At 59.7% G+C, this 115343-nt stretch carries 98 protein-coding genes (2 of these 98 running past the window's edge); 47 read left to right on the top strand and 51 right to left on the bottom strand.

Features of this window, described 5'->3' with window-relative positions; all coding sequences use genetic code 11:
• Together CKW26_RS03930 and CKW26_RS03925 are read right to left on the bottom strand one after the other, a co-directional pair.
• Positions 1–1383, bottom strand: the 5' portion of a protein-coding gene (locus CKW26_RS03930; RefSeq protein ID WP_095047595.1) for a winged helix-turn-helix domain-containing protein. 1506 nt of this gene lie to the left of the window's left edge; the window shows 1383 of its 2889 coding nt (coding positions 1–1383); its start codon is at positions 1381–1383; the stop codon falls past the left edge of the window.
• Positions 1384–1508: 125 nt separating this feature from the next.
• Positions 1509–1940 (bottom strand): helix-turn-helix domain-containing protein, encoded by a 432-nt coding sequence (locus CKW26_RS03925; protein ID WP_095047594.1) that lies wholly within the window; start codon positions 1938–1940, stop codon positions 1509–1511.
• Positions 1941–2150: 210 nt separating this feature from the next.
• Between CKW26_RS03925 and CKW26_RS03920 the strand changes: the two genes are divergently transcribed.
• From CKW26_RS03920 to ycaC, 6 genes are all read left to right on the top strand, one after another.
• Positions 2151–3074, top strand: a complete 924-nt coding sequence (locus CKW26_RS03920) for a LysR family transcriptional regulator (protein WP_095047593.1) — start codon at positions 2151–2153, stop codon at positions 3072–3074.
• Between the two features lie 111 nt (positions 3075–3185).
• Positions 3186–4931: a hypothetical protein gene (locus CKW26_RS03915; protein WP_095047592.1), complete on the top strand. Its 1746-nt coding sequence runs from the start codon at positions 3186–3188 to the stop codon at positions 4929–4931.
• Positions 4932–5049: 118 nt separating this feature from the next.
• Positions 5050–5466, top strand: a complete 417-nt coding sequence (locus tag CKW26_RS03910) for a DoxX family protein (RefSeq protein ID WP_095047591.1) — start codon at positions 5050–5052, stop codon at positions 5464–5466.
• A complete protein-coding gene (locus CKW26_RS03905; RefSeq protein WP_095047590.1) occupies positions 5459–6085 on the top strand; it encodes an antibiotic biosynthesis monooxygenase in 627 nt (208 codons plus the stop codon). Before CKW26_RS03910 ends, CKW26_RS03905 begins: the two co-directional genes overlap by 8 nt.
• 43 nt (positions 6086–6128) lie before the next feature.
• Entirely contained in the window at positions 6129–7967 is a 1839-nt protein-coding gene (locus tag CKW26_RS03900; RefSeq protein ID WP_095047589.1) for an amidohydrolase, read from the top strand.
• Between the two features lie 70 nt (positions 7968–8037).
• The gene (gene ycaC / locus CKW26_RS03895; protein ID WP_007913541.1) at positions 8038–8661 is read left to right on the top strand and encodes an isochorismate family cysteine hydrolase YcaC; all 624 of its coding nucleotides are present in this window, start codon (positions 8038–8040) and stop codon (positions 8659–8661) included.
• Positions 8662–8977: 316 nt separating this feature from the next.
• On the opposite strand, the gene CKW26_RS03890 is transcribed toward ycaC, so the two are convergent.
• Complete coding sequence (locus CKW26_RS03890) at positions 8978–10405, bottom strand: mechanosensitive ion channel family protein (protein ID WP_095047588.1); 1428 nt, start codon at positions 10403–10405, stop codon at positions 8978–8980.
• 108 nt (positions 10406–10513) lie between these two features.
• On the bottom strand, positions 10514–11536 hold the full coding sequence (locus tag CKW26_RS03885) for an alpha/beta hydrolase (RefSeq protein ID WP_095047587.1): 1023 nt from the start codon (positions 11534–11536) through the stop codon (positions 10514–10516).
• 161 nt (positions 11537–11697) lie between these two features.
• On the opposite strand from CKW26_RS03885, the gene CKW26_RS03880 reads away from it, so the two are divergent.
• Positions 11698–12597 carry a LysR family transcriptional regulator gene (locus tag CKW26_RS03880; RefSeq protein ID WP_093439300.1) on the top strand — a complete coding sequence of 300 codons (900 nt, stop codon included), beginning with the start codon at positions 11698–11700 and terminating at the stop codon, positions 12595–12597.
• A 281-nt stretch (positions 12598–12878) separates the two neighbouring features.
• On the opposite strand, the gene CKW26_RS03875 is transcribed toward CKW26_RS03880, so the two are convergent.
• From CKW26_RS03875 to gspG, 3 genes are all read right to left on the bottom strand, one after another.
• Positions 12879–13481, bottom strand: a complete 603-nt coding sequence (locus CKW26_RS03875) for a hypothetical protein (protein WP_095047586.1) — start codon at positions 13479–13481, stop codon at positions 12879–12881.
• A gap of 75 nt (positions 13482–13556) precedes the next feature.
• A complete protein-coding gene (locus CKW26_RS03870) occupies positions 13557–14744 on the bottom strand; it encodes a type II secretion system F family protein (protein WP_095047585.1) in 1188 nt (395 codons plus the stop codon).
• Between the two features lie 14 nt (positions 14745–14758).
• The gene (gene gspG, locus CKW26_RS03865; protein WP_007913548.1) at positions 14759–15187 is read right to left on the bottom strand and encodes a type II secretion system major pseudopilin GspG; all 429 of its coding nucleotides are present in this window, start codon (positions 15185–15187) and stop codon (positions 14759–14761) included.
• Positions 15188–15393: 206 nt separating this feature from the next.
• On the opposite strand from gspG, the gene CKW26_RS03860 reads away from it, so the two are divergent.
• The 21 genes from CKW26_RS03860 to CKW26_RS03760 all read left to right on the top strand — a co-directional run bounded on the left by CKW26_RS03860 (position 15394) and on the right by CKW26_RS03760 (position 39723).
• On the top strand, positions 15394–16002 hold the full coding sequence (locus CKW26_RS03860) for a lytic transglycosylase domain-containing protein (RefSeq protein WP_095047584.1): 609 nt from the start codon (positions 15394–15396) through the stop codon (positions 16000–16002).
• A gap of 200 nt (positions 16003–16202) precedes the next feature.
• The gene (gene mnxG / locus CKW26_RS03855) at positions 16203–22037 is read left to right on the top strand and encodes a manganese-oxidizing multicopper oxidase MnxG (RefSeq protein WP_095047583.1); all 5835 of its coding nucleotides are present in this window, start codon (positions 16203–16205) and stop codon (positions 22035–22037) included.
• 872 nt (positions 22038–22909) lie between these two features.
• On the top strand, positions 22910–24832 hold the full coding sequence (locus CKW26_RS03850; protein ID WP_095047582.1) for a YncE family protein: 1923 nt from the start codon (positions 22910–22912) through the stop codon (positions 24830–24832).
• 14 nt (positions 24833–24846) lie between these two features.
• Entirely contained in the window at positions 24847–25497 is a 651-nt protein-coding gene (locus CKW26_RS03845) for an SCO family protein (protein ID WP_095047581.1), read from the top strand.
• Positions 25494–26114, top strand: coding sequence for an SCO family protein (locus tag CKW26_RS03840; protein ID WP_095047580.1), 621 nt, complete (start codon positions 25494–25496; stop codon positions 26112–26114). Before CKW26_RS03845 ends, CKW26_RS03840 begins: the two co-directional genes overlap by 4 nt.
• Positions 26115–26123: 9 nt before the next feature.
• A complete protein-coding gene (locus CKW26_RS03835; protein ID WP_095047579.1) occupies positions 26124–27674 on the top strand; it encodes an ABC transporter substrate-binding protein in 1551 nt (516 codons plus the stop codon).
• A 15-nt stretch (positions 27675–27689) separates the two neighbouring features.
• Positions 27690–28451 carry a SurA N-terminal domain-containing protein gene (locus CKW26_RS03830; protein ID WP_095047578.1) on the top strand — a complete coding sequence of 254 codons (762 nt, stop codon included), beginning with the start codon at positions 27690–27692 and terminating at the stop codon, positions 28449–28451.
• 219 nt (positions 28452–28670) lie between these two features.
• Complete coding sequence (locus CKW26_RS03825) at positions 28671–29201, top strand: response regulator (protein ID WP_095047577.1); 531 nt, start codon at positions 28671–28673, stop codon at positions 29199–29201.
• Between the two features lie 81 nt (positions 29202–29282).
• On the top strand, positions 29283–30989 hold the full coding sequence (locus CKW26_RS03820; protein ID WP_095047576.1) for a GspE/PulE family protein: 1707 nt from the start codon (positions 29283–29285) through the stop codon (positions 30987–30989).
• On the top strand, positions 30970–31773 hold the full coding sequence (locus tag CKW26_RS03815; protein ID WP_095047575.1) for a hypothetical protein: 804 nt from the start codon (positions 30970–30972) through the stop codon (positions 31771–31773). The genes CKW26_RS03820 and CKW26_RS03815 overlap by 20 nt, the downstream gene beginning before the upstream one ends.
• Position 31774: 1 nt before the next feature.
• Positions 31775–32320: a PilN domain-containing protein gene (locus CKW26_RS03810; protein ID WP_038364874.1), complete on the top strand. Its 546-nt coding sequence runs from the start codon at positions 31775–31777 to the stop codon at positions 32318–32320.
• On the top strand, positions 32307–32855 hold the full coding sequence (locus CKW26_RS03805) for a GspMb/PilO family protein (RefSeq protein WP_095047574.1): 549 nt from the start codon (positions 32307–32309) through the stop codon (positions 32853–32855). Before CKW26_RS03810 ends, CKW26_RS03805 begins: the two co-directional genes overlap by 14 nt.
• Entirely contained in the window at positions 32855–33367 is a 513-nt protein-coding gene (locus CKW26_RS03800; protein ID WP_095047573.1) for a hypothetical protein, read from the top strand. The genes CKW26_RS03805 and CKW26_RS03800 overlap by 1 nt, the downstream gene beginning before the upstream one ends.
• Entirely contained in the window at positions 33364–35211 is a 1848-nt protein-coding gene (locus CKW26_RS03795) for a secretin N-terminal domain-containing protein (protein WP_095047572.1), read from the top strand. The genes CKW26_RS03800 and CKW26_RS03795 overlap by 4 nt, the downstream gene beginning before the upstream one ends.
• Positions 35212–35213: 2 nt before the next feature.
• Positions 35214–35687 (top strand): type II secretion system protein, encoded by a 474-nt coding sequence (locus tag CKW26_RS03790; protein ID WP_095047571.1) that lies wholly within the window; start codon positions 35214–35216, stop codon positions 35685–35687.
• Between the two features lie 5 nt (positions 35688–35692).
• Positions 35693–36067: a type II secretion system protein gene (locus CKW26_RS03785; RefSeq protein WP_095047570.1), complete on the top strand. Its 375-nt coding sequence runs from the start codon at positions 35693–35695 to the stop codon at positions 36065–36067.
• Positions 36042–36581 (top strand): type II secretion system protein, encoded by a 540-nt coding sequence (locus tag CKW26_RS03780; RefSeq protein WP_095047569.1) that lies wholly within the window; start codon positions 36042–36044, stop codon positions 36579–36581. Before CKW26_RS03785 ends, CKW26_RS03780 begins: the two co-directional genes overlap by 26 nt.
• Complete coding sequence (gene csgE / locus CKW26_RS03775) at positions 36578–36970, top strand: curli production assembly/transport protein CsgE (protein ID WP_095047568.1); 393 nt, start codon at positions 36578–36580, stop codon at positions 36968–36970. The genes CKW26_RS03780 and csgE overlap by 4 nt, the downstream gene beginning before the upstream one ends.
• Positions 36967–37398: a curli assembly protein CsgF gene (locus CKW26_RS03770; RefSeq protein WP_095047567.1), complete on the top strand. Its 432-nt coding sequence runs from the start codon at positions 36967–36969 to the stop codon at positions 37396–37398. Before csgE ends, CKW26_RS03770 begins: the two co-directional genes overlap by 4 nt.
• A 29-nt stretch (positions 37399–37427) precedes the next feature.
• The gene (locus CKW26_RS03765) at positions 37428–38288 is read left to right on the top strand and encodes a CsgG/HfaB family protein (RefSeq protein WP_095047566.1); all 861 of its coding nucleotides are present in this window, start codon (positions 37428–37430) and stop codon (positions 38286–38288) included.
• Positions 38289–39351: 1063 nt separating this feature from the next.
• Positions 39352–39723: a DUF6124 family protein gene (locus CKW26_RS03760; RefSeq protein WP_095047565.1), complete on the top strand. Its 372-nt coding sequence runs from the start codon at positions 39352–39354 to the stop codon at positions 39721–39723.
• Between the two features lie 181 nt (positions 39724–39904).
• On the opposite strand, the gene CKW26_RS03755 is transcribed toward CKW26_RS03760, so the two are convergent.
• From CKW26_RS03755 to CKW26_RS03730, 6 genes are all read right to left on the bottom strand, one after another.
• Positions 39905–40189 carry a type II toxin-antitoxin system RelE/ParE family toxin gene (locus tag CKW26_RS03755; protein WP_080761993.1) on the bottom strand — a complete coding sequence of 95 codons (285 nt, stop codon included), beginning with the start codon at positions 40187–40189 and terminating at the stop codon, positions 39905–39907.
• Positions 40179–40385, bottom strand: a complete 207-nt coding sequence (locus tag CKW26_RS03750; protein WP_034152589.1) for a hypothetical protein — start codon at positions 40383–40385, stop codon at positions 40179–40181. Before CKW26_RS03750 ends, CKW26_RS03755 begins: the two co-directional genes overlap by 11 nt.
• A 276-nt stretch (positions 40386–40661) precedes the next feature.
• The gene (locus CKW26_RS03745) at positions 40662–42113 is read right to left on the bottom strand and encodes a curlin (RefSeq protein ID WP_095047564.1); all 1452 of its coding nucleotides are present in this window, start codon (positions 42111–42113) and stop codon (positions 40662–40664) included.
• A 27-nt stretch (positions 42114–42140) separates the two neighbouring features.
• Positions 42141–42605 (bottom strand): curlin, encoded by a 465-nt coding sequence (locus tag CKW26_RS03740; protein WP_095047563.1) that lies wholly within the window; start codon positions 42603–42605, stop codon positions 42141–42143.
• 72 nt (positions 42606–42677) lie between these two features.
• A complete protein-coding gene (locus tag CKW26_RS03735) occupies positions 42678–44906 on the bottom strand; it encodes an Ig-like domain-containing protein (RefSeq protein ID WP_095047562.1) in 2229 nt (742 codons plus the stop codon).
• Between the two features lie 35 nt (positions 44907–44941).
• Positions 44942–46288 (bottom strand): hypothetical protein, encoded by a 1347-nt coding sequence (locus CKW26_RS03730; RefSeq protein ID WP_095047561.1) that lies wholly within the window; start codon positions 46286–46288, stop codon positions 44942–44944.
• A gap of 424 nt (positions 46289–46712) precedes the next feature.
• Between CKW26_RS03730 and CKW26_RS03725 the strand changes: the two genes are divergently transcribed.
• From CKW26_RS03725 to CKW26_RS03700, 5 genes are all read left to right on the top strand, one after another.
• Positions 46713–48161 carry a sensor histidine kinase gene (locus CKW26_RS03725; RefSeq protein WP_095047560.1) on the top strand — a complete coding sequence of 483 codons (1449 nt, stop codon included), beginning with the start codon at positions 46713–46715 and terminating at the stop codon, positions 48159–48161.
• A gap of 343 nt (positions 48162–48504) precedes the next feature.
• Positions 48505–51312: a multicopper oxidase domain-containing protein gene (locus CKW26_RS03715; RefSeq protein WP_095047558.1), complete on the top strand. Its 2808-nt coding sequence runs from the start codon at positions 48505–48507 to the stop codon at positions 51310–51312.
• A complete protein-coding gene (locus CKW26_RS03710; RefSeq protein WP_095047557.1) occupies positions 51309–52412 on the top strand; it encodes an SCO family protein in 1104 nt (367 codons plus the stop codon). Before CKW26_RS03715 ends, CKW26_RS03710 begins: the two co-directional genes overlap by 4 nt.
• A 94-nt stretch (positions 52413–52506) precedes the next feature.
• On the top strand, positions 52507–53997 hold the full coding sequence (locus CKW26_RS03705) for a HAMP domain-containing sensor histidine kinase (RefSeq protein WP_095047556.1): 1491 nt from the start codon (positions 52507–52509) through the stop codon (positions 53995–53997).
• On the top strand, positions 53966–55402 hold the full coding sequence (locus CKW26_RS03700; protein ID WP_095047555.1) for a sigma-54 dependent transcriptional regulator: 1437 nt from the start codon (positions 53966–53968) through the stop codon (positions 55400–55402). The genes CKW26_RS03705 and CKW26_RS03700 overlap by 32 nt, the downstream gene beginning before the upstream one ends.
• A gap of 145 nt (positions 55403–55547) precedes the next feature.
• On the opposite strand, the gene CKW26_RS03695 is transcribed toward CKW26_RS03700, so the two are convergent.
• On the bottom strand, positions 55548–55895 hold the full coding sequence (locus CKW26_RS03695; protein WP_095047554.1) for a hypothetical protein: 348 nt from the start codon (positions 55893–55895) through the stop codon (positions 55548–55550).
• A 175-nt stretch (positions 55896–56070) separates the two neighbouring features.
• On the opposite strand from CKW26_RS03695, the gene CKW26_RS03690 reads away from it, so the two are divergent.
• Entirely contained in the window at positions 56071–56868 is a 798-nt protein-coding gene (locus tag CKW26_RS03690; RefSeq protein ID WP_095047553.1) for a class I SAM-dependent methyltransferase, read from the top strand.
• Positions 56869–56995: 127 nt separating this feature from the next.
• Here the strand turns inward: CKW26_RS03690 and CKW26_RS03685 are convergent, their stop codons facing one another.
• The 16 genes from CKW26_RS03685 to CKW26_RS03610 all read right to left on the bottom strand — a co-directional run bounded on the left by CKW26_RS03685 (position 56996) and on the right by CKW26_RS03610 (position 74867).
• Positions 56996–57688 (bottom strand): hypothetical protein, encoded by a 693-nt coding sequence (locus CKW26_RS03685; RefSeq protein WP_038369610.1) that lies wholly within the window; start codon positions 57686–57688, stop codon positions 56996–56998.
• Positions 57685–58875, bottom strand: coding sequence for a GNAT family N-acetyltransferase (locus tag CKW26_RS03680; protein ID WP_095047552.1), 1191 nt, complete (start codon positions 58873–58875; stop codon positions 57685–57687). Before CKW26_RS03680 ends, CKW26_RS03685 begins: the two co-directional genes overlap by 4 nt.
• A gap of 4 nt (positions 58876–58879) precedes the next feature.
• Positions 58880–59569 (bottom strand): GNAT family N-acetyltransferase, encoded by a 690-nt coding sequence (locus CKW26_RS03675; protein ID WP_095047551.1) that lies wholly within the window; start codon positions 59567–59569, stop codon positions 58880–58882.
• A gap of 68 nt (positions 59570–59637) precedes the next feature.
• The gene (locus CKW26_RS03670; RefSeq protein ID WP_095047550.1) at positions 59638–61557 is read right to left on the bottom strand and encodes a hypothetical protein; all 1920 of its coding nucleotides are present in this window, start codon (positions 61555–61557) and stop codon (positions 59638–59640) included.
• Entirely contained in the window at positions 61554–62861 is a 1308-nt protein-coding gene (locus CKW26_RS03665) for a lipopolysaccharide biosynthesis protein (RefSeq protein ID WP_095047549.1), read from the bottom strand. Before CKW26_RS03665 ends, CKW26_RS03670 begins: the two co-directional genes overlap by 4 nt.
• Positions 62858–63859, bottom strand: coding sequence for a polysaccharide deacetylase family protein (locus CKW26_RS03660; protein WP_095047548.1), 1002 nt, complete (start codon positions 63857–63859; stop codon positions 62858–62860). Before CKW26_RS03660 ends, CKW26_RS03665 begins: the two co-directional genes overlap by 4 nt.
• Before the next feature lie 13 nt (positions 63860–63872).
• Positions 63873–65009, bottom strand: a complete 1137-nt coding sequence (locus tag CKW26_RS03655; protein ID WP_095047547.1) for a glycosyltransferase — start codon at positions 65007–65009, stop codon at positions 63873–63875.
• Positions 65002–65970: a glycosyltransferase gene (locus tag CKW26_RS03650; protein ID WP_095047546.1), complete on the bottom strand. Its 969-nt coding sequence runs from the start codon at positions 65968–65970 to the stop codon at positions 65002–65004. The genes CKW26_RS03655 and CKW26_RS03650 overlap by 8 nt, the downstream gene beginning before the upstream one ends.
• Positions 65967–67334, bottom strand: a complete 1368-nt coding sequence (locus tag CKW26_RS03645; RefSeq protein WP_095047545.1) for an O-antigen ligase — start codon at positions 67332–67334, stop codon at positions 65967–65969. Before CKW26_RS03645 ends, CKW26_RS03650 begins: the two co-directional genes overlap by 4 nt.
• On the bottom strand, positions 67331–68422 hold the full coding sequence (locus tag CKW26_RS03640; protein WP_095047544.1) for a glycosyltransferase family 4 protein: 1092 nt from the start codon (positions 68420–68422) through the stop codon (positions 67331–67333). The genes CKW26_RS03645 and CKW26_RS03640 overlap by 4 nt, the downstream gene beginning before the upstream one ends.
• The gene (locus CKW26_RS03635) at positions 68419–70008 is read right to left on the bottom strand and encodes a Wzz/FepE/Etk N-terminal domain-containing protein (RefSeq protein ID WP_095047543.1); all 1590 of its coding nucleotides are present in this window, start codon (positions 70006–70008) and stop codon (positions 68419–68421) included. The genes CKW26_RS03640 and CKW26_RS03635 overlap by 4 nt, the downstream gene beginning before the upstream one ends.
• 16 nt (positions 70009–70024) lie before the next feature.
• On the bottom strand, positions 70025–71047 hold the full coding sequence (locus CKW26_RS03630; RefSeq protein ID WP_038369600.1) for a polysaccharide biosynthesis/export family protein: 1023 nt from the start codon (positions 71045–71047) through the stop codon (positions 70025–70027).
• Positions 71048–71068: 21 nt separating this feature from the next.
• Positions 71069–71716 carry a CpsD/CapB family tyrosine-protein kinase gene (locus CKW26_RS03625; RefSeq protein WP_038369597.1) on the bottom strand — a complete coding sequence of 216 codons (648 nt, stop codon included), beginning with the start codon at positions 71714–71716 and terminating at the stop codon, positions 71069–71071.
• On the bottom strand, positions 71716–72462 hold the full coding sequence (locus CKW26_RS03620; protein ID WP_095047542.1) for a sugar transferase: 747 nt from the start codon (positions 72460–72462) through the stop codon (positions 71716–71718). Before CKW26_RS03620 ends, CKW26_RS03625 begins: the two co-directional genes overlap by 1 nt.
• An 18-nt stretch (positions 72463–72480) precedes the next feature.
• Positions 72481–73518 (bottom strand): NAD-dependent epimerase, encoded by a 1038-nt coding sequence (locus CKW26_RS03615; RefSeq protein ID WP_095047541.1) that lies wholly within the window; start codon positions 73516–73518, stop codon positions 72481–72483.
• The gene (locus tag CKW26_RS03610) at positions 73515–74867 is read right to left on the bottom strand and encodes a UDP-glucose/GDP-mannose dehydrogenase family protein (protein WP_095047540.1); all 1353 of its coding nucleotides are present in this window, start codon (positions 74865–74867) and stop codon (positions 73515–73517) included. Before CKW26_RS03610 ends, CKW26_RS03615 begins: the two co-directional genes overlap by 4 nt.
• 388 nt (positions 74868–75255) lie before the next feature.
• Here CKW26_RS03610 and CKW26_RS03605 point away from each other — a divergent pair, with 388 nt between their 5' ends.
• The 7 genes from CKW26_RS03605 to CKW26_RS03575 all read left to right on the top strand — a co-directional run bounded on the left by CKW26_RS03605 (position 75256) and on the right by CKW26_RS03575 (position 82603).
• Positions 75256–76953 (top strand): sulfatase-like hydrolase/transferase, encoded by a 1698-nt coding sequence (locus CKW26_RS03605; RefSeq protein ID WP_095047539.1) that lies wholly within the window; start codon positions 75256–75258, stop codon positions 76951–76953.
• 199 nt (positions 76954–77152) lie between these two features.
• The gene (locus CKW26_RS03600; RefSeq protein WP_095047538.1) at positions 77153–77806 is read left to right on the top strand and encodes an ABC transporter ATP-binding protein; all 654 of its coding nucleotides are present in this window, start codon (positions 77153–77155) and stop codon (positions 77804–77806) included.
• Complete coding sequence (locus tag CKW26_RS03595; RefSeq protein ID WP_095047537.1) at positions 77803–80274, top strand: FtsX-like permease family protein; 2472 nt, start codon at positions 77803–77805, stop codon at positions 80272–80274. Before CKW26_RS03600 ends, CKW26_RS03595 begins: the two co-directional genes overlap by 4 nt.
• Positions 80264–81331: a lipocalin-like domain-containing protein gene (locus CKW26_RS03590; RefSeq protein WP_095047536.1), complete on the top strand. Its 1068-nt coding sequence runs from the start codon at positions 80264–80266 to the stop codon at positions 81329–81331. The genes CKW26_RS03595 and CKW26_RS03590 overlap by 11 nt, the downstream gene beginning before the upstream one ends.
• A gap of 166 nt (positions 81332–81497) precedes the next feature.
• Complete coding sequence (locus CKW26_RS03585; protein WP_095047535.1) at positions 81498–81740, top strand: hypothetical protein; 243 nt, start codon at positions 81498–81500, stop codon at positions 81738–81740.
• A gap of 10 nt (positions 81741–81750) precedes the next feature.
• Positions 81751–81933, top strand: a complete 183-nt coding sequence (locus CKW26_RS03580; RefSeq protein WP_034152556.1) for a hypothetical protein — start codon at positions 81751–81753, stop codon at positions 81931–81933.
• 85 nt (positions 81934–82018) lie between these two features.
• The gene (locus tag CKW26_RS03575) at positions 82019–82603 is read left to right on the top strand and encodes a hypothetical protein (RefSeq protein ID WP_095047534.1); all 585 of its coding nucleotides are present in this window, start codon (positions 82019–82021) and stop codon (positions 82601–82603) included.
• 340 nt (positions 82604–82943) lie between these two features.
• On the opposite strand, the gene CKW26_RS03570 is transcribed toward CKW26_RS03575, so the two are convergent.
• Positions 82944–83747 (bottom strand): glycosyltransferase family 2 protein, encoded by an 804-nt coding sequence (locus tag CKW26_RS03570; protein ID WP_095047533.1) that lies wholly within the window; start codon positions 83745–83747, stop codon positions 82944–82946.
• A gap of 224 nt (positions 83748–83971) precedes the next feature.
• Here CKW26_RS03570 and CKW26_RS03565 point away from each other — a divergent pair, with 224 nt between their 5' ends.
• On the top strand, positions 83972–84784 hold the full coding sequence (locus tag CKW26_RS03565; RefSeq protein WP_095047532.1) for a VanW family protein: 813 nt from the start codon (positions 83972–83974) through the stop codon (positions 84782–84784).
• A 205-nt stretch (positions 84785–84989) separates the two neighbouring features.
• Complete coding sequence (locus tag CKW26_RS03560; protein ID WP_095047531.1) at positions 84990–85907, top strand: SUMF1/EgtB/PvdO family nonheme iron enzyme; 918 nt, start codon at positions 84990–84992, stop codon at positions 85905–85907.
• A 157-nt stretch (positions 85908–86064) separates the two neighbouring features.
• On the opposite strand, the gene CKW26_RS03555 is transcribed toward CKW26_RS03560, so the two are convergent.
• Entirely contained in the window at positions 86065–86286 is a 222-nt protein-coding gene (locus tag CKW26_RS03555; protein WP_095047530.1) for a hypothetical protein, read from the bottom strand.
• A gap of 141 nt (positions 86287–86427) precedes the next feature.
• On the opposite strand from CKW26_RS03555, the gene CKW26_RS03550 reads away from it, so the two are divergent.
• Positions 86428–87600, top strand: coding sequence for an SUMF1/EgtB/PvdO family nonheme iron enzyme (locus CKW26_RS03550; protein WP_256579864.1), 1173 nt, complete (start codon positions 86428–86430; stop codon positions 87598–87600).
• 32 nt (positions 87601–87632) lie between these two features.
• Here the strand turns inward: CKW26_RS03550 and CKW26_RS03545 are convergent, their stop codons facing one another.
• From CKW26_RS03545 to CKW26_RS03500, 10 genes are all read right to left on the bottom strand, one after another.
• Complete coding sequence (locus tag CKW26_RS03545; RefSeq protein WP_095047529.1) at positions 87633–90137, bottom strand: LysM domain-containing protein; 2505 nt, start codon at positions 90135–90137, stop codon at positions 87633–87635.
• Between the two features lie 18 nt (positions 90138–90155).
• Positions 90156–90989: a DUF4123 domain-containing protein gene (locus CKW26_RS03540; protein ID WP_095047528.1), complete on the bottom strand. Its 834-nt coding sequence runs from the start codon at positions 90987–90989 to the stop codon at positions 90156–90158.
• A complete protein-coding gene (gene tssI / locus CKW26_RS03535; RefSeq protein ID WP_095047527.1) occupies positions 90986–93061 on the bottom strand; it encodes a type VI secretion system tip protein TssI/VgrG in 2076 nt (691 codons plus the stop codon). Before tssI ends, CKW26_RS03540 begins: the two co-directional genes overlap by 4 nt.
• 129 nt (positions 93062–93190) lie before the next feature.
• A complete protein-coding gene (locus tag CKW26_RS03530; protein WP_007919523.1) occupies positions 93191–93706 on the bottom strand; it encodes an Hcp family type VI secretion system effector in 516 nt (171 codons plus the stop codon).
• A 368-nt stretch (positions 93707–94074) separates the two neighbouring features.
• Complete coding sequence (locus tag CKW26_RS03525) at positions 94075–95454, bottom strand: VOC family protein (protein WP_095047526.1); 1380 nt, start codon at positions 95452–95454, stop codon at positions 94075–94077.
• Between the two features lie 88 nt (positions 95455–95542).
• A complete protein-coding gene (gene glcF, locus CKW26_RS03520) occupies positions 95543–96763 on the bottom strand; it encodes a glycolate oxidase subunit GlcF (RefSeq protein WP_095047525.1) in 1221 nt (406 codons plus the stop codon).
• A gap of 2 nt (positions 96764–96765) precedes the next feature.
• Positions 96766–97815, bottom strand: a complete 1050-nt coding sequence (gene glcE / locus CKW26_RS03515; RefSeq protein ID WP_095047524.1) for a glycolate oxidase subunit GlcE — start codon at positions 97813–97815, stop codon at positions 96766–96768.
• Positions 97815–99314 carry a glycolate oxidase subunit GlcD gene (gene glcD, locus CKW26_RS03510; protein ID WP_095047523.1) on the bottom strand — a complete coding sequence of 500 codons (1500 nt, stop codon included), beginning with the start codon at positions 99312–99314 and terminating at the stop codon, positions 97815–97817. The genes glcE and glcD overlap by 1 nt, the downstream gene beginning before the upstream one ends.
• A 135-nt stretch (positions 99315–99449) precedes the next feature.
• Positions 99450–100376, bottom strand: coding sequence for an alpha/beta fold hydrolase (locus CKW26_RS03505; protein ID WP_095047522.1), 927 nt, complete (start codon positions 100374–100376; stop codon positions 99450–99452).
• A 21-nt stretch (positions 100377–100397) separates the two neighbouring features.
• Positions 100398–101852, bottom strand: a complete 1455-nt coding sequence (locus tag CKW26_RS03500; protein WP_095047521.1) for an NAD(P)/FAD-dependent oxidoreductase — start codon at positions 101850–101852, stop codon at positions 100398–100400.
• A gap of 177 nt (positions 101853–102029) precedes the next feature.
• Here CKW26_RS03500 and CKW26_RS03495 point away from each other — a divergent pair, with 177 nt between their 5' ends.
• A complete protein-coding gene (locus tag CKW26_RS03495; protein ID WP_095047520.1) occupies positions 102030–103103 on the top strand; it encodes a diguanylate cyclase in 1074 nt (357 codons plus the stop codon).
• A gap of 212 nt (positions 103104–103315) precedes the next feature.
• Positions 103316–104554, top strand: a complete 1239-nt coding sequence (locus CKW26_RS03490; protein ID WP_095047519.1) for a M20/M25/M40 family metallo-hydrolase — start codon at positions 103316–103318, stop codon at positions 104552–104554.
• Between the two features lie 80 nt (positions 104555–104634).
• On the opposite strand, the gene CKW26_RS03485 is transcribed toward CKW26_RS03490, so the two are convergent.
• Together CKW26_RS03485 and CKW26_RS03480 are read right to left on the bottom strand one after the other, a co-directional pair.
• Positions 104635–105975, bottom strand: a complete 1341-nt coding sequence (locus CKW26_RS03485) for an ATP-dependent endonuclease (RefSeq protein WP_095047518.1) — start codon at positions 105973–105975, stop codon at positions 104635–104637.
• Entirely contained in the window at positions 105975–106928 is a 954-nt protein-coding gene (locus CKW26_RS03480) for a reverse transcriptase domain-containing protein (RefSeq protein WP_095047517.1), read from the bottom strand. The genes CKW26_RS03485 and CKW26_RS03480 overlap by 1 nt, the downstream gene beginning before the upstream one ends.
• Before the next feature lie 800 nt (positions 106929–107728).
• On the opposite strand from CKW26_RS03480, the gene CKW26_RS03475 reads away from it, so the two are divergent.
• Positions 107729–108031 (top strand): hypothetical protein, encoded by a 303-nt coding sequence (locus CKW26_RS03475; RefSeq protein WP_034152534.1) that lies wholly within the window; start codon positions 107729–107731, stop codon positions 108029–108031.
• 132 nt (positions 108032–108163) lie between these two features.
• Here the strand turns inward: CKW26_RS03475 and CKW26_RS03470 are convergent, their stop codons facing one another.
• From CKW26_RS03470 to CKW26_RS03440, 7 genes are all read right to left on the bottom strand, one after another.
• Positions 108164–109033: an oxaloacetate decarboxylase gene (locus tag CKW26_RS03470; protein ID WP_007919546.1), complete on the bottom strand. Its 870-nt coding sequence runs from the start codon at positions 109031–109033 to the stop codon at positions 108164–108166.
• Positions 109034–109200: 167 nt separating this feature from the next.
• A complete protein-coding gene (gene astA / locus CKW26_RS03465) occupies positions 109201–110235 on the bottom strand; it encodes an arginine N-succinyltransferase (protein ID WP_095047516.1) in 1035 nt (344 codons plus the stop codon).
• 61 nt (positions 110236–110296) lie between these two features.
• On the bottom strand, positions 110297–111313 hold the full coding sequence (locus tag CKW26_RS03460; RefSeq protein ID WP_095047515.1) for an arginine N-succinyltransferase: 1017 nt from the start codon (positions 111311–111313) through the stop codon (positions 110297–110299).
• Between the two features lie 118 nt (positions 111314–111431).
• Complete coding sequence (locus CKW26_RS03455; RefSeq protein ID WP_095047514.1) at positions 111432–112781, bottom strand: APC family permease; 1350 nt, start codon at positions 112779–112781, stop codon at positions 111432–111434.
• Positions 112782–112862: 81 nt separating this feature from the next.
• Positions 112863–113615: an N-formylglutamate amidohydrolase gene (locus CKW26_RS03450; RefSeq protein WP_095047513.1), complete on the bottom strand. Its 753-nt coding sequence runs from the start codon at positions 113613–113615 to the stop codon at positions 112863–112865.
• A complete protein-coding gene (locus CKW26_RS03445) occupies positions 113599–114930 on the bottom strand; it encodes a glutamine synthetase (RefSeq protein ID WP_093439031.1) in 1332 nt (443 codons plus the stop codon). Before CKW26_RS03445 ends, CKW26_RS03450 begins: the two co-directional genes overlap by 17 nt.
• On the bottom strand, positions 114927–115343 hold the 3' portion of the coding sequence (locus CKW26_RS03440) for an isochorismatase family cysteine hydrolase (RefSeq protein WP_095047512.1). The gene runs 228 nt beyond the window's last position; the window shows 417 of its 645 coding nt (coding positions 229–645); its start codon lies off the right edge, out of view; the stop codon is at positions 114927–114929. Before CKW26_RS03440 ends, CKW26_RS03445 begins: the two co-directional genes overlap by 4 nt.

Here is a 115343-nt window from a genome sequence, read left to right as displayed (position 1 = left end):
CTCGAGTTTTTCCAGTGCATAGCGGCGGGTCGTGTCGAGCAGACGATAGAACACCTCTTCGTCACCGACTTCGACGCTCAGCAGGGATTTCGCCACCAGTTGGGTGATTGACACAAACACCACGCCGGGGTCGATTTGTTGGCCGACGATTACCGCCGCTGCGGACTCCAACGTAAAACCACCGCAAAACACGCCCAGACGGCGCAGGCAGGTTTGCTCGCAAGGGTCGAGCAGGTTGAAACTCCAATCCAGCGTGGCGCGCAGAGTAAGGTGTCGCTCAAGACTGCTTTGATTACCCGCTGCCAGCGGTGGCAAACGGCCCTGCAGTTGGCTCAGCAACCCTTCCAGGCCCAGTTCGGCGACCTGCGCTGCCGCCAGCTCCAGCGCCAGTGGAATACCGTCGAGTCGGTGGCAGATTTCGATCGCTTGCGGCAACTGCGCATCGCTCAGTTCAAAGCTTTCCTGCGCGGCCGTGGCCCGTTCGATGAACAGTTGCAGCGCCGAATATTCCAGCGCTTGCTGACGATTCAATGTCGCGTTCATCAATGGGTATTCGAGCGAATCGAGACGCTGCACGAATTCGCCTTCCGCCCGCAGGCTCTCGCGGCTGGTGGCGAGGATATGCACCTTCGGCGCGCCGCGCAGAATGCTTTCGCTGAGCATCGCGACGGCATCGATCAGGTGTTCGCAGTTGTCGAGCAGTAACAGCATCTGTCGCTGTTGCAGGCCATTGACCAGCGCCGCCAGCGGATCGCCTTCGGGGAGTGCCAGATCGAGCAGGGCGGCCAGGTGTGAGCAAATCAGCCGTGGATCGTTGAGCGGTGCCAGGTCCACCAGCCGAATACCGTCGCGGTAATGCCCGATCAACTGCTCGGCCACGCGCAAGGCCACCGTGGTCTTGCCGATCCCGCCGGGGCCGACCAGGGTGATGCAGCGTTGGCGCGGTAACTGCGTCATCAAGCTATCGACCAGCGCTTGGCGGCCGATCATGCGCGTGCGCCGCAAGGGCAAATTGTGCCGACCGCCAGCATCGCCCACAGGACGCTCCTCCATGGATTGCGGTAGAACCGGGGCGACGAAACTGTAACCGCGTTGCGCCACGGTGATGATGTAACGCTGGCCGGCCTGACCGTCGCCGAGGGCTTTGCGCAGTGCCGCCATGTGCACACGCAGGTTGATGTCCTCGACCACGCTGTCCGGCCAGACCCCGGCCATCAATTGTTGCTTGCTCACCACTTCGCCGGCATGGGCCAGCAGAATCAGGAGGATGTCCATCGCCCGTCGGCCCAGGCGCAATGGCTGCTCGCCTTCGAGCACCAAGCGTTGGCCGGGATGAATCCGATAGGGGCCAAAACCGAGGGCCTGATTCGGGGAAAGACTCAACAGCTCACTCCTGCGGTGCTGCGGCGGACAGAGCGGAGTAGGGCCGGGCGCGTGCGCAGGCCTTCTATTCCGGGGTGTCCCGGCATAATCCTCAGGTTTGAGCGTCAGTGCAACGGGGGCCGCGATCAAAACATGGCGGGTTGTGAACGCTGGGCTTTGGGTTCACGCATGATCTGGCCGCGCCAGGCAAACGGATTAATGCCCTCGCTGCGGGTAAACATATGGCAGAAATGCGCCTGATCGCAGAACCCGCATTCCAGGCTGATTTGCGTCAGGCTCAGGTCGGTGTGCTGGATCAGCAGCTTGGCTCGCGCGAGGCGCTGGGTGCGAATCCAGTCCTGCGGCGATAACCCGGTGCTGCATTTGAAGGCGCGGGAAAAATGGCTGCGTGACAGTGAACAGGCGCGGGCCAGTTCGGTCACTTCCAGGCTTTCGCCCAGACGTTCTAGGATCAGTTGTTTGACCTGTCGTTCGCGCTGCGGACTGAGTCCGCCGATCCCGGTCTTGCGTGGTTCGTTGGCAGGGGCGAGGGCGACGCTGTGCTGTAAGTGAGCCATGGCCAAAGTCCGTGTCGATGGGGAATGCACGTCGGCGCATCCCCTCAGGTCAAAAAAACAACGCTGCGCAGAGGGTTTCATTGTTGGCCGAGGGCGGGCGGCTGACGAGTTAATCGTTGTTAATTCCATGCTGGAGTTGCGCCCACAGTCCGGTTCATCGCGTAAAGTGCGTAGCACTTGCGTCTGGCTGGCTATAAGGAATCCGTGCCCATGAACCGTAACGATCTGCGTCGCGTCGACATGAACCTGCTGGTGATTTTCGAAGCGCTGATGTTCGAAAAGAACCTGACCCGCGTCGCCGAAAAGCTGTTCATGGGGCAACCGGCCGTCAGCGCCGCGTTGGGGCGTTTGCGCGATCTGTTCGACGATCCGTTACTGCTGCGCAATGGTCGCGGCATGGAGCCGACCGCGCGGGCGCTGGCGATTCTCAAAGAGCTGCAACCGGCGATGGACGTCATCTCTGGTGCGGTCAGCCGGGCCAAGGAGTTCGAACCGGCGAGCAGTTGCGACGTGTTCCGCATCGGTTTGTCGGACGACGCCGAGTTCGGCCTGTTTCCACCGCTGCTGCGCCAGCTTCAGCAAGAGGCGCCGGGGATTGTCGTGGTCGTGCGCCGTGCCAACTACCTGCTGATGCCGGCACTGTTGGCCTCTGGAGAAATCTCCGTCGGCGTCAGTTACACCACGGAGTTGCCGGCCAACGCCAAGCGCAAAAAACTGCGCGACATTCCCTGCAAAGTCCTGCGCGGCGACGACCGTCCGGGGCCGCTGTCCCTCGACGAATACTGCGAGCGCCCGCATGCAATGGTGTCGTTCTCCGGCGACTTGAGCGGCAACATCGATATGGACCTGGCCAAGGTCGGCCGTACCCGCCGCGTGGTCTTGGGCGTGCCGCAATTCAGCGGCCTGCGCGCCTTGCTTGCCGGCACCGAGATGATCGCCACCGTGCCGGATTACGCCGCGTGTGCGCTGGTTGAGGGCTGTGCGCTGCGCGCCGAAGACCCGCCGTTCCCGATTGATGCTGCGCAATTGTCGATGGCATGGAGCGGGGTGCATGACAACGATCCGGCGGAAAAATGGTTGAGATCACGGATCAGCCAGTTCATGGCGGCGCCGCTGGATATTCCCGTGATGTGAGCGTCCGTTCGTCTGAAAAAGAGCCAGACCTGTTAGTTCTGACAGTGGCGCATCTCCGTGTTCCGATGTCTGATTGGCCCATGCCGAAGGGTAGCCAAAAAGGACGTGAACATGGACGCGCTAATACCTGCGCTGAACAACAGCAGTCTGCCTCCGCTCTCCATCAAAGAAAGTCGCCCTGACGGCTTGTTGGATCCAGAGGCCGCTCGGTGCAACCTGACGGTAGAAATCGACTTCGACTGGCAGGCAGAAGACAGTCTCACGATCACGTGGGCGGGTACGCCAGGTTCTGGATCCTACACATCACCGCGTATACCGATCGGCCGATTTGCGCGACCTTTCCAGACCCACATTGACAACCTCTTGGTGGCTTTCAACTTCGAGCAAACCGTCATCGTCACCTACACGGTTTACCGTGGCACTGAACCGCCTGTAGCTTCACAACCATTGCCGCTTTACATCACACGCATCAATCAATTGAATCTGCCTCGTCCATTTATCCGACAGGCCGACAACGACGGTCAGGGAAGTGAGCTGAATGTCAGTAACCTTTCCGAGTTCACCTTGCGAATCAATGCGTGGTTACTGGGCAGGCGCGGCAATCCCTTCTGGCTGAAGCTCAAAGGCATCCATGCCGATGGCAGTGATTTCGAGGCGTCGTACTGGCAAGCGCCGGACAATGTGGTCGATGACGAATTCAACCGCTTCGGTTTCTTCGAACAGAACTTCCCTGCTGCACCACTGCAACGTCTGCATGATCGCAGCGTGCTGTCGCTGAGCTTCATGGCCGGGCTGCAAGGCAGTCAGGATGCATCCCTTGCGCAGCCATTTGCACATCGGAACTACATCGTACTGACAAGCGCCCCCAGTGGGCCGAGGATATCGTCAGTCACCGATCTTGATGGAGACATACTCGATGGCGCGGACACCCGATACACCACTGTCACGCTGAGCGGCAGTGCTAGCGACACAGTGGCTGTGTTCGATGGCCCGACCAGGCTCGACACGGCCGATGTTGTTGACGGTATCTGGCAGTACGTCGCGGCTGACCTGACCGGTGGATCGCATGAGTTTACGGTGAGGTTGGCGGATGGCAGCGGAAGCGCCTCAAATGCAAGGCGAATCAACGTCGTGACGCAAAACCTGCCGGTGAGGATTGCCGAGGCTCCCGATAACCTCAACCTCGATCCGCTTAGCGCTGTCACAACCCTGACCGCTTTGGTGGATCTCGACGTGCAGCCCAGCGATATGGTTTCAGTGACGGTGAAAGCTGCTGACGGCACTCCTCCCGCAGGTTCGCACACCACCACGCCGGTTGCGGCCGGCACCACAAGGCCGATCAGAATCAGTTTGCCCGTATCGTTGGTGCCATTCAGCATTGGAAAAATAATGGAGGTGACGGTTACCTGGACCCGAGGCACTTCCGCGCTGGAGACCTCGCAACCTCTGCGTCTCAACGTGTTGCCGATTACGCTGAATCGACTCGCGGCTCCGGTGATCACTCAGGCCAACGGCACTGACATTCTCGATCTGAAAGATGTCCAGTCCGGCGCGAGTCTGATGTTTGGAATATGGCCGCATATTTCTATGGGACAACGAATCTGGCTTTTTTTGGAGGGGGAGAGAAACACCGGCGCACACAATCTGCAGATGTGGGTGGGCACCACTAACATGGTGCATCGGGCCTGGGTGACGAACAGTGGTTACACCGCGCTTGTTTCGGCCAATTATCTACGGCTGCTGAAGGATGGCAGTAAGCTGATCATTCGGTTCCGCGTCAATCTGGATCAGGTTGCAAATTTTGATACGGCAACGGTATTTCAGACACAGGAGTACACAATCCGAGCAGTGCCTTGAAATCAAAACCTCAGCCAGCGTCATCGTGTAACAGTCGTCGCAACTGAGCACATCCGTGCAATTTCCCCCCACCCGTCATTGGCATGATTCAGGCCAATGACATTTCAAGGGTGGGGTCATGAACGCTTCGCAACGAGAAGAACGGTCGCGGGACCTCGGTTTGCTGTTCCTGCGGGTCAGCGGCGGGTTGTTTCTGCTGTGGGTCCACGGCTTGCCCAAGCTGCTCGACTTCACCGCGCAACTGCAACTGATTGAAGACCCGTTCCACCTCGGATCCCACCTCACCTTGATCCTGGCGATCTTCGCCGAAGTCCTCTGTCCGCTACTGATCGTCGCCGGGTTACTGGCGCGATTGGCCTGCGTGCCTATTCTCTTTGTGCTGCTGGTGGCATTGCTGGTCGTGCATCCGCAATGGAGTGTGGCCGAGGGGCAGTTCGGCTGGTTGCTGTTGATCGTGTTTACCACTGTGTTGATCGCCGGGCCGGGACGGCTGGCGATTTCTGTTCGTTTGCCCGGAGTGTTGCGTTATGCCTGAAGTCCTCAATCCACAAACACCGGGGGCCGATGAGACGGTCACGTTGATCATCAAACACCGGGTCAAGGCCGGTTTCGAGTCGGCGTACGAGGCCTGGCTGCGCAATATCGTCCGCGTGGCGGGGCAGCGTGAAGGCCATCTGGGTGTGGACGTGGTGCGTGGCAAGCGCGGCCGTCTCGACTTCTACACCTGCGTACTGCGCTTCAGCTCCACTGAAGCGATGCAAGGCTGGCTGGAGTCGCCGCAGCGTCAGGCGCTGGTCGCCGAAGCTGCGCCGATGCTGGCTGATGGCGATCAGACCGAAGTCGCGCCGATCAATGAATTCTGGTTCTCGCCACTGGCCGATGCCGCTTCGCCGCCGCCGCGCTGGAAGCAGGCCGTCGTCTCGCTGCTGGTGATTCTGCCGCACACCTTGCTCGTGCCGCTGATCTGGGGGCCGCTGCTGGCGCTGCATCCGCTTCTTTCCAACTACGTGGTCGCCACGTTCCTGATCACCCTAACCATCGTTCTGTCGGTGGTGTACGTGGTGATGCCACCGGTCACCCGTTTGTTCACGCCGTGGCTCGAAGCCAGCCAGACCCATGAACACCTCGATTCCCAAGAAACCTCGCCACGCTGAGCGCGCGGGGTTCGCTCCTTTTCACTTTGCTTGAGGAACTGCGATGAGCGCCGATCTGATTTTATTCAATGGCCAGTTTCATACCGTAGACCGCACCAAACCGCTGGCCAGTGCCGTGGCCATCACCGACGGCCGCTTCGTCGTCGTCGGCAACGACAACCAGGCCATGGCCCTGCGCGGGCCGAACACGCAAGTGGTCGATATGCACGGCCGCTGCGTTATTCCGGGTCTCAACGACTCGCACTTGCACCTGATTCGTGGCGGTTTGAACTACAACCTCGAACTGCGCTGGGAAGGCGTGCCGTCGCTGGCCGACGCGCTGCGCATGCTCAAGGATCAGGCCGACCGCACGCCGACCCCGCAATGGGTACGCGTGGTCGGGGGCTGGAACGAATTCCAGTTCGCCGAAAAACGCATGCCGACCCTCGAAGAAATCAACCAGGCTGCACCGGACACACCAGTGTTCATCCTGCACCTGTATGACCGCGCGCTGCTCAACCGCGCCGCGCTGCGCGTCGCCGGCTACACCCGCGACACGCCGAACCCGCCGGGTGGCGAGATCGTCCGCGACAGCAACGGCAACCCGACCGGCATGCTGGTCGCGCGGCCGAACGCGATGATTCTCTACTCGACGCTGGCCAAAGGGCCGAAGCTGCCACTGGAATATCAGGTCAACTCGACCCGCCAGTTCATGCGCGAACTCAATCGCCTCGGCCTGACCAGCGCGATCGACGCCGGCGGTGGTTTCCAGAACTACCCGGACGATTATCAGGTGATCGAGCAACTGGCCAAAGACGACCAGTTGACCGTGCGCATCGCCTACAACCTGTTCACCCAGAAGCCGAAAGAAGAGCTGAGCGATTTCCAGAACTGGACCGGCAGCGTCAAGTTGCATCAGGGCGACGACTTCCTGCGTCACAACGGCGCCGGCGAAATGCTGGTGTTTTCGGCGGCGGACTTCGAAGACTTCCTCGAACCGCGCCCGGATCTGCCGCAAACCATGGAAGAAGAGCTGGAGCCAGTGGTGCGCCACTTGGTCGAGCAACGCTGGCCGTTCCGTTTGCACGCGACTTACAACGAATCCATCAGCCGTATGCTCGACGTGTTCGAGAAGGTCAATCGCGACATCCCGTTCAATGGTCTGCCATGGTTCTTCGACCACGCCGAAACCATCACCCCGCAGAACATCGAGCGGGTAAAAGCGCTGGGCGGCGGCATTGCGATTCAGGATCGCATGGCGTTTCAGGGTGAGTACTTCGTTGATCGTTACGGCAAACAAGCCGCCGAGGCGACGCCACCGATCAAACGCATGCTCGCCGAAGGCGTACCGGTCGGCGCCGGCACTGATGCCACGCGCGTTTCCAGTTACAACCCGTGGACCTCGCTGTACTGGATGGTCAGCGGTCGCACGGTTGGTGGCCTGGCCTTGTACGAAGAAGGTTTGCCGCGCGCCACCGCGCTGGAACTGTTCACCCACGGCAGCGCCTGGTTCTCCTCGGAACAGGGCAAGAAAGGCCAGATCAAGGTCGGGCAACTGGCGGATCTGGCGGCGCTGAGCGCGGACTTCTTCCATGTCGAGGAAGAAGCGATCAAGTGGATCGAATCGGTTATGACCGTGGTCGGCGGCAAGATTGTTTACGCGGCCGGCGACTTTGAAGACCTCGGCCCGCGCTCGATTCCAGTGCTGCCGGACTGGTCGCCGGTAGTGAAAGTCCCGGGCCACTGGCGGCCGAATTCGCCGTTGCAGGCGCAGGTGCACCAGTGCAGCGGGCCGTGTGCGGTGCACACCCACAGCCATGAAAAGGCGCGGATGTCGAACGCACCGGTCAGCGACTTCGCCGGTTTCTGGGGCGCGTTCGGCTGTTCCTGCTTCGCTTTCTGATTTCCCCTGAAGCGCCGGCCATCCGGTCGGCGCTTCACGCTTCATCCATCCGTCCATCAGGAGTTTTCCCATGAGCGTTCCTTACACACGTCTGAACAAAGATGATGCGGTTGTATTGCTGGTCGATCACCAGACCGGTCTGATCTCGCTGGTCCAGGATTTCACTCCGAACGAATTCAAGAACAACGTGCTGGCGCTGGGCGACATCGCCAAGTTCTTCAAGCTGCCGACCATCCTCACCACCAGTTTTGACGCAGGTCCCAATGGTCCGATCGTGCCTGAATTGCGCGAGCAGTTTCCGGATGCGCCGTTCATTCAGCGCCCGGGGCAGATCAATGCGTGGGACAACGAAGATTTCGTCAAAGCGATCAAGGCAACCGGTCGCAAGCAACTGATCATCGCCGGTGTGGTGACTGACGTTTGCGTGGCGTTCCCGACCTTGTCGGCGATTGCTGAAGGCTACGAAGTGTTTGTGGTGACCGACTCGTCCGGCACTTTCAACACCACCGTGCAACAAGCGGCGTGGGCGCGGATGTCGGCAGCGGGTGCACACCTGTTGAACTGGTTCTCGGTGGCGTGCGAGCTGCAGGGTGACTGGCGCAACGATATGGAAGGTCTGGCCCATCTGCTGTCGGAGCGTCTGCCTAACTATCGCAACCTGATCAATAGCTATACCAAGTTCACTGCCAAGTAATCGGCTGATCCTGAAAAGCCCCTCACCCTAGCCCTCTCCCGGAGGGAGAGGGGACTGACCGAGGGGTTCTTTCGAGGTACGCCGACGTGCGATACCGAGCCGAACTCGGGTTCTGAATTGCATGCGGTCTGCTCCCTTTCCCTTTGATGTCTTGGGTAGAGGGGACTGACCGAGGTGTTTTTCTAGATACGCCGACCTGAAACTTCGAGCCGAACTTCAGTTTTGAACCGCATGAAGATCGGCTCCCTTTCCCCTCGCCCCCTTGGGGGAGAGGGTTGGGGTGAGGGGGTAGGCTTTTGATCTTAAAATCCCCGCATCAGCGCTTTTGAAGCCACCCCAAAAACCCGCCTTTCCTCACCGCCACCGGTTTAGCCATCAACGCGAGGCGACTGTTCTGCTGACGCACCGCCTGCAATTTATTCAACGCCCGACCCACCTCCGTGCGCTGTTCCATGCACTCACGAGTGAGATTCTTGTCGAGCCGATAAATGATGCTCGAGGTCAGCGCCGTGAACGTCGCTTGCGACGGCGTATCCGCCAGAATGCTCTGTTCACCCATGACCTCGCTCGGCCCCATCCGCCCGGCCTCAACCTTGCTGTCGCCGTCCGCCACGGTCGCACTGACCACCCCGGTGGCAATCACGAACAGACTCTCCGGCACCTCGTCCAGATCCAGCACCACCTGGCCCGCCGCGTACTGCTGCGCAACCATCGATTCGGCGAGGCGATCACGTTCCTCACTGCTCAGCGAGCGGAAGATTTTCACTTCATCGAGCAACGCACGAGCCCGGGTCGAGGGTTCGATCACGCCGTCCGGATGCCGCGAAATTCCCGCCGCTTCCAGATGCCGGTGGGCAAGGTCGAACAATTGATTGCGCACTTCGCTTTTCTTGCCGAGCTCGGCGATGAACCCGCTGGCCACGTATTCCGACATGGTTTCGCCGGCCTCTTTCAGCACGGCTTTCGGCGCTGGCGTCAGCAACAGCGAACTGCTGCCCTGCAAGGTGCGATCAAGCGCATCCAGTACCCGGCGCGGGCGGATGTGATTCGGCACTTTGATGCTGATCGACACGCCGTGCATGTTATTCGGGCGACTGAGGTTGACGATCTTCGCCTTGGCCGCCACCGAGTTCGGCACCACCGCCATGGTCCCGGCGCTGGTCAGCAGGTGCGTGGCGCGCCAGTCGATGTCGAAGACTTTGCCTTCGACGCCGTCGATCACCACGAAATCATCCACCTGATACGGCTTGGTGGTGTTGAGCACGATCCCGGAAAACACATCGGCCAAGGTGCTTTGCAGCGCCAGACCGACAACGATGGCGACCACGCCGGAGGTTGCCAGCAAGCCTTTTACCGGCAGCTCCAGCACATAACCGGCCGCGGCAACGGTGGCGACCAGAAAGACCAATGCGCCAATCACGTCTTGCAGCAAACGGCCGCTGTGGCCGATGCGGCGCATCAGCGCCAGGCCGATCACTTCGGTCAGCACCCGCGCAGCGTACAGCCACCAGAGAATCCCCAACGCCGTCGCACCCAGTTGCGCCACGCGGTCATCGGTGAATTGTGGTGCTTGCAACGGACTGACGCCGGCGTTGATCACCAGCGCCGTGAACGCCAGGAACAGCACCAGGCGCACACCGACTCTCGGGGCGCGATGGGTGAAGGGCGAGAAGTGCCAGAGCACCGCGTCGAGCAGCAGCAAAGCGGCGCTGAAGGACAGCAGGTGGGTGTAAAAAAATGTCATGACCTTGGCTCCGCAGTGTCTGCCAATAAAAAGATCGCAGCCTGCGGCAGCTCCTACAGAAAATTGCATTCCAAAGTAGGAGCTGCCGCAGGCTGCGATCTTTTGCTGTTAAGGGTTCAGATGAGTCTTCAGCTCAGCCGCCGCCTGACGCACCGCCGCCTTCACCTCAGGAATCTGACTCAGCGGATTGAGCAAACCAAAGTCATGAATCATCCCGTTGTAACGCACCGAGGTCACCGCCACGCCGGCCGCATCGAGGTGCCGCGCATAACCTTCACCTTCGTCACGCAGCACGTCGAATTCGGCGGTCTGCACCAGTGCGGCGGGCAGGCCCTTGAGCTGTTCGGTGCTGGCGTTGAGCGGCGAGGCGTGGATCTGCGCACGCTCGGCCGGGTTGGTGGTGTAGTTGTCCCAGAACCACTGCATCATGCCTTTGGTAAGGAAATGGCCCTCAGCGAATTGCTGGTACGAACCGTCGTCGAACTGCGCGTTGGTCACCGGCCACATCAGCAGCTGGAAGCGCAGCGCCGGGGCTTTTTGTTCCTTGGCCATCAACGCCACAACCGCCGCCATGTTGCCGCCGACGCTGTTGCCCGCTACTGCCAGGCGCTTGCCGTCGACACCGATCTCCTTGCCGTGCTCAGCCACCCATTTGGTTGCGGCGTAAGCCTGGTTGATTGCGGTCGGGTACTGCGCTTCCGGCGACGGCGTGTAATCGACGTACACCGCAACCGCGCCGGAACCCACCACCAAGTCGCGAATCAGGCGTTGGTGCGTCGGGAAATCACCGAGCACCCAGCCGCCACCGTGGAAGAACATGAACACCGGCAATTCACCTTTGACCTTGGCCGGCCGCACGACTTTCAGGTTGATCGTCTGGCCGTCGACCTTGATCGCCTTGTCGCTGACTTCAACACCGGACAAGTCCACCTTCACCGAAGCCTGCGCGCCGGTCAGTACCGCACGAGCGTCTTTCGGGCTCAGTTGCTCAAGGGGTTTGCCACCGCCGGCGGCGAGGGCGTTGAGGAAGGCTTGGGTGTTGTGTTCGACACCGCTGCTTTCGGCGGCGAAGGCATTGCCGATGGACAGGGCGAGGAGGGACGCGGTGAGGGTTTTCTTGACGATGTTCATGGTGGAAATCCTTTTGAATGTTTTTGAATTTTTATGCCTGGGTTGCGGGCTGCTGTGGCGCTGGGCTTCAGGCCTCAGCAACACCGTGAGCACAGATTAATGAGCTGCCGAAAAGTGAAAAAGCGGCTATAAAGCGTTTAACTGTCCACCAGAGAGTGACAATGAACCCATTCGAAGACATGCGTATTTTTTGCCAGGTCATGGACTCCGGCAGCTTCACCTCAGCGGCCGATCAATTAGGCCTGTCCAAGCAGTTCGTCAGCCGACGCTTGATGCAACTGGAGGAGCGTCTTGGCGTGCGGTTGTTGAATCGCTCCACCCGGCGTCTGGACGTGACGCCGCTGGGGCAGAGTTACTACGAATCGGCATTGCGCCTGCTCGGCGAAGTCGAACAGGTGGAGCAGGGCATCGCCGGGCAAACCGCCGAGCCACGCGGGACGATTCGCTTGAGTGCGCCGCTGTCGTTTGCGGTGGCGCATCTGGGCTGTCTGTTGCCTCTGTTCTTGCAGCGCTATCGGGAGGTCACGGTCGAGGTGGACTTGAGTGACCGCCCGGTGGATTTGCTCGGTGAGGGCTACGATCTGGCGCTGCGCATTGGCGTGCTGGAAGACTCGACCCTGATTGCCCGGCGCATCGCGTCGATCGAGCGGGTGTACTGCGCCAGTCCGGCGTACCTCGCCGAGCGCGGCACGCCGCTCAAGCCTGAAGACCTGCACAGCCATGACTGCCTGCCTTATGGCCATGGGCGTTCGGTGCAATGGCGCTTCAATGCCGGGCAGGGCAAGCCGTTGTTGGTGAATGTCACCGGGCGCATGCGCGTTAACAACGGCGAGTTGCTCAGGGATGCCGCAGTGCAGGGGATGGGCATTACCTATTTGCCGACGTTCATTGTCGGCGCGGCGTTGAAAGACGGCCGGTTGGTGCCGGTGCTGGATGATTTGCGCCCGGAACCGCTGACACTTTCAGCCGTTTACCCACAGCATCGCCAGGCCTCAAGGCCGGTTCAGGCGCTGGTCGAGTTCTTGCGCGAACGCCTGAACGAGAGCCACGTCGCCCTCTGAGCCTTACAGTAGATTTTCAATCCCTGCAAAACCCTTGTGGGAGCGAGCCTGCTCGCGAAAGCGGTGTGTCAGTCAAAACAATATTGGCTGACCCCCAGCCTTCGCGAGCAGGCTCGCTCCCACAGTTGATGGTGGTTGTCTGCTGATTGTTTGCACACCAAAAAACCCTGTGGGAGCTGGCTTGCCAGCGATGGCGGTGTGTCAGGCAATACAGCGTTGCCTGATCGGGCCTCATCGCTGGCAAGCCAGCTCCCACAAGGGTTGCGGTGTTTCAGGATGGATCAGTTGGCGCGCTTGTCATCGCCCGGCTCGCCGCCGACATGTACGCCACGATCATCCCCCGGTTCGCCAGCTGCATGCAGGCCCCGGTCGTCACCGACTTCACCCGCGCGATGGACGCCATGGTCGTCGCCGACTTCGCCTGCCCGGTGCACGCCGCGGTCATCGCCTGGTTCGGCGTGGGTGCCGTTGCGTCCTGAGGAGGCGGAGTTGCCGGCGTGTCCGGAGCCCTGGCCGCCGCCGCTGTGACCACTGCCGCCGTCACCGTGGCCACTTCCGCCATTGCCACTGCCGCCGTGTCCACCACCATTGCCGCCACCGCCACCGCCACCGCCACCGCCACCGCCACCGCCACCGCCACCGCCACCGCCACCGCCACCGCCACTTCCGCCGCCTCCACCACTACCACCATGCCCGCCGCCATTTCCTCCACCGTTACCGCCGCCCCCTCCGCCATGTCCACCGCCGCCACTCCCTCCACCACCACTGCCACCTTCCTTGGCCTGAACACTGGAAATGCCGGAAAGGCTATCTGGAATCAGCACGATGGACGCCGACAGAACTGCGCCGATGGCCATTGCGAGCACGAGCTTTTTAATGTGCATATCGTTCTCCGTCTTTGTGGTTTTGTTTGGGAACGTAAAAGTGCGTTGTTGCAGGGGGCGGACCCGTTCCCGGAGTCAGTGAATACTCGAAGCCAGTTCGAAAATCGGGATGTACATCAGGATCACGATGACCCCGATCAGCAGGCCGATAAACGTCATCAGCAGCGGCTCGAACAACTTCACGAACCACTCCAGCCAGCGGCTGATTTCCTCGTCGTAGAAGTCGGCACTGCGCTCCATCATCTGCCCGAGGTTGCCGGACTGTTCGCCGGCGCGCAGCAGGCGCAGGGACACCGGGGTCACCAGGTGATTGAGTTCCAGCGCGGTCGACAATGATTGCCCCTCGCGCACGCGCTCGCAGGCCTGATCGAGCCGCACCCGCGAAGCCACGGTGAGCAAGCCGCGCACCATGCTCATGGCGGTCACCAGCGGAATCCCGCCTTGCAACAGAATCCCCAGCGAACGATAAAACCGTGCCAGTTCATACATGAAAATCCGTTGATGCACGGCCGGCAGTTTCTCCACCAGTCGATCCAGACCACGGCGAAACGCCGGTTGCTTTTGCAGCACGGCGAGGGCGATGACAATCGCTGCCAACCCAGCGAAGAATTCAGCCTGATGCGCATGCAAAAACATGCCACTGCTCATCAACACCTGCGACAGCCAAGGCAGGTTATTCCCCAGCCCTTCAAACACCAGGCTGAAGCGCGGCACCACATAACCCATCAGGAACAGCACCACGCCACCGCCGACTACCAGCAACAGCATCGGGTAGATCGAGGCGCTGATGATCTTCTGCCGCACCTCGTCCATGCGCTGGCGATAACTGACGTAGCGCCCCAGCGCATCGCCGACCGCGCCGGTCTTCTCGCTGGACTGTACCAACGCCACGTACAGCGGCGGGAACACCGCCGACAACTGGCCCAACGCCTGCGAGAAGGATTTACCCTCGTAGAGCAGGCGCACCAGCTCACTCAAGGTTTTCCGGGCCGCGGGGGCGGTTTCTTTTTCGGCGAGGCTTTCCAGCGCGTCGATCAGCGGCAGACCGGCATTGAGCAGCGTGGTCAGTTCCTGGCTGAACAACACCAGGTTGAAGGTCTCGCGCTGGCGCAGTTTCAGCGAGCGCCAATGCTTGTCGGCATGCGAGCTGAGCACCCGCAAACCCTGGTCCTCGGCAATCCGCCGCGCCTCGCTGTCACCCTGCGCTTCGACGCTCAAGGACACCACGCCCGTCTTGCCGACCGCTTTTAAATGAAATCGCATGGGCCGCGCTCCGCTTACTGCCAGTTGGTCACTTCAGCGTTCTCACCTTCGCCACCGGGCTGGCCGTCCTTGCCCATGGACAGCAGGTCGTACTCACTGTTTTCGCCGGGATAGCGGTAGGCGTAATTACGTCCCCACGGATCCTGCGGCAGCTTTTTCTGCAAGTACGGCCCGGTCCATTTCGCCTCGTCACTCGGTGCGGTGACCAAGGCTTGCAAGCCCTGTTCGGTGGACGGGTAGTGACCGACTTCCAGTCGATAGATATCCAGCGCTTTGCTCAGTCCTTCGATCTGTGCCTTGGCCACCTTCACTTCGGAGCGACCGAGTTGGGCGAAGTATTTCGGCGCGACGATCCCGGCCAACAGGCCGAGCACCACCAGCACCACGAGCAATTCGAGCAGGGTAAAACCGCGTTGGCCACGCGGACGAAATTGCAGCTTCATGATGACCTCCCGTGAGTGGCAGCCGTGTCGCCTGAAGGGCTTATGCAATTGCCATGCTCAGGCCCCACTGATAACCCGCTTGTACGCTGAAACCCTTGAAATACGGGCCTCTCAAGAGTCGGCACAGTGCTTGCGTATGGCTCAAACGTGATCGGCCATTGGGGCATTTCCCCCAATTTATCGGGGTCGATCCGGGGAGGCCCGACATGAAATTCCTTGCCAGCGGACTGCTCGGTTGTGTGCTGCTCAGCGGCGCCGCGCAGGCCGATGTGTTCATCTCGGTAGACGCCAAGGGCAGCTATGTACTGTCCAACGTTCACCGGCCCGGACGCACCTACGAACGGGTGATCCACGAGGCTGAATTGCCTGTGGCCAGCCTCGATCAACAGCCACAAATGATCGCCAATCAGCCCTACGCAGAACTGGTTTCGGCAGCCGCCAAAGTCAACCAGTTACCCGAAGCGCTGCTGCACGCAGTGATCAACGCCGAATCCCGTTACAACCCCGGCGCCACCTCGCCCAAAGGCGCCGGCGGGCTGATGCAGTTGATGCCCGACACCGCGCGCGAGCTGGGTGTGACCGATGTCTACGACCCCAAGGCCAACATCCAGGGTGGGGCCAAATACCTCAAGCGCCTGATGACCCTGTTCGACAACGACATTGCCCTCGCCGTAGCGGCTTACAACGCCGGGCCCGACGCGGTGCTCAGCCGTGGCCGGGTGATTCCGCCGTTCGCCGAAACCCAGCGTTACGTACCGAACGTGTTGCGTCAGTACCGGCGTCTGCAGGGTCTGGCGATGGATGCGCCGTTGTAATCCCCAATCGGTTTTCCCCACTTTCGGGGCAAACCATGGAGGCCCGAAAAGTGGGGAAAACGGGTGGGGAATATTCCCCGGATGCTCAAGTGGTCGCGGTAACTGATTGAACATTAATGCAATTTTTTGTGGCACGCGGATTGCTCCGAGGCATTTGTCGAGAAGTGTTCCCACGAGCACCCACTACGAGGTTCCTGATCATGGCTGGCTTTCCTCACGCTCCGTCCCTGATTAACTGGCTGCTGATTCTGGCCTCGATGCTCAGCGTCGAACTGGCCGGCGCGGCCGTGCGTTGCGAGCGCAACCTGGTGGCCAACGTCGTCGCCTTCGATCAACCGCTGATGTTCAACCGCCTCGGTGCACAGAACATCAACGGCATGATGTTCGCCCTGCGCCGCGATGTGGTCGATGAACATGAGCAGTCGCTGGCTTACGGTGGCGCCGCAGTGCCGGGCAAAGTCTCGTTGCGCCCGGACAAGCGTCCACGGCCGCTGGTTCTGCGCGTGGCTGCCGGCGATTGCCTGACGATCAATCTGCAGAACCTGCTCGACTATCAGGCCAACCCGAACAAGCACTTTGAGAACGAGGGCGAAGAAGAGGGCGCGGAAAACGCCAACGGCGCCGAAGACTTCAAAGTCGATGAGCAGGTGGCGGATCGTCACGTCGGCTTCCAGGTCAACGGCCTGCAAGCGGTGAACAGCATCGATGACATTTCTTCGTTCACCGGGCGTAACGCCAACACCCTGGTGCCACCCGGCGCGAGCCGTTCCTATACCTTGTTCGCCGAACGTGAAGGCGCGTTTGCCGTGAGCAGCCGTGGCGCAACGTTTGGCGGCGAGGGCGCGGCCGGCAACGTCGCCAATGGCTTGTTCGGCCAGGTCGTCGTCCTGCCCAAGGGTGGCCGCAGCTATCGCAATACCCTCACCGAAGAAGAAATGCGCCTGGCCACTACGGGCCGCGCACCCACCGGTCAACCGATCGTCGACTACCAGGCGCGCTACCCGCAGCGCGAACCGTGGTTGCGCGAAGGCAAGGCCGGAACGCCGATCATCAACATGGTCGACGGCAGTGAAATCATCTCCAGCGAAAGCGACGCGATTGTCATGGGCAGCAACGCCGACGGCAGTTTTCCGTCCAGCACCTACCCGCTGGAGTCGGTGGGAAAACGCAACCCGGCAATCCCCAACCGCCTCGAAGCGTTCCGCGATTTTGCCTCGCAATTCCAGGATGAAACCGCTGCCACTCAAGCGTTCCCGGCGTACTGGGCTGATCCAGTGATGGCCCATGTGCTGGAGCCGACCCGCGACTCGTTCATGATCAACTATGGCTCCGGCGGCATGGGCGCCGAAGTGGTCGCCAACCGCTTGGGTGTGGGGCCGATGCACGATTGCCTGTCGTGCGCCTATGAAGAATTCTTCCTCAGCTCGCACACCGTCGGCGATGTGGCGATGCTGGTGGATGTGCCGGCCAACACCGGGCTTGAGAACATCGCCCCCGGCCAGATACCGCGCGCCGATCAGATCGGCGTGAAAGCCACCATGGCCCTGTATCCGTCGGAGCCGTCGAACGTCAACCACAGCTACATCGGCGACTTCGTCAAATTCCGCAATACCCACAATGGCCATGAGCAGCACATCTTCCACCTGCACGGCCATCAGTGGCTGTTCAACCCCAACGACGACAATTCCGATTACGTCGACGCCCAGGGCATCGGCCCGGGCGCCGGTTACACCTATGAAATCGCCAACGGTGGTTCGGGCAACCGCAACCGCGTGGCCGGCGATGCGATCTATCACTGCCATTTCTACCCGCACTTCGCCCAGGGCATGTGGGCCATGTGGCGGGTGCACGATGTCTTCGAAGAAGGCACTCGACTCGATGTTTCGCAGCAGGGCGCCGACGGTTACCACAGCGAACCGTTTGCCTTGCGCAGTGGCAAACCGGCGGCGGGGGCACGGGCATTGCCCGATGGTGAAATAGTCGCCGGTACGCCGATTCCGGCCATCGTGCCGCTGCCCGGCAAAGCCATGGCGCCGATGCCCGGCAAAGTGGTGGTGGTGCCGAAAATCGGTGAAACCCTGGTTGCCGGCAATGATGACGACGAGGATGAAGAAGAGGGCGATGACGACGGCGAGCACCATGGCGGCAACGCCGGCGGTCAAGCCATTGGCTCGCTGGCGCTGGTCGATCGCAGCGAAGCCAACCGCAATGCCGACGGCAGCCTGAAAAACCCTGGCTATCCGTTCTGGATCGGCGGCATGGAAAGTTCGGTCGGCCAACGGCCACCAACTCCGCCACTGGACATGCTCGACGCCGCCACCGCGCAATCGCTCAAGGCCAGCGGCAAAGCGCTGTGGGCCAACCTTGACCCGGCGCAATCCGGTGGCTGGGATGGCGGCTTGCAACGGCATGCACTGGATGGCGTCTCGGCGGGTGGCGAAGCGCACACCGTGACCACCTCGCTGGATTTCTCCAAGGAAGTCACCCGCGCCAAACCGATTTACCTGCCGGAAGAAGGCACCGAAGTCGAACAAGCCGCGATGGCTTTCCACGCGAAAAAAGACCATCCAAGCTACGCCTTGCTGCCCGGCAATCAAGTGGTCGCCAAGGCGTTCCGCACCAACGGTGCCTTGCCGATGGCGGGTGCGCCGTACTACGAACCGTGCATGGATGACCGGCAAAAACGCCTGACCGCCAGCGCCGGTAGCGGTGAATTCGCCAGCGGTGAACGCATCGACGGCATGTCCTTCGTCGGCGCCTCGAGCTTCACCGCCGACCGCCCACGGATTTACAAAGCCGCGAACATCCAGTTCGACGCGGTGTACAACAAGGTCGGCTATCACTTCCCGCAAGCGCGCATTCTCGCGCTGTGGGAAGACGCTTGGCCGGTGATCACCAAGCAACGTCCACCAGAGCCGCTGGTGATGCGCATGAACACTTTCGATTGCGTGCAATACCAGCAAACCAACCTGGTGCCGGCCACCTATGAGATGGACGACTATCAGGTGCGCACGCCTACCGATGTGATCGGCCAGCACATCCACTTGCCGAAATGGGATTTGACCTCGGCGGACGGCTCGTCCAACGGCTGGAACTACGAGGACGGCGTGCTCTCGCCCGGCGCCGTGCAGGAACGCATCCACGCGATCCGCGAGTTTAACCAGTGCGCTGGTACCGACCCGCGCGACGGCACTCAGGCCTGCCCGAAAGCCAAGAACCATCCGTTCTTTGGCCAATACGGCCGCGCCGATTGGCTCGGTGCGCGCACGGCGATGCAGCGCTGGTTCGTCGATCCGGTGGTCAACGCCAAAGGCGTCGATCGCGGCCTCGGCACCATCTTCACCCATGACCACTTAGGCCCATCGACGCACCAACAGATCGGTCTGTACGCAACCGTTCTTGCAGAGCCGGCCGGCTCCACCTGGTTCCACGCCGAAACCGGCGAGCCTCTCTATAGCGGCGCGCGTCAGGACGGTGGACCGACGTCGTGGCAAGCGGTGATCAATACCGGCGACCTCGATGGCGACGGTAAGAACGACAGCTTCCGCGAGTTTTTCCTTGAATACAGCGACTTCCAGCACGCCTATGAAGCTGGCGTTTACGTCGGTGCTGGCCCTAACGGTGTGCCCAACGCGCAGGCGTTCCCGGCCACTGCCGACAGCTTCCGTTACGCGATCAACCCGCCAGTGCGCAACAACGCCAGCAACTTGCTCGAAGGGGTGCTGGAAGTGCAGGGCGGTCAGGTGCCGGGCTGCCCGAGCCGGCCATGTCCGCAGGCGATCTCGGTGGATGATCCAGGCATGTTCGTCGTCAACTATCGCAACGAACCGTTGGCCCTGCGCGTGTACGACCCGAACAAGGTCGGCCCGGACGGCAAGCGCGGCATGCAGGCCGACGGCCTCGGCGGTGATCTGTCGTTCGCCATGCAAAGCCGCACCGACCGCGCCATACCGGCGATGAACCTGGCGCCGAATCTGCTCACCTCGGCGACCGGCCCAACCGGCGGCACCACGCTGTTCCCGCCGCACATCAACAAGGGCGGCGCCGAACCGGGCGATCCGTTCACGCCGATGCTGCGTACTTACACCGGCGATAACGTGCGGCTGCGGGTGCATGCCGGCGGCCATGAAGAAGAGCACAACGTCACCCTGCACGGTGTGAAATGGCTGCAGAGCGGTTCCGGTTTCGGCAACAGCTCCAACTCCGGCTGGCGTGCGTCGCAGATGATCGGTATCTCCGAGCAGATGGGCTTCATTGCGCCGGTGTCGATGCTGTCCAGTTCGGCGGCGACCACGGGCGATTATCTGTACTCGATGGACGCTTCGATCGAAGGCTACTGGAGCGGTATCTGGGGCGTGATGCGCAACTACACCGCCAAACGCGCCGACCTGTTCGCCATCCCGAACAACCCGAGCCCGGCGGGCATGCGCAACACTGTGGCGTTCGAGGGCAGTTGCCCGCGCTATGGCGCCAACCCTAACGGCATTGGCACCCGGCCAACCGTGCAGCGCAACTATGAAGTGGTCGCGGCGCTGGCCAACGACATCCTCGGCAATACGCTGGGCCTGACCATCGGCGATCCCGAAGGGCTTGGCCAGCATGTCGGCGGGTCGCTCAATCCAGCGGGCGGTACCCTGGTGCTGAACTCGCGCACGGTGAGCATTCCGCAGGTCACGGTGACCGATCCCGAGGATGGCGAAACCATCACCATCGGCGGGCAGAGTGGTCCGTTGCATGATCCGACCGCGATTCTGTATGTGCGCAAATCCGATCTCGATCCGGTGAGTGGCAAGCTCAAACCCGGTATTCCAGTCGAACCGCTGGTACTGCGTGCGGCGGCAGGGGATTGCATCAACATCACTCTGGAAAACCGCCTGCCGAGCGTCATGCCTGACCTGACCCAGACGGCTGTGATGCAGGGCATGGTCAAGCGTGATCGCAACAGCGGTCTGGGTTCGACCACCTTCAGCAACAACCTGATGCGGCCGTCCAGCCACGTCGGCCTGCACGCGCAGTTGCTGGCGTATGACATCACCAAATCCGACGGCGCCAACGTCGGCGCCAACCCGATCCAGACCGTGCCACCGCGTGTCGGCAGCAGCGGCGCGTACCCGACTCGTACTTATCAGTACTACGCCGGGCACCTGGAGCGTGAAGGCAAACCGGTGACTCAACTGGGGCGCAGCGTCGACAACATCAACGCCACGGCGGTGGAGTTCGGCGGCTTGAACATCACCCCGGCGGACGTGATCAAGCAGCCGCAAAAAGGCCTTGGCGGGGCGATGAGCATCCTGCCGATCGGCGCGACGTGGGTCGACGATGCGCGCAAGGTCAACGCCACGGTCACCGCGCCTGGACAAACCAGCTACCGCGACTTTGCGATGGTCTGGCACAAGGCGTTGAACACCCGTTGGGCCAATGGTCGGCCGGTGGAAGGGATTGCCGCTGAAGGCTTCGGCGTGCCGACCGATCCGCAGGACAACTCGAGCATGGCGATCAACTACAAGACCGAACCGCTGTGGTATCGCTTCGGCCTCGCCCCGGATGCACCGTTTGGTCATGCCGATGGCGCGGGTTACGGCGATATGGTCAACGCGCACATGGCTTACAGCAATGCGTTGGTAGGTGGCGATCCGCAGACGCCGGTGCTCTACGCCAAACCGGGGCAGCCGTTGCGTACGCACATCCTGATGCCGAGCGGTGGCAGTCGTGGCACCACGTTCCAGCTTGACGGGCATGTCTGGTCGGTCAATCCGTTCCAGGCCGAGAAGAGCGATGTCGGTGGTTATCCAATGGGCTCGCCGGGCGTCGGCTCGGTGCGCTTCGGCTACAACCCGATGTCGATGTACATCGGCGCCCACGAAAGCATCCTGCCGGCCGCGCACTTCAGCTTCATGATCCCGAGTGCTGGTGGCAGTAATGCGATCCCGGGGGATTACCTGTTCCGCGACTACGCCGCCTACGGCAATACCTCCGGGTTATGGGGACTGCTGCGGGTGACCAACGAACCGGAACCGGCGCCGCAGGGGCAGTAGAAATGGGTGCAACGACAATATCCCTGTGGATGCAAATCCTTGTGGGAGCTGGGGTGCCAGTGAGTTTGACGGGCTGGATAAAAAACCTGTGGGAGCTGGCTTGCCAGCGATGACGGCGGCGCAGGCGCAATTGATGTGACAGGAAGGACGCCATCGCTGGCAAGCCAGCTCCCACAAAGGGCCAGGTGTGGCAATGAGATTGCGGCATGAATGCAAAACCTGTGGGAGCTGGCTTGCCAGCGATGACGGCGGCGCAGGCGCAATTGATGTGACAGGAAGGACGCCATCGCTGGCAAGCCAGCTCCCACAAAGGGCCAGGTGTGGCAATGAGATTGCGGCATGAATGCAAAACCTGTGGGAGCTGGCTTGCCAGCGATGACGGCGGCGCAGGCGCAATTGATGTGACAGGAAGGACGCCATCGCTGGCAAGCCAGCTCCCACAAAGGGCCAGGTGTGGCCATGAGATTGCGGCATGAATGCAAAACCTGTGGGAGCTGGCTCTCCAGCGATGACGGCGGCGCAGGCGCAATTGATGTGACAGGAAGGACGCCATCGCTGGCAAGCCAGCTCCCACAAAGGGCCAGGGGTGCCAGTGAGATTGACGGGATGGATACAAAACCTGTGGGAGCTGGCTTGCCAGCGATGACGGCGGCACAGGCGCCATTGATGTGACAGGACGGACGCCATCGCTGGCAAGCCAGCTCCCACAGGGTCTGCGGTGGGCAGTGAGGTTGCGGGATGAATGCAAATCCCATGTAGGAGTGAGTCTGCTCGCGATTGGGGCAACTCGGTTTCGGATGGTGAGGCAGATGACGTCATCGCGAGCAGGCTCACTCCTACAGGGATGGGTTTGCAAATGAGGGGAGGGTGGTATGAACAGGATCATCAACATCATCGGTATTTGCACCCTGGTTACGGCCGGGGCGTTGTTGACGCTGAGTGAGATTGCGCTGGCGCAAACCGCTGGCGAGCAGACGCTGAACCGCGACGGTGTGGCGGTGGATTTCAATCTCAAGCCGCTGGCCGCCGACGGCAAACTGCGCGAAGGCGAATTCGCCGATGTGCAGTTCCGCGTCACTGACAGCGCCTCCGGCCAGCCGCTGTCCGGAGTGGCACCGGGTGCCTGGGTCGATCCGCAAGCCCTTGCCGCCGATCAGGCTCAGGGCCGCGATCAGAGCTGCAAAGCCCGGGTCGGGGTGTTCCTCAAATCCAACATCGGCGCGCGGCCGTTGCTCGACCTCAACAGCTATTTCCTGCTGGTGATGAACCGCGACGCCAGCATCGCCGTGGTCGATCCGTCGGTCTCGGTCGGCGGCATCACCAGCACCCTCGCGCGGATCGAACTCAAGCAGCCGCCGATGGATTGGGTCACCCCCAAAGACAACAAACGCGTGTTCGTCTCGATGCCAACGGCGGGCGAAGTGGCCGTCATCGACAGCGAACAATTCAAGGTTCTCGATTCGATCAGAGCCGGCAGCCAACCGGTGCGCGTCGCGCTACAACCAGACCAACGACTGCTGTGGGTCGGCAACAACGCCAGCAAAGCCGAAGACTCCGGCGTGACAGTGATCGACAGCCAAAGCCTCAAACCCCTCAAACATTTGCAGACAGGACGCGGCCACCACGAAATCAGCTTCAGCAAGGACAGCCGCTACGCCTTCGTCAGTAACCGTGACGACGGCACCGTCAGCGTGATCGACATCGCCAGCCTGAACATCGTCCAGCAGATCAAAACCGGCTCCCATCCGTTATCCGTCGCTTACTCGCCATTGTCCGGCGCGGTCTACGTAGCTGACGGCAAGGACGGTACCGTGAGTGTGATCGACGCTAGTACTCACGCCATCCGCCGGGTGATCAAACTGCAACAAGGCCTCGGCCCGATGGGCTTCAGCGCCGACGGCCGCTTCGGGGTAGTGCTCAACACCGTGGAAAACCGCGCCAGCATCATCGACGCCGCCACCAACACCGCCATCCATGATCTGGACGTCAGCGCCGAACCCTACCAAGTGGTGTTCACCCAGGCCTACGCCTACATCCGCGGACTCGCTTCACCGAAAGTCACCATGATCAACCTGTCCTCCCTCGGCGAAGGTCGCCAGCCGATCAGCCAGGGTTTCGAGGCTGGCCCGCAAGCGCCGCGCCTGGCCGGGGATTTGCCGCTGGCCTCCAGCCTGGCGGTGTCGCGCGATGACAACGCGGTGTTCGTGGTCAACCCGGTCGACAACACCACCTACTTCTACGCCGAAGGCATGAACGCGCCGATGTCCGGTTACCCCAACCGTGGCCAGATTGCCCGCGCCGCCATGGTCATCGATCGCAGCCTGCGCGAAGTCTCGCCGGGGCTGTACAGCGCGCGGGTGAAGCTGCCGGCGGCGGGGCGCTTTGACGTGGCGTTTCTGCTCAACCAGCCAAACATCATTCACTGCTTTACCGCGCAAATTGATCCTGACGGCAAACAGCCAAAACACCTCGGCCAGCCGAAAGTCGAGTTCCTCCTCGACAAGACGGCCGTGGCACTCAACGACCCCTACGTCGTGCGCTTCCGCATCGTTCAAGGCAAAGACAAAGCCCAGCGCAGCGGCGTCAAAGACGTGCAACTGCGCTACTACCTCGCGCCCACCTCGCATCCCCGCGAAGTGGCGGCGCTGGAAGTCGCCGACGGCGTATACGAGGCGCCAATCACCCTCGACCGCAGCGGCGCCTGGTATCTGCATGTGCGCGCGGCGTCGCTGGGTGCCGGTTTCGATGACAAGACCTTTGCCAGTGTTCGGGTAGCCCCCGGCCAGGCCCGTTGAAGAGGAGTTTCGACATGAACCGATTTGCATCCACTGGCCTGCTGACCCTGTGCCTGTTGAGCCTTGGCATTCAACAAGTCCACGCTCATTCGGCCGACGAACACGCCGGACACAAAGCCCCGGCCAGCAGCACTCAGGAACACGCCCAAGTGAAATTCGCCAACGTGCCGCTGCTCGATCAGAACGGTAAAACAGTGCGCCTCGAACAAGACTTGGTGCAGGGCAAAATCGTCGTCATGAGCTTTATCTACACCAGTTGCACCACGGTGTGCCCGGTGGTCTCGTCGATCATGGGCAAGGTGCAGAAACAACTCGGTGCGCGGGTCGGCGAGGAAGTGCAACTGGTTTCGATCAGCATCGACCCACAGCGCGACGACCCGAAACGCCTGCAGGATTACGCCCGTACCTTCCAGCGCGGGCCGGGCTGGAGCTGGCTGACCGGCTCGCCGCAGTCGATCAATGAAACCCTCAAGGGCCTCGGCAGTTTCAGCGGCGACCTGAAGAGTCATCAGCCGCTGATCCTTGTCGGCGACGGCGATAGCCGCCACTGGATGCGCTACTACGGCTTCACTGATCCGGCGCTGCTGGCCAAGGAGGTGGAAAAACTCAGCGGTCTGCGCACACACGCCAAACACACCGCCATCGCCATGGAGCAACAGCCATGAGAGCGCTCGACTGGATCTCCCTGACCGTGTGTTTCTGGATTCTTGGTAACGTCGCGTTCGCCCACGAAGGCCACGTCTCCGAGCCGCCAGCCGCTGTGGCTGCCGCGCCGGCCAAAGGCACCCACGACGCAAAAACCTGGTTCACCGACACGCCGTTGCAGGATCAGAACGGCGAAACCCTGCGCTTCTACAGCGATGCGCTGCAAAACCGCATAGTGCTGCTCAACGTGATTTTCACCAGTTGCAACGATGCCTGTCCGCTGATCACCCAAAAGCTCAAAGAAGTCCGCGAGCTGCTCGGTGACAAGGCGCAGGACATCACCTTCATTTCCCTTACCAGTGACCCGCTGCGCGACACGCCGGCGGTGCTCAAGGCTTACACCTTGAAGCAGGGTTCCGATGACCCTCATTGGCTTTTTCTTACTGGCGACAAAGCGCAGATGGACCTGGTATTGAGCCGCATCGGCCAGATCGTGCCGACGCCCGAGCAGCATTCCACGCAGTTGATCGTCGGCGATGTCGCCAATAAACGCTGGAGCAAGATCCGTCCCGACGCCCCGGCCGCCGCCATTGCCCAGCGCTTGCAGTTGCTGACAATGCCCGTGGCTGGCCGCTGAGTTCGCGCCATGAACCTGAGCGGTGTACTCGCCCTGATCCTGCTCGCTGGCGTCAGCCTTGGCGCGAGCGCTGCGCCGCTGACTGCGGAGGAAGCGGCAGGCAAGCGCCTGTACCGCCAAGGCCTGTCAGCTAGCGGCGAAGCGATCATGGCGCGGGTTGGCGCAGCGGATATGTTGCTGCCGGCAACGAGTCTGCCGTGCGCCAATTGCCACGGCGCCGATGGCCTCGGGCGACCCGAAGGCGGGGTGCGTCCGCCGCCGCTGAACTGGGCGCGGCTGACCAGCACGTATGGCCAGCAACAGGTCAACGGGCGCAGCTATCCGGCCTACAGCGAAAGCACTCTGGCCATTGCCATCGAGCAGGGCCGCGACCCCGGCCACAATCGTCTCGACCCGAGCATGCCGCGCTTTGTGCTGTCGATGAAGGATCAGCGCAACCTTACCGCCTATCTCAAACGCCTCGCCGATGAGCGTGACCCCGGCCTCGATGCCGAGACCTTGCACCTGGGCACCTTGCTGCCTAGCCAAGGCCCGTTGGCCGAGGAGGGCGCGACAGTGGCAGCGGTGCTCAATGGTAGCGTCGCGCGGATCAACCAGGCCGGTGGCATTCATGGTCGGCAGTTGCGGTTGACAGTGATCGACCCCGGCCCGGATCGCGCCAGTGCCGAACAAGCCCTGCGACAGTTGATCGAGCAGGAACAGGTGTTCGCCCTGATCGCGCCGCTGGCACCGGCCCTCGACAGTGAACTGGGGCCGCGCCTGGAACAGGCCGGCGTGCCGCTGATCGGCGCCTTGTCGTTGCTTGGGGCGGTGCAGGCCAGTCCGCAGATTTTCGAGCCGCTGCCGGGCTTGCGCGAGCAACTGATCGCGCTGGCCGATTACGCCACGGCAAGCCTGCGTGTGCTGCAAGGGCCGACGCTGATTGCCTATCCCGATGACCCTGCACAAACGCTGGCCGCGCAAAACCTCGGCCAGTATTTGCAGGATCACGGCTGGCAAAAAGTCCAACTGCAAGCCTACGACCCGACGGCGGATGCGCTGCCGCTGGGTTCGCGATCGGTGTTCTATCTGGGCACTGGCGGCGGCTTCAGTCGTCTGGCGACACGGCTGCAAAGCGCCGGGCAAGTGCCGTATCTGTTCGCCGCTTCAAGCCAGGTGGCCGGCGATCTGCTGCAAGTCCCCGACGGCTTTACTCGGCGGGTGTTTCTTGCCTATCCGTTCGTGCCCAGCGACTGGACCCAGACCGGGCGCATGGCCCTGACGCTGCTGCGCGAAGGCCAGGGCCTCGGCGCCGAGCATGCGGTGCTGCAAGTCGGCGCCTACGCCTCGATGTTGCTGCTCAGCGAAGGCATGAAACAGGCCGGCCGCGACGCCAGCCGCGAAAAACTGGTGACGGCGCTGGAAGGTCTGCACGACTTCGACACCGGCCTGACTCCGCGCCTCAGCTTTGGCCCCGGCCGACGCCTGGGCTTGAGCGGCGCCCATGTGGTCACCGTGGATTTGCCCGATCAGCGCTTTTATCTGGTCGCACCCTATAAACCGATTGTTGCCAGCCCCTGAATGGAGGGCCCGATCATGAAGCTCACAACGCTGATAATGCTGCTGACCTGCTGGCTGCCGCTGGCGTGGGCCAATAACGAGCCGGCCGTGGCGCGAGTCAACGGCGAGGAGATTTCCGGGTTTCGCTTTGAGCGCTTCTTCGCCGAATACCTGGAAGATCAGGGTCGCGCCGTGGCGAGCATTCGTAATCCCAAAGCCTATAAACAGCTGCGCCAGGCAGCACTGCAAGCGCTGATCGACAAAGAGCTGCTGTGGCAGGAAGCGCAAAAGCGCGGGCTGCAGATCGACGATCAAGTGGTGCTTCAGCAAGTCGAGCAGACCCGCAGTGCTATCGGCGGCACGGATAAATTCGTCCTACGCTTGCAGGACGCCGGTTTCGATGAGGCGTCCTTCACCGAATACACCCGCCGCGAACTGGCGGCGCAGCAGATGTTCGCCGAGCTGATCCGCGCCAATACCTTGCAACCCCGTCAGTTGCTGATCCGCGTGCCCGCGCAAGCGGATGCAGCCACAGTGGCCGCAGCGCGTCTACGCTTGATGCAGATGCGCGCGCCGATTGCCGGGGCCGCGACGTTTACCAGCCAACCGGTGCGCTCACCGTTCGGCTGGCATGTGATTTATTTGCCGAACCACTTGGAGACCGCCGATGTCCCAGATTTGCAGGGGCTGGATACAGTCAGGGCACAGCTCGCCCGACAGCAACAGACCCAGGCTCGTCGCCAAGTGCTCGCGCAATTACGGGTGCAGAACAGGATCGAACGAATTGACGACGACTGAAGGTTCCCCCCCAATAGTGGGGAATGGCTTCGATGCCCATTCAGGTGCTTCCCCGTTTCTGGGGAACGGGGTACCGGGACGAGCGGGCATTGTCATTAAATTCAAGGACATGAAGACGTAAAATTACCGGTACTCAGCCTGGCATGAAGTGTGCGTTACCGATGGTAAGGCGCACTCTCAGGGCGGGGGCATCGGACCTGCTGTTTCAAGGAGTCGACCTTGGTTAACAAAGTACTGGTTGTCGAAGACGAACAGCTGCTTGCACAGAACCTTCAGGATTATCTGTCGGCGCAGGGGCTGGACGTCCGGATTGCACATGACGGAGCGACGGCGATCGGCCTGGCCGAAACCTTTGCCCCCGACGTGCTGGTGTTCGATTACCGCTTGCCCGATATGGAAGGCTTTGAGGTGCTCGACACGGTCCGCCAGAACAGGACGTGCCATTTTGTGCTGATAACGGGTCACCCGACCGCTGAAGTCTGTGAGCGGGCGCGGCAACTGGGGGTCAGCCACATCCTGTTCAAACCGTTTCCTTTGGCGGAACTGGCCCGAGCTGTCTGCGACCTTCTGGGCTTCAAGCGCGAAGCGAAACCCGGTGCAAACCCTTCCGAGGGTTTCGTCGAACGACGCCAGAGCAGGACCGAGAGCTTCCCGTTGCAGTTGTACGATGGCAGTTGGGTGTTGGCGGATCGGCGACGGCAGTCGCGACCCATGGCGCCGGACGACGATCAAATGCTCACCGGGGAGTAATGGCGCGAACAGACGTTCCGGCACTTGCCGCCAAGGTTTGCCGCGCCGACAGGGCTCTAAGCCCCGGTTGGAGAGCAAGCCATGGAACGTCTGTCCGTTGTCGTCGAACCGCTGCTGGCCGAATGCGCCCCCGAGCGCTTTTCCAGTGAACAGCTTGCCCAGGCTCGGGCGCGGGCCGCCACCTCTGGCGAACGCGTGCTTGAAGCCCTTTGCGTACTCTGTGAACTGGCGCCGATACCGTTCATTCATACCCTCGGCGCCACCCTGCATTACCCGGTGCTCGACACCGACAGCCTGTTTCAAGCGACGCCGGTGTTCGACCGCGTCACCCTCGCACAATGCCTGAAACGCGAATTCATCCTGCTGCGCCACAACGACGAAGTCATCGGCGTGTTTGCCGACCCCTTCGACCCGGCGCGGCTGGCCTGGATCGACGATTGCCTGCACGGCGCGCCGCTGCATCTGGTGCACGCCGATGATCTCAAGGCCTATCTGGCCCGCCACGAAGAAAGCTTCCACGCGGTCGAATCGCTGAACGCCCAAGGCGACACCCACAACGAAATCGACACCCTGCAAAGCCTGTCGCTGACCAGCATCAGCGAAGACGCCAGCAGCGTGGTGAAACTGGTCAACTCGACCCTCTACGACGCGCTGAAAATGCACGCCAGCGACATCCACCTCGGCACCACCGGCCACGGTCTGGTGATCAAGTACCGCATCGACGGCGTGCTCAACAACATCAGCAAAGTCCAGGGCAACGAGTTCGCCGAGCAGGTGATCTCGCGGGTCAAGGTCATGGCTGAGCTGGACATCGGCGAAAAACGCGTGCCGCAGGACGGTCGCTTCAAGATCGGTATCAGCGGCCGTCAGATCGATTTTCGCGTGTCGATCATGCCGAGCATTTTTGGCGAAGACGCGGTGCTGCGGGTGCTGGACAAACAGGATCTGGCCGACAAGGTCTGCGGCGTGCAATTGCAGGCGCTGGGCTTTGAAGATGAAACCCTGCGCCAGTTGCGCCGCCTCGCCGCCGAACCCTACGGCATGGTCCTGGTGACCGGCCCGACCGGCAGCGGCAAGACCACCACGCTGTACGCGATGATCACCGAGATCAACCACGGCGTGGACAAGATCATCACCATCGAAGACCCGGTCGAATATCAATTGCCGGGGGTGCTGCAAATCCCGGTCAACGAGAAAAAAGGCCTGACCTTCGCCCGAGGCCTGCGCTCGATCCTGCGCCACGACCCGGACAAGATCATGGTCGGCGAAATCCGTGATCCGGACACCGCGCAGATCGCCGTGCAATCGGCGCTTACCGGCCACCTGGTGTTCACCACCATCCACGCCAACAACGTCTTCGACGTGATCGGCCGCTTCACCCAAATGGAAATCGATCCCTACAGCCTGGTCTCGGCGCTCAACGCGATTCTCGCCCAGCGCCTGATCCGGCTGGTGTGCGCCAGTTGCAGCGCGCCGGTCAATCCAAGCGATGAAGAGCTGCGCGCCTCGGGCCTCGATCCGCAGAAAGTCGATCACTACCACTTCGTCCACGGCAAGGGCTGCGGGCACTGCCGGGGCAGCGGTTATCGCGGGCGCACGGCGATTGCCGAGTTGCTGCACCTCGACGACGAACTGCGCCAGATGATCGTCGAGCGCCAACCGATCAAACAAATCAAAGCCCTGGCCTGTGCACGTGGTTTGCGCCTGCTGCGCGAATCGGCACTGGAGCTGGTGGAACAAGGTCGCACCACGCTGGAGGAGATCAATCGTGTCACTTTTATCGCGTGAGCGTTTTGTCGCCGTGCTCGGCGCCAGCGGTGTTGGCCTCGGTCAGCGGCGCGGCAGCGACACCCTGTGGCTGGGCAGCGTCGGGTACATCGACGAAGGCTTCCAGAGCTACGCGGTGGCGCTGGACACCCTCGATCGCCTGCTCGGTGAGCACGCCCGCGCCGGTGCCGAATTGAGCGTGGTCATCTCCGGGCACTTCAGCCGTTTCTGCCTGGTGCCGTGGAGCGCGCAGATCAGCAGCCCTGAGGAACTGCGCGGCTTTGCCCAACTGTGTTTTGAAGACCTGTTTGGCGCGCCGACCCAGACGTGGAGTCTTGTGCTGTCTGCTGAGCCGGCCGGTTACGACCGCATCGCCAGTGCCTTGCCGCAAGACTTGCTTGAACGCTTGCGGGTACTGGTCAGCGGTCGCGGTCTGCGCCTGCGCTCGGTGCAGCCGTACCTGATGGCGGCGTTCAACCGCTTCGACAAAAGCCTCGATGCCGGCGACTTCCTGTTCGTCGTCGCCGAGCCGCAACGCAGCGTGTTGTTGCTGGCGAGGGAAGGGCGTTGGGCCGGTGTACGTTCGGTGGGCGGCAGCGACAGCGATGCCGCGTTGAATGCCCTGATCGGTCGCGAACGCCAGCTGCAAGCCTCGACCAGCGAACGCGCGTTCAACGTTTATCTGCATGCGCCGGCGCGCCTCGATGCGCATCCGGACGTGGCGGGTGTGCAACTGCGCACCCTTGAAGACGACTCGATGAACGTGCGTGACGGCTTGTACGTCATGTCCCGGGCGGTGGCCTGACATGCGCGCGCTCAATCTCGATTTTCAACCGCGCCCACGTTCCGGCCCGTTGGGTTGGAGCCTGCTCGGCGGCGGCGTGCTGCTGGCGCTGCTGTGCTTCGGCGTGCAACAGCACCTCGACGCGCACACCGAACAGCAACAAGGCCACCTGCAAACCACCCAGCGTCAGCTCACCGGCGACAGCGCTGCCAAATCCACCCTGAGCCCGGCGGAAACCCGCGAGCAAGCGGCAAACCTCGCCGAGATGCGCAAGGTCTCGCAGCAACTGCGCCGGCCGTGGGAACGCCTGTTCGCCATGCTCGAAGCGATGCCGCGCGATGACGTCGCGCTGCTGACCCTGACCCCGGATGCGCGCAAAGGCCAGGTGCGCATCAGCGCCGAAGCGCGGGATCTGCAAGCGATGCTCGATTTCCACAAACGTCTGGAAGCCAGCGACGAGCTGTCTGACGTGTCGCTGCTGAGCCACGAAATCGTCGTCAAATCGCCGGAGCAACCGGTGCAATTCAACCTGTCGGCGACCTGGGAGATTGGCGATGCGAATCCCTAGACTGATCGTCCACGAATACCTGCAAGGCCTCGGCGTTCCGGGCCTCGCCGGACTGGCGCTGCTGTTGGTCACCGTGGCTTGGGCACTCGGCGGTTTGCTGCCGGGCTGGCAATCGTTGCAGCACCTCAGCCAGCAGACTCAGGAAGCCAGCGCGTACCTGGCCAAGGTTGAAGACGGCAGCATCGCGCCGCCGGTGGTGCCGCAGCGTCAGCTCGACGACTTCCGCAACAAACTGCCGGCGCAGCCGCAAGCCACCGTCGCCATCGACCGCATCTACGCTCTCGCAGCCCAGGAGCACATCACTCTGGCACGCGGCGAATATGCACTCGGCGTCGATCCGAAAACCCATCTGGCGCGTTATCAGATCCTCCTGCCGGTGCGCGGCAGCTACCCGCAACTGCGGCGCTTTCTGCACGCCTTGCTCGGCCAGTTGCCGGCGGTGGTGGTGGAAGACCTCGAGCTGCAACGCAAGAAGATTGGCGACACCGACCTCAATGGCCGGATCCGTATGACCCTTTACCTGTCGAGGTCGTGATGAATACCAAACGCGTGACAGGTTGGCTGGCGTTCTTCGGCGTAGCGGCCGCGCTGGCGTGGTTGCCGGAATATTTCTCGCCGAGCGAAGACGCCGATTCCAACGAAGTGGCTGTCGCTACGCCGGGGAAAACCCGGGGCGCGCTGCCGGCCAGCACCGCCAAGGCCAAGGATGCGCCGATCAAGGACCTGAGCCCGGCCGGCGACCTGTTCGCGGCCAAATCCTGGAAGGCCGCGCCGACTTTGGCCACGGTCACCGAAATGGCCATCAATCCAGCAACTGTGGTGCAAGCCCCGAGCCTGCCACCGGTGCCGTTTCAGTTCGTCGGCAGGCTGCATGACCGCAGCGACCTGCAAGTGTTTTTGCAGAACGGCGAAAAGATCTACGTCGTGCGCAACGGGGATGTGATCGACGACACCTGGAAGATCACCGGCATTTCCGATCTGGAACTGAGTCTGGTCTACCTGCCCTTGCATTTGTCGCAGACCCTGTCTGTGGGGAGTACGCAATGAAACGTTGCCGTTTGCTGATGAGCCTGAGCCTGTGTGCCGGGCTGGCCGCGTGCAGTTCTGCACAAGTGGCCAACAAGGAAGCCGCCGACCTGATTGAACAGGGTCAGTACGAGGCGGGGCTGGCCCGAATCGAAGAAGGCCTGCGCGAAAACCCACGGGACACCGAGCTGCACTTGCTGCTCAACAGCGGTCGGGCCAAGGCGATCACGGCGTTGCTGACGACCGGCGACACTGACCGTTCGCGCCGCGACTTCGCTTCGGCGCGCGTGGCCTACAACCGCGCGCTGACCATCGAGCCGAACAACCGCCGGGCTCAGGATGCCCTGAAGCAGATGGATTACCTGCGCAGCATGGACGAAAAACTGGAACTGGCGCGTGGCGACCTGCGTCGTGGCGACATCTACGGCGCTGATCGGCAGGTCAAACAGATCCTCGAACTCGACCCCAACAATGATGGCGCGCTGGAGCTGCAAGGCAACATTCGTCTGGTGCAGAGCCGCAACGTGATTGCCTATCCGCAACTGCGCACCAAGCTTGATCGGCCAGTGACTCTGGAATTTCGCGACGCCAATCTCAAGACCATTTTCGAAGTGCTGTCGCAGGTCGCCGGGCTGAATTTCATCTTCGACAAAGACCTGCGCCCGGACATGAAAGCGACGATCTTCGTGCGTGACGTGCGCATCGAAGACGCCGTGACCCTGCTGCTGCAACAGAACCAGTTGCACCAGAAAGTGGTGAACGAAAACACCTTGCTGATCTACCCGGATTCGCCGCAGAAAGTGAAGGATTACCAGGAACTGGTGATGCGCACGTTCTACCTGACCAGCATTGACGCCAACACCGCGCTGAACATGGTCAAAACCATGCTCAAGACCCGTGACGTGTTCGTCGACGAACGCCTCAACACCCTGACCATGCGCGACACCGAAGACGCCGTGCGCATGGCCGAGAAACTCCTGCAGTCGCAAGACCAGTCCAACCCGGAAGTGGTGCTGGAGGTGGAAGTGATGGAAGTCGCCACCCAGCGCATTCTCGAACTTGGCCTGCAATGGCCGAACACCTTCGGCGTGGTCAACAGCGACGGTTCGGCGGTGACTCTGCTTGATCAACTGAAAGGCATCAACTCCAGCCGGATTTCGATCTCACCGTCGCCGCAAGCCAAGATCAACGCCCAGGACAATGACATCAACACCCTCGCCAGCCCGGTGATTCGTGTGAGCAACCGCGAGCAGGCGCGGATCCACATCGGTCAGCGCGTGCCGATCATCAGCGCGACTTCGGTGCCGTCGACTCAAGGCCCGGTGATCACTGAGAGCGTCACTTATCTGGACGTCGGTCTGAAGCTCGAAGTGCAACCGACCGTGCACCTGAACAACGAAGTGGCGATCAAGATTGCTCTCGAAGTGAGTAACGCCACGCCGCTGGAACCGACCCGGCAGGGCACGATCCCGGTGCAGGTCGACACCCGCAACGCACAAACCTCACTGCGCCTGCACGACGGCGAAACGCAGATCCTCGCCGGCCTGATGCGCAACGACCACGGCGCCACCGGCAACAAGATCCCGGGCCTCGGCGATATTCCTGGTATTGGCCGGCTGTTCGGCAGCAACAAGGACACCGTCGGCAAATCCGAACTGGTGCTGTCGATCACCCCAAGGATCGTGCGCAACCTGCCGTATCAGAGCCCGTCGGACATGGAGTTCTCCACCGGCACCGAAACCAGCATGCACATTCAGGCCCCGGATCGTTCGCAGAGTTACGTGATGCCGTCGCCTGCCGCGCAGCCGCGTGCCGTCGGTGAGTCGGCCGTGGCCACCACCCGTGTCACCGTCGAGAAGCCTTGATCATGAACGCCTCCCAACGCGGTTTCAGCCTGATCGAAGTCGTGGTGACGCTGGCCCTGATCGGTCTGTTGGCGAGCATGGCCGCGCCACTGACCGAGACCCTGGTGCGGCGTGGCAAGGAGCAGGAATTGCGCAACGCGCTGTACCAGATTCGCGATGGCATCGACGCCTACAAGCGTGCCTTCGATGCCGGCTATATCGAGAAGTCGCTGAACAGCAGCGGCTACCCGCCGAACCTGCAAGTACTGGTCGAAGGCGTGCGCGATGTGCGCAGCGCCAAGGGCGCCAAGTTCTACTTTTTACGCCGCATCCCGCGCGATCCGCTGGTGCCGGCCAAACGTGGTGACGAAGGGGGTTGGGGCGTGCGCGCCTACAACAGTTCGGCTCAGAACCCGCGCGATGGCGAGGACGTGTTCGACGTCTACTCCCACGCCCGGGGCAAGGGCCTCAACGGCATCGCCTACCGCGAGTGGTGAACCTCATGCGCCGGGAAAAAGGTTTTACCTTGCTGGAGCTGATGGTGGTGATGGCGATCATCGCCACGCTGATGACCATCGCGCTGCCGCGCTACTTCAACAGTCTTGAAGCGTCTAAGGAAACCACGTTGCGCCAGAGCCTGTCGGCGATGCGCGAGGCGCTGGATCACTTCTACGGCGACACCGGCCGTTATCCGGATTCCATCGAGCAACTGATCGAACAACGTTACCTGCGCAACGCGCCACTCGATCCGATCACCGAACGCAAAGACCAGTGGGTGCTGATCGCGCCACCGGACGGCGTTGCCGGTGGTGTGGCCGATATCAAAAGCGGTGCTACCGGGAGGGCGCGTGATGGCAGCCAATTTTCCGAGTGGTAACCGCGCGCAGCAGGGTGGCTTCACCTACCTCGGCGTGCTGTTCCTCATCGTAGTGATGGGCATGGGCCTGGCCAGTGCCGGTGAGTTGTGGTCGACCGCTTCGCGCCGTGACCGTGAACGCCAGTTGCTCTGGGTCGGCACTCAGTACGCCCAGGCGCTGCGCAGCTATTACCGCAGTTCGCCGGGGCTGGCGCAGTACCCGAAAGAGTTGGCGGACCTGCTTGAAGATCAGCGCTTTCCCGAGGCCAAGCATCACCTGCGTCAGCTCTATCCGGACCCGATCGGTCAGGGTGAATGGGCGCTGCAACGCGGTTTCGACGGACGCATCACCGGCCTCAACAGTCCTTCGACCGAGCTGCCTTTGAAGCAATCGGGCTTCCCGACGCAGTGGTCGGATTTCGACGGCATGCAGCGTTATTCGGACTGGCAGTTCGTCGCGGAAAAAGCCTTCCTCGAAGGCACCAATGGCCCGGCCAAAGGCCAGTCGAACTTGCCACAGGCGCTGCAGCCATGACTCGCCACTGGTGGTGCGCGCTGATTCTCACCGTGGCGGCGGGCTGCGCCCAGGCCGGTGAAGAAGACGAAATGATGGGCTTCATCGTCGACGACACGATCTCGCACATCGGCCACGACTTTTATTACTCGTTCAGTGAACGCCTGCGCGACACCAGCCCGATGGATTTCAACCTGGTGGTGCGCGAGCGGCCTGACGCGCGCTGGGGCAGCCTGGTGACCGTGGAATATCAGCAACGCCTGGTTTATCGGCGCTTCCTGCCGCCGAACACCGTGGAACTGAAGGACGAGGCCTACGCGGCCGCCGACTGGGTTCGACGCCAGGTTGTCCAGCGCAAGCTGGAGGCTCTGTTGCAGGACACCACCGACCTTGAGAAGGACGAACTATGAACAGCACAACGTTCTCACGGCGCAGCGGATTCTGGATCTCGGGGTTGTTGATCGGGCTCGCCAGCGCTGCCGCTGTCCAGGCCACTGAACTGGTCTACACGCCGGTCAACCCGTCGTTCGGCGGCAACCCGCTCAACGGCACCTGGTTGCTCAACAACGCCCAGGCGCAAAACGATCACGACGATCCGGACATCCAGAGCCGTTCGGCGGTGGCCGGCACCTCGGCGCTGGAGCGCTTCACCAGTCAATTGCAATCGCGGCTGCTAGGGCAGTTGCTGGACAACATCTCCACCGGCAACACGGGGAGCCTGTCCACTGACTCTTTTATCGTCAACGTCATCGACGACTCCGGGGCACTGAGCATTGAAGTGACCGATCGAGCGACCGGTGAGGTTTCGGAAATTCAGGTGAACGGCCTCAACCCATGACGGGCTGACGGTTCCGGGGAGTGACGGACATGAAAAAGATCATCGCGTTAGGGCTGCTGCTGGCGACATTACAAGGGTGCAGTCTGCGTGAGCCGATGTCGGCCGAGCAGGACACCGAAACCCCGACCCTGACTCCAAGGGCTTCGACTTATTACGACTTGCTGAAGATGCCGCGACCCAAGGGGCGGTTGATGGCGGTGGTGTACGGCTTCCGTGACCAGACCGGGCAGTACAAGCCGACGCCGGCGAGTTCGTTTTCCACCAGCGTGACCCAGGGCGCGGCGTCGATGTTGATGGACGCGATGCAGGCCAGTGGCTGGTTTGTCGTGCTGGAGCGGGAAGGGCTGCAGAACCTGCTGACCGAGCGCAAGATCATTCGTGCGTCGCAGAAGAAGCCGAATACGCCGGTAAATATTCAGGGTGAGCTGCCGCCGTTGCAGGCGGCGAACATGATGCTCGAGGGCGGGATCATCGCTTATGACACCAATGTGCGTAGCGGTGGGGAAGGGGCGCGGTATCTGGGGATCGATTTGCAGCGTGAGTATCGGGTGGATCAGGTGACTGTGAATTTGCGGGCGGTGGATGTTCGCAGTGGGCAGGTGTTGGCGAATGTGATGACCAGCAAGACGATTTATTCGGTGGCGCGTAGCGCGGGGATTTTCAAGTTTATCGAGTTCAAGAAGTTGCTTGAGGCTGAGGTTGGGTATACGACGAATGAGCCGGCGCAGTTGTGTGTGTTGTCGGCGATTGAGGCGGCGGTGGGGCATATGGTGGCGCAGGGGATTGAGCGGCGGTTGTGGCAGGTGGCGGGGGATGCTTCTGTGCCTGGGCAGGATGATGTGTTGAATCGGTATTTGACTCAGAACAAGGTTGATCCGGATGCCGAGTGAACGTGGCGGCCTTCGGGCCGACCAGGTTCTGGTTGGGCGGTGAGTTCTGGTTGACCGGGTACATATCCGTTGCTGCGGTAACGGCTGCTTAGGGTTCCGCCCTGACGGCGGGTCACCTTTTCCAAACGCCGAAAAGGTAACCGAAAAGGCTTGCTCCTGCGTGCGGCCCGCTCGCTGGGGCTCGGGGTTCCTTCGCTGCGGGATCGATCCGGGCGCAGCGCCTACGGTTTGCTTCGCTGCACCTCCTCTCGCTGTGTTTGGCTGCGCCAAACGGTCGCTGCGCTCCCACGCCCGGATCAATCCCTCCACTCAGCCTTCCGACGTCGCCCGTGGATCAAGATCAAAAGCAGGCGAGCTGACACTCGGCCTATTGAGTGGTGTGGAGCACAGCGTGCTCGGCTTTTGATCTTCGTAGGCGCTGAGCTTGCTCGCGAAGGCGGCCTTACAGCCGACCAATCTCTTGCTGACAGAGCGCGATTCAATTGTAGGAGTGAGCCTGCTCGCGATAGCTATCTCTCAGACTCAGTTGCCATTGCGGATGTACCCAAATCCTTGTGGGAGCTGGCTTGCCAGCGATGGCGATCTACGAGCCGACCAATTCCCGCCGGTTGCACACATTCACTGCATGAGCTGCCGAAGGCTGCGATCTTTTGACTCTGATTTTTTAAGATGAATATCAAGATCAAGATCAAAGATCGCAGCCTGCGGCAGCTCCTACACATGCGTATTTCAATTCGGAATGTTTAAAGGTTGTTTCGATTTTGCAGAACCTTCCCACAAGGTTTTCAGGTTGTCCGTCGGACGTCCTGTCTCTAGCCTGTGTTCGTCGCTGCCAATTCAGCGACCGGGCATGGAAACCCGAAGACACGAGAGAGCAGATACGCCTTTCATAACGTATGCTTGCGCACTTTCATTGTGTGCACTCTGTTATGGCGGTTGTGCGCGGGAGACATTCGTGTCTGCCGGGTTGCTCTCTCCCGGATTTCCAGCCTGCGTACAGCTGCCACCCATTTTTCCTGGAAGTCGAATGGGCCACTGCAACTATCAATGAGAGAGAATCACCATGAAAAAACCAACACCCAACCCCCCAGAACCAGACACCAACACCACATCCCCCTACGCCTCAGTCGACAGCAAAAAACTCCACGAAGCCGCCGACCGTGCCCTCGATTTCTACCTCAACCCCACACCCCACATCATGTCCAGCGCCAACGAGCCGGAACCCATGTACCTCGCCAACCCCAGGTACAACACCGAATCCCTGCTAGCCAACGCCAGCGAAACCCTCGGCTCGGCCAGCGAAATGCTCATCAACTTCGCCGCTTCGCTGGAAACCTCACAGCGCAAAACCGCACTGGGCATCGCACAGGTCGTCATGCTGGGCGAATTGGCTGTCAATCAAGCCTTGGATCACGTCGAGTTGAAGGATGACTAATTAGATCGTTCCCACGCGCAGCAAAGGAATGCAGCCCCTGGCGCTCTGCGTCAAATTCGCAATTTGGAACGCGGAGCGTCCCGAGAGGCATTCCCACGCAGAGCGTGGGAGCGATCAAGATACAAAAAAACCGTACCTCCACGGGAAGCACGGTTTCTTGTGTTGAGACGAGGAAGCGATCTTAACCGGGGTCGCGTCGAGGGTACTCCTGACGCGTATGCAAGATGCTCACAATCTCAATTTGATCCGCCACTTGATAAACGACGAGATAGTTCGGGCTTACCACAATCTCTCGAGTGCCGGGAGAGCGGCCTTTGCGATACAGGTGTGGATGCCAACAAAGCGCAGATGTAGTTTTTACGACGGACTTGTGAAGTGCAGTCGCCGCTACAAAATTTCGCTCGCCAATGTACTTCAGGATTTTCGAGAGTTCGACCCGAGCCTTGGGTCGCCACTTAATCTGCATCAGCGCTTTTGCGCATTGATTCCATCAAGGCGTTGATTTCCTCCATCACTTGCTCATGGGGAATACTCGGGCGCGGATCATCGAGAGAGGCCTGTACTTCGGCCCGAAACCAACGGTCATAACTTGCAGCCTGTTCCTCGGGATCAAGATCCGAAACAACCGGGCACAGTGGGTCGATCAAGGACGGGTCGATCATAGAACCTCCGGGTTTGGTGCCTCGAAGTCTATTCGTTAACGGTATCGCTGTCGTCGCTGTCTGGATGAATTGCATGTAGGCCAAGCTCCATGAGGATCAAGTTGTCCCGGCAAATCCTAGAGCCTGCACTTCCGACGGCCAACCGCCAGAACTTGTCAGAAAACTCCCCGAATCTCTAAAAACGTTCCGTTTTCCGTAGGACGCAACTCAAACGTCAGCGCAAAAAAAACCGCGACCCCCCTCACCAGAGAATCGCGGCCCATCAACACCCAACCCCTACTGCTGCAACACCGTCGCCTGGTTAGCCGAGCCGAACTGCTGAATATTCGCCGTCTGCGTAACCCCGCTCTGATCGACATTGGCAATGTTCCCCGTCCCGCCCTGGGTCACATACGCCACGTTCATCGTATCCGCTTGTTTCACGGTGATCATGTTGTCACTGCCATACAGCTGCGCGGTATACGCCTGGTTCCCTGACCCCGACTGATCGAAATCAGCGCTGTTGCCCGTGCCATTCGAAGAACCCTGCACCAGGTTGCCCGTGCCGCGTTGATCCGAGATCAAAATGTTGTCACTACCGTTCTGATCAAAATACAGCTCGTTATACGACTCAGCCTGACTGACCGTGGTCTTGTTGCCAGTCCCGGTCTGATGCGTGGTCATGACTTGCCCAACGCCATCCTGAGTGAAGCTGGCGATGTTGCCATTGCCCGCCTGAGTAACTGTCGCGCGTTGGCCGCTGCCGAACTGGCCGCCGGATTGCGGGCCTTTCCAGTTGCTGGCGTAGACCTTGTTGTCGTTACCCACGGAGGTGGCGCTGAGCACGTGGCTGTCGCCGTTCTGGTAGGTGAAGTGCACGTTGCCGTTACCGACCTGATACAACGCCAGTGTCGAGTTGACCGATTCGAATTGGTCGGCGTAGATGGCGTTTGTATTCCCGACCTGGGTGACGGCGGCGGTGTTGTTTTCGCCGAAGCTTTGGTCGACCACGGTTTCGTTGCTGTCGCCGTACTGGTTGACGGTGGCTTGGCTGGCCAGTTGCGCGTCCTGCCAGATTTCAGTGCCGTTGAGGTTACCGAACTGGTTGATGGTGATGTTGCCGCCAGTGCCGTTGCGCTGGTCGCCGTAGGCGTAGTTGCCTTCGCCGGCCTGGTTGATGCCGATCTGGCCGCCGTTGTGCAGCACTTGTTCGGCGGTGCCGTAGTTGGCCGTGCCGTATTGGGTAATCACTGAACTGTTGCCGCTGCCTTCATAGAGTTGTTCGATGTTGGCTTCGTTGCTGTCGCCGAACTGGAAGGTTTTGCCCTCGCTGCCGTTCTGCGAGTCCTGATAAATGAACGAGAAGTTGCCGGTGCCTTGCTGCTGTTGCAACGCGCTGTTCGGTGAGCCGAAGCCCAACGACTGGCTGGCGTGAGCGGTGTTGAAGGCGCCGACTTGTTGCTGGGTGATGGTGGCGTTGTCTTCGTAAAGTTGTTCGGCGTAAGCGGCGTTGTAGTCGCCGACGGCGTCCTGGGTGATCACGCTGGTGGCGTGGTCTTGCACAGCGGCGGCGTCGTTGCCTTGGCCCAGTTGGGTCTGGGTGGTGGTGCTGAATGGGGCCTGGGTCTGTTTCACGTCGGCGATGTTGGCGGTACCGACCTGGCTTTGGTTGGACAGGCTGTCGTCGGCCATCGCCTGGGCACTGATCATGACCAGGAGGGCGGCGGTGAGGGGCGTCAGTTTGAACATGATGATCTCTCCGATGATTGGCAGTGCTTAGCGATATTGCTTGACCGAAACGCTCATGCCGTTGCCCGACTGGGTCACGGCGCTTTGCAGCCCCGCGCCGGCCTGCTCGATGCTGGCGTCGTTGTTGTTGCCGTTTTGCGAAATCTGCGCGCGGTTGTGGCTGCCGTTTTGCGTGATTGAGGCGGCATTGCCGGAACCGTTCTGGTTGATCAGCGCCATCAGGTCGCTGCCCTGTTGCAGGATGTACGCCTCCTGATTACTGCCCGATTGCACGATCTGCCCGAGCAGCGACTGACCGTTCTGTTGCAGCAGGGCGACGTTGGCCTGGCCGAGCTGGTCGATCAGGGCTTGCTGACCCACCGGTGGGGGCAGTTCGCCGAGGTCGCTGCTGGTCGTGGCCAGGTCGTCGTTTTCCATCAGGTCGTCGGCACGCACGCCTGCACTGCTGCACAGCAGGAGCAGGCAAAGCAGGGCGGCGGTCGGCGTGTTCATGGCTCACATCCTGTCAGGCGTTAACCGATTTGAAGTCGGCCCCAGCCACCCGAAAGTGGCTGGGGTGTTGGCTTACAGCGTGGTCACCGAGACCGTGCGCACGGTGCCCTGGGACGAGCGGATCGTCGCGGTCGGGTTGGCCGATGGCACCACCGTCGTGTTGTTCAGCGTCAGCCGCCAGCGACCGGTGACCGGTACGGTGGTGGTGCCGAGGGTGACCAGGCCGGAAGGGGTGGTGACCTGCACGGTGATGGTGTTGCCGGTGGTCACTGACGAGGTGCCGGTGAAGTCCCAGTTGAAGCGCCCGCCGGAGCGTGCCTGCACCGTAGACGCGGTAACGGCGAACGTTTCTGCCGCTGGCCGTGGCGACACTTGCACCGTGACTGTGGCCAGCGTCGACAGGGCACCGAAGGCGTCCCGGGCGATGTAGGTGAAGGTCGTGGTGAACGCCGTGGTCACGGTGGCTGGTGGGGTGTAGGTGATCACCGTGCCGTTGCTGCTAACCGTGCCGCGTCCGGCGGCCGGTTGGGTCAGGCTGTTGACGGCCAGCGGCACGTTGCCTTCCGGATCGGTGTCGTTGGCCAGCACGTTGATCGGGATCGCTACGCCCAGAGTGGCGACGCTGTCGGCGACGGCAGTCGGTGCCTGGTTTGGCGCGACGGTAATTGTCACGGTTGCCGGGTTGGCCGACGCCAGGCCTTTGGCGTCCTGCGCTTTGTAGGTGAAGGTGGTGGTCAGTGGCGCGTTGACCACCGCTGGCGGGGTGTAGACCACTGAAGTGGTGCCGTTGAGCGCGACGGTGCCTTGGCCGGCGGCCGGTTGAGTCAACGCGGTGATGCCCAGCGGATTGTCACCATCAGGATCGCTGTCGTTGGTCAACAGACTGAGGGTGATCGGCACGCCGAAGCTGGTGCTGCCGCTGTCGGCGTTGGTGATTGGCGCCTGGTTTTCACCTGTGTCTGGCGCGCTGCCGACCACGACGACCGCTTCGGTGTCACCACCGCCAGCGGCAGATTTCACCGTCACGGTGGCCGGTGGCTGGGTCAGGTCGGCGACGGTGATGCGCTGCAGGGTGCCGGTTTTCGACAGACGCCCGTAGCCTTGGGCAACCATGTCGGGGATCGCCACTTCATCGCTTGAGGTGGCCTCGATCAGCAGGCTGTGGTTGGCCCAGTTGTAGCGCGCGGTCTGCACTTTCACCACGTCGGTGAGCTTGGCCGATACGGCCGTCGGACGCGTGGTGCCGGCGGGGTTGGTGGCGGTCACGACGACTACCGGAGGTACCGCGCCAGTGCCCAGTCGGTGGCCGAAGAACAGACCATTGTTGTCACCCAACAGACTGGTCTGGCACGGCGTTGGCGGTGGGCCGGGCAGCAGCGCCACGGTTTCGCGGAAGCACAGGGTCGAGCTGTTACTGGCCTTGGCAAACACTTCGGCACGCACGCCAGCGGCGGTGCGGCGATAGGTGGCGCGGTCGATTTCCACCTGGGTCTGCTGACGGCTGTCGAGCACTTTGCCGGACAGGCTGAACACGCTTGACTGGATCGTCCCGGCCGGCCCGGTGATGCGCAGGAAGTTGGTGTTGAACGGGCTGCCGGTCACCGCTTCGTTGAGGTTCGGGTCGCCGACGAAAGTTTCCGTGGCGCCGGTGTCCGGGTTCACTTCGGTGTACGGGCCGTTGACGCTGCGCAGGAACGGTCCGATGGCGCCATTGACGGCACCGGTGAAATTGCCTGGTGCACCGATGCCGATGTCGCGGGTGATGTTGATCGCGCGGCGCCCGGGTGCGGTGACATTGACCGTCTCGACGCCATACGGGTGGGTGATGGTGTAGGTGCCGGCAACGGGTACGTTTACCCGGATGCGAATCCGCGCAAAGCTTTGCTGATCTCCATCGGCCGGATTTTCCGAGGCGAATGCCGCTTCGATCCCGGCGACATAAGCGTCCACGCCATAACCGGCAGCGTTGTCGGCAATCGTGGTTTCGGCCAGGAACCAGAAGGCTTCCGGCGGCCAGTTGTCTGGGAAAATCATCGGCTGGGCGTCGTCGTAGATACCCGGCTCGGCGAGCAGAATGCACATGTAGGCCGGTGGCGTGGTCGCGGCAACGCGCGAACTGGCAGCACGCGACTGGCACAGTTCCATCGACAGCAGATTGTTGTCCTGATACCACATCGGGAATTTCCCGGTGGCGAAGGTGTAGGGGCCGGGGTCGACGGCGGCGAGTTGCGCGTAGGCACTGCCGGTCAGCGAGAGAGCGAGCCCGAGCGCGTTGAGCGCAAAGCGTGGCCACTTGTTCATGATGCCTCCTGATGCGGATCTGGGCATGTGAGCGTTCATTGCACGATGACCACTTCTTCGGTATCGCTGCCGCCGTTGGACGACGTCACCCGAACCTTGGCCGGCGGTATCGGCGAGATCCCGGTGGCGAGGGTTTTCACCGCGCCGTCGCCGCCCAGCGCACCGATGGCGGCGCCGCTGCCGGAGGTGGCGGTGAGTACCGGCGGCGAGGTTTCGTCACTGGTCGAGGCCACCACGGTGAGTTGTCCGGAGCTGAGGCTGTATTGCGCGCTCTGGATCACCACCAGATCGGTGAGGGTCATGGGCAAGGTGGTCGGCGTACTGCTGGCGATGGCCAGGTGGTTGTCAGCAGTCACCTGGAGGACGCTCGGCAAGGTCGGGTTGGCCGACGATTGCGCGTACCAACTGCCGGTGGAGTTGGCCTCGGTCATGTTCAGCACCGGGGTGCTGCTGGTCACGGCGACAGTGCCCGGCGCGGGCGGCGCGAGAACGAACACGTCTTGTTGGGCGACCGGCGCGCTGGTTCCCGCTTTACGCGAGTAGGTGCTGCGCTGGGTGATCATTGGCGTTGGCCGGACCACCGTCGACAACTTGCCGGAGACGGCGAACACGTTCGTCCGCAGATCGAGGCCGTTAGGGCCTTCGATGCGTACGTAGTTAGTGTTGAACGGGCTGCCGGTGACTGCCTCGTTGAGGTTCGGGTCGCCGACGAATTGTTCGGCGGCACCGGTCAGCGGGTTGGTCTCGGTGTACGGGCCGTTGACGCTGCGCAGGAACGGTCCGATGTCACCCTTGAGCGCGCCGTCGTAGGTTTTCGGCGTGCCGATACCGATGTCGCGGGTCATGTTTATTGCGCGCCGCCCGGGGGTGTCGATGTTGAACACATCGACGCCATACGGGTGGGTGATGACGTAGGTGCCGGCGGTGGGCACGTCGACGCGAATGCGGATCCGGGCGAAGCTGACTTGATCGCCCTCGACCGGCTCTTCAGCGGCGAATGCGGCTTCGATGGCGCTGACGTAGCCCAGATCAATCCCCCGTGCGGCGTCGACGAGGGCCGTTTCGCCGGTGAACCAGAACGCTTCGTCGGGAAAGTTTGTCGGGAAGACAATCGGTTGCGCGTCATCGAACACGCCGGGGGTCGGTAGCAGCGAGCACATGTACGACGGCGCGCCGGGGGCGCTGGGTACTCGGGAGCTGAGCGCTTTGGACAGGCACAGATCCAGGGTGCGACCGTGGGAGTCCTGATACCAACTGGCGAAACCGCCGTTGGCCGGCGTGTACGGGCCCGGATCAACAGCAAACAAAGCGGCCTGGGCGATGCCCTGGGCCAATGCGCTCACGACCAGGACAGTCGCGGTTTTGGACAGTAAAGGGTGCATGAGTTAATCCCTCTATCAAAGTACCTGCCCCTTGGGGATGGGTCAGTTGCACAGGGCCTGTACACCTTCCATGCCAAGGTGGGGTGAATGGGCAGGAGATGGCCGGGATAGAGGGTTTGACGCGCAGAAGGGTCATGTTTTTGGCCAGCGGGGAAAGGGCGTCATTCCCCAGAATCGGGGACGGTGGGGATGCTCTTAGTGGCCCGTCGTACGCAGAACCCCTGTAGGAGCTGCCGCAGGCTGCGATCTTTTGATCTTGATTCACAAAAGCAGGATCAAAAGATCGCAGCCTCGTTTCACTCGACAGCTCCTACAGGGATCGGGGGGGAGTTTGGAAGGTGTATATCGGGTCGATATCCCCGCATCCGGGCAAACCCCCACCCGTGGGCTATAACCCTATAGGACGTATCGGGAAGTCGCCGCCATGAACATGCAGTCGAAATCGCTTCCGGTTGAGGAGGGCACGCTACGGTTGGGTTCGCACAAGCAACCGTTCAACCTGCTGCGCTGGTTTTCGCTGATCAGCATGGCGGTGATTGGTACCGTGGCCATCGCGCTTGGCGCGGTGTCGACGCGTTTTGTCATTGATGAAAGCGTGCAGCGCGATGCCTTGCTCACCGCGCAGTTCATACAGGCCATCGCTTCGGCCGAGGTGCGTCACGTTTCCATTCCCAATATCCGCACGATGGGTGAATTGCTCGACCCACGTCAGGACACGAATTTTCCCGACGTCAGTCCGCAAGCCCGGGCCGATGCAAGGGGCGAGTTTCTCGACCACATCGAACACCTGCCGGACGTGATTCTCGCCAACATCTACGCGCCGGACCGCCAGGTCATCTGGTCAACCAATCCCGCGCTCATTGGCACCAACATTCATGCCGATGAAGACCTCGATCGCGCCTTTAACGAAAAAATCCCCGTTTCTGCCAGTTACCACGATGTCGACAAGGCCCGTGAAGAACAGAAATTCATCACGCCGCCGGACTACATCTTCATCGAGAACTACATCCCGCTGTTCGACGCTGAGGGCAAAAACGTCACGGCGATGGTCGAGATCTACAAGGAGCCCAAGGATCTGATCGCACGCATGGAGCGCGGATTGGTTCTGATCTGGCTGGCCACCGCACTGGGCGGCGGGCTGATTTATCTGGGCCTGTACTGGATCGTACGGCGCGCGGCGATTCTGCTCGCGGCCCAGCAAAAACAACTGATCGCCAACGAAACCTTTGTCGCCCTGGGCGAGATGTCTTCCGCCGTGGCGCACAGTCTGCGCAATCCGCTGGCGACCATCCGTTCCAGCGCTGAACTGGCGCTGGAGTTCGACGCCGGCCCGGCGCAGAAGAACATCAACGACATCATCGGCCAGGTCGATCGCATGTCGAAATGGGTACGCGAACTGCTGCAATCGCTGCGTCCGCTCAACGATGATCCGGAACCGGTGAATCTGGTGGCAGCGCTGCACGAAAGCCTTGTCGCGTTTGAACAGCAGATCGCCAGAGCCGGCGTGCAGGTGGTGTTTCATCCGCAGCACACGCCCATGGTGCTCAGCCAACCGGTGCAACTGACACAGATCCTCAACAGCCTGCTGGCCAATGCGCTGGAGGCGATGGACAAGGGCGGCACGCTGACCGTCAGCCTGGAACCGAGCGAAGACCGTGGCGTGTGCGTGGTGCTCAGCGACACGGGTAAAGGCATGAATGAGGAACAACGTACCATGGCCTTCCGGCCGTTTTTCACCACCAAGTCTGGCGGCCTCGGAGTCGGTCTGGTCCTGGTCAAGCGAATCATGGAGCGCTTCGGCGGCGGCGTGACCCTCGACAGCCGCGAAGGCGAGGGCACCTCGGTTCGATTGGCATTCCAATTAGTCCAATGACGGGCCTATTCCATTTCGCGGACTGCCGAAGACTGCGATCTATCGACTGATCGTTCCCTCGCTCTGCGTGGGAATGCAGCCGGGGACGCTCTGCGTCCCATGGAACGCGGAGCGTCCCTTGAGGCATTCCCACGCAGAGCGTGGGAACGATCAACACTTCCACCGCTGCAGAATTTCACGGGCCAAAATTTTATGAACTTCCCCCATCAGTGGGTGCCAAGCCCCGGTCACCGGGGAGTGGGGAAACTCACAGCATCCTCAACTCCCTGTAACAACTGGAAATAATTTCTTGGCGCACTAGTTGCAAAACACCATCACCCCTTCCTTGATGAGGCGGCTGGTGATGGACAGAACAACGCGTGACCCAAGCAACACCTTTTTGCTGACGCCCTTGAGCGTCTTTCTGATGTTGACCCTCGGCAGCATGGCCGGCGTCCGCGCCAGCCCCATCGATGACGAGCGACAGCCAGAAGTCTCCGATCCCTCGGCGTACTACGACGAACCGGCCGACCGCGCCGGCGCGCTCAATAACATCCTGACCCTGCCCGAGGCCAACGAAGATTCCTTCGACTTGCCCGACGGCGTCAAAGGCAGCCGCGACTCGACCCGCACGGAAAACATTCTGCCGCCGACGGTGCAGACCAGTTTCAACTACCCCACCAACGGCAAGCCGAGCCCGCTCTATGGCGCGCAACCGTTCACCCAGCAGTTGACCTTGTTCGAAGAGTTCGGCCCGGAAAAACTCGACCCAACCACCCCGGCCGCGCCGCTGCCGTTTCCACCAGCGGCGATCGGCCCGGCACCGGCTCAGGACCCGAACAACGTCGCCCGCAGCGCGCCACCCGGCACTGCGCTTGATGCGTTCCTGCGCCAACCGGGGCTAACGCCGTTCCCCAGCCAGTTCGCCAACGTGGTCGACCGCAACCCGTGGCAGGCGCAGATCGAGGTGTACCTCAACCGGCACATCGGCTCGTCCGCCGAAGGTCGGCCACCCGGAAAAGGCTGGGCGCATCAGCGCTGGAACGAGTTCTACCCGCAAGTCGCCTACAAAACCGCGCAGACCGGTGCACGTCTCAATGGTGGCCTGCGTGACAGCGTGCAAATGCACCATTACGCCGTCGGTGAGTTCGGCCCCGGCGGCCTGTATCACAACGTCGCTGGCGTGCCGCTGACCGATGGCACCGCCAAGGGTGTCGACCCGCGTTTCCACCCGGCGATGCCGGCGCAAAACCACAACTCGGTGTGGACCTTCGACGGTACGTTGCCGCCAAAACTGTTGATGGTGCGCTACGGCCAACCGGTGATGATGCGCCACTACAACGGCTTGCCGATCGACCCGTCGGCCAACCGTGGATTCGGTTTGCATACGATCAGCACCCACGAGCACAACGGTCACGCGCCGGCAGAAAGCGACGGCTATGCCAACGCGTTCTTCTTTCCGGGGCAGTTCTACGACTATCGCTGGCCGATCCAGCTCGCCGGTTACGACAGCATCAACACCAAGGCCGAAGACCCGCGCGCGGCGTTCCCCTGCGCACCGGGTGAAACCCTGTGGGTCAACGATCTCGCACCGGCGAAGAAGACCTGTGACAACGGCACCATCAAGATCCGTGGCGACTGGCGCGAAACCATGAGCACCCACTGGTTCCACGATCACATGCTCGATTTCACCGCGCAGAACGTCTACAAGGGCAACGCGGCGATGATGAACTACTACAGCGCGCTGGATCGCGGTAACGAGTCAGTGAATGACGGCGTCAACCTGCGGCTGCCCAGCGGCAGCGCCTTGCCATGGGGCAACCGTGACTACGACGTCAACCTGGTGTTTGCCGACAAGGCGTGGGATCAGGAAGGGCAGTTGTGGTTCAACCCGTTCAACACCGACGGCTTCCTCGGTGATCAGTTGCTGGTCAACTGGCAGTGGAAACCGACCCTCGATGTGCGTGCGCGCAGTTATCGCTTCCGCATCCTCAACGGCTCGGTGTCGCGCTACTTCAAACTGGCGCTGGTGCGGGAAATCAAAGGCACCAGCGGCGAGTTCCAGGGGCCGAAAAACTCCGGTGTGTCGTACAGCCGTGTGCCGTTCCACATGATCGCCAACGACGGCAACATCATGGAGCACAGCGTACCGTTTGACGGCAGCATGGATCTCGATGCCGATGGCGATAAACAGAACCACAACGCGATCCTGCCGACTCAGGGTATCGCCGAGCGCTTCGACATCATCGTCAACTTCTCGAAAAACGGCATCAAACCGGGGGACAAGCTGTTTTTCGTCAACCTGCAGGCTCACGACGACGGTAAGGGACCCAAAGATGTCATCCCGCTGGGCGACATCCTGTCGGAGAGATACCTGCCGGTGATCAAGCAGACCAGCAAGGGCCCGCAATGGGACAAGGGCGATCCGGCGGTGGGCAAGGTCTTGCAGCTCAACGTCAAGGCTTACACCGGCCAGGATCTGGCGATGAACCCGGCAGCCTACGAACCGGCGAAACCGGGCAAGGCTGAAGGGCTGGTGATGATCCCGCTGAAGATCCACCGCGACAACGCGGCCGATAAAGCCGTGCTGGCCAAGGCCCGCCACCGCACTTTCACCTTCGGCCGCTCCGACGGCACCGATGAGGCGCCGTGGACGGTCAAGACTGACGGCGGGTTCGGCTTCCACATGGACCCGCGTCGGCTGAACGCCTCTACCCAGTTGTCCAGCGGCCCGACCGACGCCGGTGTTACTGGCTTCGGCACCCTGGAAGTGTGGAACATCAAGGCTGGCGGCAAGGGCTGGAGCCATCCGGTGCATGTGCACTTCGAGGAGGGGATCATCCTCAGTCGCGGCGGCAAGGCCCCGCCAGAGTGGGAAAAATGGGCGCGCAAGGACGTCTATCGCATCGGTTCGGAAAACGATGGGCTGGACAGCGTCGAGATGGCGATCAACTTCCGCGAGTTTGCCGGGACCTACATGGAGCACTGTCACAACACCCAGCATGAGGACAACTCGATGCTGCTGCGTTGGGATCTGGAGAAGCCCGGGCAACTGCAACTGATGCCAACCCCTCTGCCGAGCTGGGACGGTGTGCGCTACGTCAACTCCGCCGCGCTGCCTACCTTCCGCAACGGTGACGGTGTTGGCCCACAAGTGGTGGTCAAGCCATGAACCGTCGCCACGGTGACAGCCAACCGCTGCATACCCCGCGCTCCCGGGCGCTGGGCATGCATCTGGTGCTGCTGCTGGTGGCCTGCGTGCTCGGCAGCCGTGTGCTGCTGGCACACCAGGCTAGCGTCGGCGAACCGCCAGCGGCCAGTGAATCCGCCACCCCGTGGGGTGGCGACTATTTCCCCAACACCCTGCTGACCGATCAGGACGGTCGGCAGATGCATTTCTTCGATGACCTGATCAAAGACAAAGTGGTGGTGATCAACTTCATCTTCACCTCGTGCAGCGACTCTTGCCCACTGGAAACTGCACGCCTGCGTCAGGTGCAGAAACTGCTCGGTGATCGGGTCGGCCAGGACATTTTCTTTTACTCGATCAGCATCGACCCGCTCAGCGACACGCCCGAAGTGCTCAAGGCTTATTCGCAACGCTTCAAGGTCGGCCCCGGCTGGAGGTTTCTCACCGGCGAATTCGAAGACGTCACCGACCTGCGCAAGAAGCTCGGGCTGTTCATCGAAGGCGTCGACAACGGTCGCAGCAAGGATCACAACCTCAGCCTGATCGTCGGTAACCAGAGCACCGGGCGTTGGATGAAGGCCTCGCCGTTCGAAAACCCGTGGATCCTCGCCGATCAACTGGCCAACACCCTGCAGAACTGGAAACAGCCGAGCATCGAAGAAAGCTACGCCAATGCCCCGGACATTCGCCCGCCCAGCAATGGCGAAGAACTGTTCCGCACCCGCTGCGCCTCGTGCCACAGCCTCGGCCCTATGGATGGGCAGGGCATCGGCATGCGCAGCATCGGCCCGGACTTGATTGGCGTAACCCGCCGCCGCGATCCCGAGTGGTTGAATCGCTGGATCCGCGAACCGGATCGCTTGCTCGCGGAAAAAGATCCGATCGCGTTGCAACTGTATGAACAATTCGAGCGAATTCCGATGCCCAACCTGCGCCTCGACGAGCCGTCCGCGCAGTCGATCATCGACTTTCTCAGCGATGAAACAGAGCGTCAGCAACCGTCCACTGCGGCCATGACCGACGGTGCTTTGACGCCAGTAAAACCGGGCGATCCAGCCGCGACGGTGAGTCAGATGCGGTAGCGGCGAAATAGCATCATTGAACCGTGTGTCGCGGTCAGAGCCACCTACACTGATGGCTGTAAGCAGCGCAATATAAAACTCCAGGGCCACTCCCATGCAGCGACTGGAAGCACAAAAAACCTCTGCACCGAACCCATCGGTCGCATGCAAGGGCTGGCGCGAGCAGTTCAATCTGCTGCGCTGGTTCTCGCTCGCGAGTTTTTTCATCATCGCCGCCGTGGCGTTGGGGCTGGGTTATATCTCCACACGCTTCGTGGTCACCGAAAGTGTCGAGCGCGATGCGCTGCTGACCGCGCAATTCGTTGAGGCCATTGGCGCGGCGGAAATGCGTCACGCCAAAATCAATCCGAACCGGACGATGGGCGAAATGCTCGACCCGCGCCAGGACAACCACTATCCCGATGTTGATCCGGCGTTACAGGCTTCAGCGCGTACTGAATTTCTCGATCACGTCGAACACCTGCCGGATATTTTGCTCGCGACCGTTTATGCGCTGGATCGCACGGTGATCTGGTCGACCAACGCTGAGCTTATCGGTGTGCACATCAAGGATGACGATGAGCTCGACGAATCATTCGAGATGAAAGTGCCGGTGTCTTCCAGCTACCACAAGATCGACGATGAGAAACCCGAGCAGCAAATGTTGCGCGAACCGAAATACCTGTTCATCGAGAACTACATTCCGATGTTCAACGCCGACAAAAGCAAAGTCGTCGCCATGGTTGAGGTCTACAAGGAACCGGCGGATCTGGTCGATCGCATCGACCGTGGGTTCGCCTCAATCTGGGCGGCGACGTGTTTCGGTGGAGCGGCGATTTTTCTGGCGTTGTTCTGGATCGTCCGCCGCGCGGCGAAACTGCTGCAGAGCCAGCAGCAACAGTTGATCAGCAACGAAACCTTCGTCGCCCTCGGCGAGATGTCCTCGGCGGTGGCGCACAGCCTGCGCAATCCACTGGCGACCATTCGTTCCAGCGCCGAACTGGCCCAGGAAGTCGCCAGCCCCTGCGCGCAGCGCAACATTGGCGACATCATCAGCCAGGTCGATCGCATGTCACGCTGGGTGCGCGAGCTGCTGGTGTCGCTGCGGCCGATGAATGACGACGGCGAGGCGGTGGATCTGGTCATGGCGGTCGAAGACACCGTTGGCGCCTTCGAAGCATTGATCAAACGCTGCAATGTCGAAGTGCGATTCAGTCCGCAGAATTGCGCGCCGGTCGTCAGTCAAAAGGTGCTGCTCACGCAAATACTCAATAGCCTGTTTGCCAATGCCCTGGAAGCCATGCCCAAGGGCGGTGTGCTCAGCGTCGAGTTCGAATCGCCGCAGCCGGACAGCGTGCGCATGACCCTGAGCGACACCGGTAAGGGCATGAGCGCGCAGCAGCAACTGTTGGTGTTCAAACCGTTTTTTACCACCAAGCAGGGCGGCCTCGGGGTTGGCCTGGCGTTGGTCAAAAGAATCATGGAGCGTTTTCAGGGCTCGGTCGTTTTGACCAGCAAAGAGCAGGAGGGAACCCGCGTCAGTCTCAACTTCAAAGTGGCATCGGGAGGGGAATATGGAACACAGCATTCTGCTGGTCGAGGATGACGAACTGCTGGCCGAGAATATTCAGACCTACCTGGAGCGCAAGGACTTCGAGGTGACGGTCTGCCATTCGGCCGAAGACGCGCTGGGGCAACTGGAAACCTTCATGCCCGACATCGTACTGACCGACAACTCGCTGCCGGGCATGAGCGGCCACGACCTGATCCAGAAGCTGCGCATCAGCGCGCCGGATCTGAAAGTGATCATGATGACCGGCTACGGCAACGTCGAAGATGCCGTGGTGGCAATGAAGGAGGGCGCCTTTCATTACGTAACCAAACCGGTCGCGCTGACGGAGCTCAAACTGCTGCTCGACAAGGCCCTGGCCACCGAACGGATGGAGCGCACGCTGTCGTTCTATCAGGAGCGCGAGGCGCAGAAGTCTGGGGTGCAGGCGCTGATTGGCGACTCGGCGCCGATGCAGTATTTGAAGAACACCATCGGCCAGTTGCTCGATGCCGAGCGGCGCATGGCTAACACCGATCTGCCCCCGGTTTTGGTGGAGGGTGAGACCGGTACCGGCAAGGAATTGGTGGCGCGGGCGCTGCACTTCGACGGCCCGCGCAGCAAAGGTCCGTTTATTGAATTCAACTGTGCGTCGATCCCGTCGAATCTGGTCGAGTCGGAGTTGTTCGGCCATGAGAAGGGTGCGTTCACCGACGCCAAGGATCGCCGGGTCGGGTTAGTGGAAGCGGCGGATGGCGGCACGCTGTTTCTCGATGAGATTGGCGAGATGGACCTGCTGTTGCAGGCGAAGATTTTGAAGTTGCTGGAGGATCGCACCATTCGCCGCGTCGGCTCGGTGAAGGAGCGTAAGGTCAATCTGCGGGTGATCAGCGCGACCAACTGCAACCTGGAGCAGATGGTGCAGCAGGGGAAATTCCGTCGCGATCTGTTTTTCCGCTTGCGGATCATTTCGATCAAGGTGCCGCGCCTGTATGCGCGGGGTGAAGATATCTTGCTGCTGGCGCGGCACTTCCTCGCCAGTCACGGCAAACGCTATGGCAAGCCGAATCTGCATTTCAGCCAGCAGGCCGAAGAATTGCTGCTCAGTTACACCTGGCCGGGCAATGTGCGCGAGTTGCGCAACATGCTTGAGCAAACGGTGTTGCTGGCGCCGAGCGACACGATTGCCGCGCATCAATTGAACGTGTGCATGAGCCTGTGTGACGAGTTGCCGCCGCAGCATCAACACCACGAACCTGTGTCGCCCTACGAACCGCGTCCGGCGAGCAATATGGAGTCGATGAACCTGCCGGAAGTCGAACGCGACATGGTGCGCAAAATGCTCGACAAGACCGACTGGAACGTCACCAAATCCGCGCGCCTGCTGGGCCTGAGCCGCGACATGTTGCGCTACCGCATCGAAAAACTCGGCCTCGCCCGCCCTGACAAACGCCAGTGGTAGCCCCACCGCAAATCCCCTGTAGGAGTGAGCCTGCTCGCGATAGCGGTGTGTCAGTCGACCTTTTTATTACTGACACACCGCTATCGCGAGCAGGCTCACTCCTACACGGGATCGGTGGTGCCGCAGATGTTGTGAGCAACCCGGATCAATGCTGCTGCCGACTCAAACACTCCAGCACACAACCCGGATCCAACACCTCGTCATTCACATAAATCCCACGCTCGGCATCGTACGTGCGGATAAACACCCGCACCGTCGCATCCGCCACGGTCGGCAGTTGTGAATCGTAGAACACGTGGTCATCCGGAATGACCACGAAATCCTGCGGCGCCGTATCGTCGTAAGGCTTGGGCGGTGTGGAACTCAGTGAATACGGAGCAGGGTGGGCGAAGGGCTGGTTGGGCCCGTAATAATTGAAATTGCTGTCCAGCGCTTGCGCCTGAGTGGCAGCAAGCAGACAGCCGGTCAACAACAGCCGATCGAGCATTAGCATGGCGGCACCTGCGAGTGCGGTTTTCCCCAAGGCTATTAACTATAGCTGCCCACGCCCCCAACGCTCGATCCACATCGGATCCCAAGGAATTGGCTTACAAGTTTGCAACAACCGCAATTGCCGGGCTGATCTAGACTCGGATCCGCTCAATCACGAGTATTGTCCGGAGTGCGCCATGGAAGTGCCCAACAATAAAACCGCCATCGAGAGCAATCGACAGGCGTGGAACGATTCCGCCCGCCATCATCAGGATTCGCCTGATTGGCAGGCCTTGCTCGGCGAGGTTGCGCAGGCGGATTTCTCTTGCCTTGATGAGACGTTGAGCGGGTTGCTGGAGGTCGACGGCAAAGATGTGATTCAACTGGGTTGCAACAATGGCCGCGAGAGTCTGTCGTTGTTTGCCCTCGGTGCACGCAGCGTGGTCGGTGTCGATCAATCGGCGGCGTTTCTCGAACAGGCGCGTGAGCTGAACAAGCGTTCACCGCACAACGCCGAGTTCATCGAAAGCGATATCCATCATTTGCCAGCGTCGTTGCAGAACCGCTTCGATGTGGCGATGATCACCATCGGCGTCCTCAACTGGATGCCGGACATCGGCGAATTCTTCCGTCATGTCGCCTCAACGCTGAAACCGGGTGGAAAACTGGTGATCTACGAGACCCATCCGTTTCTGGAAATGGTCGATCCGGATGCAGAAGATCCTTACCGCCTCGCCAGTTCCTACTTCCGCGCCGAGCCGTTTGTGCAGGAAGAGCCGATTGTCTATGTCGGCAAGGTTGAGCAGCAGGCAGCGAAGTCGTATTGGTTTGTGCATAACCTTGGCGCCATCTTCAGCGCTGCCATTGCAGCGGGGCTGAACATTGCGCACTTCAAGGAGTATGCGCATTCGAACCGGGAAGAGGTGTATGACCAGTATTTGAATCGGGAGGCGCAGATGCCGATGTGTTTTACCCTGGTCGCCACCAAGGTCTGAAATCTTTCATTGCCTTCACTGGCCTCTTCGCGAGCAGGCTCGCTCCTACATTTGAAATGCATACCCCTGTAGGAGTGAGCCTGCTCGCGATGGCGGCATCAAAGCCGCCACAAATATCCAGATTGAATCAAGCCTGCGCCGCCGCCGTCACTACCGGTCTTTCCGGCTTGCGCAGCGCCTCCAGTCTTGAATCGCTGTAGTTTGATTCGCGGAAGAAACGCCAGTGCCCGAACAGGTCGTAAACATGCGTGATATGCCCTTGCTCCTGATAGCCCAGGCGAATATGCATCTTCAGGGCCTGTACATTGGCGTTGTCGCAGATATCCACGACTTTTTTAAAGCCTCGGGCAGCCATGACTTGCCATAGTGCGGTTTGTGCATCGACGGTCAAGCTACTGCCGAAATACTGCCGGGTAATTTCGGCACCGAACTGAAAGTATTCACCGGGCTTGACCGGGAACGTGCAGCGGTAGAAGTGGCGGTCGTAATAGTCACGAGTACTGGCCCAGACAAACCCGACGGTGTGACCGTCCTGGTCCAGGTGCATATGCCCCGTATGCCCTTCAGCGGCCAACTCGGCCATGGTCTCCACGCGGTCACCAAAGTACTTGCTGAATGCCTTGGCGTTGTCCTCGGTGATGTCGACTCTGCGCAAACCTTCACAGGGACGCAGTTTGTTCGGGGCAATCGGCGTGACCAGGTCGCGCTCCATCCACAGCAATTCACGGTGAGCGAACACGTAACGTTTCCACAGCGCGCCAAGGGTGCGGCGCAGGCCTTTTTGTTTGATGCGCAGAAGCAGATTTTCGATGACGCTCATGATGCCCTCCGAGGCGCTAGCCCAGGTGTGTTGGATGGTGTTGCCGGTTGAGTTTCGGATGTGTTCGCCGCCGTTGTGTTGCCGGCACGCTGGGCGCGCCATTTTTGCAGGGTCGGTTTGACGCGGTGCCAAAGGCGTAGCCCCAGGCCCAGCAGCAAACCGCTCGGGCGCCACGAGTAGAAACTCCAGCGCCAGTGTTCCAGTTGCCCGGTCATGCGTTCGTGCAGTTGATGGCTGGAGTTTTCCAGGCTGACCCGCGACGCATCGATCCAGCGCCAGTGCTCATCCAGCCCCCAGCGAATCCATTCCTCCAGCAACACCCGGCCGCTACCGAGGTCGGCGTATTGCGGCAAAAACGCCAGGTTGTAATCGTAGAGGCGGCCCTGTTCGAGCAGGCCGAGGCGATAGCTGATGCAGCGGCCGTTCAGCTCCAGCGTCACGACCCGCACCAGGCCTTGAGCAGCGAGGGCGGTGAAAGCGCTTTGCATCCACTGACGACTGCGTTCGGTGGCGAAAATCCCGACGCCCTCGTCACCTTTCCAACTGACCGACTCGACTTCCTGCAGCGCTTCCAGAATCGTAGGCATCGACAGCGCATCGGGGGTGATTCGCCGCACTTGTGCACCGCATGCGGCAATCCGTTTGCGTGCCCGACGCAGCTTGTAGCGCGGGTCACCGGAGATCTCCTGATGATCGGCGTCGCTGATCAGATGCACCGGCACCCGGCAACTCAGGCGTCGTTCAGCCGTGGAACTGCGCGCCATCCATTCGGTGAGCGCACTTTCTTCACCGGCAGGTTCCGACAGTTCATTGAGTTGCAGCAGCGCGTGGGGCAGATGCTTGCGGATCAGCACCAGCGCCTTGTGCATGTCTTCGCTGCCGAGCAACGACAGCAGGGCCAGGCGATCGGCCATTGGATAACCCAAGTGATGCAAAACGCGAAACGGCACGCCAGCGAAGCGTTCGCGGCTGGCCATCAGTGGCAGGCACAGCAGCAATTGCTCGGCTTCCCAGCCGAGCAGAATGTGCAGGCGCTGATCCTCGTCCAGGGCCTGCTCTGCCGCGCACAACCAGCCAAGGTTGTTGAACGGCGTGTGGTCGGCCACGCGCAGGCGCAGTGCCTCGAAGGCTGTTGCCGGGAAGTCGGCAGCGCATAGAGAGGTGCGCCATTCGAATCGCATCACCATGGGTTCAGGCCGCCGTTGCTTTGACAGGTGGACGGGAAGTTTTACCCAGCGCCGCCAGACGCGAGCCGCTGTAGCGGGTTTCGCGATAGAAGCGCCAGCGGCCGAACAGCGTGTAGATATTCATGATCCGCTGTTGTTCGGTATAGCCCATGCGCAGGTGCAGCTTGAGCGCCGGGACGTTGCTCGAGTCACAGACATCGACCACTGTGTGGCAGCCTTGGGCGGCCATGGCTTTCCACAGACGCAGTTGCAGATCTACCGACAATTCGGTGCCCCAGTAGGCACGGGTCAGTTCGCCGCCGAACTCGAAAAACTCGCCGGGTTTAACCGGGAACCGGCAACGGTAGTAATGCCGATCGAAATAGTCGCGCGGCGTGCCCCAGATAAACGCCACGGCATCGCCTTTGTCGTCGACATGCATATGCCCGGTGTGACCGTCACTGGCCAGTTCGGCCATGACGCCGACGCGGTTGCCGAAGTGGCGGGCAAAGGCGCTGACGTTGTTTGCGGTGATCTTCAGCATGCGCAGTGGCGGGTAGGGTTTGAGGCTGTGCGGCGGCACGGGGCTGACCAGATCGCGCTCCATCCACAGCAGTTCCTGATGGGCAAAAATGTACATTCTGCGGATCTTCGCCAAGGTCGCTCGCAGGCCTTTACGACGGATATGTCCGCTGAGTCTTCGCAAAACATCCATGGTCTCTTCTCCTGTTGAGGATCCCACGCACAGCAAGAGGCTCGCGGGACAGAACATCGAAGGGCAGTTCATGAAGCGCTCCAGTTCAGGGTAAACAGGGTTTGACCCGGCAATTCAAAACGCACGCGCCCGTTTTCACAGACAAACGGTGCGTCGTGGCTGCGATTGTCAGCGCGGAAGAAACGCAGGGCGCTTTGGTTCAGCGGGCACCGGGCGCCGCTCAGATCAACCTGTTGCAGGCGCGTGCCTTTGTTCACCCCGAGCAGTGCGCGCTGCTTGTCGCCGGCCATCCCCAGAACATCCACCTCAAAAGCGTCGTTATCCAGTTGCAGGACTTGCGGCAGCCAATGCCGGGCGATGAATTGCTGGGCAAGGCCCACCGGTTTCAACTCGAAGCGACCATCGTCATGGATGCGCACCATGCCTTTGCCGTAGGGTGGTTCGTCGGCGGCCTGAAACCAGTTGAGCATGCTCAGCAGGCCGTCCTGAGAGGCGTTGATGACCACCGACGCCCACCACAGCGCGGTGTAATGGGTTTCCTGATCGTAGGGGCTCAGGGCTGAGCCACTGGACAGATTGGTCTGATCCAGCAGCAACGCTTTGCGTGGCTGACCTTTAGCGTCCAGCCCCACCACCTCTGCTGCGCGACGCACGCTGTCGCGGTAGACCCGGGTCGCCAGCAAGTCGCGAACCATCCATTCATGCCAGGCCAATGCATCGACTTGATCGGCGGATTCACTGAGTAGACGCCGCGCCCAATCGATGCCGCGCTTGTCCGCTGCGTTGCGGGTGAACGGCCCGTTGATAAAACGTGAGCTGGCGGGCATGGCGATGCGCACGCCGGCCTTGGCATTCGCCGGATCGCTGCGCACCTGGCGGGCCATGCTGACAAAAATCGCTCGATAATCTTCGTAGCTCGAATAGTTCAGGTTCGGTTCGTCGGCGAAGCCGATGTAATGTGTACCTTGACCACCCAGCGCACGAGTGCCGGCGAGCCAGGCCTCAAGGCCGTTGTTGCTCTGCACGTCGGCACGCAGATCGGCCCGACGCCCGGTGCCAGCGAGCAGGGTGATGTCCTGGCGGATGCCGAAGCGAGTCTGATAGAGCTGACGAACCGGGTCTTCGAAACGGGCATTTTTCGCAGTAACGTCAACATAGCTGTAATAACTCGCTGCACTCGGTTTCAAGGCATCCAGTGCGGCATAACTGGCTGCGGGCGGCATGAGATTGGGCAGGGCAATGCCTAGATCCGGGGTGCGACCGAGGACCTTATCGTGCAGGGTCAGGCGTACCTGGCCCGGCTCTTCACGCAAGGGTTGAAGCTGCTGCGGATTTTGCGCAAACAGATTGGCCGTGCCATCGAGCCAGAATGCCGCTTTGCCGCTGCCCTGCAGGCGCAAGCGCCAGACCTGGGGTTGGTCGCTGACCGGCAAGGCCACTTGATCGAATTGCCAATAGGCGCGGTAAGGTTTGAGGGCCAACGACAGTTGTTGGCCATCGTCCATACGCTGGGCTTGCAGCGCGTTGACCCCGCCATGATATTTGCCGTTCAGCACCGCGTGTTCCCCCGGTGCTACTTTGAAAAACAGCTCATCGCCATTGCCGGTCTCGACACTGAAATGCACCTTGGCCGGACTGAACAGCGCCACTGTTTTATCGTCATGCTCGACGCGATAACTGCGGAAGCTGTAGCCGGGAATTTCCAGGCGATAACTGGCAGCCCCGGGCAGCAACGGCCAGCTCTGCGAACCGCGAGTTTCGCTGGCTTTGATCAGTCGTTCGCCCTGCAGCTTGCCCTGACCGTCGAGCAGATAAATATGCTCTTCATTGGCCTCGGCCTGCCACGCCGGAACCCAGCGCACGGTGACCGAGTCCGGTCGATCGGTTTGCAGGTACAAACTGCCGTCGCGCAGGTCACCCCACTGCATCGGCGCAGCGAAGGCATTCAGCGTCAGGCCGAGTCCGCACAGCAGGGCCAGGCGTTTCATGCGGTCTTCCGACGTTGCAGCATCAACCACATCGGGGTGATGTCGCTGGGCAGGATGATCAAGGTTTGCCAGAACGGCACGTTGCTCAAGCGGCAATAAAGCACCAGCATCGCCACCGTCACCGCCAGATAAGCGATTGATGAAGCCGCCGCTGCACCGACAATGCCGAAGGCAGGAATCAACAGCAGATTAAGTGCAAGGTTGAGCAGCGCGCCGATGCCCATCAGCAACGACACCGTGCCGGGGCGATCCTTGCCAATCAGATCCAGGCGCAGAATGCTTGCATAGCACAGGCCCAGCAGACCGGGCAGCAACGCGAGCAGCGCCGGATACGCCGGTTGATACGCCGCGCCGAACAGCGTGACGATCAACCATTCGCCGATCACTGCCATGGTCAGGCAGGCGCCGAGCATCACCGTGGCGGTCAGGCGCAGCGCCAGCGGCGTGACCTTGTCCATGCCTTTGTCCTGTTGCAGCAGTCGCTTCATCAGCGGTGTGGTGACCGCTTCCGGAACGATCAGCAGCAATTCGGCGGCGGCGCTGGCCATGGCGTAGTGGCCGAGCGCGGTGCTGCCCAGCAGGGCGCCGATAAACAAGTAATCGGAGCGCAGAATGATCTGTTGAAACAGCAGGTCCGGATGGCTGCGCGCACTGAATCGCAGCAGCTCGTTCTGGCTCGCACGGTCCCATTGCAGTTGCAGCGGCTGTGCGCGTTTGAGCCACATCCAGCCGACCAGCACCACCAGACTGATGCCGGCCAGCCAACTGATCAGCGCGGCTTCGAGTGCTGCCTCCTTCCACATCCAGAACAGCGCAACAAACAACAGCAGCGGCGCCAGGGATTCGATCAGCCGCAGAACATTGAATGCAACCACGCCGCCCGATGCGTTGTGCAAGGTCAGCAAGCCGCTTTTAAGGACGGTCAACGGCACAGCCAGCAGCAACAGCCACGCCAGCAGACCGAGCTGCATCGTCACATCGAGTTCGCTGCCGAACTCACGGGCCAGCGCGACCACCAGCAAGGTCAGCAGCCCGGCCAGAAGACAGCCGAACACCAACACCTGAGTGAGCAACAAGCCCATCGGCCGCTGATTGGCCGCTTGATAACCGACTGCCGAATTCAAGCCGCCACTGGTGGCCGCGCTGATCAGATCCGGCAGGGTGCTGAGCAGGGCGAACAAACCGCGTTCACTCGGGCCGAGAATCCGCGCCAGCAACACATTGCGCAGCAGGCGCAAGGCAATCATTGCCAGTTTGGTGCCCATGCTCAGCGCCAGATGCTTGAGGTAGCTACTGCGACTCATGGCCGTGCCCCGCGATAAATGCGCCACGACAACAACGCCGGATTGCACGCGATGCGCTGACTGACGCCGAAGCGCGGCAGGTTCAGCGGGTCGCCTTCGCCGCGATAAATGCCGGTGCCGGTGCCGAGGGCGAACGGATAGTCGTGATTGGCGATCTGCTCGCGCACGCGTTCATCGTTGTCGCCGTTGGGGTAGCAATACACCGGCAGTGGGCGGTTGCAGCCGTTGTACAAGGCATCACGGCTGCGCCTGATTTCTTCGTTCAGGCGCTGATCATCAAGGCCGGTGAGGATGGCGTGGCTGGCACCGTGCGGGCCAAAGCGCACCAGACCGGAAGCCTCCAGCGCGCGCACTTGATGCCAGTCCAGCGCTTGCGGCTGTGATTCGGCTGGGCACTCATCGGTGAGTTTTTCCAGTTCCTGCGGGTCAAGCGTCTTCAACCCTTGGAGGAAATGCAGCAGCGCCAGGCTGCGGCGGTCGATATCGATGTCATCGAGCATTACCGGCAATGGGTGATGCATGAACTGCAGGCACTCGATCAAGTGCATCCGCGCTTTTTCACCGTGGCTGCCCCACAGGGTTTCGCCAAGGCTTTCCCACCAGAAACGCTGACGGCTGCCGATGAAATCGGTGGAGAGGAAAATGCTCGCCGGTACCTGATGTTTCTGCAGCAGCGGGAAGGCGTTGACGGCGTTGTCGCGCCAGCCGTCATCAAAGGTCAGCGCCACCCGTGGGCGCTCGCTGCGCAGCGAATTGGGCTGGAGGATTTCCATCAGCGGCACGCAATCGAAATGCCGACGCAGCCACAGCAGTAAATACTCGAAGGCCTTGGGCCCGACGCACAGTTCATTGCGGTGCGGCAGGTTGGCGGCCCGGTCGTTGGCCAGTACCCGGTGCAGCATCAGAATGACCCCGGCACCGTGCAACTGGTTGCGGCCCACTGACGAGTTGAGATAAAGCCAGCCGCTGGTGCGTTTTAGCAGTTGTTTGATCGCCATGGCATGAGTCCTCTCAACGATTCTGGTCAGGATTCCACTGTGCGTAACGTTGCCCGCGCAGGAACTGCCACAGACCGACGCTCATGCCGGCCAGCGTCACCAGCAGGAACGCCGCGAGGCGGAACGGCTTCGGCAAACGGTGTTGCGAATCCAGCAGGCCGGCGATGGCCACCGCGTAACCGAGCAATTGCGCAACCAGGCTCAGGCGATAGAAACCGTGCTCGTTCCACAGCCAGAAATTGCTCAGCAGCAGCGGCAGCAAGAGAATCGGTGCGAGACGGCGGATCAGTTTGTGGCTGATCAAGGCAATGGAATAAAGACCGTACTTGAACGGGTTCAGCAGGGCGCTGCGTTGCGCCAGGCTTTGCAGGCCACCGACGGTAACGCGCTGGCGGCGGCGCCATTGCTTGCCCGCTTCGTCGACGCCCTGGTCGATCACTTGCGCCTGGGGTACGTAAACGATGCGTTTGTGCGCGACCGGCGCGCAGGTACTGATGAAGAAGTCGTCGTTGACCTCGGCCGGTACGTTCTGGAACAGCTCGCGGCGCAAGGCGAGCAGGGCGCCGTCGGCGGAGACCATGCAGCCGGTGCGATTCTCGACCCGGCGCAACCAGCCTTCGTAGTGCCGATAGAGGCTGTCGCCAATACTCAGGCCGCCACCGGTGACCGGGATCACCATGTGCCCGGCGCAGGCACCGACCTGCGGATCGCTCAACGGCGCGAGCAAATGGCCGAGGGTGTCGCGCGACCATTGGTTGTCGGCGTCGGTGAACACCAGAATGTCGCCACTGCTCACGGCGACGCCGGCATTCAGTGTGGCGGCTTTGCCCTGGCGCGGCAGGTCGAGGACGGTGATGCGCGGATCGATCACTTTGTGCGCGCAGGCCACGGTGTCATCGCTGGAACCGTCGCTGGCGAGAATGATCTGCAGCGTGGCGGGCTGATAATCCTGGGCCAGCAGCGTGCGCAACTTGTGCTCGATGTGCCGCGCCTCGTTGTGCGCGGCGATGACGATGCTGACGTTCAGCGGCGGTGCCGGCGCGTGCCGCCAGGCCGGGAACAGCGGCGCCAGCAAGGTCAGCAGCAACGGATAGCCGATGTAGGCGTACGCCGGGAGCACAAGGCACAGGCAAAAAATGAATTCAGCCACGGGCGGGCCTCCTGGCGTTCCAATGACACAGACCGAGAATCAATGCCGCGCTGGCCAGGTGCAGGCGCACCCAGTGCAGACCCCAGAGTTGCAAGGTCAGGTTGACGTTATGGTGGCGAATGCTTTGCCGCACGCTGAGCAACAGACTCGGCAGCAGGCCCAGCAACAACAGCATCAGTGCTGGCTGCGTGTAGCCAGTCAACAACGCCAGAATCGCCAGCGCATCGAGCAACCACACCAGCAATGACAGCAACGGAAAACGCAGCAGACGCAGGCTCATGCCGTGGGCGCGCAGTAATTGCAGGTGGCTGCCCTGACGCCACAGCTCCTTGCCGATCCATTCGCGCCAGGTCATTTCATAGCCCCAATGCAGGGCGACGCTGGTATTGACCGACAGCAAGCGAGCACCGTGCCTACCCAGACGCAGGGTGTATTCCTTGTCCTCACCGGTGCGCAGGGCTTCGTTGAAACCGCCGACGTTTTCGAACCACTGCCTGCGCATCAGCAGGTTCGCACTGGGCAGCCATTGCACGGTGCGAGCAGCGTGGCTCGACGGACGCAAAGAGCGACGCTGCCACGCGGCGGCATACCATGGCGCGGCGGCAGGGGTGTGCAGGTCCAGGCCGAAGACGTCGCCCTGGGCATCCGCAGCCAGGGCGAACATCTGCTTCAGCCAGTCTTCGGGCATTTCGATATCGGCATCAATGAACGCCAGCCATTCACCGTTGGCAACCGTTGCGCCACGATTGCGCAAGGCGCCGATCAGCAGGCCGGGCAGCACCAGCACCTGTGCACCGAATGCGCGGGCGATCTGTGGCCCGTCATCAGTGGAACCGTTGTCGACGACGATCAGTTCACAGTCGATGTCGGCGGCGTTCGCGGCTTTGCGAGCGGCCAGGAGGGTGCGGCCGATGTGCCGTGCCTCGTTGTACATCGGAATGACAATGCTGATTCGGCTCATGCTCTGGCCTCCGTCAGCGGCGCTTGCTCGGCTTTCAGGCGCAGCACCCAGGTCAGCGCAAGCATGATCCACAGGTATTTGAGGTTCGGCGCGCTGAGAAACATCAGAAACAATGTCAACGACAGAAAACTCATTCCCAGATGGGTCATCAGGTCGGCGTGCTGCCATTCGCGCCGTTGCAGCCATTCGCGTCGTGCGCGGATCAGGTTGTAGAAACCCTGCACGAGCATGCCGACAAACAGCAGGCCGGCGGGAATCCCCAATTCGCTGAAAATCTCCAGGTAAGTGTTATGCGCCCTGCGATACAGGTCGCCGATCTTGCGGTTGGCCGAGAATGCCTTGGCATAACCGGTGGTCGCATAGTGCAACGGGAAGGTCCCGGGGCCCGAGCCGAGCAGCGGATGCTCGCGGATGATCTGGCTGCCGACGACAATGTACGAGGCGCGACGGCCGAGGGATTCATCCTGAGCCTTGGCCCCGGCGCTCAAGATACTCAGCGACTGGATGCGCGCCAGGTAACCGGCAGGCATCGCATATATCGCCAATGGCAGCACGATGGCGGCGCCGAGCATGGCGAATCCGAAATGCCGCGGACGGATACGGTTGAGGTGCTGGCGGTAATGCCAGACCCCGATCGCCAGACTCAAGGCCAGTACCACCAGGCCTGAGCGCGACTCCGTTTTGGTCATGCCGCCGAGCAGCAAAAGGCAGCAGCCCGCCCAGAACAAGCGGTGTAGCAGGTTCGGGCCGCGAATCACCAGCAGTAGGCCCAGCGGCACGGCGAAGGCGATGAGCAGAGCAAAGGCATTCGGGTCATCGAGCAGGCCGGCGGCGCGGCCCTTGTCCTGGAATCGGCTGGAAAACATCGCCATCGCGCAGGTGGCGCTGACGCTGAGCGTGACCAGCCGGGCGAACAGATCGAGGTTCAGCTCGCGGCCGATCAACAAGGTGATCACGAACAGAATCAGGCCCACGCTCAGTTCACGCAGATGACTCTGTGACATGCCCATGTTGTCGGTGGCGAGCAGGCTCAGCAGGTACAGCGCCATGAAACCGATCAGGTAGCGCCACAGATTGCTGCGCAGGCGCTGCGATGGAATCTGGTGCAATACCAGTTGCAACGCCAGGATCAGCGCCAGCGAAGCACCGAGGAATTTGCTCCCGGAAAACGCGCTGTCCTTGAAGAATCCTTCAAACGGCACCAGCGCGGCAATGCCCAGCAGGCCCCACGACGGTTTGCGGTACAGCACCGTGAAACCCAGCAGCCCCAGCACTGCCCCCGGCGCCAGATACGGATAAGGACTGACCAGCAAAGCCATGCAGACCAGTGCCAGCAGGCTGACGATCGAGAGCGGGAAAATCATGCGCGTGCCTCCCGTGCCGTGTGGATGTACAGCTGCGACCAGCGTTCAGCCAAAGCCTTGAGGTCGTAGCGCTCCTGTTGTGTGCGTCTGGCGTTGTCGCGTAGTTGTGCGGCCAGCTTCGGTTCGGCCAGCAACGTGTCGAGCTGACGGGTGAGGGCGGCGGTATCGGTCGGTGCGGCGAGCAGGCCGTTGTGGCGGTCCTGCAAGACATCGGGAATGCCACCGACCGCGAACGCCACCACCGGCACACCGGCCTGCATCGCTTCGAGCAGAATCATCGGCGTACCCTCGGTGCGCGAGCTGATCACCAGCGCATCGAGTTGCTGCCACCAGCCTTGCATTGCCGTCTGATAGCCCGGCAAGCGAATCCGCTGTGGTAAACCGGCAGCGTCGATACGCGCCTGCAGAACCTCACGTTCCGGACCGTCACCGAGCATCACGGCGTCCAGTTGCGGATGCTGGTGACACAACGCAATCAGCGCATCGAGAAACAGATCGGGGCCTTTCTCGCTGCTCAACCGACCGACGTAACCGACCAGCCAGCGTTGTCGTTCCAGCGCCGGCGGCATCGCTGGCGCCGCTGGCAAACCGTTGGGAATCACCTGCAACTTCTCGGCACGAACGCCAGCCCGACGGTGCAGCACCGCGATGCTTTGCGCGACGCAGACCACCCGCCTCACCGAGGCAGTGCGGCACAGATGCAGGCTTAGCCAGGTGTAGAGCTTCTGCTTGCGACTGCGCGGGGTGAAACCGTGCTGAGTGATCACCAGCGGCAGGCGCAACACAGTGGCGCCGACCCAGCCGAACAGCAGCCCTTTGAAGTTGTGCGTGTTGAGCAATGGCTTGTCACCCCGGCGCTGATGCAAGAGCCGCAGCAGTCCGCCGAGCCCGGCACAGCCGCGAGCGTCCACCCCGGCCTGGCGAAAACGCTCGATCAGCTCTGGTGGCGCGTCGAGGAACAGCACTTGATGCTGTCCCGGCGTCGCCAGGCAATGATCCAGCAACATCCGCTCGGCTCCGTAGAAGCCGCCGCTGCTGAGCAAATGAATGATCGGCAGGGCGACGCACGGGGTGGACGCCGCGTTCAATTGCGCACCCAGTGAACCAGGCTCGGCACGGTCCAGTTCTTGTGCGGATTGCCCGGCTGCGACGTTTCTTCGTTGAGCACCAACAGCACCGGCAGGCCCAGTTCATGACTGATTTGCGCCGGATGCTTGAAGCGGTGATCGAAGAACTCACGTACATAGACGAAGGCAATGGCCAGCAGCAGACCGGTGAGCAGACCAAACGGAATGATCAACATCGGTTTGGGAAACGCCGCCTCGGTCGGTTCATACGGCGGGCTCAAGACACGGGCGTTGGACAAGTCGTTGTCCAGCGCGCGCGTCGTGCTGCTTTCGGCAAAGCGTTGCGCATAAGTTGAAAACGCTGCGTGCAATGCGCCGATCTCGGTGTCCATCTGGCGCAGCTTGCTTTGGGTTTGCTGCAATTGATGGATGCGATTCTTGAACTCGGCAATGCGCGCGGTTTTCTGCTCGATGACTTGGCTGACCACCGACAGATCGATCGTGCGTTCCTGGATGCGGTTGTTGACCACTTTGAGGAACTGCTGGCGTGTGCGGGCAATCTGCTCGCGGGCCAGCAACATCGGTTCGCTGCTGGGCTGAAATATCGCCAGGTCGTTCATATAGCGGCTGACCTGAGTGGTCAGCGCCTCGCCCATCTGCCGGATCTCGCGATCTTCGAACGCGATGTTGTCCACCGTCGTCGTGAAGGTGAACGGAAAGGTGTAGTCATTGAGTTTGTTGGTGTTGGCGGTGGCCAGGCTGGTTTTCAGGTAATCGAGCCAGCGCTGGCTTTGCAGCAAGCGATCGCGATACAGGTTAAGTGCCTGCTCTTCGGTGTTGATCGCGTTGAGGCGAAAGGTGATTTCCTCTTTCGGATCGGACGAACCGACGCTTTCCAGCAGGCTCAGCCGCTCGCCTTCCAGACCATCGAGGCGGACCTGATACTGATGCTTCTTGGTCTCGTAGAACGAGTGCGGCAGCTCGATCGATTGCAACGCCTGACGATCGACCAGATAGTTTCGCAACAGCGTGGCAACGAACGTCGTGCCTTGGGCGGGGTCAGGAAAGCTGTAGACGATCGAGATGACATTGGAACCCGGCAGGGTTTCGATCTTCAGATTGTCAATGGCTTCCTGGGTCAAGCCATCCAGTGCCGTGTCGCGCACCGGATCGGTTTCCATACCCAATGCATCACGCAGCGGATTGATCACGTATTCGCGCAGCGGCGTGCTGACGTAACGCTTGAACGGTTCGGCCAGTTTGCTGAGCATCCCCGGCGGCGGGTTGTACTGACCCTGATCGCGCAGTTCGCTGATGGTCTGACGAATCAGCGCCGGCGAACGGAGGATATTGCTTTCGGTCTCCATGTCCGCCAGCGATGGCGGAATGAAGGTGGCGCTGTCCTGGGTCAGCGAGGTGGTCGCATCGCCCTGAGACAGCTTTTTCGACTGCACGATCACCTGTGCGGTGATATCGAAGCTCTGTTTGAGCAACAGCGGCAGCAACAGCGCGATCACTGCAAAGATCAGGAAGATGCGCTTCACCAGTTGCTTGTTGGCGAAGAAAATCCTGAAGAACTCGTGCAGGTAATTTTCTTTTGGGTTCATGTCGTTCACCTGAGAGTCAGTTGTCACTGCCTTTGTTGTCGACGCGGTAGCCGAAGCTGAACCCCACGCCCTGGAACAGCACCACATCGGCCAGTTGGCGGGCGAGTTCGCCGGCGCTGGCCAGTTTGGTTTTTGGCACGTAGAGCATGTCGTCCGGTTGCAGGTAAGCGATCTGCGGGGCATCGCCCGACAGTGCTTTCTCGACGTCATAATTCATGGCCTGTACCTGATTGCCGTTGCGCCGCATGATCACCACCGAATCGAGACGCGCCTTGACGTTGGTACCGCGCGCCAGGGTCAGCGCCTCAAGCACCGACACCGGCCGGCGGATCGGGTACGAGCCCGGTTGAGCGACTTCGCCGAGCACGTAGATTTCGTTGCCAGCGGTGGATTTCAGCAGCACATCCACAGTCATCCGTCCCGGCAGTTGCGCGTACTTGCTGTTGAGGAAGGTTTCCAGTTGATTGACGGTCATGCCTTGCAGCGGCACGGCGCCGATTTCCGGAAAACTCGCATAGCCATCGGTGCCGACAGTGATTTCGCGGCTCATGCCGGTGGCCGGGTGGTTCAGCGCGCTTTTGAGGTTCTGCTCGTTGCTCAGCGGGCTCAGAATCTGCACCGAGAGCTGATTGCGGTTGGGCTGGAACAGCTGCTTGCGTTGATAGGCGCGCTGGATTTCCTGCCGCGCCTCGTCGCTGGTCAGCCCGGCGATTTTCACCGAGGTGTTGGCGCCCGGCAGTTCGATGGTGCCGTCAGGCAGCACCAGTTGCGTGCCGTTGAGCTGACTGGCAGCGGTGAAGTTCAGGCCGATCTGGTCACCCGACTGCACGCGGTAAGCGTCCGAGCCGCTGGTACTGATGTGGAAAATCACATCCAGCACGTCTTTCGGGCGCAGGGTCTGCTCGACCCTCGGCATGTCGGTGGCTTGCGCATTGGCCGGTGTGGCGGTGAGGATATTCACCGGCATGTTGCGGGTGTCGGAATTGCTGGAGCAGCCTGCAAGCGGCAGCAACAGCAGGACAAGCATTTTGGCGTTCATGGCGTCATCCTTTGCGTTCGCTTACAGGTTTTTGTAAAGCCATTTGGGCATGTAGTACTTGCGCCGGTTGAACACGCTACCGACCACTTTTGCTCCGGCCTGAGTCAGGCGTTGCACGGCGGCTTGCGCGACTTCCCAGCGGGTGTCTTCGGCGCGTACGACAAGCACCACGCCATCGACCTGAGTGCTGATGACCAGCGTGTCGGCGTCGGAGTACACCGCGTCGCCATCGATCACCACAAAGCGGTACTGGCTGCCCAATTGATCAAGCAACGGGCTCAGACGCTCGGCGGTCAAGTGCTCCAGGGTGCGGATCGGCCGGCCGTTGGGCAGCACGTGGAACGGCAGGCTCGAGACCTGCACCACGCAGTCCTGCAACAGCGGCGGTTTGTCGGGGTTGAACAGCAAGTCGCGCAGGCCGCGCTCCTTGCTCAGGTTCAACTGCTGGGTGAGATTGCTCGCCGACTGACTGGCATCGACCAGCAGCACTTGGCCGCTGCTCATTTGCGCCAGTTGGCTGGCCAGCGCCAGCGCACTGGTGGTGGTGCCTGAGCCGGGGTTGGCGGCGGTCAGGAACAGGATCCGCAGATCGAGATCCAGCACGGTCGAGGTCAGGTTCGATTCGCTGGGGGTGGCGATGCTCAGGCTTTTGTTGGTTGAACCGTCCATTAGCTTGCTCCGTGGCCGCTGAATACTTTGAAGGGGGTTTTCAACAGAATCTTCAGATCAAGCAGAAGGCTCTGCTCGGCGATGTAGCTGAGGTCCAACTCAACGCGCTGGTCGAAGTCGATATTGCTGCGTCCGGAGATCTGCCACAGGCCGGTCATGCCGGGGTAGATCGCCAGACGCGCGAGGTGATTGTCCTTGTAGCGGTAGGCGTTGAACGAGGTCGGACGCGGGCCGACCAGGCGCATGTCGCCGGTCACTACATTGATCAGGTTGGGCAATTCATCAAGGCTGGTGCGCCGCAGGAAACCGCCGATGCGGGTGATGCGCGGGTCGTGGTCGATCTTGAAATCGATCGCGTCGGCACCGTGTTTGTTGAGGTGGCGCAGCGATTCTTTCAAGTCTTCGGCGTTGGCGACCATGGTGCGGAATTTGTACATGCCGAATTTGCGCCCGCGATAACCGGTGCGTTTCTGCACGAACATCACCGGGCCTTCGCTGGTGAATTTGATGGTCAGCGCCAGACCGATCAACAACGGCGAAATCAGCAGCAGAATCAGCAAGGCGCCAAGGCAGGCGACCACGCGATTGGTGCGTGACAGTTGCCATGGGCGACCGCCGTCGCGGCCGGTGAACCAGCCGCGACCCTGGCGATGAATCGCCGCGTCGAGACGCATTCGGTGCTCGGGATCCACGCGCTTGTCGCGGCGCATTTCTAGGATCGGTACACTTTTCTCATGTCCAGTCATGGAGTCCTCCACATTAATTCAGCCGCGAACGGCGCGTGGGCGATAGGCAGTGGGGTAGTAGTCGCGGAACCAGGCGATAAAGCGCCCGAGTCCCTCATCCAGCTCTATCCGGGGCTGAAATCCTGTGGCCTGGGCCAGATCGCTGGCCTCGGCGCAAGTGTTGAGCACGTCGCCCGGTTGCAGTGGCAGCAGCTCGACAATGGCTTTCTGGCCAAGGTGTTTTTCCAGCAGCGCCAGGTAGGTTTTCAGCTCGACCGGGTGCTGTCCGCCGATGTTGAACAGGCGCCATGGCGCCATGCTGCTGGCCGGGTCGGGCTGCTCGCGATCCCACTGCGGGTTGACCTGCGGTGGCTGATCGATAAGGCGGGTGATGCTCTCGATGATGTCGTCGATGTAGGTGAAGTCGCGCTGGTGCTCGCCGTAGTTGAACAGCTTCAGCGGTGTGCCTTCGCTGATCGCCCGGGCGAACTGGATCGGCGACATGTCCGGCCGACCCCATGGCCCGTACACGGTGAAAAAGCGCAGGCCGGTGCAGGGAATGCCGAACAGGTGGCTGTAACTGTGCGCCATCAGCTCGTTGGCTTTCTTGGTTGCGGCGTACAGCGACAGCGGGTGATTGACGCCGTCTTTCACGGAGTAGGGCGTGTGCTGATTGGCGCCGTACACCGAGCTCGATGACGCGTAGATCAGGTGTTCGACCGGGTGATGCCGGCAGCTCTCGAGAATATTGAGGAAACCGTTGAGGTTGCTGTCCAGATACGCCTTGGGATTGTCCAGCGAGTAACGCACCCCGGCTTGCGCGGCGAGGTGAATCACCACTTGCGGACGTTCGCGGACAAACAGCGCTGCGATGGCCGAGGCATCGGCCAGGTCAACCGTAGCGAGCTGGAAATCGCCGGCCTGCTCGCGCACCCACTGCACGCGGTCGTGCTTGAATTGCGGGTTGTAGTAGGCGTTGAAGTTGTCCAGACCGACCACTGAATGCCCGTCGCGCAGCAGCCGCAGCACGCAATGGGCACCAATGAAACCGGCCGCACCGGTGACCAGCACCTTCATGGCCGTAGTCCTTCAGGCGCAATGTGGCGCAGGCCGATGCCGCTGTAATGCAAACCAGCGGCGGCGACTTGTTCCGGGTTGTACAGGTTGCGGCCGTCGATGATCACCCTCGAACGGAGCTTTTCGGCGAGCAACTCGAAATCGACCACGCGGAAGTTTTTCCACTCGGTGCAGATCACCAGTGCGTCGGCGTCTTCCAGGGTGTCGTCGCGGGTGGCGCACAGGTGCAGATCGTTGCGGTAGCCGTAGAGGCGCCGGCATTCGGACATCGCTTCCGGGTCGTAGGCCTGCACGCTGGCTCCCTCGGCCCACAGCGCATCCATCAGATAGCGGCTCGGGGCTTCGCGCATGTCATCGGTGTTGGGTTTGAACGCCAAGCCCCAGATCGCGATGGACTTACCGGCCAGGCCTTGCGGGAATTGCGCTTTCAGTTTGCTGAAGAGGATGTGCCGCTGCAGGTCGTTGACGTCGGTGACGCTGCGCAGCAGTTTCAGCGGCATGCCGTTGTGTTCGGCGGTGTGCAGCAGCGCGCGCAGGTCTTTGGGAAAGCACGAGCCACCGAAGCCGCAGCCAGGATAGATGAAGTGGTAACCGATGCGTGGATCCGAGCCTATGCCTTTGCGCACTGCTTCGATGTCGGCACCGAGCAGTTCGGTGAGATTGGCCAACTCGTTCATGAAGCTGATGCGCGTGGCGAGCATGGCGTTGGCGGCGTACTTGGTCAGCTCGGCGCTGCGGTTGTCCATGAACATCAGTTTTTCGTGGTTGCGGCAGAACGGCGCGTACAACTCGCTCATCTGCTCGCGGGCCGCGTCGTCGTGGGTGCCGACGATGATCCGGTCCGGGCGCATGCAGTCGGCGAGGGCGCTGCCTTCCTTGAGAAATTCCGGGTTGGACACCACCCGCACTTGCAGATCAGTCTTGCCGCGACGCAGCAATTCGCTGTTGGCGGTGGCCAGCACCTGATCGGCGGTGCCGACCGGCACCGTGGATTTGATGATCAGCGTGCGATCGGCCTCCATGTACGAGGCGATTTGCCTGGCGACGTTGAGCACGTGGCTGAGGTCGGCGGAGCCATCCTCATCGGCCGGGGTGCCGACGGCGATGAAAATCAGCTCGGCATGCTCGACGGCGTCGCTGGCCTGGGTGCTGAACAGCAGACGGCCGGCCTTGATGTTTTCCTCAAGCGTGCTCGATAAACCTGGCTCGCTAATGGGCGGCACTGCTTGTTGCAGTTGTTTAATTTTGTTTGGGTCAATGTCCACGCATAAAACGCGATGACCGACATCTGCAAGTGCGGCGGCTTGTATAAGTCCGACATAGCCAGTGCCAAATACGCTCACGTCCATCTGCGCACCTCAATAACACCAAAAGTTAACTGCGGAATGAGATAGTTAAAGGGGTATAGCGCAGCGTTTGAAAAGCGTGTCAGCAAAATGACATGTTGCATCTGTATAACACTTGAGTGTTTTTTGGCGATTGGCCATCAAGTCATTGCTGCGATTGAATTTGTTGCTTTTGTGCAGATTTGTTCAGATTTCAAATATGCGATAAACGGTCGAAAGCCGCTAATTTAAAGGCTTGCGGCGTCGTCGATGTGTCAGATTTGAGTCACCGGTTTTTTGACGCTATCCCTGATAAAACAGTCAATTCTTGCGCTTTGATGGCCGGGTGCTAGTGTCAGGTTCTGACTGACAAACCTTTGACTCCCTGCCGTTTTGCCCGATCGGTATCGCCATGTTCAGATATGCCAAAGAATTGTTCTTAATTGTTTATTTGTTGATGTATTCCGAATATTACATTGATCGGTTAAATGCTATCGGTCTCAGTTTTTCTGTACTTCTTTTTGGCGCGATGTTTTTGGCGCTGACTTTAGCGTTATATCTAACGGCGTATATAAAACAGGCTCTCATTCGCCACGTTTTCGCATTGGCAATGTTTGTCTCGGCAGTGTTTTTCGATGTCTATACCCGGGTCACGGCGGATTACCTGACCTACAGCGGTTTCGTTTCATTGGTTTACTCCGGCGGTTTCATCCAGGAAGCGGCGTACCAGTACCGGGACGCGATCCTGCGTGGCGTGCTTAGCGGTTTGCTGTTGCTGTTCGGCATCGGTCTGAAGCCCCGCCATGGTCTGGCGATTCCCAACGCGTTACGTGTGGCGGCGCCGGTGTGCGGCGTGTTGCTACTCAGTGCGGTGCTGTTCTTGCGTGCGGGAGAGGGCGCGCGTGGCTTGCCGATCATGTACACGCCGCTGGCCTATCTGAATCTGTTTGCCTACGAAGCGCTGCACAACACCGTCGGCCCTCGTGAGCCGGTGACGCTGGCGCGTAACTCGCAAGCCGTTGGGCATGACATCGTGCTGATCATCGATGAAAGCATTTCCGGCAACTATCTGGACATCAACGCGCCGTTTGGGGTGCACAGCAACCTCAAACAAGCGCGTCCCGGCGTCGACATCTTCAATTACGGCTACGCCGCGTCCATCGCCAATTGCAGCGCCGACACCAACGTGACCCTGCGTTACGGCGGCACCCGCGCCGATTACATGCGCATCAACACCACGTTGCCGTCGATCTGGCAGTACGCCAAGAAGGCCGGGCTGCGCACCGTCTACATCGACGCCCAGCGCACCGCCGGCAATCTGCAGAACCTGATGACCGATACCGAGAAGAAGGACATCGATCAGTTCGTGCAATTCGACCAGACCAGCGTGCGCGACCGCGACATGGCAGCAGCGGCGAAGCTGATCGAACTGCTCAACGACGACAAGCCGGAGCTGGTGATGATCAACAAGGTCGGCGCGCATTTTCCGGTGCACGACAAATACCCGGATGCGTTCATGGCTTACCGCCCGACCTTGCCGCGCGGGCAGTTCACCGAAGTGGCCGATACCGGCGAGCGCAACGGCTTCAATGGCCAGCCGGATGACTGGGTGCTGTATCGCAATGCCTACAAGAACACCCTGTTGTGGAACGTCGGCGAGTTTTTCGCGCGGGTGTTCGCCCAAGGCAATCTGAACAATGCGCTGCTGATCTACACCTCTGATCATGGCCAGGATTTGCATGAACGCGGTAATCCGGGGTTGAACACGCATTGCGGCGGCGACCCGGTGGAGGAGGAAGGGTTGGTGCCGCTGGTGGTGATTCAAGGCAGTGCTCTAAAGACGCTGGACTGGTCGGCACAACTGGCGGCGAACAAGGATCGTTCCAGCCACTACAACATTTTCCCGACGCTGTTGCAGTTGATGGGCTATGACCTGGCGGGAATCGAGGCTGTTTATGGCAAGCCACTGAGTGTCGCGACGGCGGATGAGTTCACCTTCAACTACCGCTTCAATGCGCGGTTGGGGGCCAAGCCTGAGTGGAAGCACATTGATCTGGGCAGCATTGTCACGCCGTCGCAGGCGCCGACGAGTGTGGCGGCTGGTCAGTAGACTTTGTGCTGGCAGGACTGGCCCCATCGCTGGCAAGCCAGCTCCCACAGTGTTTTAGGGTGAATTCAATACTTGTGAGCAACGTCATTCCCTGTGGGCGCTGGCTTGCCAGCGATGAGGCCATTGAGTTCACTGCAAGATTCAAGTCTGTCATCGCCATCCGCTATCCTTGCCCCACACTGACCGATCAGGTGGCGGCATGCTTCGTGTTGAAAACGTCTTCAAAAGCTATCTCACCCCGCAAGGCCCATTGCCGGTGCTGCAAGGCGTCGACCTGACGCTGGAATCCGGCAGCAGCCTGGCACTGATGGGCGAATCCGGCAGTGGCAAAAGCACCTTGCTGCACCTGGTGGCCGGCCTCGACAAAGTCGACAGCGGCAGCATTCGCAGCGGCGAGCATCGTCTTGAGGCGATGAACGAAGCGCAACTGGCGAACTGGCGGCGTAGCGAAATCGGCTTGGTGTTCCAGCAGTTCAACTTGATCGGCAGTTTGCGCGTCGAGGACAACCTGGCGTTTCAGGCACGCCTGGCCGGGCGCCACGAGCCGCGTTGGCAGGCGCATCTGGTGCAGCGTCTGGGCTTGGGCGATTTGCTTAAGCGTTATCCCGAGCAACTTTCCGGTGGTCAGCAGCAGCGGGTCGCGTTGGGCCGGGCGCTGGCCTCGCAGCCGAAATTGCTGTTGGCCGATGAGCCCACCGGCAGCCTCGACGAAGCCACCAGCGACGAAGTATTGCGGTTGTTGCTGGAATTGCTCGATGACACGCCAACCACTTTGTTGATGGTCACCCACAGCCCGCGAGTCGCGGCCCGATTGGCGCAGCGAGTGGTGTTGTCCAGCGGGCGGCTGACGTGATCGTTTTCCGACAAACCCTGCGTGCGCTGCTCAGCCATTGGCGGCGTCATCCAGTGCAGTTTTTCAGCGTGCTGACCGGCTTGTGGCTGGCGACCAGTCTGCTCACCGGCGTGGAGGCGCTGAACAGTCAGGCGCGCGACAGTTACGCGCGGGCCAGCCAATTGATCGGTGGCGAACCGCAGGCCAGTCTCAGTACGCCGAACGGGGCGACTTTTGCGCAGCAATGGTTCGTTGATCTGCGCCGAGCGGGCTGGCCGGTATCGCCGCTGTTGCAGGGGCGGTTGCTGCTCAAGGGCATTGAGAATCAGCGGCTGCAATTGATGGGTATCGAACCGGTGTCGTTGCCGGCCGATTCGGCGGTGGCCGGGCAGGCGTTGCCGATTGAGCGTGTTGTCGAGTTTTTCACGCCACCGGGCAGTACGTGGATTTCACCGGAAACCTTGCAGGCGCTGGATCTGCGTGAAGGCGACACGCCGCAAACGGCTAATGGTCTGCGATTGCCGCCGCTGCTCGCGCAAAAGGACATGGCGCCCGGCGTATTGCTGGTGGACATCGGCGTCGCGCAAACCCTGCTTGAACAACCCGGACAATTGTCGCGCCTGTTGCTGCCCAAGGATTTTCACGCCGAGTTGCCGGCCTCCTTCAAAGGTCTGTTGCAAATCAAAAGCAGCGGCGAGGAAAACAATCTGGCGCGGTTGACCGAGAGTTTTCACCTGAATCTCGATGCGTTAGGGTTTTTGTCATTCGTGGTGGGCTTGTTCATCGTCCACGCTGCGATTGGCCTGGCTCTTGAGCAACGACGCGGTCTGCTGCGTACGTTGCGCGCCTGCGGGGTCAGCGCGCGGATGTTGATCGTGTGCCTGATCGTCGAACTGGGTGTGCTGGCGCTGATCGGCGGATTGTTCGGTGTGATCAGCGGCTATTGGCTGGCGAGTGTCTTGCTGCCGGATGTCGCCGCCAGCCTGCGCGGTTTGTACGGCGCGGAAGTGGCGGGGCAGTTGCGCCTCAGTCCGTGGTGGTGGTTCAGCGGCATCGGTTTGAGCCTGCTCGGCGCCTTGCTCGCCGGGTCCAACAGTCTGCTGCGCGCCGCCCGTTTGCCGTTGTTGGCCGTAGCGGATCCGCAAGCCTGGCATCAGCAATATGCACGTTGGCTGCGTCGACAAGGCTGGCTGGCGGCAGTGCTCGGTTTGCTGGCCTTGGTGGCATTGATCTGGGGCGACAGTCTGGCCAGCGGTTTTGTCCTGATGGCCGGGTTGCTGATCGGCGCAGCGTTGGCTTTGCCAGTGTTGCTCAGCGCGCTGTTGAATCAGTTGCTCGGGCGCAGTCGCTCGGTGCTGGGGCAGTGGTTTCTTGCCGATTGCCGTCAGCAACTGCCGGCACTGAGCCTGGCGCTGATGGCGCTGCTTTTGGCACTCGCCGCCAACATCGGTGCCGGCAGCATGACCGCCGGTTTTCGCCAGACCTTCGATGACTGGCTCGAACAACGCCTGAGCGCCGAGCTGTATATCAACCCGAGCAATCCGGCACAGTCGCGGGAAATGTACAGCTGGCTAAAACAGCAGCCGAACATTGCGGCGATTCTGCCCAACTGGCAGGTCGCGGTGACGTTGCAGGGCTGGCCGGCGGAAGTGTTCGGCATCATCGATCACGCGTATTACCGCCAGCACTGGCCGTTGCTCGATGTCAGTGGCAGCGACCCGTGGGCGCATCTGGCCACGGATGATGCGGTGATGCTCAGTGAGCAAATCGCCCGGCGCCTGAAACTACACGTGGGTGAACACGTGGCGATTCCGACACCCAACGGCACTTGGTCGCCGCGCATCGTTGGCATCTACGCCGACTACGGCAATCCCAAGGGGCATTTGCTGGTCAGCATCCACCACCTGCTGCGCGGCTGGCCGCAACTGACGCCGAACCGCTTCAATTTGCGTATTGACCCGCAGAATATCCCGGGACTTTTAGCAGCATTGCAGACGCGTTTTCAACTCGATGACAGTCGCATCGTTGATCAGGCGCGGCTCAAGGGCTGGTCGGTGCAGGTCTTCGAACGGACCTTTGCGGCGACGGCGGCGTTGAACAGTTTGACCCTGGCGGTGGCGGGTGTGGCGCTGTTCATCAGCCTGCTGACGCAAAGCCAGAGTCGCCTAGGTCAACTCGCACCGCTGTGGGCGTTGGGCGTAACGCGGCGGCAATTGATGCTGCTCAATCTTGGTCAGACCTGGCTGTTGGCGGTGCTGACGCTGGTGTTAGCGTTGCCGTTGGGGATCGCGCTGGCATGGTGCCTGGATGCGGTGATTAACGTTCAGGCGTTTGGCTGGCGGTTGCCGTTGCGGGTGTTTCCGCTGCAATTGCTGCAATTGATGGGGCTGGCGTTGCTGGCGACGTTACTGGCCTCGGCGTGGCCACTGTACTCGCTGTACCGCACGCAACCGGCGGACCTGTTGAGGACGTTTGCCCATGAGGATTAACTTCGTTGTGCTGATGATTTTGTTGCTGCTCGGCGGTTGCGATCAATCGGCACCGGAGCAGAAGGGCTTCGCCGGGATGGGCAATCAGGCGATGGCGTTTACGCCGGTGGTGCCGGGGCGGGTGTTCAGTTTTCCGGCAGATCACGCTGCCCATGCGGGTTTTCGCATCGAGTGGTGGTACGTCACCGCCAATCTCAAGGATCAGCAGGGTAACGAATTCGGCGTGCAGTGGACGCTGTTTCGCAGTGCATTGAAACCAGTGGCGGAGCAGGCCGGGTGGGCTGATCAGACGATCTGGCTGGGGCATGCGGCGGTGACTTCGAGCACGGTGCATCACGCCGCCGAACGTTACGCCCGAGGCGGGGTGGGGCAGGCGGGTGTGCAACTGGCGCCGTTCGAGGCGTGGATCGATGATTGGCGGTTCGCCAGTCAGGCGCAGGATCCCCTGAGCGACCTGCAACTCAGCGCTCGCGACAAGGATTTCGCCTATCAACTGCACCTCACCTCAAGTCGCCCGTTGGTGTTGCAGGGCGACAAGGGTTTCAGCCAGAAATCCGAAGAAGGTCAGGCGTCGTATTACTACAGTCAGCCGTTTTTTCAGGCTAGCGGCACGTTGCAGATTGACGGCCAGAGCTACGCCGTCAGTGGCCCCGCGTGGCTCGATCGCGAATGGAGCAGCCAGCCGCTGACCGCCAATCAAACCGGTTGGGACTGGTTCTCTCTGCACCTGGACAGCGGTGAACACGTGATGCTGTACCGCATGCGCCAGAAGGACGGCGCGCCGTATCTCACCGGCACGTGGATCTCTGCCGATGGCCAGACGCAAACCCTGCGCAGTTCGCAGATCCAGCTCACCCCGCAAGAAACCTCTAAAGTTGCCGGCCGGGCGATGCCGGTGAAATGGTCGATCAGCATCCCCGACAAACACCTCGACATCAGCCTCGACGCGCTCAACCCCAATGCCTGGATGAACCTGCGCATCCCGTATTGGGAAGGCCCGGTGCACATCAGCGGCAGTCATCCCGGCCGGGGCTATCTGGAAATGACCGGGTACTGAAAGGTATCCGCAAATCCCTATAGGAGCTGCCGAAGGCTGCGATCTTTCGATATTGGTTTTAAAAGCAACCTCAACAGATCGCAGCCTTCGGCAGCTCCTACAAAGGATCGGTTTGAACTTGGGTTGGTGTGTTGTCCTCTACAGAAAAATCTGCCGAGGATTAGCCATGAGCGACGACCTGCACCCCCCAGACATGACCACCTGGCAGCGCCTTTTCGACGACCAGACCTACTGGCAGCAATCCCCCGACGCGCACTATTTTGACTTGCAACGCGTCGCCGACGACCTGCTCGGCCAAGGCGCCATCGACCTTGAGCAATGGCAGATCCTGCGCGCCAAAGCCGACGACCTGCACAAGGATTCACCCGCGATTAACGTCACCCGTGAACTCGACGACCCCGAAGCCTGAGGACAACCCCATGAAACCCATCACCCAAGGCGAACACCCCGACGAACCCCGTCCACCCGGCGAAACCGAACGCGACAACGACGCCCTGCGCCCCACCGACCCGAAACAGCGTGAAAACACTGGCAAAGGCACGCCCAGCGGCGAATCCACCGCGCAGGACACCGCAAAACAACAAACACCCGCCAAGCCCTGAACAGCGTCTATGCTCAGTGGCACGCCCGGCGTCGAAGCCGCTTCAACGCCGGGCGCTGCCATTCATCACAGGGAAAGTATTGATTATGAAGCTCGACGCACTGGCCAAGGCCATCACCCTCGCAACCGTACTGTCCGCCACCAGCTTCGGCGCTCTGGCTGCCGATATTCCGCTGTCTGCCACTGTTGAAGCCGATCAGGTCACCACCAAAGTGATCTCCGTCGATGCCGCCAACCATCAGGTTGTGCTCGAAGGGGCCGAAGGCAAGCCGGTTCACGTTCAGCTCAGTGACAAGGCGAAAAACCTCGCCAATCTGAAGGTGGGCGATCAGGTCAACATCCAGGTACAGCGTTCTGTCGCCGCTTACCTCGACACCGATGTGGATAAAGGTCTGCCTGGCACTACCGAACGTACCGGTGAGTTGCGTAAGGCTCCGGGCAGCGATAACCCCGGCGGCGAGGCGTATCGTCAGGTTCAGGTGCAGTTGAAAATCACCAAAATTGATTTGAAGACAAATCAGGTGACCCTGCAAAACCCGCAAGGTCAATCGAAAGTCCTCGACGTGAAACAGCCTGAAATTCAAGCCAAGCTGAAAGATCTGAAAGAAGGGCAGAGCGTTATTGTCACTTACACCGATATCTTAAAAGTGACCAGTCAACACGAAAGTTGAGTATTAGCTCTACAGAATGATTGTTCTTGTACAGGTTTATGTATGAGAACAATCATATAAAAGAATCTGTAAGAAGTTTCCCGGTAAATATCGGTGGGCAACACTTTTTAACTTTCCAGTACAAAAATTTCATGTTTAAGCATGAGGACATATCTGCCAACTTCAATTAAAATCCTCCCCGTTCGCCCAGTGTCAGGGCTCTTTACCGGTGCATGGATTGCCAGGCCATTACACTGGGCGAACACCTCTTCGGAGTAGTTGTATACAATTTCTGCAAACAAAAAGGGCGACTTTACAGTCGCCCTTTTTGTTTGCCGTGAATTAAGTCGAGGTCTGCCCCTCAGGCTTGTTGCCCTTGGAGGCGCTTCAACGTCGCTTGATACATTTTCGTCCTGCGGTGATTTTTGCCGTAGGTGCCTGCAGCGGCGACGGTTCCTGACTGGATGTGGTCCAGATAACTGAAAATCTTGCGCGGCGACAAAAACTTGATGCCATAGCCCAGGCTGCTCATGCGATCTTGCAGCGTATAACCCGGCACCTCTTCATCCATGCAGAAGTGCAGACCCTGGGACTTCATCAAACGCGCATTCCACAATGTGCAGAAACTTTTCAGATGAGTTTCTTTGTAGGGTCTTGGCATTTTCGAGCGCAGGCCCAGACGCACTTTTGCTTTGCGAACATAGTGCTTGCAAAAGCGCGAAGTTAGTCGCCACGTATCACGCAAAACTCCCCGATTGAGTTGTTCGACACAACCGACTGCGGCCATGTCCGGGGTTTTCGTGCACTCGCGCATCATCATGGCAAACACCTCTTTGTCGTAGACAAAGGTATCGGTGTGCAGCAGAAACAGATAATCGGTGTCGACTTTTTCCAGCGCCAGATCCAGTGCTTTACCGTGCGCAATATGGCCGGCTTCCTTGCCCGGCGAAGGCCGTTCAATCAAGTTGATCCAGTCGAGCGAACGCAAGTAATCGAGACTGGCATCCGCCGAATCGTTGTCCACCACCCACACCGGAATGTGTTGTTCCTGGACATGCTCACGCAAAAGCTCGAGGCACATTCGGGTGATGTCCGGGGTTTTGTAATTTACCAAGACAAGGCTGAAATTCGACGCTGGCTGGGCTGGTAAATCAAACGCTTTCATGTCGGAAGGACTCATCTGCGATTCAAGGACAACAGGGTTTCGTTGCCGCGATCGTAGCGAGGCAACCTTAGTCGAACCTTAATTTGCGGATGTGACGGTAGATGTATGCCGAAGAGAGGCTGCTGGTCTAATGAAATGCATGGGGTGCTGCCGGTCATTACCGGATAAAATGCGCGCCCCCCTCACGGCTCAAGGAAGAAACGGCGCGCGCCGTTGTGTCACGGATGAAACCACTCTCCCTCTACCACCCAGCCCTCTACTGGCTGCGCGTGTGGCAAAAAAGACTGTTCCGCCAGCTTGCCTGGCGCTGCTCTAGCAAACGCTACGCACGCCCCGTCGCCGCAGCCGAGCGCCTGCCATTTCGCTACCTCAAACACACCTCAAAACTCATCCGCAAACTCGGCGACTCCGACCTCGCCCTGCAACACAACAAAGTCATCAACCTCAAACTCGCCGTCGCCGCCATCGACAGCGTCATCATCGGCCCCGGCGAACACTTCTCCTTCTGCCGCCTCGTCGGCCGCCCGACGTTGAAGCGCGGCTACGTTGAAGGCATGGAACTGTCCTTCGGCGAGGCACGACGCGGGGTAGGCGGTGGCATTTGCCAACTGAGCAACCTGATTCACTGGATGGCCATTCATTCACCGCTGGTGGTGGTCGAACGCTCCAACCACAGCTTCGACCCGTTTCCGGATGAGGGGAGGGTGCTGCCGTTCGGGTCCGGGGCGGCGATTTTCTACAACTACGTTGATCTGGTGCTGCATAACCCGACGGATCGGCACTTTCAGCTGAAATTGAACGTCGGCGAGACACAACTCGAAGGGGAGTTGCTGTGTGATCGGGTGAGGGAATATCGCTACCACGTGTTCCAGGAGGCACACCGGTTTGTGCGAGAGGGCAGCAGGGTGTTTCGCGAGAACGAGATTTGGCGAGAGGTCAGGGAAAAGGGGCAGGTGGGGCAGTTGGTGGAAAGGGAGAGGCTTTATCGGAATCGGGTCGTGGTGAAGTATGAAGTGGCGGGCGAACTGGTTGAGTAGATGCATCGTGAATGCGGGGTTTCAGCTTCGATGATGTGACTTTTGCTCTTCAGTTTTTCGTGGATTTTTATGCGGGTTAGCCGTTGCCTTTCGGGCACTTTATAAGGGATTTTTAGTGATACGTCCGTATGCGTTAGCCCTGGCAAGCACGATGCTTTTGACCGGATGCGGTGCAGAGTCGGGTTCTTTACCCAGCAGTCAAAGTATGTCCCCTGAAAAGGTGGCCTCGATCGCGACGACAATCAAAACGAAATACCCTGACCTTCCCAGCGAACTTCGTGACAAGGTTCTCAACACGGTTGTGCAGTCGATCGACAATATGGTTTTTGTTGAGGGCGGGCAATTTGATATGGGGGATTTTGGCTGGATTTGTGAGTATGACGAGAAAGATGTTTGTACCTGGCCTTGCGGGCAGGAGCCGGAGCAGCTTTGTAATATTAGTAGCAAAGGCAATGATGATTTTGTTCATCCGGTGAAGTTGAGCAGTTACTATCTCTCAAAGTATCAGGCTACGTTGGTGGATTTCGACCTTTTTTTCGTGGCTAACGGTAAAAATCTTTATGATGAAGAAGATCGAAAACGTGAAGATCTAAAAGAGCTTTACTTGCCTAATCTTCCAGCGCCAACTCAAAGCTGGCAGGAGGCAAAAGATTATTGTAGGTGGATTGGGAGCTTAAGTGGTTACGAAGTCGACTTGCCTACAGAAGCGCAATGGGAGTTTGCTGCCCGGAATCGCGGACAACATATTTTGTTTCCTACTGATACCGGAAACCTTGATTACGGCAAGAACTTTCCGATAGAGAAGGAAGATGAAACGTTTGAAGTGGATCGTTTTGCGCCCAATCCGCTGGGCATATACGGTCTTTCAGGTAATTCCACTGATTGGGTAAATGATTGGTATGCCGAAGACTACTACAAGGTTTCTCCTCTGGAAAATCCACAAGGACCAAGCTCTGGTGAGTTAAGAGTCAGACGTGGTTCAAATATTTTAGAAGCGCCACTATCCGCTGCTCCACTTGTTCGTCGATGGCCTGCGAAATCGAAGCATAAATATCACTCCAGTACGATGAGTTTTAGATGCGTTATTCAAAAAAATGAGCTGCTTCAACATGATAAGAGGTAAAAGTAAATTCGGGAAAGGCGAAGTTTAGAGCGCATAAGAGTGCAGGTCTTCACGGGAGAGCTATATCTAAAATAAGGAAGGCGTTGCTATCCCCGCTCGCTTACTAAAACTCCAGGGTTGTGATCTGCGCGTAGTTGATTGTCAAAGATAGGCTGACTCACCCATACATATACAAAAGGTCATTGATCAGTTCAAGCTCTTGCTGGGTGCGTTGAACCATGTTGTAGCGTCGAATGCCCTCGAGTATTCCTCTGGTCGGGATTTGCCGCGATGGATCCTGAACGACTTCGACCATATGATCGTAATCTGGGGCGTTTCCCTTGAGATATTTTTCGATCAGCTCTTTGAGTAATACGCGAGCTTGTTCATCGGTTAGCACTTTTACTTCTCCGGCAAAGTGGCGGTGTCGGTTATTTTGGGTTTATTCGGAGGCACGCGAAGCTTAATTTCGAGAAAGCGTGGTCTTTTCACGGTGCTTGCGGAATGCTGTTGGGGCACTGGTGAGCTGGGTGAGCTTGCCATGCATGTGCAGGACAAAACGCAGTCATCGATAGAGCTTGCCACCTCAGCGGGCGATCAAAAGTCTCCGTTGCCGAAGCGGCGGGCTTCGTTATGCATACGCTGCTCGTTTCAACAGTTTGTTGTGATCGTAGGGAATGGTAAGGTTTACATTTTGACGCACCCTATAAGGATATTGCCTGTGTTACGTCAGTTTGTACTTGCCCTGCCAGCCATGCTGTTCCTGGTCGGCTGCGAGGCCGAATCCGGTCCCCTACCTAGCAGCAAGAGCCTCTCTCCTGAAAAGGTGGCGTCCATCGCGACGACGATCAAGACGAAATATCCTGCCTTATCCAGCGAAATGCGTGACAAGGTGCTCAAAACGGTTGTGCAGTCGATCGACAATATGGTGTTCGTCGAAGGTGGCCAATTTGACATGGGCGACTTCGGCTGGATTTGCGAATATGACGAAAAAGATGTTTGCGCTTGGCCCTGCGGGCAGGAGCCCGAGCAACTTTGTAATATAAGCCCAAATGGTAATGATGATTTTGTGCACCCCGTAAAACTGAGCGGATATTATATTTCCAGATTTCAAGCGACGTTGGGGGATTTTGATTTATTCTTTGTTGCGAACAATAAGCCGCTATACGATCAGAAGTATCGAGAGCGTGATGATTTAAAATTTCGTTATGAGCCTGATCTGCCAGCTCCAACTAAGGATTGGCAGGAAGCTACAGATTATTGTAAATGGATTGGCGATCTTAGTGGGTATGCGGTGGAGCTACCGACTGAAGCTCAGTGGGAATATGCTGCTCGCAGTCGTGGGCAGCATTTATTGTTTCCTACCGATAGTGGAAGTCTGGATTTTGGAAAAAACTTCCCTATCGAAGACGAAGAACATAACTTTCCAGTCGGCCGCTTTGCACCTAATAAATTAGGGATATATGGCCTTTCGGGTAATTCAACTGATTGGGTTAGTGACTGGTATGATAAGGATTATTACAAAAACTCTCCGCTTGAGAATCCGCAAGGTCCAGAGTCTGGAACTCAAAGAATTAGACGCGGCTCAACCGTTTTAGAAGCGCCTTTATCCGCTGCGCCAATGATCCGTCGTTGGGCTACCAATCCCGAGCAGAAATACCATACTAGTGATACTAGTTTTCGGTGTGCAATTCAAACAAGTGCACCATTGTAGCTTCGATTAAGGGCGCCCTTGAGGGCGCCTTTTTAAGCTAATCCGTCATATAAATTGCTTCTTTTTGCAGCCATAAGAGTTCTTTCTTTCCGCCATGGTAGGCCGGGATTCCACGCAAGCATCACTTCTGAGCTATTTGATGTGTTGCTATTGACTGCCAAAGACTTAATAAAGCGATTGAATTGCTGTTGCTCGGTTCCGTCGAGTAATGCGTTGATTCGATTTAGACTTTTCATTGGGTCAACTTTTTCTCCTCCTTTCGAACAGTGTTCAAGTACTTGGATGAAGTGTCGCCAAGTACGAAGGTGTGAAAGTAAAAGGATGACGGCTTTTTCCTGGTCTTGTGCCCAGCTCTCTACGAAGCTTTCAGTCAGCAGATAAATCATTGGTCCAATTGTTTCGGGAGGCAAAATATTAAGAGGGATTCTTTTTTGGTTGACTGTTACGGATTGGTTTGCGATTAGGTAGCTGGCCATTTTTTGTGCTTCTAATTTGGTGGCTTCGCGGTTTTCCCACCATACATTTATATCACGTGCGCTATCCGAGAACGCTTTACCCACAGCTTCTCCAGGGCTGGAGACTATTTGGAAAATACCTCTGGCTATGTAATTAAAAGCATCTTTCGTCACGGCTAGCTGATAGTGGAAGTCAGCTTTAGATAATGCGCTGCAAAGTACATAGGCTAAATCGCCAATCTTCTCTATATCAACCACCGTACCAAAACCACCACCTGCACCCGGCCCAAAAACCAAGCTTGCCTTACAGTTAATCGCTAATCGATCTTCCCGAATCTCAATACCAAAATCAAAACCCGCCCCAATACCCAGAGCCACATTTCCTTCAGCCTTGATTTCAACCAGGCTCGACCAATCAGTGCTGCCGCTATCGTTTGCCTGTCCTGCGACGATTTTTCCTACCCCTAGTTTGGTCGAATCAAGCCACTTCAAGGTACCTGTCAAAGTGCCGCCGCCTTGCACGCCGGCGAAAGCATTACCCTTCACCCCTAGGCTGCCGCCGCGTCGTTTGTCGACTGCAATATCGGGGGTGCTTAGAAAAGCGGTCGCACCGGAGGCTTCCGCTTCCTTTGGTTTGTATTGGGCTTTGACACCGGCCTGACCTTGCGCCGTTGCTCCAACGAAACACGACAACTCCACCTTGCCTTCGAGTCGGAAGACACCGATATCGCTGACGACTTCCTTACCCTCGGCATTGCGGTAAGGCATGCGCACCACATACCCACCCTGGTCGGGGAAAAAACCCTTGATCGCTGCAGAGCCTTCGGCCAATGAGATCGCCGCACTGCCTTTGACGCCGATTTCGACATTGCCCTTGCCTGGTTCCCAACTATTGATTCCGGCACTGGCGGTGGCGGCAAAGCGAAAGGCGTGAGCCTCAGCGGAGACTGCGTATATCGCCGAGTCAGCCTCATTGGAGGTCCAGGAGCACTCTTTGTGGAGTGCGTTGAGTAAATTGTCCTCTTTGCTCGTCCACGAGGTGAGTTTGGCTTCCAGGCTGCCGAGAGGGCTGGTTTTGCGGGCGTCGGAGACGGCCGCTCTGATGTCCTTTATCAGGTTCTTCGCGAGATTCTTATCGAAAGGCTTGCCTTGCATCACTGTGGTAGGGACCTTGACACTCCATGTGAACCGCTCCCGATCCCGAACCGGGATGTAGTGACGCCGGGTCGGATCACGGAAGGAAATGTATTCGACCGGAGTGATACCGGTTTTTATCTGTTTGCCCTTTTGAATATCAGTGCCTTGGCCCTTCCCATGTTTGATGTCAGGGGCCGCCCCGTTAGCACTGGTGGAGCTGTCGCCAGCTTCGGCTTTGCCTTGCGCGGCGATCCGGGTCCGCAGCGATTGTATTTCGGCGTTCAGTTCGGCGACCTTTTTGTCTCGCAAGCCTTCCCAATTGGTTTCCAGATAGTTGCCTTCAAAGGCCGGCTGGGGCGTGTAACGGTTATACCAATCGCGGGCCTTTTGCACGGTCGCGAGTTGGCCCTGCAGATCTTCCTTGCGCTCGATGACGGTTTTCGGTTTTGCCTCCACGGGAGGGGAGCGCTGTAACAGGCCGGCCTCTTCAGCCTTGGCGTTCCACTTGTCTTTAACGCAACTCGTGCAGGAGCAAGAAGCCTGAGGATCTTTGTGTTTGGCGCACTTGCTGGCTTCGGTCGCGCTGGCCAGATTTTGATGCAGCTCATCCATCAGTTTTTTGACGAGGTCGGACTGCTGTTTGAGTGCGTTCGATTCTTTCTCCGTCAGTATGTAGAAGTGCTCTTCGCCGGTGATATGGATGACTTCGACCAGTTCGTCCTTGCACTCGACGGCACCTTTGACGGCCGTTGTGCTCTGGTTATCGGCGTGCTTGGGCGGTGGCAGGCTCTTGGCCGCAGGCAACTTCAACGCCCAACCGGTCTTGATGTGGTTGGGGTCGGTAATGATCGGATTCAGGGCCCGCAGATCTGCCACGGAGCATTTGTTGGCGGCGGCAATGCTGCCAAGAGTGTCGCCGCTCTTAACGGTGTAAGTGTTGCTCATTGCTCGTCGTCCTTGTGATTACAGACTTTCCAGTTGGGTCAGCTTGTCGCCCAGTGCAATATCGTCTCGGGCCAGCAGTTCTGCGTCGGGCGAGCGTGCCCAGAAGGTGTCGCCACGCACAATGGCCAAACGTAGCCAGCGTTCCTGATCGACCATTTGCGCGTAGCCCATATCCTGACCTGCCAGCAGTTGTCGGTAGACGAATTCAACGGCGTCCTCCGGCGGCAGCGCGTCGCGGTAATCGTCGGCAAAACGGGTGGCGATGACTTTCAACCGCCCCTGCTCGATGAGCGTCTGACGTTGCGGGCTTAAATACAGCCATGCCGGTGGCTGGACAACTGTTTCCGGACTGTGCGGCGCTTTGGCGTAATATCGCCAGCCGATTTCGTTTCGCCAGGCCAAGCTGTTGAACGGGCCGAGAAATTGCGTTCTTTCGGCTTCGTCGAGGCTCAGCAGCAAGGGTTCCAGCCAGCGCGGATCAAAGAAACGCATCATCTGTTGCGGCTCATCATCGGTACGAACCGTCAATAGGCTGCGCCAGTGTTCGACGCCATGATCCAGAGACTCCGGGTTGCTCAGCCACGCGACACATCCAGCATCCGCGCGTTCCAGCAGAGCCCCGATGAAGTCCGCGGCTGCACCTTTGTCTGGGCACAGGACTGCATAGGGGCCAGCAGGCTGAAGATCTGCATAGGGCGTTCCTGTGAACAGTGGTATGCAACTGGGTCGAGATTGCTCTTCACCCTGATACAAGTGGCTCAGCAGATCCGGATCAAAGCTTCGATCCAAGATCAGGCACATCACACCCGTTGTTGCAGGTTGCTTGAAGGGTGATTCGATGGAAACGATCATGCAGACCCACCTGGTTGGTGAATTGGGCAGCAACCTGTTGCATCCAGATGACACGATGGCGTCGGCAGCAACACACCTGCTTTTGACTGTGCCTTGAATGAACCCAATGAAGGTTTTACAACCTGGCCAGCCTTGTCAGCATCAGCCTGTTTCACAACGCCGGGCAACAACGGCGCCGCGCCCGTGCCGCTCCCCGGGCTACCACCCGAGTTCATATTGATCACCGGCCCACTCATGGTCACGCCACCAGCATCAATCTTGATGAAGCTGCCGCCGCCGATCAGGGTCAGCTCACTACCGGCTTCCATCACCACTTTCATGCCGCTGCTGAGGTGGATTTCCTGGCCTGCGTCGATGAACTGGCCGGTGCCGATCTTGATGTGCTGGTTCACGCCGACAGTCAGGTGGTCGTTGGCTCGGGCTTCGACTTTGCGGTCGGCGTAGACGGTGTGGTGTTCTTCGGCCTTGAACTCGCTGTAGCTGTTCTTTTCGACGGTGTCGTGGCGTTCGTTGCCGACGCGGATTTTCTGGTCGTGCTCGATGTTTTCGTCCCAATCGCGCTGGGCGTGCAGGTAGATCTGTTCCTGACCTTTTTTGTCTTCGATGCGCAGTTCGTTGTAGCCGCCACCGCCCATCGAGCTGAGGGTCTTGAAGGTGCTGCGGGTCTTGTTTGCCGGCAGTGGATAGGGGACGGTGTTTTCCTTGTGGTACAGGCAGCCGCTGATCAGCGGTTGATCGGGGTCGCCTTCAAGGAAGGTGACCAGCACTTCCATGCCGATGCGCGGGATGGCGATGCCGCCGTATTGCGCGCCGGCCCAGGCGCTGGAGACGCGCAGCCAGCAACTGGTTTTGTCGTCGGCTTCGCCTTCGCGGTCCCAGTGGAACTGGACTTTGACGCGGCCGTATTCGTCGCAATGGATCTCTTCGCCTTTCGGGCCGGTGACCACGGCGCTCTGGCTGCCGAGGATGCGTGGTTTCGGGTGGCGCAGGGGCGGGCGGTTGGGCACGTCCCATGGGGTGGCCTGAAAGCGGTTGCGATAGCCCTGGTGGAAATCGTCTTTCAGCGCGGTGGTGTCGCTGGTTACCGACTCTTCGAGGACCTGCGGCTGCTTGCCTTCGTGGTGGACTTCGGTGAGCAGCCAGAGGTCATTCCACTTGGCTTTCGGGTGCGCGGTCAGGGCGAGGAAGTGGCCGCTGACCAGCAACGGCTGATCGCTCCTGCCTTCAGCCAGCTTGAAATCGCTGCGATGACGTTCGAGGGCGCGTTTGGCCAGGTGTTTGCCGCGCTCGCGGTCGATGAAACGACCTGGGTAATCGTAGTCTTCGAGGTCGGGCAGGGCGTCGCCACGGTTTTCGCTTTCGAGGGTAATACGCGGTTTTTCGAAATCGTAATCGCGGCGGGTGGTGCGGCTGGTGCGGGTTTCCAGGCGCAGGTCGAAGCGCTTGATCACCGGGTCACTGGCGACCATGCCGGAGTCTTGCTGATAGGCCACAGGCTTGAGTTTCGGGAACACCGTCTGGTCATCGCCGAACACCAGTTTGTGCGCCGTCGCCGTGTGCTCGAAGTGGTAGTGGATACCTTCTTCCTCGCACAGGCGCTGGATGAAATGCAGGTCCGATTCATCGTATTGCACGCAGTAGATGCGCTCGGGATAGATCGAACCGGTCTTGAATTCGTAGGCGTTGCTTTGAATGCCGTGCTCTTCGAGGACCATGCCGATGATTTTCGGCACCGTGAGGTTCTGGAAGATGCGCTGATTGACGCGGTGCGCCAGGTAGGACAATTGCGGGCGCAGGGTCACCGAGTAACGGGTCAGGCGTTTGCCGGAATCACCTTGCGCGGCGCGGTAGATCTGGCCGTGGATGCCGCTGCCGTCGGGCGACAGTTGCAGGAAGGCCGGTTTGTGCAGCAGGGTTTCGAGGTCCAGCGACGGCTGCTCACTGACCAGCTCCACCTCGAACACAAAAGGCTGGCTGATGGCTTCGCGGCCTTGCAGGGTGAATACCTGAAAGTCAGCAGAAAGACCTTCGATGGTCAGGGCAAAGTGGGTTTCATTGGCCGGCGCGAACATCCCTTGTTCCTCGTGCTGTACAGCGGCGTGAGTTGACGACCGCAAACGGCTCAACTTACGCGAAATTCTGGAGGGCGAAAACAACATCGACCAGCAGAGCTGGCCGATGCTTGTAACGATCAGCCGTAATTAAACGACTGGAGCACGCCAGTCATCGGAACCCGAAGTACCGGATACTTCGTGGGTCCAGGTGATTTTGCGGTAGGTGAACTGCACTTCTTCCAGGTGGGTGAAGTGCGAATTGCCTGGATCCTGGCAGTTGTGCATTTTGTTGTTGATGGCGACGATGATCGCGTCTTCCAGTTTGGTGGTGTAGTAGTGCTCTTGGGTGCCTTGAGCAGAAGTACGGAACCACTGGATAACGATTTCGCTCATGCGCTCGCCGGAGGTCAGAGCGGCTTGCAACAGAGGCGAAGCCTTGTCGTAGACCTTGGTGATCACAACTGGCTTGTGAACGCGCTGACCGGTTGGCTGACCGGATTGTGGGTCACGCGGGATGATCACGTCGTGGCTGAAAGCCTGAACCATAACCTGGTCTTCGTGGCCTTCCTGGTAGGTGTTGCCTACGGAGTCAGCGGTGAAAGCGCCTGCAGTGATCAGGCCTTGTTTTTCGCCGGTAACCGACATGTACGCTGGTGTTGCCATGGGGTGCTCTCCTTGCGGAATAATTTAAGGTGCCCGGGAGGCGAAATCGCCCGGTGGGTGCCTGACTGTTATCAAGGAGCGTGCCAACAATTGTTGCGACCATGCGGGCCGGGGTGTTTGTCTGATTTTTCAGGCGCTTGTGCGAAATAAAGCGCTCGCTCAAGGCAAAAGTGCGCAAGAAGTTGCGCAGTACTGCGCAACTTCTTGCGCACTTGGCTGCAGGCCTTGTGCGACGTGGCTCTCAGCGGTTTTATCAGGCTTTTTTGCAAAACAAGTGCGCAACTTCTTGCGCACAATGGCCAGGTGCCATCATTTGGTCGAAGCGGCTGCTTAAAACTTTTAGATCAAAAGATCGCAGCCTTCGGCCGTTACCGGGAAAGTGTGGACAGACAATTATCGATCGAACGCTGCTGCGTCGCGGCATACAACCCCAACTCATCAATAGTCGCGCGCCCCAGCGCCTGCTCGAAGGCCTGCCGATTGGAATGCTCGCCATAATGCGCCTGTGCCGCGTCGCCAAGGTTCGACTGAAAAATCCCCGCCGCACTCACCGGCAGGAAGTCTTCGTACACCAACGGTTCCGCTTTCACATAACCACCGCGCAACAAGTCCTCCAGAGACGACTGCCCAAGCCCTCCAGCAGCCTGCCCTTTTTCCGTGGCGAAATAACGAAAGTACGCCAACCCTTGTTCTCGCATACCCTCGACACTGTCAGGAAATTCGCCAAAGTGCTGAGCCATCAGCGCGTTGTAGCGTGCGGCATTGCCTTCGTTGGGGAAGTCACCGAGTTCATCGCGCGCGGCATTCAGCAAGCGGTCATACAGCTCCCGACCTTTGGGCGTGAGCGCCGCGCCGCGCTGTTCGATTTCGCCGAAACGCGCGCTGTGACTGCCACGGGTTTGGTTCTGATCGGTGAAGGCGATCGGCTCGTCCAGTGCCTTGAAACTGGTTTGGCGCAGCAGGATCGGGCACTGCCGGCGCGGTGGGCCTTCGATCACGGCTTTCGGGGTGATGCCATGGGCTGGCATCTGTTCTTGGACGCGGTCGATGTCCAGCGTGCGCGGCGTCAGGTGATTGATGTGCGGGCCTTTGAATGCGACCACATCGGCGATCAAGCGATGTTGGGCGCTCAAAGATTGATATTGCGCAGCGGTAACCGTGGCGCTGTGATGCCAGCGAAAGGTTTCCAATGCCTGTAGGACGAATGCCTCGGCCTCGCTTTCATTCAGTCCGCCCGCGTTTTCAGCTTGCGCGATCAGGCGCAACGCCTCCGAGGTAAAGATCGAACGCTTGGCCAGCACTGATTCGGCAAAGGCACGCAGTTGCGCATCCTCAATCAACTCGAGGCGCAACAGCGACGTAAACACGCGAAACGGGCTGACTTGCAGCGCCTCTTCATGCACCGCGCGAAACGCTGTGGAATGCACCGGCACGCCCGCCGGGGTCAGGTCGTAATAACCCACCGGTTGCATGCCCATCACCGCAAACAGGCGGGCGAGGGTGGCCAGTTCCGTCGCGGTGCCGACGCGAATGGCGCCATGACGCTCCATGTCCAGCCGTTGGATTTCGCCGGTGCTATCGAGCTGCCGGGCGATGTCCGGCTGACGTGCAAGCACCTCGCGGTTGGTCTGCTCCACCAATTGCATCAGCGCGCCGTACAGCGGCACTTCTTCGCGGTACATGTCGGACATCGCTTTGGAGAAGCGTTGGCGGATCAGGTCGGGGCTGACGAACGGCTGCACGGTCATGAAAAAAATTCCTGCCACGGTCACGGAATGGATGAGGGAAAAGATCGCAGCCTTCTCGCACGCGGGCAAACGAAGAATCCTACGAACTTCATTCTGCCAACGACTGATCCACCAGTTCGATCCAGTGCATCACCCGCGTGCGCCCGGCGCTGCCCAGATGGCTCTGACAGCCGACGTTGGAGGTGACGATCAGCTCGGGGCGACCGCTTTCCAGCGCGTTAAGGCGGTTATCGCGCAGTTGCCGGGCCAGCATCGGTTGCGTCAACGAATACGTACCCGCCGAGCCGCAGCACAAATGGCCGTCAGGCACGGCGGTGAGATTGAAACCGAGGCGGGTCAGCACAGCTTCAACCGCGCCGCCCAGTTTCAACGCGTGCTGCAAGGTGCACGGGCAATGCACGGCAATCCGCCGTTCAGTGGCGGCGCAGATCTGCTCCAGCGGTTCTTGCGCGAGTATCTGCACCAGATCCAGCGTGTGCTCGCTGATTTCCCTGGCCTTGGCCGCATACACCGGATCGTCTTCCAGCAAATGCCCGTAATCCTTGATGAATGCGCCGCAACCGCTGGCGGTCTGCACAAGTGCTTCGGCACCGTTTTGCAGGTGTGGCCACCAGGCATCGATATTCTGCCGGGCGCGATCGAGGCCTTTGGCTTGCGCGTCGAGGTGATAGTCCAGCGCGCCGCAACACCCGGCCTCGGCCACCGGGGTGACACTGATGCCCAAACGATCCAGCACCCGCGCCGTGGCGTCATTGGTATTTGGCGACAACCCCGGTTGTACGCAGCCTTCAAGCAACAACACCCGCCGGGCATGGCGAGGGGCAGGGCGCGAGCCGTTAACCGGCAAGTGCTGCGGCAATTTGCTTTCAAGCAAGCGCGGCAACAGCGGCCGAAACGTCGTGCCCACTCGCAACAAGCCTTTGAACAATCCCGGATTAGGCGCCAATGCGCGCAAGCCCTCACGTAACAGGCGCTGCGCCGCCGGACGCGGCACCGCGTGATCGACCACCGCGCGGCCAATGTCGAGCAGGTTGTGATAGTCGACGCCGGACGGGCAGGTGGTTTCGCAGTTACGGCACGACAGGCAGCGGTCCAGATGCAGTTGCGTCTGCGCCGTTGCCGGCGCGCCTTCGAGCACTTGCTTGATCAGGTAGATGCGCCCGCGCGGGCCATCGAGTTCATCACCGAGCAATTGATAGGTCGGGCAGGTCGCGTTGCAAAAGCCGCAATGCACGCAGGTGCGGAGGATTTTTTCCGCTTCGGCGGCACGGGGCAGTTGCAGTGACTGTTCGCTGAGGGTGGTTTGCATGGCTAGAACTCCGCGTACATGCGCCCGGGGTTGAACAGCCCTTGCGGGTCGAGTTGCGCCTTCAGTTGTCGGTGATAGCGCAGCAGTGTCCAGGCCAGCGGCTGGAACGGCGAAGAACTGGCGCCGTGGGTGAAACAGGTGGCATGGCCGCCGAGTTCCTGAGCGAGAATATGCATGTGCTCGACGTCGGATTTCAGCCAGCGTTGTGCACCGGCCCAGTCGATCAGTTGCTCGCCGGGCAGATCCAGGGGCCCGAGATTATTCGGCAACGACAAGCGCCACAGCGGCAAACCTTCGTTGAAAAACGCAAGACGCTGCTCATTCAGATCCCGCCAGAACCCTGAATCCAACGGCTCACCACCGAGGCGTTGATGCGCCGCCGTCACCGAGCCTTCGCCGCCCTCAAGACGCAGATACAGGCTCTGGCCATCGTGGCACGCGGCGCTGATCGGCAACGGTTGCTGACCCCATTCGGCAAGCTTGGCCAGTGCCCGCGCGCATTCAATGTCGAGGCGAATGCTCAGGCACTGGCGCGGTTTCGGCAGGACTTTCAGCGACACTTCGGTGAGCACGCCGAGGCAGCCGTAACTGCCGGCCATCAACCGCGACAGGTCATAACCGGCGACGTTCTTCATCACTTCGCCGCCGAAGCGCAGGTGCTGACCGAGGCCGGTGATGACCCGCGTGCCGAGGACGAAATCGCGCACCGAGCCCGACCACGGCCGCCGAGGCCCGGATAAACCCGTGGCGATCATGCCGCCGACGGTGGCGCCCTCGCCGAACGCTGGCGGTTCGCACGGCAGCATTTGCCCGGCAGCGTCCAGCGCCGCCAGCAGCTCGGACAACGGCGTGCCGGCGCGCGCCGTAACCACCAGTTCGGTCGGCTCGTAACGGACGATGCCGCAATGGGCGCGGGTGTCGAGCACTTCACCGGCGACCTCGCGGCCGAGGAACGCTTTGCTGTTGCCACCCTGAATTTTCAGCGGCGTGGCATTGGCCCGGGCCTCGTTGACCTGATCGAGCAGGGCGCTGGCGGCATCGACGTCGGCCATCAGAAACGCTCCAGTTCGGGAAAGGGCAATTGCCCGGCGTGAATATGCATGGCGCCGAATTCGGCGCAGCGGTGCAGGGTCGGAATGTTCTTGCCGGGATTCAGCAGGCCTTGTGGGTCGAACGCGGCTTTTACTGCATGAAACAGGCTCAGTTCGTCACTGTTGAACTGCGCGCACATCTGGTTGATTTTCTCGCGGCCGACGCCGTGTTCGCCGGTGATGCTGCCGCCGACCTGCACGCACAGTTCGAGGATCTTGCCGCCCAAGGCTTCGGCGCGGTGCAGCTCGCCGGGTTGATTGGCGTCGAACAGAATCAGCGGGTGCATGTTGCCGTCGCCGGCATGGAATACGTTGGCCACGCGCAATCCGTATTCTTCGCTGAGGCGGGCGATGCCTTGCAAAACCCCGGGCAATTCGCGGCGCGGGATGGTGCCGTCCATGCAGTAATAGTCCGGTGACAAACGACCGATGGCCGGAAAGGCATTTTTGCGCCCGGCCCAGAAACGCACGCGCTCGGCTTCGTCGCGGGCCTGACGCACTTCGGTGGCGCCGGCCGCGGTCATGACCTCGCGCACCCGTTGGCAATCATCGTGGACATCGGCTTCGACGCCATCGAGTTCGCACAGCAGAATCGCCTCGGCATCGACCGGGTAACCGGCGTGGATGAAATCTTCGGCGGCGCGAATGGCGAGGTTGTCCATCATCTCCAGGCCGCCGGGAATAATCCCCGCCGCGATGATTTCAGCGACCGCACGGCCGGCCTTTTCTACGGAATCGAAACTGGCCAGCAGGACTTTCGCGACCTGGGGTTTGGGCAGCAGTTTGACCGTGACTTCGGTGATGATCCCCAGCAAACCTTCGGAGCCGGTGAAGAGCGCGAGCAAATCGAAACCCGCTGAATCGAGGGCGTCCGAACCCAGGGTCAGGCGTTCGCCTTCGATGGTCAGCACTTCGATTTTCAGCAGGTTGTGCACGGTCAAACCGTACTTGAGACAATGCACGCCGCCGGCATTTTCGGCGACGTTGCCGCCGATCGAACAGGCGATCTGCGAGGATGGATCTGGCGCGTAATACAGGCCGAAAGGCGCCGCTGCCTGGGAGATCGCCAGATTGCGCACCCCCGGTTGAACCCGCGCGGTGCGCGCGGCCGGGTCGATGTGCAGGATATTATTGAAGCGCGCCATCACCAGCAGCAGGCCCTGTTCCAGCGGCAAGGCGCCGCCGGACAACCCGGTGCCGGCACCACGGGCAACCACCGGGACGTTTTTCTCATGGCAGAGTTTGAGCAGGGTTTGCACTTGCTCAATTCGTCGGGGCAGGGCGACCAGCATCGGCGTGGTGCGGTAGGCGGAGAGACCGTCGCATTCGTAGGGTTTGAGTTCTTCCTCGCGCCACAAAATGTCGAGATCTGGCAGCGTTTGCTGCAATGACTTGAGGAATCCGGCCTTGTTCACCTGCGGCAACGGGCCGTCGAGGCGTTCGTCATAAAGAATGTTCATCTCAAGCCCTTACCCTTGATCGTTCCCACGCTCTGCTGGGAATGCAGCCCGTGACGCTCCGCGTCACTGGACGCGGAGCGTCCCTTGAGGCATTACCACGCAGAGCGTGGGAACGATCAGGGGAAGAGTGCATTGTCATCTTTGGCTTCCCAGAAACTCGCGATACAGGCGCGCAGTATTCCCCGGCTGTTCAACCATCGGCATGTGCCCGACGTGATCCCAGACATCCACACGCAAATTGGCGATGCCCTTGCTCCACACCGGCACGCTGCTGACGTCGATCAGCCGATCCTTGCGCCCCCAGAGCAACAGCGCCGGGCACTTGATGTCGGCCAGTTTCGGCTCCATCGGCGGGCTGGCGCGAAAATCGCGGAAGATCTCTTCCAGTTCATCGCGTTGTTGTTCGTAGCGCTGGGCGATGGCGTCCAGCACCAATTTGGGTACCCATGGTGGCGTGGCCATGGTCATCGCGTAGAACTGCTGGAACTCTTCCCGCGAATTGATCAGAAACGGGTTATGCCCGCGCGCCAGATGCCGCTCCATGTCGCTGGCCTCAGGCGCGGTGACGCCCGCCGGGTCGATCAATGCCACCGACGCGATGCGGTCGGGATAAGTCGCCGCCAGCCACGCGGCGATGTAGCCGCCCATCGAGTTGCCGATTACGTGGACTTTCTCCACGCCGCAAACGTCGAGCAACTGGATCATGCGCTTGGCCTGCAACGGAATGTCGTAGCCGCCGCCCGCCTTGAAGCCGGTTTCACCATGGCCGGCGAGGTCCGGGATGATCACCCGATACTGGCGCACGAAGTGCCGGGAAAAGCGCAGCCACAGGTTCTTGTCGGCGCTGTAGCCATGCAGCATCAGAATCGCGCTGGCCGCTTCATACGGCCCGCCCTGCCAAGTCGAGACGGTCATCTCGGCGATCGGCACTTCGATCTTGTGCAATTTGTACAACTTGGCCTCGATGGCCATGTTCAGGTCGTACAGCCAATGACCAACCGCCGGATAACTCAACCAGCTCCAGGCCACGAAAACCGCGAGGGCGACAAACAGCAAAAGCATCGACGTCTTCCTTTTACGTGTTCAGGACAGAATGTGGTCGGCCGGTTTCAGCGCTCGGGTCAAGCGGTGGTAGCTGAAACTGAAGCCGGGAAACATCGCGATCACATGACCGCTCTTGCTTTGATACCAACTGTGGCAGCCGCCGGACTTCCAGACCGTGCGCTCCATTTCCCGATGAATCATCTCAGTGTAGGTACGTTCCGCTTCGGGGCGCACTTCGATGCTGCGCAGACCCTTCGCCTGCACGGTGCGAATACAGTCAAGGATGTAGTTCATCTGCGACTCGATGATGAACAGCGCCGAGGTGTGGCCGATGCCGGTGTTGGGGCCGGTGACGATAAACAGGTTGGGAAAGTCCGGCAGACTGGTGCCCAGATAGGCGCGCGGGTATTGCGCCCAGACATCTCTGAGTTGCACGGCGTTTTTTCCGCTGACCGGGTAGGAAATCACCCCGTCGGTTGCGTCGTACCCGGTCGACCAGATAATCAGATCAACATCGATGTGCTGGCCGTCCTCGGTGTTGATCCCGGTTTCGTCGATGGACGCAATGCCTTGCTCGCGCGTATGCAAGGCGACGTTGGAACGGTTCAGCGCCGGGTAATAGGTGCTGGACACCAGCACCCGTTTGCAGCCAATGGTGAAGTCCGGGGTGAGTTTTTCTCGCAGCACCGGGTCCGGCACTTGGCGTTTGAGAAAACGCAGGGCGTGCTGCTGGACCATGTGAATCGCCGCTTTCGAGTATTTGAACGCGATGACGCGGGTTTCGAATTGCCAGTAAATCAGCCAGCGCAACAGTTTGTAGGCGGGTTTGCGGCCAAGCAGCCAGCGTTGCAGCGGTCCGAACTGACGATCGGCGCGGGGCAGCACCCAGTGTGGCGTGCGCTGAAACACGTGCAGGTGATCGACTTGCGGCGCAATCGCCGGAATCACTTGTACCGCACTGGCACCGCTGCCGACGATGGCCACGCGTTTAGCGCGGTAGTCGTAGCTGTGATCCCAGTTGTTCGTATGAAACGTCTTGCCTTGAAAGCGCTCCTGGCCGGGAAAGTGTGGGATGACCGGTTGGCTCAATGGTCCGGTGGCATTGATCAGGAACTGCGCATAAAAGGTGCCTTTGCTGGCGGTATACACGGCCCAGCGTTTTTCCGTGTCGTCCCATTCGACGCGCTCGACATTGGCCTCCAGCTCCACGCGGTCACGCAAACCGAACTGCTCGATGACATGCTCGGTGTAGCGCTGCAACTCGGCTTGTCCGGCGAACATCTGCGACCAGCGGTACGGCGCGAACGACAGCGAATACAGCGGCGACGGCACGTCCACCGCCGCGCCGGGGTAGGTGTTCTGGCACCAGGTGCCGCCAAAGAAGTCCCGTCGCTCCAGCAGGCGAAAATCGTCGATCCCGGCCTTGAGCAGGTTGACCGCAGCACATTGACCGCCAAAACCGCTGCCGATGATCAACACGTGATAGGTGTGCATGGGTCTCCTTCTTATAGTTTTTTTTCCATTTTGCTCCTTTCATGTATAGCCAAATATTTGCACTGTGCGCGGCCCTGATGTCGCGCTATTCAGCCCGCTGGCCGGTGATGGCTATTTAACGTCGCCCTGTTAGACTTCCAGCACATCCGTCCTGCGGTGTGCGTGATCGAGGTCCTTATGGGAAATACCGGAGGAAAGGGACTTTCATTGGCCAGGAGGCTTTATACATCGCGCATCCTCGGGTTGATTCTGGGGCTTGTGTGCGTGAGCGTGGCGATGTATTCGCTCGATCCGCCGCTCTGGGTCTGGGCGTTGATGTTCTTCAATGGCTTGGTCTGGCCGCATCTGGCGTTTCAATGGGCGCGCCGCGCCCGGGTTCCTTACCACGCTGAACACCGCAATCTGTTGATCGACGCCTTTTTCGGCGGCTTTTGGCTTGCCGCCATGCATTTCAATCCGCTGCCCACTGCCACGACCATTTCGATGATGGCGATGAACAACGTCGCTATCGGCGGTTCACGCTTTCTATTGGCAGGCTCAGCGGCGCAGTTGCTCGGGGTCGGCGTCGGGCTGGTGGTGTTTGCTCCGGCATTCATTCCGCAAACCACACCTGCACAAATGTATGCCTGTTTCCCGCTTCTGCTGCTATACCCCTTGGCGCTGGGCTGGATCTGCTTTCGTCAGGCCTACACGCTTGGCTTGCATAAACGCGAATTGCTCGCCTTGAGCCGCACCGACAGCCTGACCGGGTTGCTCAATCATGGCGCCTGGAAGGATCAACTGGAGATCGCTTTTCAGCGCTGCAAGCGGCAGAAGCAGGGTGCGGCGATTGCGCTGATCGACATCGATCACTTCAAGGCGATCAACGACACCTACGGCCATGTCGCGGGCGACATCGTGTTGCGCCAGTTGAGCAAGTTGCTTAAACAAAACCTGCGGGCGACGGACGTTGCCGGGCGTTATGGCGGTGATGAGTTCTGCGTGATTTTGCCGGATCTGCCGCTGTTCAACGCCGCGCAGGCGATGGAAGCGTTGCGTGAGCGCTTCGCGATTCTGGGTTATGAGCAGAATCCGGCGTTGAAGGTCAGCTTGAGCATCGGCCTGGCGGCGTACGATCCGGCGCATGCCGACGCAACACGCTGGCTCAATGATGCCGATCAGGCGTTGTACGAGGCCAAGGCCAGCGGGCGTAACCGGGTGATCTGCAATTGCGATGACAAGTCCCGGCAGACGTTACTGGATTCGGTTTGACCGCTATACCCCACATCCCCTGTAGGAGCTGCCGAAGGCTGCGATCTTTTGACTTTGGTCTTTCTAAATCAAAAGCAAGATCAAAAGATCGCAGCCTTCGGCAGCTCCTACACGTGTTCGGTGGTGGTCAGGGAGAGGTCGCATTCGGTGTAGAGCCTCGCGCCGATGTCGGGTACGGTTAAATCCCCCCGACGCTAAACAAGGATCGCTTCATGACGTGCTCATTTTCTCGCTCCCTGCTGGCCGCTAGCCTCGGCCTGTCTCTCACTTTCTCCGCTGCCCACGCCTTTGCCGAACCGCACAAACAAGTGCTCGCTGATGCCGAGCAATACCAGCCAGAAGCGCTGAAATTGCTGGAACGGCTGGTCAATGTCGACTCCGGTTCTGGCTATGAACCGGGCCTCAAGCAAGTCAGCGACATCGCCATCGATGAGCTGAAAAAACTCGGCGCCACCATCGAACTGGTGCCGAACACACCGGAAAAATCCAACCATGTACTGGCGACGCTGAAAGGCACCGGCAAGGCGAAAATCCTCCTGATGGCGCACATGGACACGGTGTTCAAGGAGGGGGCGGCGGCCGAGCGGCCGTTCCACATCAAGGACGGCCGCGCTTACGGGCCAGGGGTGATGGATGACAAGGGCGGCATCGTCGCCGGGATCTTTGCGCTGAAAGTCCTGAAAAACCTCGACTTCAAGGACTACGCGCAAATCACTTTCCTGCTCGACGCCAGCGAAGAAACCGGTTCGGACGTCGCCACCGATCTGATCAAGAAAACCGCCAAACAGCACGACGTGACCCTCAACCTTGAGCCGGGACGCCCGGCTGATGGCCTGGTGGTGTGGCGCAAGGGCAGCGCGACGGCGCTGGTCGAGGTCAAGGGTAAAGCCGCACACGCCGGCGTCGCCCCGGAACTGGGGCGCAACGCCGCGATGGAAGCGGCGCACCAGATTCTGCAACTGGGCAAACTCGGCGATGAAGCGAAGAAGACCACCATCAACTTCACCGTGCTCAAGGCCGGCGACCGCACCAACGTGATTCCCGATCAAGCCACGGCCAAGGCCGACGTGCGCGCGGCGGTGCCGGAGGAGTTTGACCGGATCGAGAAGGATCTGGCACGGGTGTCGCAGGACAAATTGATTGCTGAGACGGAAGTGAAGACTTCATTACAACGCGGCTTGCCACCGATGCCGCAAACGCCTGAGTCGGATCGCCTGATGGCCATGGCCCAGGGGATTTATGGCGAGATTGGCCGCAAGCTGACCGAGGAGGGCAGTGGTGGCGCGGCGGATGCGAGTTTGTCGGCCGGGGTCGGCACGCCGACGCTGGATGGTTTCGGGATTGTCGGCGGCAATATTCACACGCCGGAGGAATACGCCGAAGTGGCGAGCGTGGCGCCGCGGATTTATCTGTTGTCGCGGATGATTATGGAGTTGGCAAAGAATAAATAATAAATGAGCGAGAGCTGAGCGGCCGTTATGGATTGTGGGCTGTTTAGCTTTCGGAAGTAACAAAGGTTTAATAGGTAGAGTTAATCAGGTCTTTGAGCTAAAAAAGACGCGATTTCTTTGCTGAGATTAGTTATATCCTCCATCGAGGAGTTGCAAAGGTATTCGAATATCTTAGGGTCGGTAGTTTCGTTGGTTTCAATGATTTTTTTATAGAAATGTTTATCGGTGACAATGGCTTCAGTGCATTGAAAATCTGGCAGAAATTTTGATAATTTGTGGTCTTGGAAGATTCTTTTTTCCACGCTGTCGAAAGGCAAGAAATAGGTGTTGGGACAATTTTTTATATGTTTGTATATTCTTTGATCGCCGTCAAGTATGGAGATTACATTTTCCGGATTGGAAAGGAAACGCTCTTTTGCATTGAGTGCTAATAGCTTTGTCACATTTGATCCGCCTCCAATAGGGACAATTTTGTATTGTGAAAAATTGGTTGGGCAATATTTTGCTATAATGAAGTCAAGTAGATTCTTTAACATGTCGTCTTCTGTAAGGATGTATTTGTCCCACCCTTTGAATCCGAACATTATGCTTTTTATATAATTATACGATGCGGGAATTATGTCGCCACTTCCTTCGCTGTTGGACATGTAGAAAAGCTCTTTGTCTTTAAGAGTTCTCATTAGTGCTAGGGAATGAGTTGTACAGAATATGTTTACTTTGTATGTGTCGCAAAAGGCGCGTAGCCGTCGGATTAGATGAGCTTGAGCTGCTGCATCTAATGAGATATCTATTTCGTCAATTACAATCAGTTTGCATCGATTGGTGATTTTTCGATAAAGGCTGATCAAGAAAAACTCGCCAGAGCTTAGATGGTCCTCTCTTACGTACCTGTCTTTTTCGAGAGGGATACAATAGTATTTGGTGTTCTTTACTTGTATTTCAATTAAGTTATTGAATTTGTCGCAGGAGTAAATATCGTTGAGGAATTCAATAAGTTCGTGAGGTGTTGTGAATTTGCCTAAGATAATTGCTGTTCTGATATCTTTGTCGGCAGTGCTGATGCTTTGGAAATGATTGAATCTCTGGCCATACGGCATTGGAAGTTCGACGTCAATAGTTTTCTTAATCTCATCCGGGATCGCTGACTTGCAGTTGAGGGTGTTAATCGTCGCATCGAAGCTGAATAGGTACTCGTCATTCCCAATTTTGTACGTGACTTCACTGCCATCCTTGAACACTCCAGGTGACGTGGTTTTTGAAAATGTATCTGCGGAGCGAAAATTAAGAATTGATTTAATAAGTGTCGTCTTTCCAATTCCATTCTTGCCTACAAGGCAAGTGAGCTTGTTCTGGCTCAAGTCTAAGCTAAAAATCATATTCTTAATATGTTGTATGTTTTTTAGTTCGACTGAGAGTAGCATTATAATCTGTCCGATTTGTGAAGAAACATATCAACAGTGGTTGCGCCGTATTTTTTTCTTAACTTGTCTAAATAGCTTGGGTCTACTGTGTTGTAATAGTTTAAGTGTCCAGACAGTTTTTCTATTGCGGTTTCTATATCTGAATCGACAATCTCAATGAATTTTTCTCTGTTTGTTAAATAGTAGTGTAGTTTTACTTCTGTATCTTTTTTGAACTTTATATCTATAGTTACTTTTCCATTGGGGAGTATCACCATTCCAAGTAATTTTATTTTGTTTCCTGTTTGGGTGTGTTTGCTTTTTTTGATGTTTATTGAGAGTTTATTTTTTGTGGTGTCTGATAATAGTTGTGCGATATATCTCTCGGCTTCAAGTATGGGTTCTTTTTTTTTGCCTGAGACAATTATGTCATCGGAATATCTCGATAGTGTTAGTGAGTTTTTGTCGCAGTAGTCTTTAAGGCTGTTGTCGAAAATGAATAAGCACGAGTTGCTAAGGAGAGGTGATGTTGAAAATCCGACCGGTACGGAGTTTTTTATTGTTAGGGTTTTAATGATGCTGTCGATGTGCAGATTTATATCTGAAATTGGACATTTTTCAATATCTCTTATTATTGTTGTTTTTACCAGTTCTTCGTCAATGCTGTTAAAGAAATCGTTTATATCTGTTTGGAAGAAATATTTGCTATTTGAGTGCTTTGATACTGCATCTACAGCGTTGACACCCTTTCGATATGAGAATACAACTTCTTCGTTTGTGCTTAGGTGTTCTAGAAGAAAAAGTTTTAGGAATGAGTGAAATGTTTTTAGTTTTTTGTTTGGGATGTGTATTTCTCTGTTGTTATAGATTTTTGTTTCGTATAAGTCGTTGATGTTTCCAGTGTCCAGTTCAGGGAAATCGAATTTTCCCTGATGCATCGCTGTTAATAGATCTATTAAAGGTCTTTTGTTCATTTGTTAACCCTAGGGTTTAACTGGGGCGATGGGTGGCTTTCGATAAAATATGCCGCAAAACATCGCATTGCACAATCATTTCAAAAAAAAGAGAAATTGCTCTGTTTTACGTAGGAAAAATACATTTCAGAGGGAGTGTATAGGGTAGGAAATTTCACAGGGTGAGGAGTAATTACGAGAGCAGTAGTAATCTAGACAGAAATCGATAGGTAGCTGAATCAGCTATGGCGAGAGTGGATGGATGCGGAATACGCCTGCTTGAAAGGCAAAGTTTACTATCTGTGTGCCTCCTAGCTGACTGCTAGAGAGACACACAAACGTAAAAGGAGACTAGACACCTGTAGAGGCCAGATTTGATGACTGGAGATGCTCCTAGTCACTGGCATGAGTCGGACTCTAATTCAGGGCAGAACGGAAAACAAGAGGCAGGATCATGCGTAGGCTAAGCGGTAATGAGAGCGTCTGGTGCGCTTCTAGGCGGATCCTACGAGCCCTCCTTATTGCGCACAACTTTTCAAGACGTTTCCTACAACGTACCCTGTTGCCGCGTTTCGGTATCGACCCCTATAGTTCGGGCTAGCGGAAAAACACCGCGAACGACCTTGGCCGGTCGGTAACCTGAAATGCAAACAGTGCCATTGTTCAGACCTTCAAGGACTGAGCAGCGTGTAATGGTAGCTGTGCGCGGGACACCTGCGGGTGTGCCGGATCTTTCAGGTATCTGGTCGGCCAACCCGCACACAGCTGCCACCTTATTCGTTTGGCCGCGAACGGTGGTTGCCTTACCTGGAGATACACCTATGACCGACCAAGTAATGCCCCGCTTCCTCCCCATCGACACCTACGACGCCGAATCCCCGGTGCTCTTCCTCAATACCCACTCAGAACTCAGCGACATGGCCGCCTGTGCGATGCACCGGTTTGTGGTCGTGCGCGATCTGGCCGACACCTTTGCCAGCCTCAACCTCAAAGGCATTTCCGATTGTGATCTGACGCGGGTGACCAGTGCGGTGCATCTGTTGATGCGCGAGGGCTGTGCGATTCTGAATGTGATTCAGGCGCGGGCGGTGCAGCGGGAGGAGGCTTACAAGACGCCGGTTTAGCGGTGTAGCGGCAGGCCTCATCGCTGGCAAGCCAGCTCCCACAGGGTTTGGTGCTGAACCATCAATTGATGTCGAACCGCATAACCTGTGGGAGCCTGGCTTGCCAGCGATGGCGTCAGCCCGGCCAACCCATCACTCCTTGACGCTCATGTATTCCTTGGCCCAGAGAATGTATTCCTCCGGCTGGGTATAGGTGTGCGTCAACTCGGTCGCGCTCAGGTCGGAGGCCTGGGTAAAGATCTGCCGCTGTTCACGCAAGCTGTCATACGTCGCTTTGATCGCCGCAAAGTAAGCACCATGGCCATCAATGGTCACGCGTACACCGAGTTCGGCCAGACGTTTGTCGTCGCGCAGCGCCGGGTTGCCGTAGGTCACCAGCATCAGCGGTACGGTCAGGTGTTCGGCGATTTGCTCAAGCTGATCGAAATCCTGAATGCCGACCATGCAGATGCCGTCAGCCCCGGCAGCCTGGTACTGGCGAGTGCGGCTGATGATTTCCTGGTTCGGCAAAATACCGGCGTTGGTACGGGCGATGATCGCCATTTCCGTATCAACCCGGGCTTCCAGCGCCGCGCGGATCTTGCCGACGCCTTCGGCAACGGTAATCAGGTCGGTGGATTTGCGGCCGAATTGTGCCGGCAGCAAGGTGTCTTCGATGGTCAGGGCGGCGACGCCGGCGCGTTCCAGTTCGACGATGGTGCGCATCACGTTGAGGGCGTTGCCGTAGCCGTGGTCGGCGTCGGCGATCACCGGTAATTGGGCGACGCGGCCGATGCGGGTGGCCTGTTCGGCGAACTCGCTGAGGGTGATCAGGGCAAAGTCCGGGGCACCGAGCACCTGCAACGAGGCCACGGAACCACCGAGGATGCCCACTTCAAAACCCAGGTCAGCAGCGATGCGCGCGGACATCGGATCGAACACCGACGCGGTGTGGTAGCAGGTGTCGGAGGCCAGCAGTTGACGGAAGTTACGGCGCAAATCTTGATGGGAAAGCCGGGTCATACGAGTTCCACCAATACAAAGGAATGGAAAGGCTTGAACAAAGGTGTCAACGCCGAAGAATGAAAAGGCTATCACGCGAATGGGTCAAGGATCATGACGAATTTGCAAGGGACAGGTTGTCGCTGACCCTTTTGCTGAAAGGATTTACCTTTTTGCGGTGGTGACCGTCAGGCCGCCACCGCCTGTTGCTGTTGATTGGGCAGCATCACCGCGCGTACCGAGTTGCCCGGTTGCAGTTGCAGGCGCTTGGCGGTGAGGCGGTCGATCACCAGGCTGCTGCCGACCCGGCGGGCGCGAGCGACGGTGATGCGGCAGTTCTCCAGACGCCGGTTGTGAATCAGCCACAGTGGCGCCTGTTCGTCCGGGCTGCCGAGGCTCAGGGCCAGCTCGACGCTCTCGCGCACGGTGCGGATATTGCGCACCGGCGCTTCGATCACCGGGCCGCCGTCGAAGATGTCGATGTAGCCTTTGTGGGTAAACCCTTCGGCCTGGAGGATCTTCAGCGCCGGTTCGGTATTCGGGTGTGCCTGGCCGATCGCTGCCTGGGCCTGTTCGGTGAGCAGGCAGGTGTACAGCGGCTGGCGCGGCATCAGTTCGGCGATGAACGATTTGTTGCCCAGCCCGGACAAGTGGTCGGCATGGCTGAAGTCCATTTGAAAGAAATGCCGACCCAGGCTGTCCCAGAACGGCGAACAACCGTGTTCATCGGCACTGCCGCGCAGTTCGGCAATCATCTTCTCGCCGAACAAGTGCGGGAACTCGGCAACGAACAGCAATCGCCCCAGTGACAACAAGCGGCCATTGCTGCCGTGGCGCTGGTCATGGCCGAGAAACAGCGAGCACAGCTCAGATTGGCCGGTGAGTTCGTTGTTGAGAAACAGTGTCGGGATCTGCCGTTGAATGCCCAGATCCGGCGCCGAACTCACCGTCAATCCGACCCGATAGTTGTACCACGGCTCACGCAGGCCGACCGCCCCGGCCAGAGCGCTGACGCCGACCACGCGCATGTCGTCGTCTTCGAGCACAAACAGATAGTCTGCGTCGGCTCGTTCCACTTGTTCGGCGAACGCCCGTTGCGCCCAACGGACCCGGTGGGACAGGCGATCTTCGTTGGCCGGCAGGGTGGTGAACCCCGGGCCGGCCTGTTGCACCAGCGCCATCAAGGCTGGCAGGTCGCTGACTTTGACCGGGCGGACAATCATGCTGTAACTCCTTCTGCGCGCCTGTTCGGGCACTGTCGTTGACTGCGCAACCGGGCGGGTTTCACAGGGCAATCAGCCGGATCGGGCTGCCATCGGTTACGTTCAGCGCCGCACACATTGCAGGGGTGAGGGACAGCGGTTGATCGGTCTGGTAATCGAGTTCGGCCATGATCGACCGGAAGCCGTGCAGCGCGTCGTTGCTCAGCAGATAACGACCGCGGGCATCGATTTGGGGTTTTTGCTGAACTGTTGCCGTCTGGCTGCGGGCGATCGAACGAATGTTGCTGGTGCGCGCATACAGGGTCGGGCCGGCGTCGAACAAGTCGATGTAGCTGTTGGTTTCGAAACCCTCACGCTCAAGGATGTCGAACGCTTCCTGACCGTCCGGGTGAATACGACCGATACAGTCCTGCGCCGCTTGCGGCAGCATCGGCACGTAGATCGGGTATTGCGGCATCAGTTCGGCGAGAAACGTGCGGCTCTGCAGCCCGCACAGGCGTTCAGCTTCCGCGTAGGGCAGGTCGAAGAAGTGTTTGCCCAGCGCATCCCAGAACGGCGAATGACCTTGCTCGTCGCTGTAGCCGACCAGTTCAGTAATCACCGCTTCGGCAAAGCGCCGCGTGTGAGCGGCGATGAACAACAGGCGCGCACGGGACAACAATTCGGAGAACGGCGTACGCACCAGTTCGGCATTGATGTGAAAACCACGCAGCAATGTGTGGCCGCTGAGGTCATGGCACAGCGATAGCGCCGGCACGCCATGTTCAATGTTCAGTTCGCGGGATGCACTGGTGAAATGGCGGTTGCGCAGGCTGTAGAACGGCTCGTCGAAGCCCGCCGTCGCGAGAATCTCCGAGCAGCCGACCAGCCGTTGGCGGTCCAGGTCTTCCAGCACGAAGAAGTAGTTCTCCGGGCCTTGGGATGCCGCTTCGCTGTCAAACGAGGCGCAGGAGCCGGCGATTTTCTCGCGCAGGCGTTCGCTGTCGTCCGGCAGGGAAGTTACGCCCACCAGACTGTCGCGGGCCAATTGTTGTAGCTGGGGCAGGTCAGTCTGTTCGACTGGGCGTAAGACCAGCATGGATGTACTCCTGTATCAAAAGGTTCGGCGATGTCGCCAAACCTGACTATCACTGTCGGTGTCCACGCGATAAATCGGCGGTCGCCTGATTTGTTGTCAGACGCCGCTCTTTTTCTTGTCAGCCGTTGCTCGGGTCAGGCAGCGCGGTACTGGCGCCGAGTTTATTCAGGAAGAACAGATACACCAGGCCCAGGGCAATCCAGATCAGGCCGAGCTTCTGCGCATCGACGCCCATGTTGTACATGATGGCCGCGACGATGATGAAGCCGATGACCGGGCAGATCAGGTGACGCACCACTTGGCCGGACTTCTGCCGACGCCAGTAGTAGTTGATCACTGTCAGGTGCAGCAGCATGAAGCCGCTGAGCGCGCCGAAGTTGACCAGCGAGGTCAGGGTGTCGACCGAGTTGATGAACAGGTAGCAGATCACCAGCGACAGCACCGCCACCAGATAAATGCTCAGGTACGGCGTGTTGTGTTTCGGATGCACCTTGGCCAGCACTTTCGGCAGCTTGCCGTCGCGGGCCATGCCGAACAGCAGACGCGAGACTGCGGCTTGCGAAGTGATCGCCACGGCCACGCCCCAAGCCAATGCCGTCGCGACAGCGGTCAGGGTCGCCAGCCAACTGCCGGCGGCGATTCCGGCGATTTCATAGAACGCGGTGTCGGCGGATTTGAAACCCATGCCGGCCGCCAGATCGGTGGCAATCCAGGTTTGCGCAACGAAAATCACGCCCATCACTACCAGGGTGATCAGCGCCGCTTTGCCGACGCTTTTGCCCGGATCGCCTTTGATTTCTTCAGCGAGTGTCGAGATCGCATCGAAGCCGAGGAACGACAGCACTGCAATCGACACCGCCTGCATCAGCAGGGCGAAGTTGAAGGTTTCCGCGTGATACAGCGGCGCCAGGGTCAGCTCGCCGTTACCGCCACCGTTGTGCAGGGCATTCCAGGCGTAGAACAGGAAAATCCCCAGCACCACCAGTTGCGCGAGCAGGAAGATGATGTTCATCCGTGCCGTGAAGGTGATGCCGCGCAGGTTGACGAAGGTCGCGCTGACCAGGAACGCCAGAATAAAGCCGACTTTCGGGATGTCCGGGTACAAGTGGTTGAGGGCCATCGCCGCGTAAACGTAAAGCAGCGGCGGGATCAGCAGGTAATCGAGCAGCATCAGCCAACCGGCGATGAAGCCGACGTGCTGATTGAGGCCGCGTTGCGCGTAGGAATAGACCGAACCGGCAATCGGAAAAGCCTTGGCCATGCTGCCGTAACTCAGCGCGGTGAACAGCATCGCCACCATGCCAATAATGTACGCCAACGGCACCATCCCCGGTGCCTCGGCGTTGACGTAGCCATACACACCGAACGGGGCGATGGGGATCATGAAGATCATCCCGTATACCACCAGATCGGTCAGCGTCAGGCTACGTTTCAACTCTTGCTTGTAGCCGAATTCTTCAATTTCCATGAAGCGCAACTCCTTGTCAGCCAGTCGGTCGTTTTAGTTGTTATCGATCCATCGTTTACAGCGTCAGCAGTCTTTCATTCATTACAGCAACGGCGCGAGGTATCCGGCCCAGCGCGATACGGCTTCGGGGCTGCGCAGCAAATCGTTGCGCACCTCGATCAGCACCGAGTCGAGGCCACGGGCATCGCCGTGCACCGGCACGGTCATGTCGCCCAGCGGATCGATCTTGTAGGGCTGATTACCGGCCACTTTCAGCGGATGCTCGCCGAGACCGTCGAGCAGGCGTTGCGCGTAGGCCTTGGCCTGACCGAACAGCACGCCGGCCTCCAGCGGTCGCGGCTGGCCGTAAAACACCGGGGTGAAACTGTGAATCCCCACCACACGCACCGCTTGGCCCTGTGCCACACGTTCGTCGATCAACGTTTGCAAGCGCGTGTGAAACGGTTTGAATAAGGTCTGGCGGCGGTACTCGCGGGTGGCTTCGTCCAGCTCGCGGTTACCCGGCACCTGATAGATTTCGCTCTGCGCCGGAATACTGTCCGGGGCGTGGCGTGGCCGGTTCAGATCGATCAGCAGGCGCGAATAATTGGCGCTCAGCAGGGTTGCACCGAGCCTTTCCGATAACTGTTCGGCGAGTTGCAGCGCACCAATGTCCCAGGCGATGTGTTCAGCGGCGGCGGCCTCGCCCAGGCCCAGATTGTTCAGGGCCTCGGGGATGTAGCGGTTGGCGTGTTCGCACACCAGAATCACAGGGTGCGTCGAGTCGGCGCGGCTCAGGTTGTAGGCCGGTCGGGTGTACAACCCCAGCTCGGCGGATTCAGTACAGGCGTGCATAGTGCTCACACAAGTCAGCGGGCGAGAGCTGTTCCGTCAGCGCCAGTTCCTCGGTTTTCAGGGCGTAGTAAGTGTCGAGCAGCGGCTTGGGCAGCCATGCAGTGAAGGTGCCACTGTTGCGCAGGCAATCCAGCGCCTGGGCCAGCGAGGCGGGCAGGGCGATGATGCCCCGGGCCTTGCGTTGCTCGTCATTGAGTGAATCGGGAATTTCGTTAGTGATGGCGTTCAGCGCCAGACGCTGTTCGATGCCCAGACGTCCGGCGATCAGCAGCGCGGCCATGGCCAGATGCGGCGAGGCGGTGGCGTCCATGGCGCGGAACTCAAGGTTGAACTGCTGGGCCACGGATTTGCCGCCGAGGCTCACGGTCGGGCAGATGCGCAGCGCCGCCTCGCGGTTCTGTTGACCCAGACAAGCGTAAGAGGCGCTCCAGTGATGCGGCTGCAAGCGCTCGTACGACACCGGCGTCGGCGCGGTGAAGGCACAGAGGGCCGGCAAGTAATGCAGGATCCCCGCCGCCCAATGCTGGCCAAGACTCGACAGACCGTTGCTGGTACCGGGGTCATAGAGCATTGGCTGGCCGGCCAGATCGAGCAGGCTGACGTGTAGATGCACGCCGTTGCACACCGCATCCGCCGCAGTTTTCGGCGCGAAGCTCAGGTCGAGGCCCATTTGCCGGGCGATCTCGCGGGTGATCTCGCGCACGTTGACGGCACGATCAGCCGCCGCTACGCCGAGCGTCGGGCGGCAGGTGATTTCGTATTGATGCTTGCCGTATTCCGGCAGAAACATTTCCGGCTCGACACCGCCGGCGCGCAGGGCGCTGAGCAGCCAGCCACCGAACTCGGCACCTTGGCGCTGGGCTTCGAGGGAGAACGCCAGATGCTCGGCAAAACCGGCGTGCAGGTTGAATTCATGTTCGAACGCGGCGTTGACCTGCAAGCCCAGTTCATCGCGATAACGCTCGATTTCATCACGCAACAACGTGCGCGGGCAGGCGCCCCACGGGCGGCCATCGGTTTCGCGGATATCGCCGTGGATGAAATCCAGCGCCGGTGCGTCGACGTCCGGGCCGTTGCCGACAGTGACGCGGCTGCTCAGGTCGGGAATCAGCCGCAAATCGCCATAGGCGCCCCACGGATTGGTCGAAGCAATGATGTCCTGCGGCGTCAATGCGCTGTTGGCCGGCACCCAGCCGCAGCCGGCGGCTTGATAATGCTCCAGCTCATCAGTGGGAAACGAGCGGCCGCGGGTGATGCCGATCAGGTCTGTGGTGACCAGCGTGGTCATCGGCAGCGGCGTCAGGCGCGTGCTCATGGCTGCATCTCCTGCAGGCGGGCGAGCACGGTGTCGGTGTCGGTGATCCAGCAGTAACCCTTGATCGCATTCAGGCAGGCGTGATGGCGTTCGGCGCTGTAGGTGGCGCAGGCATCTTCCACCAGGGTGACCAGATAGCCACGATCGGCGGCGTCGCGCACGGCCATGTCGACGCACTGATCGGTGACGATGCCAGCGATGATCAAGTGACGGGTTTGCAGGTTGCGCAGCACGTAATCGATGTTGGTCGAGTTGAACACTCCGGACGAGGTCTTTGGCAGGACGATTTCGTTTTCCACCGGGCTCAGGTCTTCAATGATCCGCGCCTGCACGCTGCCTTTGGGCAGGTGCATGTCCGAGAGTTTGTGGTCGAGCGAGCGGTCACGGCCATCAGCCGTAAGGCTTTCGATAAT

This window comes from Pseudomonas sp. Irchel s3h9, assembly GCF_900187475.1.
Taxonomy (GTDB): domain Bacteria; phylum Pseudomonadota; class Gammaproteobacteria; order Pseudomonadales; family Pseudomonadaceae; genus Aquipseudomonas; species Aquipseudomonas neuropathica.
Note: the sequence above shows the minus strand (reverse complement) of the source record. Positions and strands in the feature narration are given on the sequence as shown.

What these genes read in the sequence shown, in the direction of transcription:
- CKW26_RS03890 (WP_095047588.1), bottom strand. Translation starts at nt 10,405, where the DNA reads ATGACATTTTTTTACACCCACCTGCTGTCCTTCAGCGCCGCTTTGCTG.
- CKW26_RS03755 (WP_080761993.1), bottom strand. Translation starts at nt 40,189, where the DNA reads ATGCAGATTAAGTGGCGACCCAAGGCTCGGGTCGAACTCTCGAAAATC.
- CKW26_RS03725 (WP_095047560.1), top strand. Translation starts at nt 46,713, where the DNA reads ATGAACATGCAGTCGAAATCGCTTCCGGTTGAGGAGGGCACGCTACGG.
- CKW26_RS03850 (WP_095047582.1), top strand. Translation starts at nt 22,910, where the DNA reads ATGAACAGGATCATCAACATCATCGGTATTTGCACCCTGGTTACGGCC.
- ycaC (WP_007913541.1), top strand. Translation starts at nt 8,038, where the DNA reads ATGAGCGTTCCTTACACACGTCTGAACAAAGATGATGCGGTTGTATTG.
- CKW26_RS03870 (WP_095047585.1), bottom strand. Translation starts at nt 14,744, where the DNA reads ATGCGATTTCATTTAAAAGCGGTCGGCAAGACGGGCGTGGTGTCCTTG.
- CKW26_RS03920 (WP_095047593.1), top strand. Translation starts at nt 2,151, where the DNA reads ATGAACCGTAACGATCTGCGTCGCGTCGACATGAACCTGCTGGTGATT.
- CKW26_RS03660 (WP_095047548.1), bottom strand. Translation starts at nt 63,859, where the DNA reads ATGGCGATCAAACAACTGCTAAAACGCACCAGCGGCTGGCTTTATCTC.
- CKW26_RS03835 (WP_095047579.1), top strand. Translation starts at nt 26,124, where the DNA reads ATGAACCTGAGCGGTGTACTCGCCCTGATCCTGCTCGCTGGCGTCAGC.
- CKW26_RS03530 (WP_007919523.1), bottom strand. Translation starts at nt 93,706, where the DNA reads ATGGCAACACCAGCGTACATGTCGGTTACCGGCGAAAAACAAGGCCTG.
- CKW26_RS03840 (WP_095047580.1), top strand. Translation starts at nt 25,494, where the DNA reads ATGAGAGCGCTCGACTGGATCTCCCTGACCGTGTGTTTCTGGATTCTT.
- CKW26_RS03670 (WP_095047550.1), bottom strand. Translation starts at nt 61,557, where the DNA reads ATGAAACGCCTGGCCCTGCTGTGCGGACTCGGCCTGACGCTGAATGCC.
- CKW26_RS03925 (WP_095047594.1), bottom strand. Translation starts at nt 1,940, where the DNA reads ATGGCTCACTTACAGCACAGCGTCGCCCTCGCCCCTGCCAACGAACCA.
- CKW26_RS03690 (WP_095047553.1), top strand. Translation starts at nt 56,071, where the DNA reads ATGGAAGTGCCCAACAATAAAACCGCCATCGAGAGCAATCGACAGGCG.
- CKW26_RS03585 (WP_095047535.1), top strand. Translation starts at nt 81,498, where the DNA reads ATGAGCGACGACCTGCACCCCCCAGACATGACCACCTGGCAGCGCCTT.
- CKW26_RS03790 (WP_095047571.1), top strand. Translation starts at nt 35,214, where the DNA reads ATGAACGCCTCCCAACGCGGTTTCAGCCTGATCGAAGTCGTGGTGACG.
- CKW26_RS03500 (WP_095047521.1), bottom strand. Translation starts at nt 101,852, where the DNA reads ATGCACACCTATCACGTGTTGATCATCGGCAGCGGTTTTGGCGGTCAA.
- CKW26_RS03620 (WP_095047542.1), bottom strand. Translation starts at nt 72,462, where the DNA reads ATGACTGGACATGAGAAAAGTGTACCGATCCTAGAAATGCGCCGCGAC.
- CKW26_RS03605 (WP_095047539.1), top strand. Translation starts at nt 75,256, where the DNA reads ATGTTCAGATATGCCAAAGAATTGTTCTTAATTGTTTATTTGTTGATG.
- CKW26_RS03630 (WP_038369600.1), bottom strand. Translation starts at nt 71,047, where the DNA reads ATGAACGCCAAAATGCTTGTCCTGCTGTTGCTGCCGCTTGCAGGCTGC.
- CKW26_RS03615 (WP_095047541.1), bottom strand. Translation starts at nt 73,518, where the DNA reads ATGAAGGTGCTGGTCACCGGTGCGGCCGGTTTCATTGGTGCCCATTGC.
- CKW26_RS03490 (WP_095047519.1), top strand. Translation starts at nt 103,316, where the DNA reads ATGACGTGCTCATTTTCTCGCTCCCTGCTGGCCGCTAGCCTCGGCCTG.
- CKW26_RS03710 (WP_095047557.1), top strand. Translation starts at nt 51,309, where the DNA reads ATGAACCGTCGCCACGGTGACAGCCAACCGCTGCATACCCCGCGCTCC.
- CKW26_RS03455 (WP_095047514.1), bottom strand. Translation starts at nt 112,781, where the DNA reads ATGGAAATTGAAGAATTCGGCTACAAGCAAGAGTTGAAACGTAGCCTG.
- CKW26_RS03900 (WP_095047589.1), top strand. Translation starts at nt 6,129, where the DNA reads ATGAGCGCCGATCTGATTTTATTCAATGGCCAGTTTCATACCGTAGAC.
- CKW26_RS03525 (WP_095047526.1), bottom strand. Translation starts at nt 95,454, where the DNA reads ATGACCGTGCAGCCGTTCGTCAGCCCCGACCTGATCCGCCAACGCTTC.
- CKW26_RS03820 (WP_095047576.1), top strand. Translation starts at nt 29,283, where the DNA reads ATGGAACGTCTGTCCGTTGTCGTCGAACCGCTGCTGGCCGAATGCGCC.
- astA (WP_095047516.1), bottom strand. Translation starts at nt 110,235, where the DNA reads ATGATTGTCCGCCCGGTCAAAGTCAGCGACCTGCCAGCCTTGATGGCG.
- CKW26_RS03830 (WP_095047578.1), top strand. Translation starts at nt 27,690, where the DNA reads ATGAAGCTCACAACGCTGATAATGCTGCTGACCTGCTGGCTGCCGCTG.
- CKW26_RS03845 (WP_095047581.1), top strand. Translation starts at nt 24,847, where the DNA reads ATGAACCGATTTGCATCCACTGGCCTGCTGACCCTGTGCCTGTTGAGC.
- CKW26_RS03460 (WP_095047515.1), bottom strand. Translation starts at nt 111,313, where the DNA reads ATGCTGGTCTTACGCCCAGTCGAACAGACTGACCTGCCCCAGCTACAA.
- CKW26_RS03745 (WP_095047564.1), bottom strand. Translation starts at nt 42,113, where the DNA reads ATGTTCAAACTGACGCCCCTCACCGCCGCCCTCCTGGTCATGATCAGT.
- glcF (WP_095047525.1), bottom strand. Translation starts at nt 96,763, where the DNA reads ATGCAAACCACCCTCAGCGAACAGTCACTGCAACTGCCCCGTGCCGCC.
- CKW26_RS03450 (WP_095047513.1), bottom strand. Translation starts at nt 113,615, where the DNA reads ATGCACGCCTGTACTGAATCCGCCGAGCTGGGGTTGTACACCCGACCG.
- CKW26_RS03785 (WP_095047570.1), top strand. Translation starts at nt 35,693, where the DNA reads ATGCGCCGGGAAAAAGGTTTTACCTTGCTGGAGCTGATGGTGGTGATG.
- CKW26_RS03545 (WP_095047529.1), bottom strand. Translation starts at nt 90,137, where the DNA reads ATGAGCAACACTTACACCGTTAAGAGCGGCGACACTCTTGGCAGCATT.
- CKW26_RS03880 (WP_093439300.1), top strand. Translation starts at nt 11,698, where the DNA reads ATGAACCCATTCGAAGACATGCGTATTTTTTGCCAGGTCATGGACTCC.
- CKW26_RS03740 (WP_095047563.1), bottom strand. Translation starts at nt 42,605, where the DNA reads ATGAACACGCCGACCGCCGCCCTGCTTTGCCTGCTCCTGCTGTGCAGC.
- CKW26_RS03685 (WP_038369610.1), bottom strand. Translation starts at nt 57,688, where the DNA reads ATGAGCGTCATCGAAAATCTGCTTCTGCGCATCAAACAAAAAGGCCTG.
- CKW26_RS03760 (WP_095047565.1), top strand. Translation starts at nt 39,352, where the DNA reads ATGAAAAAACCAACACCCAACCCCCCAGAACCAGACACCAACACCACA.
- CKW26_RS03730 (WP_095047561.1), bottom strand. Translation starts at nt 46,288, where the DNA reads ATGCACCCTTTACTGTCCAAAACCGCGACTGTCCTGGTCGTGAGCGCA.
- CKW26_RS03665 (WP_095047549.1), bottom strand. Translation starts at nt 62,861, where the DNA reads ATGAGTCGCAGTAGCTACCTCAAGCATCTGGCGCTGAGCATGGGCACC.
- CKW26_RS03875 (WP_095047586.1), bottom strand. Translation starts at nt 13,481, where the DNA reads ATGCACATTAAAAAGCTCGTGCTCGCAATGGCCATCGGCGCAGTTCTG.
- CKW26_RS03765 (WP_095047566.1), top strand. Translation starts at nt 37,428, where the DNA reads ATGAAAAAGATCATCGCGTTAGGGCTGCTGCTGGCGACATTACAAGGG.
- CKW26_RS03805 (WP_095047574.1), top strand. Translation starts at nt 32,307, where the DNA reads ATGCGAATCCCTAGACTGATCGTCCACGAATACCTGCAAGGCCTCGGC.
- CKW26_RS03580 (WP_034152556.1), top strand. Translation starts at nt 81,751, where the DNA reads ATGAAACCCATCACCCAAGGCGAACACCCCGACGAACCCCGTCCACCC.
- CKW26_RS03860 (WP_095047584.1), top strand. Translation starts at nt 15,394, where the DNA reads ATGAAATTCCTTGCCAGCGGACTGCTCGGTTGTGTGCTGCTCAGCGGC.
- CKW26_RS03505 (WP_095047522.1), bottom strand. Translation starts at nt 100,376, where the DNA reads ATGCTTTTGCTGTTTGTCGCCCTCGCGGTTTTCGTGGCCTGGAGCTGG.
- glcE (WP_095047524.1), bottom strand. Translation starts at nt 97,815, where the DNA reads ATGGCCGACGTCGATGCCGCCAGCGCCCTGCTCGATCAGGTCAACGAG.
- CKW26_RS03700 (WP_095047555.1), top strand. Translation starts at nt 53,966, where the DNA reads ATGGAACACAGCATTCTGCTGGTCGAGGATGACGAACTGCTGGCCGAG.
- CKW26_RS03750 (WP_034152589.1), bottom strand. Translation starts at nt 40,385, where the DNA reads ATGATCGACCCGTCCTTGATCGACCCACTGTGCCCGGTTGTTTCGGAT.
- mnxG (WP_095047583.1), top strand. Translation starts at nt 16,203, where the DNA reads ATGGCTGGCTTTCCTCACGCTCCGTCCCTGATTAACTGGCTGCTGATT.
- CKW26_RS03780 (WP_095047569.1), top strand. Translation starts at nt 36,042, where the DNA reads ATGGCAGCCAATTTTCCGAGTGGTAACCGCGCGCAGCAGGGTGGCTTC.
- CKW26_RS03885 (WP_095047587.1), bottom strand. Translation starts at nt 11,536, where the DNA reads ATGAACATCGTCAAGAAAACCCTCACCGCGTCCCTCCTCGCCCTGTCC.
- CKW26_RS03635 (WP_095047543.1), bottom strand. Translation starts at nt 70,008, where the DNA reads ATGAACCCAAAAGAAAATTACCTGCACGAGTTCTTCAGGATTTTCTTC.
- CKW26_RS03695 (WP_095047554.1), bottom strand. Translation starts at nt 55,895, where the DNA reads ATGCTAATGCTCGATCGGCTGTTGTTGACCGGCTGTCTGCTTGCTGCC.
- CKW26_RS03675 (WP_095047551.1), bottom strand. Translation starts at nt 59,569, where the DNA reads ATGGATGTTTTGCGAAGACTCAGCGGACATATCCGTCGTAAAGGCCTG.
- CKW26_RS03445 (WP_093439031.1), bottom strand. Translation starts at nt 114,930, where the DNA reads ATGAGCACGCGCCTGACGCCGCTGCCGATGACCACGCTGGTCACCACA.
- CKW26_RS03910 (WP_095047591.1), top strand. Translation starts at nt 5,050, where the DNA reads ATGAACGCTTCGCAACGAGAAGAACGGTCGCGGGACCTCGGTTTGCTG.
- CKW26_RS03485 (WP_095047518.1), bottom strand. Translation starts at nt 105,975, where the DNA reads ATGCTACTCTCAGTCGAACTAAAAAACATACAACATATTAAGAATATG.
- CKW26_RS03705 (WP_095047556.1), top strand. Translation starts at nt 52,507, where the DNA reads ATGCAGCGACTGGAAGCACAAAAAACCTCTGCACCGAACCCATCGGTC.
- CKW26_RS03575 (WP_095047534.1), top strand. Translation starts at nt 82,019, where the DNA reads ATGAAGCTCGACGCACTGGCCAAGGCCATCACCCTCGCAACCGTACTG.
- CKW26_RS03770 (WP_095047567.1), top strand. Translation starts at nt 36,967, where the DNA reads ATGAACAGCACAACGTTCTCACGGCGCAGCGGATTCTGGATCTCGGGG.
- CKW26_RS03810 (WP_038364874.1), top strand. Translation starts at nt 31,775, where the DNA reads ATGCGCGCGCTCAATCTCGATTTTCAACCGCGCCCACGTTCCGGCCCG.
- CKW26_RS03800 (WP_095047573.1), top strand. Translation starts at nt 32,855, where the DNA reads ATGAATACCAAACGCGTGACAGGTTGGCTGGCGTTCTTCGGCGTAGCG.
- CKW26_RS03600 (WP_095047538.1), top strand. Translation starts at nt 77,153, where the DNA reads ATGCTTCGTGTTGAAAACGTCTTCAAAAGCTATCTCACCCCGCAAGGC.
- CKW26_RS03480 (WP_095047517.1), bottom strand. Translation starts at nt 106,928, where the DNA reads ATGAACAAAAGACCTTTAATAGATCTATTAACAGCGATGCATCAGGGA.
- CKW26_RS03645 (WP_095047545.1), bottom strand. Translation starts at nt 67,334, where the DNA reads ATGATTTTCCCGCTCTCGATCGTCAGCCTGCTGGCACTGGTCTGCATG.
- CKW26_RS03915 (WP_095047592.1), top strand. Translation starts at nt 3,186, where the DNA reads ATGGACGCGCTAATACCTGCGCTGAACAACAGCAGTCTGCCTCCGCTC.
- glcD (WP_095047523.1), bottom strand. Translation starts at nt 99,314, where the DNA reads ATGAACATTCTTTATGACGAACGCCTCGACGGCCCGTTGCCGCAGGTG.
- csgE (WP_095047568.1), top strand. Translation starts at nt 36,578, where the DNA reads ATGACTCGCCACTGGTGGTGCGCGCTGATTCTCACCGTGGCGGCGGGC.
- CKW26_RS03550 (WP_256579864.1), top strand. Translation starts at nt 86,428, where the DNA reads ATGCATGTGCAGGACAAAACGCAGTCATCGATAGAGCTTGCCACCTCA.
- CKW26_RS03495 (WP_095047520.1), top strand. Translation starts at nt 102,030, where the DNA reads ATGGGAAATACCGGAGGAAAGGGACTTTCATTGGCCAGGAGGCTTTAT.
- CKW26_RS03795 (WP_095047572.1), top strand. Translation starts at nt 33,364, where the DNA reads ATGAAACGTTGCCGTTTGCTGATGAGCCTGAGCCTGTGTGCCGGGCTG.
- tssI (WP_095047527.1), bottom strand. Translation starts at nt 93,061, where the DNA reads ATGTTCGCGCCGGCCAATGAAACCCACTTTGCCCTGACCATCGAAGGT.
- CKW26_RS03610 (WP_095047540.1), bottom strand. Translation starts at nt 74,867, where the DNA reads ATGGACGTGAGCGTATTTGGCACTGGCTATGTCGGACTTATACAAGCC.
- CKW26_RS03560 (WP_095047531.1), top strand. Translation starts at nt 84,990, where the DNA reads ATGTCCCCTGAAAAGGTGGCCTCGATCGCGACGACAATCAAAACGAAA.
- CKW26_RS03735 (WP_095047562.1), bottom strand. Translation starts at nt 44,906, where the DNA reads ATGAACAAGTGGCCACGCTTTGCGCTCAACGCGCTCGGGCTCGCTCTC.
- CKW26_RS03475 (WP_034152534.1), top strand. Translation starts at nt 107,729, where the DNA reads ATGACCGACCAAGTAATGCCCCGCTTCCTCCCCATCGACACCTACGAC.
- CKW26_RS03625 (WP_038369597.1), bottom strand. Translation starts at nt 71,716, where the DNA reads ATGGACGGTTCAACCAACAAAAGCCTGAGCATCGCCACCCCCAGCGAA.
- CKW26_RS03905 (WP_095047590.1), top strand. Translation starts at nt 5,459, where the DNA reads ATGCCTGAAGTCCTCAATCCACAAACACCGGGGGCCGATGAGACGGTC.
- CKW26_RS03565 (WP_095047532.1), top strand. Translation starts at nt 83,972, where the DNA reads ATGAAACCACTCTCCCTCTACCACCCAGCCCTCTACTGGCTGCGCGTG.
- CKW26_RS03470 (WP_007919546.1), bottom strand. Translation starts at nt 109,033, where the DNA reads ATGACCCGGCTTTCCCATCAAGATTTGCGCCGTAACTTCCGTCAACTG.
- CKW26_RS03650 (WP_095047546.1), bottom strand. Translation starts at nt 65,970, where the DNA reads ATGAGCCGAATCAGCATTGTCATTCCGATGTACAACGAGGCACGGCAC.
- CKW26_RS03570 (WP_095047533.1), bottom strand. Translation starts at nt 83,747, where the DNA reads ATGAAAGCGTTTGATTTACCAGCCCAGCCAGCGTCGAATTTCAGCCTT.
- CKW26_RS03590 (WP_095047536.1), top strand. Translation starts at nt 80,264, where the DNA reads ATGAGGATTAACTTCGTTGTGCTGATGATTTTGTTGCTGCTCGGCGGT.
- gspG (WP_007913548.1), bottom strand. Translation starts at nt 15,187, where the DNA reads ATGAAGCTGCAATTTCGTCCGCGTGGCCAACGCGGTTTTACCCTGCTC.
- CKW26_RS03680 (WP_095047552.1), bottom strand. Translation starts at nt 58,875, where the DNA reads ATGGTGATGCGATTCGAATGGCGCACCTCTCTATGCGCTGCCGACTTC.
- CKW26_RS03715 (WP_095047558.1), top strand. Translation starts at nt 48,505, where the DNA reads ATGGACAGAACAACGCGTGACCCAAGCAACACCTTTTTGCTGACGCCC.
- CKW26_RS03540 (WP_095047528.1), bottom strand. Translation starts at nt 90,989, where the DNA reads ATGATCGTTTCCATCGAATCACCCTTCAAGCAACCTGCAACAACGGGT.